Origin of the sequence: Bradyrhizobium sp. AS23.2 (genome assembly GCF_001908185.1) — a bacterium.
In the GTDB taxonomy this organism is placed as follows: domain Bacteria; phylum Pseudomonadota; class Alphaproteobacteria; order Rhizobiales; family Xanthobacteraceae; genus Bradyrhizobium.
Genome location: NZ_LGHM01000043.1, coordinates 1 through 101,958, shown reverse-complemented (window position 1 = coordinate 101,958; position 101,958 = coordinate 1). Strand labels below are relative to the sequence as shown.

94 protein-coding genes, 1 tRNA gene, 1 other RNA gene and 5 pseudogenes are annotated in these 101,958 nt (G+C 63.5%); 64 read left to right on the top strand and 37 right to left on the bottom strand.

Annotated features, from left to right (window positions below):
* Window positions 1-211: 211 nt before the first annotated feature.
* The 7 genes and pseudogenes from feoB to ssrA all read right to left on the bottom strand — a co-directional run bounded on the left by feoB (window position 212) and on the right by ssrA (window position 5,805).
* On the bottom strand, window positions 212-2,083 hold the full coding sequence (gene feoB / locus AC630_RS10165; protein WP_074118399.1) for a ferrous iron transporter B: 1,872 nt from the start codon (window positions 2,081-2,083) through the stop codon (window positions 212-214).
* A 60-nt stretch (window positions 2,084-2,143) separates the two neighbouring features.
* The gene (locus AC630_RS10160; RefSeq protein WP_074118398.1) at window positions 2,144-2,419 is read right to left on the bottom strand and encodes a FeoA family protein; all 276 of its coding nucleotides are present in this window, start codon (window positions 2,417-2,419) and stop codon (window positions 2,144-2,146) included.
* A gap of 117 nt (window positions 2,420-2,536) precedes the next feature.
* The gene (locus AC630_RS10155) at window positions 2,537-2,788 is read right to left on the bottom strand and encodes a ribbon-helix-helix domain-containing protein (RefSeq protein WP_074118397.1); all 252 of its coding nucleotides are present in this window, start codon (window positions 2,786-2,788) and stop codon (window positions 2,537-2,539) included.
* On the bottom strand, window positions 2,785-2,973 hold the full coding sequence (locus AC630_RS10150; protein WP_074118396.1) for a DUF4169 family protein: 189 nt from the start codon (window positions 2,971-2,973) through the stop codon (window positions 2,785-2,787). The genes AC630_RS10155 and AC630_RS10150 overlap by 4 nt, the downstream gene beginning before the upstream one ends.
* Before the next feature lie 279 nt (window positions 2,974-3,252).
* Window positions 3,253-4,704: a class II fumarate hydratase gene (gene fumC / locus AC630_RS10145; protein ID WP_074118395.1), complete on the bottom strand. Its 1,452-nt coding sequence runs from the start codon at window positions 4,702-4,704 to the stop codon at window positions 3,253-3,255.
* An 89-nt stretch (window positions 4,705-4,793) separates the two neighbouring features.
* A pseudogene (locus tag AC630_RS10140) lies at window positions 4,794-5,313 on the bottom strand (SspB family protein).
* A 114-nt stretch (window positions 5,314-5,427) separates the two neighbouring features.
* Window positions 5,428-5,805: a transfer-messenger RNA gene (gene ssrA, locus AC630_RS10135) on the bottom strand.
* A gap of 95 nt (window positions 5,806-5,900) precedes the next feature.
* On the opposite strand from ssrA, the gene AC630_RS10130 reads away from it, so the two are divergent.
* The 12 genes from AC630_RS10130 (at window position 5,901) to AC630_RS10075 (ending at window position 16,669) form a co-directional block, all read left to right on the top strand.
* The gene (locus AC630_RS10130) at window positions 5,901-6,518 is read left to right on the top strand and encodes a chromate transporter (protein ID WP_074118394.1); all 618 of its coding nucleotides are present in this window, start codon (window positions 5,901-5,903) and stop codon (window positions 6,516-6,518) included.
* Complete coding sequence (locus AC630_RS10125; protein WP_074118393.1) at window positions 6,515-7,045, top strand: chromate transporter; 531 nt, start codon at window positions 6,515-6,517, stop codon at window positions 7,043-7,045. Before AC630_RS10130 ends, AC630_RS10125 begins: the two co-directional genes overlap by 4 nt.
* Before the next feature lie 94 nt (window positions 7,046-7,139).
* Window positions 7,140-7,901: a tripartite tricarboxylate transporter TctB family protein gene (locus tag AC630_RS10120; protein ID WP_074118412.1), complete on the top strand. Its 762-nt coding sequence runs from the start codon at window positions 7,140-7,142 to the stop codon at window positions 7,899-7,901.
* 7 nt (window positions 7,902-7,908) lie between these two features.
* Window positions 7,909-9,423 carry a tripartite tricarboxylate transporter permease gene (locus tag AC630_RS10115; protein WP_074118392.1) on the top strand — a complete coding sequence of 505 codons (1,515 nt, stop codon included), beginning with the start codon at window positions 7,909-7,911 and terminating at the stop codon, window positions 9,421-9,423.
* A 140-nt stretch (window positions 9,424-9,563) separates the two neighbouring features.
* Window positions 9,564-10,547, top strand: coding sequence for a tripartite tricarboxylate transporter substrate binding protein BugD (locus AC630_RS10110; protein ID WP_074118391.1), 984 nt, complete (start codon window positions 9,564-9,566; stop codon window positions 10,545-10,547).
* Between the two features lie 169 nt (window positions 10,548-10,716).
* A complete protein-coding gene (locus AC630_RS10105) occupies window positions 10,717-11,511 on the top strand; it encodes a thymidylate synthase (RefSeq protein ID WP_074118390.1) in 795 nt (264 codons plus the stop codon).
* 5 nt (window positions 11,512-11,516) lie between these two features.
* Complete coding sequence (locus AC630_RS10100; RefSeq protein ID WP_074118389.1) at window positions 11,517-12,002, top strand: GNAT family N-acetyltransferase; 486 nt, start codon at window positions 11,517-11,519, stop codon at window positions 12,000-12,002.
* On the top strand, window positions 12,002-12,511 hold the full coding sequence (locus AC630_RS10095; RefSeq protein WP_083636176.1) for a dihydrofolate reductase: 510 nt from the start codon (window positions 12,002-12,004) through the stop codon (window positions 12,509-12,511). The genes AC630_RS10100 and AC630_RS10095 overlap by 1 nt, the downstream gene beginning before the upstream one ends.
* Before the next feature lie 159 nt (window positions 12,512-12,670).
* On the top strand, window positions 12,671-13,807 hold the full coding sequence (gene hflK / locus AC630_RS10090) for an FtsH protease activity modulator HflK (protein WP_074118388.1): 1,137 nt from the start codon (window positions 12,671-12,673) through the stop codon (window positions 13,805-13,807).
* A complete protein-coding gene (gene hflC, locus AC630_RS10085) occupies window positions 13,804-14,700 on the top strand; it encodes a protease modulator HflC (protein WP_074118387.1) in 897 nt (298 codons plus the stop codon). Before hflK ends, hflC begins: the two co-directional genes overlap by 4 nt.
* A 102-nt stretch (window positions 14,701-14,802) precedes the next feature.
* On the top strand, window positions 14,803-15,009 hold the full coding sequence (locus tag AC630_RS10080; RefSeq protein WP_057747247.1) for a DUF2065 domain-containing protein: 207 nt from the start codon (window positions 14,803-14,805) through the stop codon (window positions 15,007-15,009).
* 142 nt (window positions 15,010-15,151) lie between these two features.
* A complete protein-coding gene (locus AC630_RS10075; RefSeq protein WP_074118386.1) occupies window positions 15,152-16,669 on the top strand; it encodes a Do family serine endopeptidase in 1,518 nt (505 codons plus the stop codon).
* 195 nt (window positions 16,670-16,864) lie between these two features.
* Here the strand turns inward: AC630_RS10075 and serB are convergent, their stop codons facing one another.
* Window positions 16,865-17,770 carry a phosphoserine phosphatase SerB gene (serB, locus tag AC630_RS10070; RefSeq protein WP_074118385.1) on the bottom strand — a complete coding sequence of 302 codons (906 nt, stop codon included), beginning with the start codon at window positions 17,768-17,770 and terminating at the stop codon, window positions 16,865-16,867.
* Between the two features lie 11 nt (window positions 17,771-17,781).
* Here serB and miaA point away from each other — a divergent pair, with 11 nt between their 5' ends.
* The 10 genes and pseudogenes from miaA (at window position 17,782) to AC630_RS10025 (ending at window position 28,755) form a co-directional block, all read left to right on the top strand.
* Entirely contained in the window at window positions 17,782-18,738 is a 957-nt protein-coding gene (gene miaA, locus AC630_RS10065; protein WP_074118384.1) for a tRNA (adenosine(37)-N6)-dimethylallyltransferase MiaA, read from the top strand.
* Window positions 18,739-19,066: 328 nt separating this feature from the next.
* The gene (locus AC630_RS10060; RefSeq protein WP_074118383.1) at window positions 19,067-20,842 is read left to right on the top strand and encodes an acetolactate synthase 3 large subunit; all 1,776 of its coding nucleotides are present in this window, start codon (window positions 19,067-19,069) and stop codon (window positions 20,840-20,842) included.
* Between the two features lie 205 nt (window positions 20,843-21,047).
* On the top strand, window positions 21,048-22,031 hold the full coding sequence (locus AC630_RS10055) for a threonine dehydratase (protein WP_074118382.1): 984 nt from the start codon (window positions 21,048-21,050) through the stop codon (window positions 22,029-22,031).
* Between the two features lie 23 nt (window positions 22,032-22,054).
* Window positions 22,055-22,597, top strand: a complete 543-nt coding sequence (ilvN, locus tag AC630_RS10050; RefSeq protein ID WP_074118410.1) for an acetolactate synthase small subunit — start codon at window positions 22,055-22,057, stop codon at window positions 22,595-22,597.
* Window positions 22,598-22,600: 3 nt separating this feature from the next.
* Window positions 22,601-23,296 carry a class I SAM-dependent methyltransferase gene (locus tag AC630_RS10045; RefSeq protein ID WP_074118381.1) on the top strand — a complete coding sequence of 232 codons (696 nt, stop codon included), beginning with the start codon at window positions 22,601-22,603 and terminating at the stop codon, window positions 23,294-23,296.
* Window positions 23,297-23,344: 48 nt separating this feature from the next.
* On the top strand, window positions 23,345-24,220 hold the full coding sequence (locus AC630_RS10040) for an EamA family transporter (RefSeq protein ID WP_074118380.1): 876 nt from the start codon (window positions 23,345-23,347) through the stop codon (window positions 24,218-24,220).
* Between the two features lie 7 nt (window positions 24,221-24,227).
* On the top strand, window positions 24,228-24,830 hold the full coding sequence (locus AC630_RS10035) for a LysE family translocator (RefSeq protein ID WP_074118379.1): 603 nt from the start codon (window positions 24,228-24,230) through the stop codon (window positions 24,828-24,830).
* A 132-nt stretch (window positions 24,831-24,962) separates the two neighbouring features.
* Window positions 24,963-25,983, top strand: a pseudogene (ilvC, locus tag AC630_RS10030) (ketol-acid reductoisomerase).
* Between the two features lie 580 nt (window positions 25,984-26,563).
* On the top strand, window positions 26,564-26,692 hold the full coding sequence (locus AC630_RS47775; RefSeq protein ID WP_283808405.1) for a hypothetical protein: 129 nt from the start codon (window positions 26,564-26,566) through the stop codon (window positions 26,690-26,692).
* Window positions 26,693-27,042: 350 nt separating this feature from the next.
* Window positions 27,043-28,755: a sulfatase-like hydrolase/transferase gene (locus AC630_RS10025; RefSeq protein ID WP_074118378.1), complete on the top strand. Its 1,713-nt coding sequence runs from the start codon at window positions 27,043-27,045 to the stop codon at window positions 28,753-28,755.
* Between the two features lie 123 nt (window positions 28,756-28,878).
* On the opposite strand, the gene AC630_RS10020 is transcribed toward AC630_RS10025, so the two are convergent.
* Together AC630_RS10020 and AC630_RS10015 are read right to left on the bottom strand one after the other, a co-directional pair.
* Window positions 28,879-30,438, bottom strand: a complete 1,560-nt coding sequence (locus AC630_RS10020) for a glycine betaine ABC transporter substrate-binding protein (RefSeq protein ID WP_074118377.1) — start codon at window positions 30,436-30,438, stop codon at window positions 28,879-28,881.
* Complete coding sequence (locus AC630_RS10015; RefSeq protein WP_074118376.1) at window positions 30,435-31,217, bottom strand: ATP-binding cassette domain-containing protein; 783 nt, start codon at window positions 31,215-31,217, stop codon at window positions 30,435-30,437. Before AC630_RS10015 ends, AC630_RS10020 begins: the two co-directional genes overlap by 4 nt.
* A 134-nt stretch (window positions 31,218-31,351) precedes the next feature.
* Here AC630_RS10015 and AC630_RS10010 point away from each other — a divergent pair, with 134 nt between their 5' ends.
* Both AC630_RS10010 and AC630_RS10005 read left to right on the top strand, forming a co-directional pair.
* Window positions 31,352-32,170: an ABC transporter ATP-binding protein gene (locus AC630_RS10010; RefSeq protein ID WP_074118375.1), complete on the top strand. Its 819-nt coding sequence runs from the start codon at window positions 31,352-31,354 to the stop codon at window positions 32,168-32,170.
* Window positions 32,170-32,958 carry an ABC transporter permease gene (locus tag AC630_RS10005; RefSeq protein WP_074118374.1) on the top strand — a complete coding sequence of 263 codons (789 nt, stop codon included), beginning with the start codon at window positions 32,170-32,172 and terminating at the stop codon, window positions 32,956-32,958. Before AC630_RS10010 ends, AC630_RS10005 begins: the two co-directional genes overlap by 1 nt.
* A gap of 49 nt (window positions 32,959-33,007) precedes the next feature.
* Here the strand turns inward: AC630_RS10005 and AC630_RS10000 are convergent, their stop codons facing one another.
* Window positions 33,008-33,457: a cupin domain-containing protein gene (locus tag AC630_RS10000; protein WP_074118373.1), complete on the bottom strand. Its 450-nt coding sequence runs from the start codon at window positions 33,455-33,457 to the stop codon at window positions 33,008-33,010.
* A gap of 136 nt (window positions 33,458-33,593) precedes the next feature.
* On the opposite strand from AC630_RS10000, the gene AC630_RS09995 reads away from it, so the two are divergent.
* The 9 genes from AC630_RS09995 to AC630_RS09955 all read left to right on the top strand — a co-directional run bounded on the left by AC630_RS09995 (window position 33,594) and on the right by AC630_RS09955 (window position 41,389).
* The gene (locus AC630_RS09995) at window positions 33,594-34,619 is read left to right on the top strand and encodes an ABC transporter substrate-binding protein (protein WP_074118372.1); all 1,026 of its coding nucleotides are present in this window, start codon (window positions 33,594-33,596) and stop codon (window positions 34,617-34,619) included.
* A 29-nt stretch (window positions 34,620-34,648) separates the two neighbouring features.
* Entirely contained in the window at window positions 34,649-35,353 is a 705-nt protein-coding gene (locus tag AC630_RS09990) for a hypothetical protein (RefSeq protein WP_074118371.1), read from the top strand.
* Between the two features lie 94 nt (window positions 35,354-35,447).
* Window positions 35,448-36,758 (top strand): ABC transporter substrate-binding protein, encoded by a 1,311-nt coding sequence (locus AC630_RS09985; protein WP_074118409.1) that lies wholly within the window; start codon window positions 35,448-35,450, stop codon window positions 36,756-36,758.
* A 15-nt stretch (window positions 36,759-36,773) separates the two neighbouring features.
* Entirely contained in the window at window positions 36,774-37,541 is a 768-nt protein-coding gene (locus tag AC630_RS09980) for an ABC transporter ATP-binding protein (protein WP_074118370.1), read from the top strand.
* Between the two features lie 3 nt (window positions 37,542-37,544).
* Entirely contained in the window at window positions 37,545-38,249 is a 705-nt protein-coding gene (locus AC630_RS09975; protein WP_074118369.1) for an ABC transporter ATP-binding protein, read from the top strand.
* 13 nt (window positions 38,250-38,262) lie between these two features.
* A complete protein-coding gene (locus AC630_RS09970) occupies window positions 38,263-39,144 on the top strand; it encodes a branched-chain amino acid ABC transporter permease (RefSeq protein ID WP_074118368.1) in 882 nt (293 codons plus the stop codon).
* On the top strand, window positions 39,141-40,160 hold the full coding sequence (locus tag AC630_RS09965) for a branched-chain amino acid ABC transporter permease (RefSeq protein WP_074118367.1): 1,020 nt from the start codon (window positions 39,141-39,143) through the stop codon (window positions 40,158-40,160). Before AC630_RS09970 ends, AC630_RS09965 begins: the two co-directional genes overlap by 4 nt.
* A complete protein-coding gene (locus AC630_RS09960; RefSeq protein ID WP_074118366.1) occupies window positions 40,120-41,043 on the top strand; it encodes a polyphosphate kinase 2 family protein in 924 nt (307 codons plus the stop codon). The genes AC630_RS09965 and AC630_RS09960 overlap by 41 nt, the downstream gene beginning before the upstream one ends.
* Window positions 41,044-41,134: 91 nt before the next feature.
* Entirely contained in the window at window positions 41,135-41,389 is a 255-nt protein-coding gene (locus tag AC630_RS09955; RefSeq protein ID WP_074118408.1) for a DUF3551 domain-containing protein, read from the top strand.
* Between the two features lie 86 nt (window positions 41,390-41,475).
* Here the strand turns inward: AC630_RS09955 and AC630_RS09950 are convergent, their stop codons facing one another.
* Window positions 41,476-42,366 carry an MBL fold metallo-hydrolase gene (locus tag AC630_RS09950; protein WP_074118365.1) on the bottom strand — a complete coding sequence of 297 codons (891 nt, stop codon included), beginning with the start codon at window positions 42,364-42,366 and terminating at the stop codon, window positions 41,476-41,478.
* Window positions 42,367-43,121: 755 nt separating this feature from the next.
* Between AC630_RS09950 and AC630_RS09945 the strand changes: the two genes are divergently transcribed.
* The 6 genes and pseudogenes from AC630_RS09945 (at window position 43,122) to AC630_RS45340 (ending at window position 50,345) form a co-directional block, all read left to right on the top strand.
* Window positions 43,122-45,461: a mechanosensitive ion channel domain-containing protein gene (locus tag AC630_RS09945; protein ID WP_074118364.1), complete on the top strand. Its 2,340-nt coding sequence runs from the start codon at window positions 43,122-43,124 to the stop codon at window positions 45,459-45,461.
* 209 nt (window positions 45,462-45,670) lie between these two features.
* A complete protein-coding gene (locus AC630_RS09940; RefSeq protein WP_074118407.1) occupies window positions 45,671-46,669 on the top strand; it encodes a tripartite tricarboxylate transporter substrate-binding protein in 999 nt (332 codons plus the stop codon).
* Between the two features lie 374 nt (window positions 46,670-47,043).
* The gene (locus AC630_RS09935) at window positions 47,044-48,639 is read left to right on the top strand and encodes an NAD-dependent malic enzyme (protein ID WP_074118363.1); all 1,596 of its coding nucleotides are present in this window, start codon (window positions 47,044-47,046) and stop codon (window positions 48,637-48,639) included.
* Between the two features lie 300 nt (window positions 48,640-48,939).
* A pseudogene (locus tag AC630_RS09930) lies at window positions 48,940-49,246 on the top strand (DUF1501 domain-containing protein); the annotation flags it as partial.
* A gap of 302 nt (window positions 49,247-49,548) precedes the next feature.
* On the top strand, window positions 49,549-50,073 hold the full coding sequence (locus AC630_RS09925) for a septal ring lytic transglycosylase RlpA family protein (protein ID WP_074118362.1): 525 nt from the start codon (window positions 49,549-49,551) through the stop codon (window positions 50,071-50,073).
* Window positions 50,074-50,189: 116 nt separating this feature from the next.
* Window positions 50,190-50,345 carry a hypothetical protein gene (locus AC630_RS45340; protein ID WP_167561165.1) on the top strand — a complete coding sequence of 52 codons (156 nt, stop codon included), beginning with the start codon at window positions 50,190-50,192 and terminating at the stop codon, window positions 50,343-50,345.
* Window positions 50,346-50,393: 48 nt separating this feature from the next.
* On the opposite strand, the gene AC630_RS09920 is transcribed toward AC630_RS45340, so the two are convergent.
* The 3 genes from AC630_RS09920 to AC630_RS09910 form a co-directional block, all read right to left on the bottom strand.
* Window positions 50,394-50,699, bottom strand: coding sequence for a hypothetical protein (locus tag AC630_RS09920; RefSeq protein ID WP_074118361.1), 306 nt, complete (start codon window positions 50,697-50,699; stop codon window positions 50,394-50,396).
* Window positions 50,700-50,812: 113 nt separating this feature from the next.
* Window positions 50,813-51,088 (bottom strand): hypothetical protein, encoded by a 276-nt coding sequence (locus AC630_RS48025; protein WP_074118360.1) that lies wholly within the window; start codon window positions 51,086-51,088, stop codon window positions 50,813-50,815.
* A gap of 110 nt (window positions 51,089-51,198) precedes the next feature.
* Window positions 51,199-53,889 carry a flavin-containing monooxygenase gene (locus tag AC630_RS09910; protein ID WP_074118359.1) on the bottom strand — a complete coding sequence of 897 codons (2,691 nt, stop codon included), beginning with the start codon at window positions 53,887-53,889 and terminating at the stop codon, window positions 51,199-51,201.
* Between the two features lie 229 nt (window positions 53,890-54,118).
* Here AC630_RS09910 and AC630_RS09905 point away from each other — a divergent pair, with 229 nt between their 5' ends.
* Window positions 54,119-54,340, top strand: a complete 222-nt coding sequence (locus AC630_RS09905; protein ID WP_245330329.1) for a hypothetical protein — start codon at window positions 54,119-54,121, stop codon at window positions 54,338-54,340.
* Between the two features lie 82 nt (window positions 54,341-54,422).
* Window positions 54,423-55,883 (top strand): carboxylesterase/lipase family protein, encoded by a 1,461-nt coding sequence (locus AC630_RS09900; protein ID WP_074118357.1) that lies wholly within the window; start codon window positions 54,423-54,425, stop codon window positions 55,881-55,883.
* 16 nt (window positions 55,884-55,899) lie between these two features.
* Here the strand turns inward: AC630_RS09900 and AC630_RS09895 are convergent, their stop codons facing one another.
* Entirely contained in the window at window positions 55,900-56,079 is a 180-nt protein-coding gene (locus AC630_RS09895; RefSeq protein WP_074118406.1) for a hypothetical protein, read from the bottom strand.
* A 158-nt stretch (window positions 56,080-56,237) separates the two neighbouring features.
* Here AC630_RS09895 and AC630_RS09890 point away from each other — a divergent pair, with 158 nt between their 5' ends.
* The 4 genes from AC630_RS09890 (at window position 56,238) to AC630_RS09875 (ending at window position 60,621) form a co-directional block, all read left to right on the top strand.
* A complete protein-coding gene (locus AC630_RS09890; RefSeq protein ID WP_074118356.1) occupies window positions 56,238-57,035 on the top strand; it encodes a DODA-type extradiol aromatic ring-opening family dioxygenase in 798 nt (265 codons plus the stop codon).
* Window positions 57,036-57,192: 157 nt separating this feature from the next.
* Window positions 57,193-57,444 (top strand): hypothetical protein, encoded by a 252-nt coding sequence (locus AC630_RS09885; protein ID WP_143197938.1) that lies wholly within the window; start codon window positions 57,193-57,195, stop codon window positions 57,442-57,444.
* Between the two features lie 278 nt (window positions 57,445-57,722).
* Window positions 57,723-59,048 carry a DUF1254 domain-containing protein gene (locus AC630_RS09880; RefSeq protein ID WP_245330328.1) on the top strand — a complete coding sequence of 442 codons (1,326 nt, stop codon included), beginning with the start codon at window positions 57,723-57,725 and terminating at the stop codon, window positions 59,046-59,048.
* An 88-nt stretch (window positions 59,049-59,136) separates the two neighbouring features.
* A complete protein-coding gene (locus tag AC630_RS09875) occupies window positions 59,137-60,621 on the top strand; it encodes a DUF1254 domain-containing protein (RefSeq protein ID WP_074118404.1) in 1,485 nt (494 codons plus the stop codon).
* A gap of 158 nt (window positions 60,622-60,779) precedes the next feature.
* Here the strand turns inward: AC630_RS09875 and AC630_RS09870 are convergent, their stop codons facing one another.
* The 3 genes from AC630_RS09870 to glgC form a co-directional block, all read right to left on the bottom strand.
* Window positions 60,780-61,040: a SemiSWEET transporter gene (locus tag AC630_RS09870; RefSeq protein ID WP_074118354.1), complete on the bottom strand. Its 261-nt coding sequence runs from the start codon at window positions 61,038-61,040 to the stop codon at window positions 60,780-60,782.
* A gap of 134 nt (window positions 61,041-61,174) precedes the next feature.
* A complete protein-coding gene (gene glgA, locus AC630_RS09860) occupies window positions 61,175-62,632 on the bottom strand; it encodes a glycogen synthase GlgA (RefSeq protein WP_074118352.1) in 1,458 nt (485 codons plus the stop codon).
* Window positions 62,629-63,891, bottom strand: coding sequence for a glucose-1-phosphate adenylyltransferase (glgC, locus tag AC630_RS09855; RefSeq protein WP_074118351.1), 1,263 nt, complete (start codon window positions 63,889-63,891; stop codon window positions 62,629-62,631). The genes glgA and glgC overlap by 4 nt, the downstream gene beginning before the upstream one ends.
* A gap of 351 nt (window positions 63,892-64,242) precedes the next feature.
* Between glgC and AC630_RS09850 the strand changes: the two genes are divergently transcribed.
* Entirely contained in the window at window positions 64,243-64,695 is a 453-nt protein-coding gene (locus tag AC630_RS09850; RefSeq protein WP_074118403.1) for a hypothetical protein, read from the top strand.
* A 201-nt stretch (window positions 64,696-64,896) separates the two neighbouring features.
* Here AC630_RS09850 and AC630_RS09845 read toward each other — a convergent pair whose 3' ends face one another.
* Window positions 64,897-65,877 carry an ABC transporter substrate-binding protein gene (locus tag AC630_RS09845; RefSeq protein ID WP_074118402.1) on the bottom strand — a complete coding sequence of 327 codons (981 nt, stop codon included), beginning with the start codon at window positions 65,875-65,877 and terminating at the stop codon, window positions 64,897-64,899.
* Between the two features lie 629 nt (window positions 65,878-66,506).
* Here AC630_RS09845 and AC630_RS09840 point away from each other — a divergent pair.
* The 3 genes and pseudogenes from AC630_RS09840 (at window position 66,507) to AC630_RS09830 (ending at window position 68,987) form a co-directional block, all read left to right on the top strand.
* Window positions 66,507-67,353: pseudogene (locus tag AC630_RS09840) on the top strand (CmcJ/NvfI family oxidoreductase).
* 101 nt (window positions 67,354-67,454) lie between these two features.
* Complete coding sequence (locus AC630_RS09835) at window positions 67,455-67,769, top strand: septal ring lytic transglycosylase RlpA family protein (protein WP_074118350.1); 315 nt, start codon at window positions 67,455-67,457, stop codon at window positions 67,767-67,769.
* A 48-nt stretch (window positions 67,770-67,817) separates the two neighbouring features.
* Window positions 67,818-68,987, top strand: a complete 1,170-nt coding sequence (locus tag AC630_RS09830) for a Gfo/Idh/MocA family protein (protein WP_074118349.1) — start codon at window positions 67,818-67,820, stop codon at window positions 68,985-68,987.
* Between the two features lie 180 nt (window positions 68,988-69,167).
* On the opposite strand, the gene AC630_RS09825 is transcribed toward AC630_RS09830, so the two are convergent.
* The 8 genes from AC630_RS09825 to AC630_RS09790 form a co-directional block, all read right to left on the bottom strand.
* Entirely contained in the window at window positions 69,168-69,356 is a 189-nt protein-coding gene (locus AC630_RS09825) for a hypothetical protein (RefSeq protein WP_143197937.1), read from the bottom strand.
* Between the two features lie 573 nt (window positions 69,357-69,929).
* Window positions 69,930-71,240, bottom strand: a complete 1,311-nt coding sequence (locus AC630_RS09820; RefSeq protein WP_074118346.1) for an ABC transporter substrate-binding protein — start codon at window positions 71,238-71,240, stop codon at window positions 69,930-69,932.
* A 192-nt stretch (window positions 71,241-71,432) separates the two neighbouring features.
* Window positions 71,433-72,671: an ABC transporter substrate-binding protein gene (locus AC630_RS09815; RefSeq protein ID WP_074118345.1), complete on the bottom strand. Its 1,239-nt coding sequence runs from the start codon at window positions 72,669-72,671 to the stop codon at window positions 71,433-71,435.
* 41 nt (window positions 72,672-72,712) lie between these two features.
* The gene (locus AC630_RS09810; RefSeq protein WP_074118342.1) at window positions 72,713-74,194 is read right to left on the bottom strand and encodes an ATP-binding cassette domain-containing protein; all 1,482 of its coding nucleotides are present in this window, start codon (window positions 74,192-74,194) and stop codon (window positions 72,713-72,715) included.
* The gene (locus AC630_RS09805) at window positions 74,194-75,120 is read right to left on the bottom strand and encodes a branched-chain amino acid ABC transporter permease (RefSeq protein ID WP_074118341.1); all 927 of its coding nucleotides are present in this window, start codon (window positions 75,118-75,120) and stop codon (window positions 74,194-74,196) included. Before AC630_RS09805 ends, AC630_RS09810 begins: the two co-directional genes overlap by 1 nt.
* Window position 75,121: 1 nt before the next feature.
* Window positions 75,122-75,997 (bottom strand): branched-chain amino acid ABC transporter permease, encoded by an 876-nt coding sequence (locus AC630_RS09800; protein WP_074118339.1) that lies wholly within the window; start codon window positions 75,995-75,997, stop codon window positions 75,122-75,124.
* 102 nt (window positions 75,998-76,099) lie between these two features.
* Window positions 76,100-77,344, bottom strand: coding sequence for an ABC transporter substrate-binding protein (locus tag AC630_RS09795; RefSeq protein ID WP_083636175.1), 1,245 nt, complete (start codon window positions 77,342-77,344; stop codon window positions 76,100-76,102).
* A 250-nt stretch (window positions 77,345-77,594) separates the two neighbouring features.
* Entirely contained in the window at window positions 77,595-78,698 is a 1,104-nt protein-coding gene (locus AC630_RS09790; RefSeq protein ID WP_074118337.1) for an NAD(P)/FAD-dependent oxidoreductase, read from the bottom strand.
* Between the two features lie 189 nt (window positions 78,699-78,887).
* On the opposite strand from AC630_RS09790, the gene xylB reads away from it, so the two are divergent.
* The 9 genes from xylB (at window position 78,888) to AC630_RS09745 (ending at window position 88,857) form a co-directional block, all read left to right on the top strand.
* Window positions 78,888-80,333 (top strand): xylulokinase, encoded by a 1,446-nt coding sequence (xylB, locus tag AC630_RS09785; RefSeq protein ID WP_074118335.1) that lies wholly within the window; start codon window positions 78,888-78,890, stop codon window positions 80,331-80,333.
* A gap of 148 nt (window positions 80,334-80,481) precedes the next feature.
* Window positions 80,482-82,005, top strand: coding sequence for a sugar ABC transporter ATP-binding protein (locus AC630_RS09780; protein ID WP_074118334.1), 1,524 nt, complete (start codon window positions 80,482-80,484; stop codon window positions 82,003-82,005).
* Window positions 81,998-83,038, top strand: coding sequence for an ABC transporter permease subunit (locus AC630_RS09775; RefSeq protein WP_074118332.1), 1,041 nt, complete (start codon window positions 81,998-82,000; stop codon window positions 83,036-83,038). The genes AC630_RS09780 and AC630_RS09775 overlap by 8 nt, the downstream gene beginning before the upstream one ends.
* 93 nt (window positions 83,039-83,131) lie before the next feature.
* The gene (locus tag AC630_RS09770; protein ID WP_074118330.1) at window positions 83,132-84,079 is read left to right on the top strand and encodes an ABC transporter substrate-binding protein; all 948 of its coding nucleotides are present in this window, start codon (window positions 83,132-83,134) and stop codon (window positions 84,077-84,079) included.
* Between the two features lie 240 nt (window positions 84,080-84,319).
* On the top strand, window positions 84,320-84,583 hold the full coding sequence (locus AC630_RS09765; RefSeq protein ID WP_074118400.1) for a hypothetical protein: 264 nt from the start codon (window positions 84,320-84,322) through the stop codon (window positions 84,581-84,583).
* Window positions 84,584-84,961: 378 nt separating this feature from the next.
* Window positions 84,962-86,524: a 2-isopropylmalate synthase gene (locus AC630_RS09760; RefSeq protein WP_074118328.1), complete on the top strand. Its 1,563-nt coding sequence runs from the start codon at window positions 84,962-84,964 to the stop codon at window positions 86,522-86,524.
* Between the two features lie 253 nt (window positions 86,525-86,777).
* Window positions 86,778-87,791, top strand: a complete 1,014-nt coding sequence (locus AC630_RS09755; RefSeq protein ID WP_074118326.1) for a TRAP transporter substrate-binding protein — start codon at window positions 86,778-86,780, stop codon at window positions 87,789-87,791.
* Window positions 87,792-88,004: 213 nt separating this feature from the next.
* Window positions 88,005-88,613: a Spy/CpxP family protein refolding chaperone gene (locus tag AC630_RS09750; protein WP_208866992.1), complete on the top strand. Its 609-nt coding sequence runs from the start codon at window positions 88,005-88,007 to the stop codon at window positions 88,611-88,613.
* Window positions 88,614-88,781: 168 nt separating this feature from the next.
* Window positions 88,782-88,857, top strand: a tRNA-Lys gene (locus AC630_RS09745).
* A 274-nt stretch (window positions 88,858-89,131) separates the two neighbouring features.
* On the opposite strand, the gene AC630_RS43630 is transcribed toward AC630_RS09745, so the two are convergent.
* The 5 genes from AC630_RS43630 to AC630_RS09725 all read right to left on the bottom strand — a co-directional run bounded on the left by AC630_RS43630 (window position 89,132) and on the right by AC630_RS09725 (window position 93,358).
* Window positions 89,132-89,296: a hypothetical protein gene (locus AC630_RS43630; RefSeq protein ID WP_167561164.1), complete on the bottom strand. Its 165-nt coding sequence runs from the start codon at window positions 89,294-89,296 to the stop codon at window positions 89,132-89,134.
* Window positions 89,293-89,718: a site-specific integrase gene (locus tag AC630_RS09740; protein WP_143197934.1), complete on the bottom strand. Its 426-nt coding sequence runs from the start codon at window positions 89,716-89,718 to the stop codon at window positions 89,293-89,295. Before AC630_RS09740 ends, AC630_RS43630 begins: the two co-directional genes overlap by 4 nt.
* Window positions 89,719-90,115: 397 nt before the next feature.
* Window positions 90,116-91,180, bottom strand: coding sequence for a transglycosylase SLT domain-containing protein (locus tag AC630_RS09735; RefSeq protein ID WP_074118320.1), 1,065 nt, complete (start codon window positions 91,178-91,180; stop codon window positions 90,116-90,118).
* Window positions 91,181-91,453: 273 nt separating this feature from the next.
* Complete coding sequence (locus tag AC630_RS09730) at window positions 91,454-92,491, bottom strand: Cj0069 family protein (RefSeq protein ID WP_074118319.1); 1,038 nt, start codon at window positions 92,489-92,491, stop codon at window positions 91,454-91,456.
* 99 nt (window positions 92,492-92,590) lie between these two features.
* Window positions 92,591-93,358, bottom strand: coding sequence for a sulfite exporter TauE/SafE family protein (locus AC630_RS09725; RefSeq protein ID WP_245330326.1), 768 nt, complete (start codon window positions 93,356-93,358; stop codon window positions 92,591-92,593).
* A 246-nt stretch (window positions 93,359-93,604) separates the two neighbouring features.
* Between AC630_RS09725 and AC630_RS09720 the strand changes: the two genes are divergently transcribed.
* The gene (locus AC630_RS09720; protein ID WP_074118315.1) at window positions 93,605-93,835 is read left to right on the top strand and encodes a hypothetical protein; all 231 of its coding nucleotides are present in this window, start codon (window positions 93,605-93,607) and stop codon (window positions 93,833-93,835) included.
* A gap of 56 nt (window positions 93,836-93,891) precedes the next feature.
* Here the strand turns inward: AC630_RS09720 and AC630_RS09715 are convergent, their stop codons facing one another.
* On the bottom strand, window positions 93,892-94,584 hold the full coding sequence (locus AC630_RS09715; protein WP_074118313.1) for a glutathione S-transferase family protein: 693 nt from the start codon (window positions 94,582-94,584) through the stop codon (window positions 93,892-93,894).
* Between the two features lie 47 nt (window positions 94,585-94,631).
* Complete coding sequence (locus AC630_RS43625) at window positions 94,632-94,868, bottom strand: DUF1127 domain-containing protein (protein ID WP_143197933.1); 237 nt, start codon at window positions 94,866-94,868, stop codon at window positions 94,632-94,634.
* A gap of 127 nt (window positions 94,869-94,995) precedes the next feature.
* Between AC630_RS43625 and AC630_RS09710 the strand changes: the two genes are divergently transcribed.
* Window positions 94,996-95,937, top strand: a complete 942-nt coding sequence (locus tag AC630_RS09710; RefSeq protein ID WP_074118311.1) for a transcriptional regulator GcvA — start codon at window positions 94,996-94,998, stop codon at window positions 95,935-95,937.
* A 160-nt stretch (window positions 95,938-96,097) separates the two neighbouring features.
* Here the strand turns inward: AC630_RS09710 and AC630_RS46205 are convergent, their stop codons facing one another.
* Window positions 96,098-96,520, bottom strand: a complete 423-nt coding sequence (locus tag AC630_RS46205) for a hypothetical protein (RefSeq protein WP_208866991.1) — start codon at window positions 96,518-96,520, stop codon at window positions 96,098-96,100.
* 943 nt (window positions 96,521-97,463) lie between these two features.
* Here AC630_RS46205 and AC630_RS09700 point away from each other — a divergent pair.
* From AC630_RS09700 to AC630_RS09685, 4 genes and pseudogenes are all read left to right on the top strand, one after another.
* Window positions 97,464-98,210 carry an ABC transporter ATP-binding protein gene (locus AC630_RS09700; RefSeq protein WP_074118310.1) on the top strand — a complete coding sequence of 249 codons (747 nt, stop codon included), beginning with the start codon at window positions 97,464-97,466 and terminating at the stop codon, window positions 98,208-98,210.
* The gene (locus AC630_RS09695; RefSeq protein ID WP_283808404.1) at window positions 98,152-99,570 is read left to right on the top strand and encodes an ABC transporter permease subunit; all 1,419 of its coding nucleotides are present in this window, start codon (window positions 98,152-98,154) and stop codon (window positions 99,568-99,570) included. The genes AC630_RS09700 and AC630_RS09695 overlap by 59 nt, the downstream gene beginning before the upstream one ends.
* Window positions 99,567-100,295, top strand: coding sequence for a hypothetical protein (locus AC630_RS09690; RefSeq protein ID WP_074118306.1), 729 nt, complete (start codon window positions 99,567-99,569; stop codon window positions 100,293-100,295). The genes AC630_RS09695 and AC630_RS09690 overlap by 4 nt, the downstream gene beginning before the upstream one ends.
* Window positions 100,296-100,317: 22 nt before the next feature.
* Window positions 100,318-100,945, top strand: a pseudogene (locus AC630_RS09685) (LppY/LpqO family protein); the annotation flags it as partial.
* Between the two features lie 581 nt (window positions 100,946-101,526).
* Here AC630_RS09685 and AC630_RS09675 read toward each other — a convergent pair.
* Window positions 101,527-101,943, bottom strand: coding sequence for a DUF3182 family protein (locus AC630_RS09675; RefSeq protein WP_283808406.1), 417 nt, complete (start codon window positions 101,941-101,943; stop codon window positions 101,527-101,529).
* Between the last annotated feature and the right edge of the window lie 15 nt (window positions 101,944-101,958).

Here is a 101,958-nt window from a genome sequence, read left to right as displayed (position 1 = left end):
CGCTTGCCTTCCAACCAAGCCGCGCGACGCGCGCATCAAACAGCGCCGTAGCTAGCGCGGCTTGGTTGAAGGCCTCAGGGAGCCCGTTACCCCATCTACGGGTGTTTTACTCGACGTGCCAATGGCTTCACGGAAGTCACCGGTCACCGTTCCGACAACCCCCGTCTACTTTGCATGGGGTTGTTTTCGCAGTTTTAGTTTCGAGCGGGCGTTAGCCTGCGCCGAGCGCGACGGCGACGTTGTAGGTCAGAAGGCTTGCCGCGTAAGCCAGCACCAGCATGTAGGTGAAGGTCACAGCCATCCAGGTCCAGCTTCCGGTCTCGCGTCGGATCACGGCGAGCGTGGACGCGCATTGCGGGGCGAAGATGTACCAGGCCAGCATCGACAACGCGGTCGCCAGCGACCACTTCGTCGCCAGCACCTGCCCGATCTGCTCGGCCGCTTCCTTGCCGCCTTCGATCGCGTAGACCGTGCCGAGCGCTGCGACCGCGACCTCGCGTGCTGCCATGCCCGGGATCAGTGCGACCGCAATCTGCCAGTTGAAGCCGACAGGGGCGAGCAGGGGTTCGATTGCCTTGCCGATGATCGCGGCCAGGCTGAAGTCGATCGCGGGCTCGGTGCTTCCCGCGGGCGGTTGCGGGAACGAGGCCAAAAACCAGATCAGCACCATCATCGAGAAGATCGTGGTGCCGGCGCGTTGCAGGAACATTTTTGCGCGCGTGAAGATGCCGATCGCGATCGATTTCAGCCGCGGCACCTTGTAGTCCGGCAGCTCCAGCATGAACGGCGCCGGCGCATAGTCGCGCAGCATGAAGAATTTTATGAGGAACGAGACGCCAAGCGCGCTGACAATACCGGTCGCGTAGAGGCCGAACATCACGAGGCCCTGGAGGTTGATGAAGCCCCAGACCTCCTTGGCCGGAATGAAAGCCGAGATGATCAGCGTGTAGACGGGAATGCGCGCCGAGCAGGTCATCAGCGGCGCGATCAGGATCGTGGTCAGCCGGTCGCGCTTGTTGTCGATGACGCGCGTCGCCATGATGCCGGGAATGGCGCAGGCAAAGCTCGATAGCAGCGGAATGAAGGCGCGGCCGTGCAGCCCGGCGCCGCCCATGATGCGGTCCATCAGGAACGCGGCGCGCGCCATGTAGCCGAAATCTTCCAGCAGCAGGATGAACAGGAAGATGATGGTGATCTGCGGCAGGAACACGATCACGCTGCCGACGCCGGAGATCACGCCGTTCTGCAGAAAGCTCTGCAGCAGGCCTGCGGGCAGGGTGTTGTGGACCAGTTCGCCGAGCGCGTCGAAGCTTGATTGCAGCAGCTCCATCAGCGGCTGCGCCCAAGCGAACACCGCCTGGAACATCACGAACAGGATCAGCGCGAGCACGATGAGGCCGCCGACAGGATGCAGCACCACGGCGTCGATCCGCGCAGTCCAGGTGTCGGGACGGCTCGGCAGGCTGACGCAGTCCGCGATGATGCGGTCGGCCTCGCGCTGGGTTGCGCGCAGCTCGGAGACGCTGAGCGCGCGCCAGTTGTTCGCCTGCGGCTCGGGGGCCGCCTTGGCCGAAATCTCGTCGGTCAGCTTCAAAAGGTCACTGGTGCCGCCCTTGCGCACCGCGATCGAGGTGACCACGGGCACGCCGAGCTCCTTGGCGAGCCGCTCCACGTCGACATTGATGCCGCGGCGGCTGGCGATGTCGAACATGTTGAGCACGAGGATCATCGGCCGGCCGGTGCGCTTGAGTTCGAGCAGCAGGCGGATGGTCAGGCGCAGATTGGTCGAGTCGGCGACGCACAGCACGAGGTCGGGCACCTTCTCGCCGGAGGCCTTGCCGAGCACGAAGTCGCGGGTGATCTCCTCGTCCGGGCTGCGTCCGCGCAGCGAATAGGTGCCGGGCAGGTCGACCACCGAGACCTGGCGGCCGAGCGGGGTGACGAAGAAGCCTTCCTTGCGCTCGACGGTGACGCCGGGGTAGTTCGCGACTTTCTGCCGGCTGCCGGTCAGCGCATTGAACAGCGAGGTCTTGCCGCTGTTTGGCGTGCCCACCAGGGCGAGATGCAGCAGGGGTAATTCCATGTGATCAAAAGACCTGGCAAAAGATCTGGCAAAAGATCTGGGATGAGGCGTCCGGTCGCGTCAGGCGACGATGATGGCCATGGCCTCACGACGGCGCACCGCGATCGTGATGTTGTCGACGCGGACGGCGATCGGGTCGCGCCCGACCAGCCCCTCGTGCAGGACCTCGACCCGGGCGCCCTCGACGAAGCCGAGCTCGATCAGCCGGCTCTCGAGTTCGATGTCCGAGAGCGCCGAGCCCGCGTCCCTGGCGGAAAGGTGCTGAATGATGCCGGTATAGCCGCGCTGGGCCAGGCCCAGCGGCATCTGCGAACGCGTATCATTGGTGATGGTCATGCCCTGTATTTTCAACGCCGGGCATTGAGGTCAAGCGCACTTGCTCGCCGAATCTGCACCTTAGAGCAATTTTAAAGTGCAGCGGCCGGGGCGCGTCGGGGAGATGCCCCCCGGTGCCTACTCGGCCGGGACCTTTTCCGGCTGGACGGCCATGGCGCGGCTCTTGAAGTAGTCGAGGACGAAGAGACGGATCGCCGAGGACAAATTGCCCTGCTGGCGGGCGCCGTCGATCTCGCCGACGAGCTCGGACAGCGTCATGTTGCGCAGGCCCGAGATCTCCTTCATGCCGTTCCAGAACGCCTCTTCCAGGCTGACGCTGGTCTTGTGACCGGCGACGACGATCGAACGCTTCACGACGGGCGACTTCATGGCTGATCCTCGCGATCGATCTGATGCTGGTCCAGATGCGCCTTCGCCTTGTCCGCGCGCGTCTCCTCCGCCGAGCGCTCCGCCTTCGTGCGGCCGAACTTCGCCCGGTTGGCGTCCGCCTGCTTCGCCGAGGCTTCCCGCTCGGCGCGCTTCCTGAAACGATTCAGGTTGATGACGTTCCCCATGTCGCGTCTCCATCATCCGATCCTCCTCGGGCAGGATGAAATCTCCAGAAACAGGGTGCCGTGTTCCGCCCCACAAGACTTGATCGCCATTCGCTGGTCCTCGTCAATCGGCCTCTCGGGCCATCAAACGATGAATTTCGCCCTGTCGAGGCGAGAGGGCTGCGTAACACGCCGCCCTGCCGCAACATTGACGGTAATCAAATCCCGCCCTCAAAGCCGCATATTTTTGCGAGTTGGGGCTTCCGTAACATTACGGATGGGGTGTCGGAATTCGGAATTTTATCCCGGGCTGGTCATCTTCTCGGGGCGGACCAGGCGGTCAAATTCATCCGCCGAGACGAAGCCGAGCCGCAGCGCCTCCTCCTTCAGCGTGGTGCCGTTGGCATGTGCCGTCTTGGCCACCTTGGCCGCGTTGTCGTAGCCGATTTTGGGCGCTAGCGCGGTCACCAGCATCAACGAACGCTCCATGAGCTCCCTGATGCGCTTTTCGTCGGCGCGGATGCCGCTGACGCAATGTTCGGTGAAGGAGCGCGCGGCGTCGGCCATCAGGCGGATCGAGTGCAGCATGTTGTAGGCGAGCACGGGCTTGTAGACGTTGAGCTCGAAATGGCCCTGGCTGCCGGCCACCGTGATCGCGGTGTGATTGCCGAACACCTGGCAGCACACCATTGTCATCGCCTCGCACTGCGTCGGATTGACCTTGCCGGGCATGATCGAGGAGCCCGGCTCGTTCTCCGGCAGGATCAATTCGCCCAGGCCCGAGCGCGGGCCAGATCCCAGCAGGCGGATGTCATTGGCGATCTTGAAGAGCCCCGTCGCGACCGAATTGATGGCGCCGTGCGCCAGCACATAGGCGTCGTTCGAAGCCAGGGCCTCGAATTTGTTGGCGGCGCTGGTGAAGGGGAGTTTGGTAATCCCGGCAACGTGCTTTGCGAACAGTTTTGCAAAGCGCGGCTTCGAGTTGAGGCCGGTGCCGACGGCGGTGCCGCCCTGCGCCAGCGGATAGAGATCCTTCACCGCGACCTTGAGGCGGGCGATGCCGCTTTCGACCTGCGCAGCATAGCCGGAAAATTCCTGGCCGAGCGTCAGGGGCGTCGCATCCTGGGTATGGGTGCGGCCGATCTTGACGATCCCAGCGAACTCCTTTTCCTTCTTGCGCAGCGCGCGCAGCAGCTCGCCGAGGGCCGGAACGAGATCGGCAGTCATGCGGCTCGCGGCGGCGATGTGCATTGCGGTTGGGAACGAGTCGTTCGACGACTGGCTCATGTTGACGTGGTCGTTGGGATGCACCGGCTTCTTGGCGCCGAGCTCGCCGCCGAGCAGCTCATTGGCCCGGTTGGCGATCACCTCGTTGAGGTTCATGTTGGTCTGCGTGCCCGAGCCGGTCTGCCACACCACGAGTGGAAAATGATCGTCCAGCTTGCCGTCGATCACCTCGCGCGCGGCGCGGATGATGGCATTGGCGCGACGCTGATCGAGCAGGCCGAGCTCGCGGTTGGACTGTGCTGCGGCGAGCTTGACGATACCGAGCGCATGCACGAGCGAGATCGGCATGCGATCCGTACCGATGCGGAAATTCTGGCGCGAGCGCTCGGTCTGCGCCCCCCAATAGCGATCGGAGGGGACCTCGATGGGACCAAAACTGTCGGTCTCGATGCGGGTTGTGGAGCGGCGCGAGGGGCTGGTGGTCTTCGAGCGGGCAGTCGCAGTCTTGGCCATGAGCACATCCATTCTGCCGCGCGAACCGCCGCACGGCCTGTTCCTGTGCTCATCTATATAGGCAGTTTGGCCCGGCGCGACGGTCTCGCGTCCAACCTAGATCATTTCTTGCGGAAACGATCGAGCCGCACGACTTCGGCGCCGCCCTGGTTCGGCGGGGTCGGCTCTTCCGCGGCCTCGCGCCGTCTCAGCGGCAGGCGCGGGCACCGCTACGGCCGACGGTGCCGGAGCGGCCGGCAGTGCCTCGGGCGAGACCTCGGCGACATCGGAGGTGTCGAACTGGAGGCCAAACTTCACGGACGGATCGAGGAAGCTCTTGATGGCGCTGAACGGCACCACCAGCCGCTCCGGAATGCCGCCGAAGGACAGGCCGACCTCAAAGCGGTCCTCGAGCACTGTCAGATCCCAGAACTGATGCTGGAGGATGATCGTCATCTCTTCCGGATATTGCGCGAGCAGGCGCGACGACAGCTTCACGCCCTCGGCCTTCGATACGAAGGTGATGAAGAAGTGATGTTCGCCCGGCAGTCCATGGGACGCGGCATCGGTCAGCACCTTCCGCAGCACGCCGCGCAGCGCGTCGCGGGCCAGCACATCGTATCGGATATGATCGGTCGCCATGGTGGTCCTGTTGCATTCCAGGAGCTGGGCCCTGTCGGCCCGACTCGCCAAGCCGCGATAGTACCGCGCCTGACGGGTCAGCAGGAGTCCCCGCCGGGAAGGAATTAAAAGGCAAGTGGAGGCTTCTGTTGCCAGGTGCCTCCGAACCCCGCCTAGCGGAGCTTAACCCGCTAGGACTTTAAAGTGGTCTTTCAAACTGCGTTACGCAGCCTGAGCAACCGGAGCAAAGTTGTCGTTGGCAACTATTGCAGTAGCCCGATAACGGCGGAACAATACCGGGAAAAAGTACGCCTTTTACGCCCTCGTCGATCCTATTTCGCCCCCGCCAAAACTCAGCTCCTCGGGCGGGCCTGAGCCGCCGGTCGATGAGCTTTGGTGGAGGCGCCGGGTACCGCCCCCGGGTCCGAATGGTTTATTGCGACGACCGTTTATTTCCATAGCCGGCGAACCGGCACTCCCAATATAGGGGGCAAACGTTTCAAAAAACAGGGGTTTCGCGCGGCGATCCCACGGTTTCCTTTGGATAGGTTCCGGCGCTCTCCGGTATGATCTTGGCCGCGCGGCAGCCGACGTTCTAAGCTCCTGACATGTCCACGGATTCAGCGCCGGCCTACCAAGAGCCGGATCAAGAGCCGGATGTCCCCGTCGCCCACGCCCCTCCGCCCGGCCTGCTCGCACTATTCCTGGCCTTCGCCCGGATGTCGCTGGCCGGTTTTGGCGGGGTTCTGGTGTTTGCCCGGCACGCCATCGTCGACCAGCACCGCTGGATGACGGCGGACGAGTTCAACGAGACTTTTGCGCTCTGCCATTTCCTGCCCGGGCCGAACATCGTCAATCTGTCGATGGTGTTTGGTTCGCGGCTGCGCGGGATCGCCGGTGGCGTCGCCGCGTTCACGGGGCTGCTGCTGCCGCCGACGCTGATCATGACGCTGCTCGCGATCATGTACGCCCGGTTCGGCGATGTGGAGGTGCTGCGGCGCATCCTCGCGGGCATCTCCTGTGCGGCGGTCGGCCTGCTGATCGCGGTGGTGTTCCGGATGATGACGCCGCTGCTCAAGCGGATGGATGTCGTCGTGATCATCCTGATGTTCGGCGTGTTCGTCGCTATCGGTGTGCTTCGCCTGCCGCTCCAGGCGGTGCTGCTGGTCGCGATCCCCCTCAGCATCGGCATCACCTTCCTGATGCGGCGGACGGTAGCAGCATGAACAGCGAAAACCCGATATGGGTGCTGATCTCCACCTTTGGTCTAATGTCGCTGTTCGCGGTCGGCGGCGCCGCGGCGGCGGTGCCGGAGATGCAGCGCATCGCGGTCGACGTGCATCACTGGATGACCGACAAGCAGTTCGCCGACGCCTATGCGATCGCGCAGCTCTCGCCAGGTCCAAACGTGCTTATCGTCACGTTAATCGGCTATGCCGTCGCCGGCATTCCCGGCGCGCTGGCGGCGACGCTGGCGATGTGCCTGCCGACGGCCCTGCTTGCCTATCATATCAGCCGGCTCCTGAACCGGCCGAGCCAATCGCGCTGGCCTGGCCTGATTCAGGCTGCACTGGTTCCACTCTCGATCGGATTGATGGCAGCCAGCGCGCTGATCCTGGCACAGTCGACCGATCGCACCATTGCTGCACTGCTTCTGACCGCGCTGGTTGCAGTGATCGCATCCGTCTCGCGCATCAATCCGTTGTGGCTCCTGCTCGCCGGGGGCCTGTTGGGTTTCGCTGGCATTGTGTGATGAAAATCGCTAGGCAGTGATCCGGGCGGGGGATCCATTTCCAGCCGATTAGAACAACAGTGCTCGTGACTTGCGGGTCGCGGAGGAGACAAGCATGGCCGATACGATGGGCCACTCGGCGACAGCCACCCGAAACACATCGGTGGCGCTCGGCTTCTGTCTGCTGGCGATTGCGCCGCAGATTTTTGAATTCATCTGGTCAATAGGGACGATTTTTGGCTGGGGCGCAGGCCGCGGCCCGGCCACCGTCGTGATCAGTCACGCCACCGCGCTGGTCGCGGGCGCTCCTGGCGCGCTGATCGGAGCGATCGGCGGTGACACCAAGAAGACGTCATCCGATGTGCTGCTCGCGCTGATCTATTCCTATCCGCTGTTCGCGGTGGCGATCGTGACGCTGTTCATGACGATCAGGTCCGCGCAGGACTATGTCGGCGGCATCATTCTCATGGCGCTGGCGCTGTTCGCGCTGTGGGCGTCGAGCGATTTGCAGGGCATGCGTGGTTTCTCCTTCGGCGCCGGTACGGCTCCGCGGATGTTTGGCGGACTTTTGGTGACTCTGTCCGCGGGCATTGCATTGACGGGCCTTCTGGCCGAGGGGCCGGTGCTCGCGCATTATTCCTGGCGCGGGCCGTTGTTCGTGATGGTCGCGATCCTGTTCTTCGCGCTGGCGATCCGGCCGCTCGGCCTCGTGGTCTCCGCCTTCGTTAGCTTCATGATCGCCGCGACAGGATCGCACGAGACGCGCTGGCTTGAGGCCGCCATCGTCGGCGCCTGCCTGACGCTCGGTTGCGCTGTGCTATTCCCCTACGTGCTCGGGCTGCCGATGCCGATGTTCCCGCGTTTCCTGGTCCAGTGAGGGTGTGATGGAGCTCTTTGCCAACCTCGCTCACGGTTTTGTTGTCGCCTTCTCTCCAATCAACCTCCTGATGTGCCTGATCGGCGCTCTCGTCGGAACACTGGTCGGCGTGCTGCCGGGCATCGGTACCATCGCGACGGTCGCGATGCTGCTGCCGATCACCTTCGGACTGCCGCCCGTCGGCGCGCTGATCATGCTCGCCGGCATCTACTATGGTGCCCAGTATGGCGGCTCGACCACGTCGATCCTGGTCAATATTCCGGGTGAAGCGACATCGGTTGTCACTGCCATCGACGGCCACCAGATGGCCAAGCAGGGCCGTGCTGGTCCGGCGCTGGCGATCGCGGCGATCGGTTCGTTCTTCGCCGGCTGCGTTGCGACCGTGCTCATCGCAGTGCTCGGCGCGCCGCTGACCAAGCTCGCGCTGGCGTTCGGCCCGGCCGAGTATTTCTCGCTGATGGTGCTCGGCCTGATCTTCGCGGTCGTGCTGGCCAAGGGCTCGGTGCTGAAGGCGATCGCGATGATCGTGTTCGGCCTGCTGCTGTCGATGGTCGGCTCGGACATCGAGACCGGCGCCTCACGCATGGCGTTCAACATTCCGGAACTGGCCGACGGTCTCGGCTTTGCGACGGTGGCGATGGGTGTGTTCGGCTTTGCCGAGATCATCCGCAATCTCGACGCCGGCGCCGAGATGAACCGCGACCTCGTCCAGCAGAAGATCACCGGCCTGATGCCGACCAGGAAGGATCTGATCGACTCGACGCCGCCGATCCTGCGCGGCACCGTGCTCGGCTCGATCCTCGGCATCCTCCCGGGCGGCGGCGCGGTCATCGCGTCGTTCGCGGCCTACACGCTCGAGAAGAAGATCGCCAAGAACCCGTCGCGGTTCGGCCGCGGTGCGATCGAGGGCGTGGCGGCGCCGGAAAGCGCCAACAACGCCGCGGCGCAGACCTCCTTCATCCCGCTACTGACGCTCGGCATCCCGCCGAACGCGGTGATGGCGCTGATGGTCGGTGCGATGACCATTCACGGCATCGTGCCGGGTCCGCAGGTGATGCAGAAGCAGCCCGACCTCGTCTGGGGCATGATCGCCTCGATGTGGATCGGCAACCTGATGCTGATCATCATCAACCTGCCGCTGGTCGGAATCTGGGTGCGGCTCCTGCGCGTGCCTTACCGGCTGATGTTCCCCTCGATCGTGATCTTCTGCGCGATCGGCATCTACTCGGTGAACAACGCACCGGTCGACGTCATCCTCGCCGGCGTCTTCGGCCTGGTCGGCTACTGGCTGATCAAGCACGATTTCGAGCCGGCGCCGCTGCTGCTCGGCATGGTGCTCGGACCGCTGATGGAAGAGAACCTGCGCCGCGCGCTGCTGATCTCGCGCGGCGACTGGAGCGTGTTCCTGACGCGTCCGTTGTCGGCGGCGCTGCTCGCGATCGCGGCGTTCCTACTGGTGCTCACGGTGCTGCCCGCGTTGCGCGCCAAGCGCGACGAGGTGTTCACCGAGTCCGAGAACTGATCGCGCCGCGCACTGCGTCGTCGCCGCGCCTGCGTCGGCGCGCCGCATTCGGAAGTCGAATCGACTTACGTGACGGCTTCGTGAAATGAAAATGCCGGCCTTATGGCCGGCATTTTTGTTTGTGTCCCGGGGGGATCGAGATGACTTCCATTCGCGCGCTTGCTACGGGCGCATGTGCAGCAGTGCTTGCATCGCTGTGCTCCTTTGTCGCGCCGTCGCAGGCGCAGACCTATCCGACGCGCAGCATCACCATGATCGTGCCGTTCGCTGCCGGCGGTCCGACCGACGTGATCTCGCGCATCGTCACCGCGCATATGGCGCAGACGCTGGGGCAGAGCATCGTCATCGAGAACGTGGTCGGCGCCGGCGGCACCACCGCAACCACGCGCGCCGCGCGCGCGACCAATGACGGCTATACGCTGATTACCGGGCATATGGGCACGCACGCTGCGTCGGTGCCGCTCTACCCGAAGCTCGCCTATCATCCCGAAAGGGATTTTGAGCCGATCGCGCTGCTCGCGGGCACGCCGATCCTGATCCTGGCGCGCAAGGATTTCCCGCCGAAGGACCTGAAGGAGTTCGTGACTTACGTGAAGGCGAATGCCGAGAAGGTGAACGCGGCGCATGCCGGCGTCGGCTCGGTCTCGCACGCGTCCTGCGAGCTGTTGCACTCCATCCTCGACATCAAGCCGGTCGGTGTGCCCTTCAACGGCACGGGACCTGCGATGAACGCGCTGGTGGCGGGACAAGTCGACTACATGTGCGACCAGATCGTCAACGCCGTGCCGCAGATCAACGCCGGCACCATCAAGGCCTATGCGATCGCAACGCCGGAGCGCAATCCATCGCTGCCGAACGTGCCGACGACGGCGGAAGCCGGCCTGCCTGCGTTCCAGGCCCAGGCCTGGAACGCGATGTTCGCGCCGAAGGGAACTTCGCCGGCCATCGTCGCGAGCCTGAACGCCGCCGCGATCAAGGCGCTCGGCGACGAGAACGTGCGCAAGCGCCTGCTCGAACTCGGCAGCGTCATCCCGGATCCTGCGGACCGGACGCCGGAGGCGCTGGCGACCCTCGTCAAGAACGAGATCGCGAAGTGGACCCCGGTGCTCAAGCCGGCAACTTAGCCAGCACTTTCAAACCGATAGGCGAGGGGCGGGACGAGAGTTCCGCCCCTTGTCGTTTGCGCCGGGAACACTCACTTTTCCGGGTATAATGGGCACAGACGGCGAATCGCCGCTGTCGCAGCGCGGGGGCGGCCGTTAAGTTCGCCGCCTCCCCAAAGGCTCATGGCACATGCACCAGTATCAGGACCTGCTCGAGCGGATTCTTTCAGACGGCGCCGAGAAGACCGACCGGACCGGCACCGGCACGCTGTCGGTGTTCGGCCACCAGATGCGCTTCAATCTGTCCGCCGGTTTCCCGATGCTGACCACCAAGCGGCTGCCGCTCAAGGCGATTGTGCATGAGCTGCTGTGGTTCCTGAAGGGCGATACGAACATCAAATATCTGCGCGACAATGGCGTCACCATCTGGGACGAGTGGGCGGATGCCAATGGCGATCTCGGTCCGGTCTACGGCCATCAGTGGCGCTCCTGGCCCGCGCCGGACGGCCGCAGCATCGACCAGATCGCGAATGTGGTCGACATGATCAAGCGCAACCCGGACTCGCGCCGGTTGATCGTCTCGGCGTGGAACCCGGCCGAAGTCGACAAGATGGCACTGCCGCCGTGCCACTGTCTGTTCCAGTTCTACGTCGCCAACGGCAAGCTGTCGTGCCAGCTCTATCAGCGCTCGGCTGACGTGTTCCTCGGCGTGCCCTTTAATATCGCTTCCTATGCGCTGCTCACCATGATGGTGGCGCAGGTCACGGGCCTGAAGCCCGGCGACTTCGTGCACTCGTTCGGCGACACCCATCTCTACTCCAATCATCTGGAGCAGGCCCGGCTTCAGCTCACGCGCGCGCCGCGTGCGCTGCCGGTGATGCGGATCAACCCCGACGTGAAGGACATCTTCTCTTTCCGCTACGAGGATTTCGAGCTGGTCGGCTACGATCCGCATCCGCACATCAAGGCGGAAGTCGCGGTCTAACGCAGATGCCGGTCAACATCCGCCGCGTGCGTCCTGGCGAAGCCGGGCTGGTTCTTGCCTTCATCCGCGAACTGGCCGAGTACGAAAAACTGTCGCACGAGGTCGAGGCGACTGAGGCGATGATCGCGGAGGCGCTATTCAGCAGCAATCCGCAGCTCTATTGCGCGATCGCCGAGTGGAACGGCGAGCCTGTCGGCTTTGCGGTGTGGTTCGTCAATTTCTCCACCTTCAGCGGCCGCCACGGCATCTATCTCGAAGATTTGTACGTGCGGCCGTCGCATCGGGGCAGGGGCCTCGGCAAGGCGCTGCTGGTCTATCTCGCGAGGGAATGCGTCGACAACGGCTGGTCGCGCCTGCAATGGGCGGTGCTCGACTGGAATGCGCCGTCGATCACGTTCTACAAATCGCTCGGCGCCGTGATGATGGACGACTGGACGCTGTGCCGCGTCACCGGTCCCGCGCTGACGCGGCTAGCCGGGAGCGCGAACTGATGGAGATCGTCTTCGTCGTTGCGATTGCGGAGAACGGCGTCATCGGCGCAGGTAACGCGATCCCATGGCGATTGAAATCCGACATGGCGCGCTTCAAGGCGCTCACGATCGGCAAGCCTGTGATCATGGGACGCAAGACCTTCGAATCCCTTCGTCGGCCGCTCCCAAACCGCACGAACATCGTCATCACGCGCGATGCGGGTTATCGCGCCGCCGGCGCCATAGTTACGACATCGGCTACCGATGCAGGTGCGGTCGCGCGGGGCGACGCCCTGCGGCGTTCGGTCGCCGAGATCGCGGTGATCGGCGGTGCCGAGATCTATCGGCAGTGGCTCGATCGCGCCGATCGCCTTGAAATCACCGAAGTGCATGCGCGCCCCGAAGGCGACACGCATTTCGACATCGACAAGGCAGAGTGGGAGGAGGTTGAGCGCATTCGCCATCCTGCGGGCCCCGATGACAGCGCCGACTTCTCCTATGTGACATATCGTCGGCGGCCCCACCATTAACTGCTTTCGCCAATGTTTACATTGACTTTTTCGTGCCCGAGCATAGCTCGGAAGGCGGCTAGGGCTGCGTTGTAAGGGACTTGCCTGTCCCCTATAAAGCCGGACCGGACAATGCCGGCCGGGTTAGTTCTAGTCCCGGTCTGCCGAGGAGAACGTCGAATGCCGTGGAAGAATCAGGGCGGTGGGCCATGGGGCTCGGGTCCGAAGGGACCGTGGGGCTCAGGCCCGCAACCGGTCGGGCCGAGGCCGCCGGATCTGGAAGACCTTCTGCGGCGCGGCCAGGACCGCCTCCAGCAGATCATGCCGGGCGGCTATTTCTCCGGCATAGGCATCACGCTGATCATCCTGCTCATCATCGCGTTCTGGCTGCTGTCGGGGTTCTTCCGCGTGCAGTCCGAGGAACTCGGCGTCGTGCTGCGCTTCGGCAAGCATGTCCGCACCGTGCAGCCGGGCCTGAACTATCATCTGCCTTATCCGATCGAGACCGTGCTGCTGCCGAAGGCGCTGCGCGTTAACACCATCTCCATCGGCATGACGCTGATCGACGATCCGGCGCGGCGCAGCCGCTCCATTCGTGACGTGCCGGAAGAGAGCCTGATGCTGACCGGCGACGAGAACATCGTCGACGTCGATTTCACCGTGCTCTGGCGCATCAAGCCGGACGGCGTCGGTGACTTCCTCTTCAACATCCAGAATCCCGAAGGCACAGTGAAGGCGGTCGCCGAAAGCGCGATGCGCGAGGTGATCGGCCGCTCGCAGATCCAGCCGATCCTGACCGGCGCGCGAAACGTGACCGAGCAGGGCGTGCAGGAACTGATCCAGCGGACGCTGGACAGCTATGGGGCGGGCATTCTCGTCACCCAGGTGCAGATGCAGAAGGTCGATCCGCCGGCGCAGGTGATCGACGCCTTCCGCGACGTCCAGGCGGCGCGCGCCAATCAGGAGCAGTTGCAGAACGAAGCGCAGACCTACGCCAACCAGGTCGTGCCGCAGGCGCGCGGACGTGCGGCGCAGATCCAGCAGGCCGCCGAAGGCTACAGGGAGCAGGCGATCGCCGAGGCCAAGGGCCAGAGCGCGCGCTTCCTGAAGGTTTACGAGGAATACAAGAAGGCGCCCGACGTGACGCGTGAACGGATCTATCTGGAAACCATGGAGCGGGTGCTCGGCGGCGCGGACAAGCTCGTCTATGACGGCGGCCCCTCGGGCCAGGGCGTCGTGCCCTATCTGCCGCTGGGCGAATTGACGACCAAGCGGCCGCCTACCAGCGGTCAGCAGTCGAGCGGAGGCAACCGATGAGGTCTCCGGTCACAGGTATCGTCGCGCTGCTCGGGCTCCTGATCGTCGTGATCGTCGGCTACATGTCGCTGTTCACGGTGCAGCAGACCGAGCAGACCATCGTGCTGCAGTTCGGCAGGCCCGTCGACGTCGTCACCGCGCCCGGCCTTCACTTCAAGGCGCCGTGGAATTCGGTGATCAACATCGACAAGCGGATTCTCGATCTGGAGAACCCGTCGCAGGAAGCGATCGCATCCGACCAGAAGCGGCTCGTGGTGGACGCCTTTGCACGCTACCGCATCAAGGACGCGCTGCGCTTCTACCAGAGTGTCGGCTCGATCCAGGCCGCCAACATCCAGCTCACCACGCTCCTGAACGCGGCACTGCGCCGTGTGCTCGGCGAGGTCACCTTCATCAACGTCGTGCGCGACGACCGCGAGAAGCTGATGCAGCGCATCCGCGATCAGCTCGATCGCGAGGCCGATGGCTACGGCATCCAGGTGGTCGACGTCCGGATCCGCCGCGCCGACCTGCCGGAACAGAACAGCCAGGCGGTCTATCTGCGAATGAAGACCGAGCGCGAGCGCGAAGCCGCCGAGTTCCGCGCGCAGGGTGGCCAGAAGGCACAGGAGATCCGCTCCAAGGCCGACCGCGAGGCGACCGTGATCGTCGCGGAAGCCAATTCGCAGGCGGAGCAGATCCGCGGCACCGGCGATGCCGAACGCAACCGCCTCTTCGCCGAGGCCTACAGCAAGGATGCCGACTTCTTCGCATTCTACCGGTCGATGACGGCCTACGAAAACGGGTTGCGCGCGAACGACACCCGCTTCCTGCTGCGGCCCGAGTCGGATTTCTTCCGGTACTTTGGTAGCGCGTCCGGCAAGACGGCGACCGAGACGCCGGCCAAGCCTTGAAGTAGAGAAGCCTTAAGCTAGACAAGCCTTAAGCCAGACAAGGGCGGCAGTTCTGCCGCCCTTCGTCCAGACAAGAACAGCACAACGGGGAGTTCCAATCCGATGAGGTCCATTGCGTTCGCCGACTTCCTCATCGGCTTAGGCATCCTGTTCGTGCTGGAAGGCTTGATGTTCGCGGCAAGTCCGAACTGGATGCGCAAGGCCATGAAGAGCGCCATCGCCACGCCCGACAATATCCTGCGGGCGGTCGGGATCGGTTCGGCCGTGGCAGGCTTGATCCTGATCTGGGTTATGCGGCGTCCGATTTAGGCGTCGCCCAACGCCAAAGTGAAGGCGACAGGCCGGTTTTCGCCGTATTATTCGGGTCTTGAGGCCCATTAAGCTCCGCGCTTGCGCCGTCCCCCCGTTCGAGCGCAGTCTTGAGACCGAATCCTTTTCTCTGGAGATCACAATGACCGCTGCCACCATTGCCCCGACCCGCTTGCGCAATTGCGCGCGACTTGGCGTGCGACTTGGGCTGGCCGCGCTCGCCATTGGCGCATTCAGTGCGTTCGGCACGCCGGCCTATGCGCGCGGACCGGAGGGCATCGCCGACGTCGCCGAGAAGGTGATCGACGCGGTCGTCAACATTTCGACCTCGCAGACCGTCGAAGCCAAGGGTGGCGGCAGCAACACCATGCCGCAACTGCCGCCCGGTTCGCCCTTCGAGGAGTTCTTCGACGACTTCTTCAAGAACCGCCGCGGTCCCGGCGGTGGCAGCAAGGGTGGCGAGAACAGCCCGCCGCGCAAGACCAACTCGCTCGGCTCCGGCTTCATCATCGACACCTCGGGTGTCGTCGTGACCAACAACCACGTCATTGCGGACGCCGACGAAATCAACGTCATTCTCAACGACGGCACCAAGATCAAGGCCGAGCTGGTCGGCGTCGACAAGAAGACCGACCTTGCCGTGCTCAAGTTCAATCCGCCGAAGCCGCTTGTCGCGGTGAAGTTCGGCGACTCCGACAAGCTGCGCCTCGGCGACTGGGTGGTCGCGATCGGCAACCCGTTCAGCCTGGGCGGCACGGTAACGGCCGGCATCGTCTCGGCCAAGAACCGCGATATCTCCTCGGGTCCCTATGACAGCTACATCCAGACCGATGCCGCCATTAACCGTGGCAATTCGGGCGGTCCGCTGTTCAACCTCGAAGGCGAGGTCATCGGCGTCAACACGCTGATTATCTCGCCGTCCGGCGGTTCGATCGGCATCGGCTTTGCCGTGCCGTCGAAGACGGTCGCGGGCGTCGTGGACCAGCTCCGCCAGTTCGGCGAACTGCGCCGCGGCTGGCTCGGTGTGCGCATCCAGGGCGTCACCGACGAGATCGCCGAGAGCCTCAACATCAAGCCGCCGCGCGGCGCGCTGGTCGCCGGCGTCGATGACAAGGGCCCGGCGAAGCCCGCCGGAATCGAGCCCGGCGACGTCGTCGTCAAATTCGACGGCAAGGACGTCAAGGACCCGAAGGACCTCTCCCGCGTCGTCGCCGACACGGCGGTCGGCAAGGAGGTCGACGTCGTCATCATCCGCAAGGGCCAGGAGGAGACCAAGAAGGTCACGCTCGGCCGTCTCCAGGATCCCGACAAGGTGCAGGCCGCGGTGAAGACCGATGAGCCCGCGCCCGAGAAGCCGGTGACGCAGAGGGCGCTCGGCCTCGATCTTGCGGCGCTCAGCAAGGACCTGCGCACGCGCTACAAGATCAAGGACAGCGTCAAGGGCGTGGTCGTCACCAATGTCGACGCCAATTCGGACGCCGCCGAGAAGCGGCTCTCCGCCGGCGACGTCATCGTGGAGGTGGCGCAGGAAGCCGTTTCGAGCGGCGCCGACATCCAGAAGCGGGTCGACCAGCTCAAGAAGGACGGCAAGAAGTCGGTGCTGCTGCTGGTCTCGAACGGCGATGGCGAGCTGCGCTTCGTGGCGCTGAGCGTGCAGTAAGGGCGCTGGCTCTATCTTCTCGTCATGGCCGGGCTTGACCCGGCTTGACCCGGCCATCCACGTGTTTGCCACGCGGATAGACCAAAACGTGGATGCCCGGGACCCGGCTCCGCCAAGGCTTCGCCGGACTACCGGTGTTGGGCCGGCGAAGCTTCGGCGAAGACGGCAAGCCCGGGCATGACGGCGGAGAGGAGGCTAGACCTCCACGAACTCCTCGCGCTTGTACCCCTGTGCATAGAGCAGCGCGGTGAGATCGCCGTGATCGATCCGCGCCGCTGCCGCCGCCGCGACCGCAGGCTTGGCATGATAGGCCACGCCCAGGCCCGCCGCCTGGATCATCGCGAGATCATTGGCGCCGTCACCGACCACCAGCGAGTCGATGTCGTCGAGATCGAACGACTCCATCAAATCCACCAGCGTGGCGAGCTTTGCGGCGCGGCCCAGGATCGGCTCCTTCACCTCGCCGGTGAACTTGCCGTCGCGCACGACGAGCTCGTTGGCGCGGTTCTCCTGGAAGCCGGTCTTTGCGGCGACCGCCTTGGTGAACAGCGTGAACCCGCCGGAGACGAGGCAGGCATAGGCGCCGTGGGCGCGCATGGTCGCGACCAGCTCACGGCCGCCCGGCGTCACCGTGATGCGCTTGGCCAGCACTTCGTCGACCACGCTGACCGGAAGGTCCTTCAGAAGCGCGACGCGCTCGCGCAGCGCCGGTTCGAACTCGATCTCGCCGCGCATCGCGCGTTCGGTGATGGCTGCCACATGCGCCTTCACCCCGACGAAATCGGCGAGCTCGTCGATGCACTCCTGGCCGATCATGGTGGAATCCATATCGGCGAGAAAAAGCTTCTTGCGCCGGAAGCCGACTGGCTGCACGACGATGTCGATGGGCAGGTCGCCGCGGAGCTCGCGCAACCGTTGTTCGATGGCGTGACGGTCGCCTTCGAGGTTACTGTTGGCGCCGAAGGGGATGTCGACCGCAACCCCGTCGAACAGCCAGTGCGCCGGTGCGGCCTGTGGCAGCACGGCGCGGGCGCCGTCGACGATCGTACTATCGAGCGCGGGATTGTCGGGATTGCAGATCAGCGTGGCGACGAGGGACATTTGAGGTTTTCGTGAGCGAGGGGCAAGTCAGCAGAAGGCATGTTGGCAAGGCCGTGCTTATCGCAGGCCCGACCGCCAGCGGCAAGTCGGCGCTGGCGCTCGAGTTCGCCCTCAGCGCGGGCGGCGTCGTCATCAATGCCGATTCCATGCAGGTCTATCGTGACCTGCGCATCATCACGGCACGCCCGACGCGGGACGAAGAGGCGCGAGCGCCGCACCGCCTCTACGGCCATGTCGATGCGGCCGTGAATTTCTCGGCCGGCGCCTGGGTGGCCGATGCCGCGAATGCGCTCGAAGAGGCGAAAGCCGAAGGCCGGCTGCCGATCTTCATTGGCGGAACCGGGCTCTATTTCAAGGCGCTGACTGCGGGCCTCTCCGTGGTGCCGCCAACCCCTGTGGATGTGCGCGAGGACGTGCGTGCGCGGCTGGAGCGGAACGGCGTCGAGGCGCTCCACGCGGAACTGGCGCGCCGCGATCCGCGCGCAGCCGAGCGATTGAACCTGCGCGACCGAACCCGCATCGCGCGCGCGCTCGAAGTGGTCGAGGCGACCGGCCGTTCGCTGCTCGACTGGCACCAGGAGGGCCAGCCGCCTTTGCTGTCGAAGGACAGCTTTCGCGCGGTGTTCCTGGCGCCCGAGCGGGACGAGCTCTATGCCCGCATCGATGCCCGCTTCGACGCCATGCTCGGCGGCGGCGCGCTGAGAGAGGTCGAGCGGCTCGCCGCCAGACACCTCGATCCGCTGCTGCCGGCCATGAAGGCCCATGGCGTGCCGGCCCTGATCCGTCATCTGCGCGGCGAGCTCAGCCTCGAGGAGGCCGCCACGATTGGCCGCGCCGACACCCGCCATTATGCCAAGCGCCAGTTCACCTGGTTCCGGCACCAATTGCCGGAGTTCGAATGGGTGAAGCCGGAGGAGGCGCGGGGATGGCTGGCCGCGGTCGTCAGCGCGGCCGGGGACCCCGGCTGACACGCTTTTGTGCCCCGGTTCCCGATTTTACCTCTCGCCGAAGCCAGGGAACACCGCTACACTGCCAAAATCGCGCGGGAACGGCCGCTTTGCCTTGACATCCAGGCTTTGGCCGCTATGTTTCGCGCAACCTTTGGGAAGCCGAGCGCTGCTATGCGTAACATTATTACCAGCATCCTTATCGCCGTCGTACCCAGGCACACCGCCGGGGGTGGCTAGCTGCCATCCACAAGACAGGCGGTGTGCGTGGGCCCTCTTCGGGGCCTTTTTTATTTCCCGAACCCGACACGAACGAAGCCGCTGACAACAGCGCATCCGGAGCAAGCCAATGACCGACAAGAGCCACGATCCGAACCAGATGACCGGCGCCGCTATGATCGTTCGTGCGCTCATCGATCATGGCGTGACCGACATTTTCGGTTATCCGGGCGGTGCGGTGCTTCCGATCTATGACGAGATCTTCCAGCAGAGTCAGGTTCAGCACATCCTGGTCCGTCACGAGCAGGGCGCGGGCCATGCCGCCGAGGGCTATGCGCGCTCGACCGGCAAGCCGGGCGTCGCGCTGGTGACCTCCGGCCCCGGCGCCACCAACATGGTGACGCCGCTCACCGACGCGCTGATGGACTCGATCCCGCTGGTCTGCATCTCCGGCCAGGTGCCGACGCATCTGATCGGCAACGACGCGTTCCAGGAATGCGATACCGTCGGCATCACGCGCCCCTGCACCAAGCACAACTGGCTGGTGCGCGACGTCAACGATCTCGCAAAGGTGCTGCACGAGGCCTTCTATGTCGCGACGTCGGGCCGTCCGGGCCCGGTGCTCGTCGACGTGCCGAAGGACGTGCAGTTCGCGACCGGCACCTATCATCCGCCGCGCAAGTCCGACGTGCACCGGTCCTATGCGCCGCGCGTGAAGGGCGATGCGATGCAGATCCGCAAGGCGGTGACGCTGCTCGCCAACGCCAAGCGCCCGGTGATCTACAGCGGCGGCGGCGTGATCAATTCCGGCCCCGAAGCGACCAAGCTGCTGCGCGAGCTGGTCGAGGTCACCGGTTTTCCGATCACCTCCACGCTGATGGGCCTGGGTGCGTATCCTGCGTCGGGCAAGAACTGGCTCGGCATGCTGGGCATGCACGGCACCTACGAGGCCAACATGACGATGCATGATTGCGACGTCATGCTGTGCGTCGGCGCGCGCTTCGACGACCGCATCACCGGCCGCGTCGACGCGTTCTCGCCGGGTTCGAAGAAGATCCACATCGACATCGACCCGTCCTCGATCAACAAGAACATCCGCGTCGACGTGCCGATCATCGGAGACTGCGGCAACATCCTGGGCGACATCCTCCAGGTGTTCAAGGCGGAGGCGAAGAAGCCCGATATCAAGGCGTGGTGGCAGCAGATCGCGCAGTGGCGCGCCCGCAACTCGCTCTATTACAGGAAGAGCAACGAGGTCATCCTGCCGCAGCACGCGATCCAGAGCCTGTTCGAGGCGACACGCGGCAGGGATACGTACATCACGACCGAGGTCGGCCAGCACCAGATGTGGGCGGCGCAGTTCTATGGCTTCGAGGAGCCGCATCGCTGGATGACGTCGGGCGGTCTCGGCACCATGGGCTACGGCCTGCCGGCCGCAGTCGGCGTGCAGGTGGCGCACCCCGACAGCCTCGTCATCGACATCGCGGGTGATGCCTCGGTGCAGATGACGATGCAGGAGATGTCGACGGCGGTTCAGTACGAGCTGCCGATCAAGATCTTCATCCTCAACAACCAGTACATGGGCATGGTGCGGCAGTGGCAGCAGTTGCTCCACGGCAACCGTCTGTCGCATTCCTACTCGGAAGCGCTGCCGGATTTCGTCAAGCTCGCGGAAGCCTATGGCGGCGTCGGCTTCCAGGTGCACAAGCCCGCTGATCTCGACGGCGCCATCCAGGAGATGATCTCGGTCAAGCGCCCGGTGCTGTTCGACTGCCGCGTCGCGGCGCTCGAAAACTGCTTCCCGATGATCCCCTCCGGCAAGGCGCACAACGAGATGCTGTTGCCGGAGCAGGCGAACGACGAGGCCACCGCGAAGGCATTCGCCGACGGCAAGGCGCTGGTGTGAGCTGGCAAACGATGATCGGGTCGCGACGAGGACTCTCTCTTCACCTCTCCCCGCTTGCGGGGAGAGGTCGGATTGCGCGCGAGCGCAATCCGTGTGAGGGGGAGTCTCCGCGAGTCCAGCTCTCGCCGTCCCTGTTGAGACTCCCCCTCACCCCAACCCTCTCCCCGCAAGCGGGGCGAGGGAGCAGATCTCACGCGGGGCTTTGATGTTCGACCTGATGGAGCTCGAGCGCGCACATGCGATCGTGGGGCAGGCGGTGCCGGCAACGCCGGCACGCGGCTGGCCTTTGCTCGCTGAGCGGCTCGGCACCGAGGTCGTGGTCAAGCACGAGAACCATACGCCGATCGGCGCCTTCAAGGTGCGCGGCGGGCTGGTCTATCTCGAACGGCTGAAGCGCGAGCGGCCGAATACGGCTGGCATCATCTCGGCGACGCGCGGCAATCACGGCCAGAGCCTCGCGTTTGCGGCCAGCCGCCACGGCGTTCCGGCCGTGATCTACGTGCCGCGCGGCAACTCCGTCGAGAAGAATCGCGCGATGAAGGCCTTCGGCGCCGAGCTGGTCGAGCATGGTGAGGATTTTCAGGCCGCCCGCGAGGAGGCCGAGCGCCGCGCGCAGTTCGCCGGGCTCCACATGGTGCCGTCGTTCCATCCGGACCTCGTGCTGGGCGTTGCAACCTATGCGCTCGAGCTGTTCAAATCGGCGCCGGATCTCGACATTCTCTACGTGCCGATCGGGCAGGGCTCCGGCATCTGCGGTTGCATCATGGCGCGCGACCTGCTCGGCCTGAAGACCGAGATCGTCGGCGTGCAGTCGACCGAAGCGCCGTCCTATGCGCTGTCGTTTGCGGCCGGCAAGATCGTGACGACCGAGACCAGCAACACGCTCGCCGACGGCATGGCGACGCGTATTCCGGACGCGGATGCATTCGCGCTGATCCGCAAGGGCGCCTCGCGCATTGTCCAGGTTACCGACGACGAGGTCGCTGCCGCGATCCGCGCGTACTGGACCGATACGCACAATCTCGCCGAGGGCGCCGGCGCGGCCGCGCTCGCCGCGGCGCTTCAGGAAAAGACCAGGCTGTCAGGCAAACGCGTCGGTCTCGTGCTCTCCGGCGGCAATATCGATTTCGATCTGTTCCGCCGTTGGATCGGAACAGATGCGCCGGCTGCCCAGCGGGCGACGGCGTGACGACGAAAATAGAGGGGACCATCATGAACCAGCCCGCATCCGCCTACTTCATCGAGGACCGCCACGATCCGAACGAGACGCACACGCTCGCAGTGCTCGTGCAGAACGAGCCGGGCGTGCTCGCCCGCGTCATCGGCCTGTTCTCGGGGCGCGGCTACAACATCGAGAGCCTGACGGTCTCGGAGACCGAGGCCCAGAAGCATCTCTCGCGCATCACCATCGTCACCACGGGCACGCCGATGGTGATCGAGCAGATCAAGCACCAGCTCGACCGCATGATCCCGGTCTACCGCGTCGTCGACATGACGCAGACCAGGCGCTCGATCGAGCGCGAGCTGGCGATGGTGAAGGTGCGTGGGCAGGGCGATCACCGCGTCGAGGCGCTGAGGCTCGCGGATGCGTTCCGCGCCCGCGTGATCGACGCCACCACCGAGAGCTTCGTGTTCGAGATCACAGGCAATACGGACAAGATCAACCAGTTTATCGACCTGATGCGCCCGCTCGGCCTCGTCGAGGTTTCGCGCACCGGCGTTGCCGCGATCGGTCGCGGGCCTGAAGGGATGTGAACGATGCTGGCGCGCGACTGGTACTATAACGAGCGGAACCGGATGGGGATCGAGCCCGCGGTGGCATCGATCTACGACAACCACGACGATGCCGATCTGCGGGCGCGCGCCGCGCTGAAAATGCTCGGTGTCCAGCGCGGCTGGCGCATCGCCGATATCGGCTGCGGCAACGGCGTGCTGGCGACGGAAGCGGCTCTGATGGGCGCCGAGGTCGACGCCATCGACATCTCGCCTGCAATGTTGGCGCTCGCTGAAATCTATGCCCGCGACCGCAAGGCGCCCGTGCGCACGCAATCAGCTGGCCTGCTCAGTTTCACCTATCGGCCGGAATCCTACGATCTGATCGTCAGCGAGTTCACGCTGCACCATCTGCCGGATTTCTGGAAGGCGGTGGCGATGTCGCGGATCTATCGAGCGCTCAAGCCGGGGGCGAGCTTCTATCTGCGCGACATCGTCTACGCGTCGATGCCTGATGCCATCGAGCGCGACGTCGAGCAATGGGCTGATTTCCAGATCAAGAACCACGATTTCTCGCGCGGGGGCGTGGTCACGCATATGCGCGACGAATATTCCACCTTCGGCTGGGTGATGGAGCGGATGCTGACCGACGTCGGCTTCACCCTGATCTCGGCCGACTATCACGCACCGATGCACGGCACTTATCTGCTGCGGAAACCGAAAGCCGGCGAGCAAGGCTAGTCCAGAACAACAACAGGGCTGCACGACAGGGCAGAACCGAGAACAACAATGAAGCCGGCCGATATCCTCATCGCCATCCTGGTGGCGGTCATCTGGGGGCTTGCCTTCGTGGCCAGCCGGATCGCGCTCGACGAGTTCTCGCCGGAGCTGATGACGGCGACGCGCTTCGCCATTGCCGCGCTGCCGTGCCTGTTCATTCCCAAGCCGAACATTGCCTGGTCGCTTCTGATGGCAATCAGCTTCACGCTGTTTCTCGGCCAGTTCCTGTCACAGGCCTACGGAATCGCCCATGGCGTTCCGGTCGGGCTGACCAGCGTTGTCGTGCAGAGCCAGGCGCTATTCACCATCGGCTTTGCCGCACTCGCATTCGGCGAGCGCCCGACGGCGATGCAGGCGCTCGGCATCGGCATCGCCGCGGCCGGCCTCCTGATGATCTGCGGCACGGTGGGCTATGATTTCAGCGTTACGGCCTTCGCGGTGCTGATGATCTCGCCGATCTGTTTTGCGGTCGGCAACCTCCTGCTGCGCGGTGCCCGAGGCGCGCCGATGTTCGACCTGTTCGCCTGGCTGTGCCTCACCTCCGCGGTGCCGCTGTTCGCGCTTGCATTGGTCGTCAACGGGCCGGAGCCGACCTGGCATTCGTTGATCCATATGTCGCTCACCGGCCTCATCTGCCTGCTGGTGATCGGCGTCGTCTCGACCAGCATTGCATATTGGCTCTGGGGTCGCCTTTTGCGTGACTATCCGGCCGCCCAGGTGGTGCCGTTCGCACTGCTGGTGCCGTTCGTCGGATCGGCCGCTTCCAGCATCGTGTTCGGTGAAAGGTTCGGACCCCTAAGGCTCGCCGGCATGCTGACCGTGATCGGCGGTATTGCGGTGATGGTGCTGGCAAGGCGCTCGCAGCCGCTGGCGAAGACAGCGTGAGGTGAGCATGTCCCAGTCGCTGCTCTATGCCTTCATCATCTTCGCACTCGTGATGTTCTTCACGCCGGGCCCGAACAACATCATGCTGCTGTCGTCGGGGCTGACCTACGGCTTCCGTCGCACCATTCCGCACATCGCCGGCATCACCATCGGCTTCGCCTTCATGGTCGGCGCCGTCGGTCTCGGGCTCGGCACGGTGTTCCTGGCCTATCCGATCCTTCAAACCATTCTGAAATATGCCGGCGCCGCCTACCTGATTTATCTGGCCGCCGCGATCGCGTTGTCCGGTCCGGCCAAGCCGGGTGAGGAGGGGGCCCGCGGCCCGATGACCTTCTGGGGTGCGGCCATGTTCCAATGGATCAACGCCAAGGGCTGGGTGATCGTGATCGGCACCATCACCGCCTATGCGGCGATCGCCCAGTTCCCCCTGAACATTGCGATCCAGACCCTGATCAGCCTGCTGGTGGGCACGGCCTCGACCGTGGTCTGGGCCTTCTTCGGCACTGCACTGCGACCGGTCCTGAGCTCCGGGCGGCTGGTGCGCGCCTTCAATATCCTGATGGCGATCCTGCTCTTGGCATCGCTCTACCCCGTCTTCATGGATGCATGATGCCGCAGTTTTCCATGCAGAAACGGGTTTCCCAGGGGCCCGAAAATGCTCTAGACAGCCCCCGAAATCCGCAAATTTCACCGTCCGAGACCTGACCAACGGCCGATTCTGGCCCCTAACGAGGAAACGACTATGCGTGTTTATTACGATCGCGACGCCGACCTGAACCTGATCAAGGGCAAGAAGGTCGCCATCGTCGGCTATGGCAGCCAAGGCCACGCCCATGCGCTCAACCTGAAGGACTCCGGCGTCAAGGAAGTGGCGATTGCGCTGCGCAAGGGGTCGGCCTCGGCCAAGAAGGCGGAGAACGCCGGCTTCAAGGTGATGGAAGTCGCCGAAGCCGCCAAATGGGCCGACCTCGTCATGATGCTGACCCCGGACGAGCTCCAGGGCGACATCTACCGTGAGCACCTGCACGACAACATGAAGAAGGGGGGCAGCGCTCGTCTTCGCGCACGGCCTCAACGTTCACTTCAACCTGCTCGACCCGCGCGCCGACCTCGACGTGCTGATGATCGCGCCGAAGGGCCCCGGCCACACCGTACGCTCGGAGTATCAGCGCGGCGGCGGCGTGCCCTGCCTGATCGCGATCGCAAAGGACGTCTCGGGCAACGCCCATGACCTCGGCCTGTCCTACGCCTCGGCGATCGGCGGCGGCCGCGCCGGCATCATCGAGACCACCTTCAAGGAAGAGTGCGAGACCGACCTGTTCGGCGAGCAAGTCGTGCTCTGCGGCGGCCTGGTCGAGCTGATCAAGGGCGGCTACGAGACTCTGGTCGAAGCTGGCTACGCCCCGGAGATGGCCTATTTCGAGTGCCTGCACGAAGTGAAGCTGATCGTCGACCTGATCTATGAAGGCGGCATCGCCAACATGAACTACTCGATCTCCAACACGGCCGAGTATGGCGAGTACGTCACCGGTCCGCGCATCGTGACGGCGGAGACCAAGGCCGAGATGAAGCGCGTTCTCGCCGACATCCAGGGCGGCAAGTTCGCCCGCGACTGGATGCTCGAGAACAAGGTCAACCAGACCTCGTTCAAGGCGACCCGCGCCAAGCTCGCCCAGCACCCGATCGAGGAAGTCGGCGCCAAGCTGCGCGACATGATGCCCTGGATCAAGAAGGGCGCGCTGGTCGACAAGTCGAAGAACTGACGGCTTGCTTTCCCCGGATGCAGCGCGACGCGGAGTGCTGCGCTGCTGATCCGGGGTCCATTGCTGTTTCTGGGTCCCGGCTCTGCGGCGCATCGCTTGCGCGCTGCACCGCGTCCGGGACAAGAGAGCGAAAACACAAGCTTTGCTCGCCAAACCAGTTCTTAAACCTTCGCGACTATATTCGAGCGAGATCGCAAACAGCGGTCTCGCTCTTTACATCTCGCGCGAAGCATTGCTGCTTCATTCAAATTTTTCGCGAGCTGAAGCGCCGTCTGAGTGCGAAGAACTGACGCTTAAACCACATTCTTGGTCTCGCGTCGTTTCTCAGGACTTCCCGCAAGCTTTCGAACGGAAAAACGCCAGCGCCTTCAGGGTCTAGGATTGCGCTCTTCATCCGAGTTCTCATCGAGCGCTCTCTCGCGTCGCGACGCTCGCGTGCCGCTTCATCTTAAGAGCCGGCATTTGCTGGTGCGTTCTTGACCGCTAGCTATTGCGCTTCGACGATCCGCCTGGTCGGGCGCGAGGCCATCGCGATCAGCCGCAGTGCCATCACAGCGAGGAGCGGGACGAGGAAGGCGGCATGGAGCGGCATCGCCGGCATGGCCATTTTCCGCGCTGGGGCGTGGAGGAGGGCGAGGTCGACCGGATGGCGGAGGGGGTGATCGACCTGTTCATCGCAGGGATTGCGAAGCCGACCCGCGGCACCTGACCTGCCCGATCTCATGGTGAGGAGCGCGCACTTGCGCGCGTCTGGCGGACGCCGCTTCGCATCGCGGCGAGAACCATGCAGGGCCCTGCTGTTGATCAGGGCCCAGCCCTTCGAGACGCCCGCTTAGCGGGCTCCTCAGGGTGAGGGGATAGAGCGAGGCGTGCGGCGCTTCGCCGCTCACCCATAATTGGCGAGGGTCGGATCGCAGCGCGCGTTGCCTGTTCTTGACGGTTCCGTTACAGTTTTGTGACACGGTGCAGGTTTCCGGCTGTACCGGACGTCCTGGCCGCCTTGAGGCCGGCCCGGATAGCTAGGCATCACCGCGCCGGACCTAAAGTTGCGTGTCGTCGATGGCGTCCGCGCCCAATCCAGGTCCTTCTGCCACGACCGCCGTGCTGGCGAGCGTCGCCGCGCTCGGCATCTGGCGGCTGCTCGCCGTTGCAGCGCCGCATCTCGCAGCGCTCGCGCTGATGTACGAGACAGAGACCGATTTCGGCTCACGGCTTTCCTTCGCGCTGGCCTGGGGCATCCTCAACTTCTTCTGGATCACGCTGCTGCGGCGGCCCGCGCTCTCGGGCGCGCTGTCGCTGACCATGGTCGTCGTGCTGGTGCTGCTGTCGCGGCTCAAGCACGACGTCGTGCAGATGACGGTCAACTTCATCGATCTGATGATGATCGACCGCGACACGGTCGCGTTCCTGTTCACGATCTTCCCGAACCTGCGCTGGTCGGTAATCCTGGCCGGCCTCGTCATGCTGCCGCTGATGTATGCGCTGTGGTGGCTCGATCCGTTCCGCATCCGCCGCCTGCCTGCGTTCGCCTGCAAGCTCGCTTGTCTTGCCGCGCTCGTCGGCTATTCGCTCTATCATCCCGACGAAGCCTGGCGCGGCTATTACGACGACGGCTATCTCTCGAAGTTCTTCCGCTCCGGCGTCACCGCGGTCTCCGACTTCGTGCAGTACGGCTTCATGGAATCGGCGGCCTCGACCAATGAGCGGCTCAACATGCCGCTCGTCGATGCCTGCCATCCGGCCGGCCGCAGGCCGAACATCATCATGATCCATGATGAATCGAGCTTCGACATCCGCGCCGCGCAGGGCATCAAGGTGCCCCCGGGCTATGGCAGTCACTTCAAGTCCTGGGACGGCAAGGAGCGCACGTTCCTAGCCGAGAGCAACGGCGGCCCGAGTTGGTTCACCGAATACAACGTGCTCGCGGGCCTTTCTTCGCGCTCATTCGGCCGCTTCGCCTATTTCGTGACGCGCATCGCATCCGGCCGCGTCGAGCGCGGACTTCCGCTAGCGCTGCGCCGCTGCGGCTATGACACCATGTCGCTCTATCCCGCCCATGGCGGCTTCATGGGCGCGCGCAGCTTTCAGATGACGACCGGAATCGAACGCTTCCTCGACTCGAAGGATCTCGGCGCCAAGGATGTCGAGCCCGATAGCTTCTTCTACGACAAGGCGCTTCGATTGATGGGTCAGCAGCCGCCGAACAAGCCGCTGTTCACCTTCATCTATCTCGGCGCCAATCATTTCCCCTGGGAGACGCGCTTCCGCCCCGATCTGCTGCCGAGTTGGGGCGCGCCGGGCAATCTACCGTCCATCGACGAGTATCTGCGCCGGCAGGCGATGAGCGCCGAGCAGTACAAGGCTTTTGTCGCGGGCCTGAAGAAGAAATTTCCGGGCGACCCCTTCCTGATCGTGCGCTATGGCGATCATCAGCCTGAGTTCGCGCCGAGCATCCTCGAGCCAGGGCTCGACGAAGGCGGTATCGGCAAGAAGCTCGACGCTTACGATCCGCGTCTCTACGCGACTTACTATGCGATCGACGCCGTCAATTTCGAACCGGTGAAGAGCGACGCAGTGATGGACACGATCGACGGCCCCTATCTGCCGCTGGTCATCCAGGAAGCCGCCGGCATTCCGCTCGATCCGTCCTTCGCCGAGCAGAAGCAGATCATGCTCCGCTGCAAGGGCATCTTCTACGGCTGCAAGGACGGCGCGGAAGCGCGGCGGCTGAACCGGCTGCTGATCACTGCCGGGATGATCAGGGGGCTGTAACGGCTCTTCGCTACGCTAGACCTCAACGTTGCGGCGCTCGACGTCGAGCACACTGCGCTCCCTCCCCCCTTGCGGTCCCCGGAAGGGGGGAGGGAACGGAGAGAGCGCGCGATGGCGCGCGCCCTACCGCTTGCCCACCTTCTCCCACAGCCACTTCGCCACCGCATCCGGCGACGAATTCGCGTCGTTGCCGCTGGCGCGCAGGTTTGCCTCGCGCATCGTGGCGATGTCGATCTTGCCGAGCAGCGGCTTGAGTGCAGTCTGCAATCGCTCGTCACTGGCGCGCTTTGGTGCGAGCAGCAGAATCGCGTCGTAGGGCGGGATCGCGTGCCTGGGATCGTCGAGCACGACGAGATCGTATTTCGCGATCAGCCCGTCGCTGGTGTAGCCGGCGATCACGTCGACCTCGCCGCTCGCGACCGCGGCATACATGAAGTCGGGCTGCATTTGGCGCTGCGCGCGGAACGAAAGGCCATAGGCCTTTTGCAGCGCCGCCCATTCGGGCCGCGAGAAGAACTCGTAGTCGCCGGCGATCGACATCATCGATGCGTGCGCGGCGAGATCGGCGATGCTGTGGATGCCAAGTGCCTCGGCGCGTTTCTTCGGCATCACCAGGGCATAGGCATTCTCGAAGCCGAGCTCGCCGAGCAGGGTGATGTTCTCCTTCGCGAGTGTTGTCTTCAGCTCCGCCAACAGTTCCGTACGCGGCTTGATGTCGGTGCGATGCAGCTGGTTGGACCAGAGCGTGCCGGAATAGTCGACATAGAGATCGATGTCGCCCGCCTTCAGCGCCTCGAAAATCACGCTGGAGCCTAGGCCTGACCGCGCGGCAGCGGAGAGACCGGCGGCCTCGAGGCGGTCCGTCAGCAGGGCCGACAGTACATATTGCTCGGCAAAAGTCTTGGCGCCGACGACATAGCTCTGCGACGAACGCCCCATCGACGGCACCAGCGTTGCGGCGACCAGCGCCGCGATCCCGACCGCGCCGAGCCCGGTGCGCAGGCGGCTGCGGCGGCGCAAGCCGCTCTCGATCAGGCCGAGCAGCTGATCGACGGCAAGCGCCAGCAGGGCCGAAGCGAAGCAGCCGAACAGCACGAACACCCAGTTCTGGGTCTGGAGCCCGGCAAAGATGTAGTTGCCGAGGCTGGTCTGCCCAATCGGGGTCGAGAGCGTCGCGGTGCCGATCACCCACACCGCGGCGGTGCGGATGCCCGCCATCATCACTGGCAGGGCCAGCGGCAGCTCGACCATCACGAGCGACTGCTGCGGAGTCATCCCGACGCCCTTGGCGGCTTCGATCAACGCGGGATCGATGCCGTTGAGGCCGGTGATGCCATTGCGCAGCACCGGTAGCATCGAATAGAGCGCGAGCGCCAGCATGGCCGGCAGGAAGCCGAAGGCGGAGAAGGAGACGCCGAACCAGGCGAGTGTCACCGAGGCGGCGAGCAGCAGCAGCGGATAGAACAGCGCGAGCAGCGCCAGTCCCGGCACCGTCTGCACGATGCTGGCGAGCGCGAGCAGGATGGCGCGCGGCGCCGGGCGGTTGCGCGTCAGGATCGCGAGCGGCAGGCTGACGACGAGGCCAAGTGCGAGGGCGGCAAGACTGACCCGCACATGGTTGCCGAGATAATCCGCGAGATGCGACAGCGCCTCGCCCCAGCGTGGATCGGCGAACAAGCTCATGCCGCACCACTCTGCGGCAGCAGCGCGTTCAGCCGCTCGACCTGGCGACGCGGCGTCCGCAATAGTTCTAGCACATAGGCATCGCTGCTCTTTGACAGCTCCGCCGGCGTGCCCTGCGCGAGCATCTTTCCGCCTCGCATCACTGCGATACGATCGGCAAGCAGGATCGCCTCCGTCATGTCGTGTGTGATCATCACGGTGGTCAGGCCGAGCTTGCGATGCAGCGAACGATAGTCGTCGCCGAGCGCGTCGCGGGTGAGCGGATCGAGCGCGCCGAACGGCTCGTCCATCAGCACGATGCGGGGCTTTGCCGCGAGCGCACGCGCCACGCCGACGCGTTGGCGCTGGCCGCCCGAGAGCGCCTCCGGAAGCCGGTCATGGTGCGCAGCTCCGTCGAGCTGCACGAGATCGAGCAACTCGCCGACCCGCGCGGCGATGTCCGCGGCCGCCACGCCGAGCAGTTTTGGCGTGATCCCGATATTGTCGGCGACGCTCAGATGCGGAAACAGCCCGCCGCTCTGGAAGACGTAGCCGATCCGTCGCCGCACTGCGACCGGATCGACGCTTCGGACATCCTCTCCCTCGACCGTGATGCTGCCGCCGTCGGCCTCGATCAGTCGATTGGCGAGCCGCAGAAGCGTGCTCTTGCCCGACCCCGAGCCTCCGACGATGGCTACAAACTCGCCCTCGGCGACGTCGAGCGACACGTCATCGACGGCCTTGAGGGGACCGAAGCGCTTGGTGACGTGGGTGTAGCCAATCATCGGCCTGGAGGGCATCGGGCGGGGTTCTTTTGCTTACCCTCCGGGGAGGGTGAAGGGGATGACGAGACCTATGCGTACCACGCTTGGCCGGTTGATTGAACTTGGCGGCGCGAGCGGCTAAGGCATCGGTCCAAGTTCGGAGGGAACATATGTCAACACCCACGGCAGTGGCGCTGGAAGATGCCGAGGTCGCGTTCCGGCTGGGGGACGGGCGCGTCTACACCGCGGTGGAGAAGGCCCATCTCGCGGTCGCGCAAGGCGAGTTCGTCGCCATTGTCGGCCCGACCGGCTGCGGGAAATCGACGTTGCTCAACGTCGCGGCCGGGCTGCTGAAGCCGGCCGCCGGCAGCGTCAAGATTTTCGACCGGCCGCTCGCGGGGCTGAACCGGGACGCCGGCTACCTGTTCCAGGCCGATGCGCTCTTTCCCTGGAAGACCGCGCTCGACAATGTCGCGATCGGGCTCGAGATCAGGGGCACGCCGCGGGCCGAGGCACTGCCGCGGGCGCAGAAATGGCTGACGTCCGTCGGCCTCGGGGCCTTCGCCAATCGCTATCCGCACATGCTCTCGGGCGGCCAGCGCAAGCGTGTGGCGCTGGCGCAGGTCTTGATCCGCGATCCAAAAATCCTCCTGATGGACGAACCGTTCGGGCCGCTCGATGCGCAGACGCGCCAGGTGATGGGCAATCTGCTGCTCGATCTCTGGAACGCCGACCGCAAGGCGGTGCTGTTCGTCACGCATGATCTCGAAGAGGCGATCGCGCTTGCCGATCGCGTCGTCATCATGTCGGCGGGGCCGTCCTCGCGCATCATCGGCGACTGGCGCGTGACGCTGCCGCGCCCGCGCGACATCTTCGAGGTGAGGCTGGACAAGGAGTTCCATGCGCTCCATCGCGAGATCTGGAGCCTGCTCAAGGACGAGGTGATGAAGGGTTACGCGCAGTCCACCCAGGCGGCGGAGGCGGTCTGATGTCGCGCGTGACGCTGCTTGCGCTGCAAGTGCTGGTCGCCATTGTCTGCATCGCGCTGTGGCAGGTGCTGTCGACCGTGCCGGTGTTCGGCAAGATCGTGCTGCCGCCGTTCTTCTTCTCCAACCCCGTCGATGTGTTCAGCCAGATCGTGAAGTGGTTTGCGACCGGCGTGATCTGGAAGCATCTCGCGATCACGCTCTGGGAATCCATCCTCGCCTTCGTGATCGGCTCGGTCGGCGGCGTCCTGGTTGGCTTCTGGTTTGCGCGGCAGCCGCTGGTCGCGGCGGTGTTCGACCCCTACGTGAAGATGGCCAACGCGTTGCCGCGCGTCGTGCTGGCGCCGATCTTCGCGCTGTGGCTTGGCCTCGGCATCTGGTCCAAGGTCGCGCTCGGCGTGACGCTGGTGTTCTTCATCGTGTTCTTCAACGTCTATCAGGGCGTCAAGGAGGTCAGCCGTACCGTGCTCGACAATGGCCGCATGCTCGGCATGAGCGAGCGGCAGCTGATGCAGCACGTCTACTGGCCGTCGGCGCTGTCCTGGATGTTTTCCTCACTGCACACTTCGGTCGGCTTCGCCGTGGTCGGCGCGGTCGTCGGCGAGTATCTGGGATCGGCAGCAGGGCTCGGTTATCTGATCCAGCAGGCCGAAGGCGTGTTCGACGTTGCCGGCGTGTTTGCCGGCATGTTCGTGCTGTCAGCCTTCGTGATCCTGATCGACTTTGGCGTCACGCTGGCCGAGCGTCGCCTCCTGGTGTGGCGGCCGACCGCATCGGATGGGCGCGGCTAGTTAAGGGGCGGGGCCCCGCGCATCGGCGCGAGCTCCGGATCGCGAAGGCTTAATCCAGCAGCTTGATGTCGTCGGGCGCCTGCGGCGGCGTCTTGATCGCGATCGCCTTGACATGTCCGCTGATCGGCTTGGTGCCGCCATGCGGCGTGCCCTTCGGAATGATGACGAGGTCGCCCGGCTTTACCGTCACTTCCTTGTCGCCGAGCCAGATCGTTCCGGTCCCATCCAGGATGTATTGGATCTCGTTGGTGTTGGGATGCAGGTGCTTGGGCACATTGCCGACCTGGATCGACACGGTGGCGCCGTCGGCGGTCATGAACGTCTTGGAGCGGTAGCCGACCTTGTTGGCGGGGCCTAGCGCGTCGCCTCCCATCTCGCCGGTATGGATGATCTGCGCGGTGATGCTCTCGGCGGCGAGCGCCGGCCCGAGCAGGTAGGTCGCGCCGCATCCGGCGGCAAAGGCGGCAGCGATCGACAGCCCGGCAGCAAGGCGATTCATGGTGATCCTCCCAATCAAGGATTGTTGTTGTGCGCGCATGCTATTGCGCCGAAAGACCGATGACCAGTGCCTTGGGTTGTGCTTCTCAAGCCAGCCGTGCTGCTCTATGGTGCCGCCCGCCGAACGGAGGAAACCAATGAAGAACACGATTGCCAGGCTCGCCGGCGCGCTGCTCGCGCTGACGCTCACGACCGGTTTTGCCGCGGCGCAAAGCAAGGTCACCATTGCGGTCGGAGGCGGGGCCTGCCTGTGCTATTTGCCGACGGTGCTGGCAAAGCAGCTCGGCGAGTACGAAAAGGCCGGTCTCAACGTCGAGCTCGTGGACCTCAAGGGCGGCTCGGACGCGCTCAAGGCCGTGCTCGGCGGCAGCGCCGATGTGGTCTCCGGCTATTTCGACCATTGCGTCAACCTCGCGGCTAAGAAGCAGGAGCTCCAGGCCTTCGTGGTTTATGACCGCTATCCCGGTCTCGTGCTGGTGGTCGCGCCGTCGCGGACCAATGACATCAAGTCGGTCAAGGACCTTGCCGGCAAGAAGGTCGGCGTCAGCGCGCCCGGCTCTTCCACCGACTTCTTCCTGAAATATCTCCTCAAGAAGAACGGGCTCGATCCCGCCGGCACTGCTGTGATCGGCGTCGGCCTCGGCGCCACCGCGGTCGCCGCGATGGAGCAGGGGCAGCTCGACGCGGCCGTGATGCTCGACCCTTCCGTCACCGTGCTCCAGGGCAGCCACAAGGATTTGCGTATCCTGAGCGACACCCGCACCCAGAAGGACACACTCGAGACCTTCGGCGGCGAATATCCAGGCGGGGCCCTGTACTCGACCGCGGCCTGGGTTGCAGGCCACGAGAAGGAAACGCAGGCGCTCACCAATGCGATGCTGAGCACGCTTGCCTGGATCCATTCGCATTCGCCCGAAGAGATCATGGCGAAGATGCCCGACGAGATGGTCGGCAAGAACAAGGATCTCTATCTCGCCGCGTTGAAGAACACGATCCCGATGTTCTCCGAAACCGGCAAGATGGACCCGAAGGGCGCGGACGCAGTGCTCGCGGTGTTCAGCGTCGGCTCGCCCGAGGTGGCCAACGCCAAGATCGACGTCAGCAAGACCTTCACCAACACGTTCGTCGACCAAGCCAAGAAGACCACGGGGAACGCCAAATAACTGACGCGAAGGTGTTGTAGTCAGGCGTCATGACGTCACCGGTCATTCATCGCGTCACGACGCTTGATCTTGCCGTACGCCCGATCGCGTGGCCGTTCGCGGAGGAACGGCGTGCCGAGATCGCGGCGCATTTCGCCGAGAAGCAACGGGAGCGGCCGAAGATCTGGAACGGCCGCGTCCTGCTCGGTCGCGACGCCGTGTTCACGGACGGCCATCTCTCAGCAACCTATTTCGAAACCGATTTCGCGAGCTTCCTTGCCTGGCGCGACTGGGGCTTTCCTGATCCGGCCGTGTTCAACGGCTTCGGCATGGGCGCGCTGCGCACCTCCGACGGCGCCTTCGTCATGGGCGAGATGGCGCAGCACACCGCGAACGCGGGCCGCATCTATTTCCCCTCGGGCACGCCGGACCTCGACGACGTCAGGGACGGCACACTCGATATCCCCGGCAGCGTCGTGCGCGAGATCGGGGAGGAGACCGGCCTGACCACGACCGACTACCGGGCCGAGCCGGTTTGGCACTGTGTTGTCACCGGTCCGTCGATTGCAATGATACAGGTCCTCAACCTGGATATGCCGGGCGAGGTGGCCCGTGCCCGGATCGAAGCGAATCTCGCGCGCGAGGCCGAACCGGAGCTGTCGGTCATTCATCTCGTGCGCGGGATGAGCGATCTCACGCCGTCCATGCCGCGATTTGTCACGGCGTTCGTCGAGCGGCAGTTCGCGTCGCGCTGATGCGCGAGGCTTGACATCGCATCGCCTAGCCCATGTGATGGGCAAAAAGAAAAGCAAAAAAGAATGCAATGCACAATCGTCCAGGGAGGTTTTGATGCGCTTGCGCGTGGCTGCCCGCATGGCGTGTGGGCTGATGGTCGCGATTGCGACAACGGGTCTGGCGGTGTCCGCCCAGGCTCAGGACAAGAAGATCAAGATCGGCGTCATTTTTGACCTGACCGGCCCGCTCGCCGGCGGCGGATCCGAGCTCGAATATATCGGCACCAAGATCATCCTCGACCATTTCAAGCAGAGCGGCGTCGAGGGTTACAAGGTCGAGGCTGTCTACGCCGATGCCCAAAGCAAGCCCGACGTCGCCATCAACGAGTCCGTCCGCCTGCTCGAGCAGGAGAAGGTGGACATGGTGCTCGGCTTCTTCTCCTCCGCGCAATGCGTGCCGGTCGCCGCTCGCGTCGAGCAGCTGAAGAAGTTCATGTGGATGACGACGTGCATCTCGTCCGCCGTCTTCGCCGACAAGAACTACAAATACGTCTTCCGTCCGCAGGCGAGCGGCGACCAGTTCGGTGCGATGACGATGGATTTCATCGCGCAGAACGCCAAGACGAAGCTGGGCAAGGAGCCGAAGGACCTCCGCGTCGCCATCATCCACGAGGACGGCTCCTACGGCGTCGACGTCTCCAAGGGCAATGAGGCTGGCGCGAAGAAGGCCGGCTTCAACGTGGTGCTGAAGGAGGGTTATTCGGCGACCGCACCGGATCTCTCCGCGCTGGTGACCAAGCTCAAGCGCGCCAAGCCCGACGTGATCTTCCATACCGGCTACAATCCCGACATCACGCTTCTGCTCCGCCAGGCCCGCGAGCAGGGCCTGAAGTTCGCAGCTCTCGTCGGTCATGGCGCCGGCTACGGCGTCTATGAGAAGCTCAAGGAAGGGATGGGGACTGACGCGAACTACATCTTCAACACCGACCCGATCTCGATCTGGCTCGCCAACCAGAAGACGATGGATCCGAAGCTCGCGCCGGTCATCAAGATGGTTGGCGAGGAGTTCGACAAGATCAAGCCGGGCGTAGCAATCCGCTCCGCGCATGTCGGCATCGGCGCATCCAACACCTATGTCTTCATGAACGACGTGCTGCCGCGCGCGATCAAGAAATATGGCGGCGTCGATCCTGACGCGTTGCGCAAGGCGGCGCTCGACACCGACATCCCCGAAGGCGGCACCATGCTCGGCTTTGGCGTGAAGTTCTATGGCGAGGGCACGCCCATGGCCGGGCAGAACGAGCGCTCGTTCCCGGTCGTGATCCAGTATATCGACGACAAGTCCTCTGTGGTGTGGCCCAAGAGCCAGGCGCAGCGCGAGGCCGTGCTGCCGCTGCCGAAGGGCACCACCTACAGCAACCAGTAGCGGCGGAGTGCTCCGGTGTTGGAGGTCAGCGGGCTGGTGAAGCGGTTTGGTGGCTTCACCGCCGTCAACAACGTGTCGTTTCGGGTCGATCAGGGCGAGATTCTCGGCCTGATCGGCCCCAACGGCTCGGGCAAGAGCACGATCTTCAACATGCTCTCCGGCACGCTGGCGCCGAGCTCCGGCTCAATCCTGTTCGGTGGCTCCGAGATCGCGGGCCTAGCCCCGCATCGGATCATCAACAGCGGCATCGGCCGTACCTTTCAGATCCCGCGGCCGTTCCGCCGCTTGACCATCTTCGAGAACGTCGCGCTAGCCGGCTTCTACGGCCAGGGTCGACACAGCCGCGTCAAGGCGGAGGAGGCAGCCGAGCGTTCGCTGGCAATGGTCGGCCTGCCGACCGATCGCCACGCAGGCGTCGATGGTCTGGGCGCAGCCGGCCTGAAGAAGCTCGAACTTGCGAAAGCGCTCGCCACCGCGCCCAAATTGCTGCTCGCCGATGAGAGCCTCGGCGGCCTCGATGAGGCCGAGATGGACCAGGCGGCCGACATGCTGCGCAACATCCGCGACGAGCTCGGCATCACCATCATCTGGGTCGAGCACATCATGGGCGTGCTGATGCGCGTCGTCGACCGCGTCATGGTGCTGGATCACGGCGAGAAGATCTCGGAGGGGCTGCCGAGTGCGGTTGCCGGCGACCCGCGCGTGATCGAGGTCTATCTCGGCACTGATGCGGAGACCACGCAGGCCGCGGCCGCCGAAGCGCGCCGCCGCGCGGGAGGCTAGACAATGCTGGAGCTCCGCGCTGTCAATGCCGGCTATGGCACGTTCCAGGCGCTGTTCGACGTCAATCTCGACGTGAGGGCCGGCGAGGCCGTCGGCGTCATCGGTCCCAACGGCGCCGGCAAGACCACACTGATGCGCGTGATCTCCGGCCTGATCCGTCCCTCGCGCGGGTCGATCAGGATGGAGGGCATCGACGTCGTGGCGACGCCGCCGCACAAGATTGTCAGCCTCGGGATCGCGCATGTGCCGGAGAACCGGCGGCTGTTTCCACGGCTCTCGGTCGACGACAATCTCAAGATGGGCGCCTTCATGAAGGAGGCCCGCGGCCATTACGCCGAGCGGCTGGATGTCGTGTTCGACCTGTTCCCGCGCCTGAAGGAGCGCCGTCATCAGATGGCCGGCACCATGTCCGGCGGCGAGCAGCAGATGTGCGCGATCGGCCGCGCGCTGATGTCGAATCCAAAGCTCCTGCTGCTCGACGAACCCTCGGCCGGGCTGGCGCCGGTCGTGGTGCAGCAGGTGTTCGAGCTGGTGAAGCGGATCCGCGCCAGCGGGCTGACGGTGCTGATCGTCGAGCAAAACGTGCAGCAGGTGCTGCGGGTGGTCGACCGCGCCTATCTGATCGAGGCGGGTACGATCAGGGCGTCCGGCACCTCTGCCGAGATGCTGGCGAGCGACACGGTCAAGGAAGCGTATCTCGGAGTGTGAGGGGCATGCAGGCATGCAAGCATTTTTGGACATTTTCGACATCTACCTGCTGGAGGCCGTGATCAACGGCATCCTGCTCGGGGGCGTGCTGGCGCTCCTTGCGCTCGGGCTCAATTTGATCTTCGGCGTCATCGACGTGACCTGGATCTGCTACGCCGAACTCGTGATGATCGGCATGTATGCCATGTATTTCATGGTGCAGTACTACGGCATCAGCTATTTCATCGCCGCGCCGCTCACGATCCTGCTGGTCGCGGTGCTCGGCGCGGCATTGCACTACCTCGTGATCGCGCCACTGCTGACCGCGCCACCGATCAACCAGTTACTCGCGACCGGCGGCGTGCTGTTCGTGCTCCAGAGCTTTGCCACGGTCGCCTTCGGCATCGATTTCCGCAATCTCGGCATCCGCCTGCCGGTGCTCGCCTTCGGCGACATGAATTTCAGTTACGCGCGGCTGCTCTCGTTCCTGGCGGCGCTGGTCGGCATGGTCGCGGTCTACCTGTTCATGACGCGGACGTTCACCGGCACCGCCATCCGCGCCATCTCGCAGGACCGGCAGATCATGGCGCTGATGGGCGTCGATACGAATCGGATCTATCTCATCACGTCGGCGCTCGGCGGCGCGCTGGCCGGGCTCGCCGCCTGCCTGCTGGTGCTGCAATATGACGTGCACCCCTTTGTCGGTCTTTCCTTCGGGCCGATCACCTTCCTCATTTGCGTGCTCGGTGGCCTCGGCAATTTCGTCGGCGGCTTCATCGCCTCCTTCGTGTTCGCCGAGATCATCTCGCTCGGCGGCCTGTTCTCCGATCTCGAATGGGGCTATGTGCTCGCCTTCGCCTTCTTCATCGTCATGATGTTCATCCGGCCCGCGGGCCTCTTGGCGAGGCGCCGATGATGGGGCAGGGACGGCTTGCTGCATGGGCGGTGGGACTGGCGGCGCTGATCGCGCTGCCCTTCGTCTATCGCGATCCCTATCATCTGCACATCCTGGTGCTGATCCTGATCTGGTCGTTCGCCTATACGTCCTGGTCGATGATGGGGCGCTTCGGTCTGGTCTCGCTCGGCCATGGCGGCTTCATGGGGATCGGTGCCTATGTCACCGCGCTGCTCTGGAATCATCTCGGGCTGACGCCCTGGATCGGCATTCCCCTCAGCATGGTCGCGGCCGGCGCGCTGGCGCTGATCGTCGGCTATCCCTGTTTCCGCTTCCGCATCACCGGGCACTATTTCGTGCTGGTGACGCTGGCGCTCTCCGGCATCGTGCTCCAGGTCATCACCGCGACGCGCGACTATACCGGCGGCTCCCTCGGCTATACGCCGAACCGGGCCTCGGGCAACAAGCTGCTGGCGCTGCAATTCGACGACAAGACGACCTGGTACCTGATCGCGCTGGGGGTATGGCTTGCGGGCATCGTGGTCTGGCATTGGGTTGATCACAGCATGGCACGCTATGCGCTGGAGGCGATCTCGGAGGACGAGGATGCCGCGGCCGCCGCCGGCGTCGACGTCACGGCCGAGAAGCTGAAGATCACACTGCTCAGTGCGCTGATGACGGCCCTGGCAGGCGCTATCTACTGTCAGTACCAGATGTTCATCACGCCCGACACGGTCAGCGGCATCGCCGTGTCTCTCCAGATGGTGTTCGCGGCCATCGTCGGCGGGCTCTTCGTCTCGCTCGGCCCGACCGTCGGCGCTGTCATCACCATTTTGCTGGCCGAAACCTTGCGCATCGGCTTCGGCACCATGGCGGTCGGCTGGGACAACCTTGTCTATGGCGTGCTGCTCGTCCTTTTCATCATATTCCTTCCCAAGGGTATCCTTGGTAGCTTGCTCGACCGATTGAAGCCGCAACGCAAGGTGCCTCGCGCTCATGAACAAGAAGCCGTCCAAATCGCTCGCCCAGGAACTTGACCGTTACATCACGCCATTCCGTTACGACGGAGCGGGCAAGTTTCACCTCAAGGACCACAAGACCAACGAGAAGGGCGACCTCGATAAGGAGAGGGCGCTGGAGATCCTCGACGCTAACAAGAAGCGGCTGATCGAGTTCCAGGAGAAGCTGTACGCTCAGGATCGCTGGTCGCTCCTCATCGTACTTCAGGCCATGGACGCCGCTGGCAAGGATTCCGCGATCAAGGCAATCTTCGAGGGCATCAATCCGCAGGGCTGCGAGGTCCATGCCTTCAAGGCGCCGAGCAGCAAGGAGCTCGACCACGGCTTCCTCTGGCGGCACGTGATCGCGCTGCCCGAGCGCGGCCATATCGGTATCTTCAATCGCTCCCATTACGAGGAATGCCTGGTGACGCGCGTGCATCCGGAGATCCTCGCCAAGGAGAAGTTGCCGCCAAAGCTCGTGACCAAGGACATCTGGAAGGAGCGGTTCGAGGACATCTCGGCCTTCGAGCGCTACCTCTGCCGCAATGGTACCGTCGTGCTGAAATTCTTCCTCAATGTCTCCAAGGGCGAGCAACGCGAGCGTTTCCTCGACCGGCTGGAGACTCCGTCCAAGCAGTGGAAGTTTTCCATGGACGACATCAAGGAGCGCGCGCTGTGGCCGCGCTATCAGGCGGTCTATCAGGACATCGTCCGGCACACGTCAACGCCTCATGCGCCCTGGTACATCGTGCCGGCTGACCACAAATGGTTCGCACGCGTCGTGATCGGCTCCGTGATCAATGCGGCGCTCGAAAAGCTCGACTTGCGCTTCCCCCGCGCGGACAAGGCCTCGCTGGAGGAATTCAATGAGGTCCGCAAGGCGCTTGAGCGTGAAGGGAAGGAGGGCGGGAAGCGGTAATGTGGCGCGCGGCTTGATGCCGGGCTTTGACCGGGATCGGAGTTGCTCTACGGTCGATCCGCCAAGCACTATTTCTGGATTCGAGGTTGCCGTGCTGAAGTCTGTTCTTGCCATGTCCGCATTTGCCGCGCTCGTGATGAGTGCGCCCGCGTGCGCCCAGACCTACGATCCGCGCTCTCCGGTCTGCCTGCACGTCTTCGGCGAGCTCGAAGGCGAGCGGATGGATTGCATCTTCGCCTCCTTCGCCCAGTGCCAGGCCTCCGCATCGGGTCGGCCGGCGACCTGCCTGATGAATCCCTATTTCGCGCAAGCGCAGTCGTCGAGGACGGGACGGCGCGTTCGCTAGCTGTGAACCAGTAGGGTGGGCAAAGCGAAGCGTGCCCACCATCCTCATCTGGGCCGTGGTGGTGGGTACGGCGCCGGGCAAGCCCCTCAATATCCGCGGCCCCACCAGTAGCAGAAGCGCTCCACATTGGCGGGAAGGCTCGCCTCGTAGTTCGCCCACTTCTCGTATTTCGGAAGCTTCACTTCCTTCATCGCGGTGTCGAAGCACTTGCCGGCATCGGCGGCCTTCTTCACCTCGGCGGAGAGGTCTTCCATGTAGGCAATGTCGTCCTCGATGTCCTTTTTGGTGCCGAGGCGGCCACCGGCATAGGGATGGCCGGGGATCATCCGCTCCCAGTCGAGCGACGCGAGCTTCTTCAGCGAGGCAATATACTCCACTGGCGAGGCGTTGTCGGGAATGTTGCGGAACTGGACGGACTCGATCGGCGCGAAGTCCACGACGAAGACGATCTTCTCCTTCGGAAGCCGCATCACCAGCGAATTGTCGGAATGGTTGCGGCCGACATAGTTCAGCTCCAGCGTGGTGCCGCCGAGCGTGATGCTCTTCTTGTCATCGACCACCTGGTCCGGCAGTACGACGTCCGCGAGCAGCGAATTCTGCTTCTTCAGCTCGAGCAGGCGCTCCTTGGTCCGGCGATGGGCGATGAAGGTGGCGCCGAGATCCTTGAACGGCTGGCCGCCGGCGATGTGATCGTAATGGTGGTGGCTGTAGATGACGTATTTGACCGGCTTGTCGGTGACGGCCTTGATCGCGTCGATATAGGGCTTTGCGGGACGCAAATACGAGATCGGGTCGGTCGCGATCACGCCTTGCGGGGTCACGATGAACATCGACTGATGGCCGCCATAGCGGAAGATGTAGACGTTCTCGGTGCCGTCGACCTTTTTGGTCGAAGTCTGCGGCGGATTTTGCGCGGTGGCGGATCCAAGCCCCGCAACGAAAGCGGCGAGCGCGGTGAGGCAAATCGATATCTTCATCTTTTGGCTTTCTGGAAATGAACGAGAGCAGGAGAGATGGCTATCCTCGCCATCACAAACGCTGCCGGGAAGACTTTATTCCGCTGCATTGAGTCGCAGGGCCATCCAGGCACGATAATTTCTTGTCGCGGTGCGCAGCCGCTTAAGGAACCCGCGCGTTCAATTGTGATCTTCAGGTCATTGATCCCGCTTGACAGTTTTGTGTCACAGGAGGAGCATCCTCATGGTCGCAAACAAGCGACGCGTAACGTCCACCTCATGAGCAAGGGGAGGTCTATGACGCCACCTCCGCAAATCCAGCCGCGTTAATTGCGATGGAGCTCGTTCGGACTATCGCATAGCGGCGGAAAACCGCGAACGGCACGCCGGGACAAGGTTTAGTGGGCCGCATCAGTGAGGCAAGGCCCCTACCTTCCCGGCGCTGTATTCTGACACGCGCTGAGTGTGTCGGACGGCCGCGATGAGGCCGCGGGGCGCCTCTGAGATCCTGCTTTCTCTCTCCTCCTCCTCGCCGTCATTCCGGGCCGACTCCCGGAATGACGGGAGAGGTCTTGTGCGCGGTATTCCAGTCCGTGGTTCTCCCGGACTGAGCTCGCGGTTCCCGCTCGCGCATTGCGGCAAATGCCAAGAGAATGTCGTCTCGGTGGCAAACTTCCGACACAGGATCGGGGCGAATAGCTGCGATCCGACATGACGCAGTGCTTCGGCGGCGAAAGTCCCGACTCCGACAGCGCGGTTATTTTCAGGGAATCCTCGTGTCGCATAAGCTGGCTTCCGCGCTTCTCGCAGCGCTCTTCCTCGCCATCTCATCTTTGTCCGGCGCCTATGCCGAACCGCCCGCGCCGGCCGCCAACGGTGCGGCCGCACTGTCGCCCGACCAGGCCAAGCGCGCGCTGGAGACGCTCCAGGACGACAAGAAACGCGCGCAGATGATCGACACGTTGCGCGCGATCGCGAGCGCGTCCGGTCCACAGCAGACCGCCACGCCCGCGCCCGAGCAGAAATCGCCGATCCCGCTCTCGGCCGATGGTCTCGGCGCGCAGCTCCTGCTCACCGTATCCGAAGAGATCGGCGAGATATCGCGCGAGATCGCCGATGTGGCGCGGACGCTCACGCACTTCCCAGCCTTCTATTACTGGATCGTGCGGACCGCCAATGATCCGACGGCCTACAACCTCCTGATCGAGATCGCCTGGAAGCTGGCGCTGGTGTTCGGCTGCGCCTTCAGTGCGGAGTGGGTGGTCTTCCGGGTGATCCGGCGTCCGGTCGCCTTCCTGGAAGGACGCATGCCGCAAACCGCGCGCCTGTCGGTGCAGGCGCTGCCGATTGCCGATCCGCCTTCGTCAGTGGCCGACGTGACGCCAGCGCCTGAACTGCAAAAGCGCCGCCATAGTCTGGCACGGGCGTGGCAGCTGCTGCTGCGGTTGCCCTTCGTGCTCGGGCGCCTCGTGCTCGAACTGCTCCCGGTGTTCGTCTTTGTCGGCGTGGCAACCGCATTGCTCGGAACGGAGATCGGCGATCCCGCAACCGTCCGCCTTGTGATCCTCGCGGTCGTCAATGCCTATGCGTTCTCGCGCGGACTCATCTGCGTGGTCCGTTCGCTTGCGGGTCCATTCGGCCTGTTTCCGGTACGCGCCGAGACTGCGGCCTATATCGAGATCTGGGCGCGCCGCATTGTCGGCGTCGGCGTGTCCGGCATCGCCTTCGCCAATGTGGCGCTGCTGCTCGGTCTGCATCGCGCCGGCTACGCCGCGCTGTTACGGATGGTGATGCTGGTCGTGCATCTCTTCGTCGTCGTCATCATCCTTCAGTGCCGCCGTCAGGTCGCCGACGCCATTCGCGCGCCGGCCGACCGGCAGGGGATCGCGGCCCGTCTGCGCAACCGCATCGCCGGCGGCTGGCACTATCTCGCCATCGCGCTCGATCTCGCGCTGTGGGCGGTCTGGGCGCTCAACATCCGCAACGGCTATTCTCTGCTGTTGCAATATTTCGTCGGTACCGTCGTGGTCGCGCTGATCACCCGCGTCGCCATCATGGTGACGCTGGGCCTGATCGACCGCGGCTTCCGCATCAAGCCGGAGATCCTTCAGCGTTTTCCTGGCCTGGAGACCCGCGCCAACCGCTATCTGCCGCTGCTACGAAAGATCGTCTCGGGCGTGATCGCCTTCATCGGTTTCGTCGCCGTGCTCGAGGTCTGGGGCGTGGACGCCATCGTCTGGTTCTATGGCGGCCAGATTGGCGGCCGGCTGATCTCGGCTGTGGTGACTATCGGCATCGCCGTATTCATTGCTGCGGCGATCTGGGAAGCCAGCAACGCGCTCCTGGACCGCCAGATCAATACGCTGTCACGCGATGGACACTACGCCCGTGCCGCGCGCCTGCGCACCTTCCAGCCGATGTTGCGGACGGCGCTGCTCTGCCTGATCGCCACCGTTGTGGGTCTCACGGCGCTGAGCGAGATCGGCGTCAATGTTGCACCATTGCTCGCGGGCGCCGGCATCATCGGTATCGCCATCGGCTTCGGCTCGCAGAAGCTGGTGCAGGATCTCATTACCGGCCTGTTCTTGCTGCTGGAAAACACGGTGCAGGTTGGTGATAACGTCAGCGTTTCCGGACTTTCCGGCGTGGTCGAGAACGTCTCGATCCGCACCATTCGGCTCCGCGCCGGCGACGGCGCCGTGCACATCGTGCCGTTCAGCGCCGTGACGACCATCACCAATGCCAGCCGCGGCGCCGGCAATGCATCCGTCAGCGTCAATGTTGCCTACAAGGAGGACACCGACCGCGCCGGCCAGATCCTCAAGGACATCGTCGAGGAGATGCGCCGCGAGCCGGAATTCCGCGCGGCGATCCGCGGCGACCTCGAGCTATGGGGCATCGACAAGGTTGACGGCGCGATGGTGTCGATCGTCGGCCAGATTCGCTGCACCGAGGCCGGCCGCTGGCCGGTCCAGCGCGAATTCAACCGCCGCATGAAGCTGCGCTTCCAGCAGAACGGCATCGAGGTCGCGTCCCCTGTCCAGACCATCTTGATGCAGATCGCGCCGCCGGCTGAAAGCTCGGTCAATCTGACGCCGCGGCGGGCGGCTGGATAGCCTGCATGATCCGGACCCGCAGGGCCGCGTTAGCGCAAAGTGTGCAGCGGTTTTCGCTCGCGACAAACGAGGAACGCGTTTGCGCGTAGATCATGCTCAAACACTAACCACAGCAAAAATTCCAGCTTGCCTCTGCTCGCCCGGCAGCGTTCACTCCGGCTCCAGTCTGCTGACAAGATGCGGGCGGCAAAAGGGGTGGGGAGAGAATGATACGGGGGCTGTGGGCCGGGTTGCGCGGCCTTGTGATCGTCATTTGCGCGTTGATCGGATCTGCGGTGTGGGCTGCAGTGGCGAGCGCACAACCGTCTCCATCGCGTCCCATCACCCTCGTGGTGCCGTTCGCGGCGGGCGGCCCGACCGATACGCTGGCGCGGATCCTGTCTGAGCGGATCGCCGCCGAGCTGCACACGACGGTCGTGGTCGAGAACGTGGCGGGCGCCTCCGGCAGCATCGCCGGTGCCCGTGTGGCGCGCGCAACGCCCGACGGCACGATGATCACGATCGGCCATTGGGGTACGCATGTGCTGAATGGCGCGATCTTCAAGCTGCCCTATGACGTGCTCGCCGATTTCGAGCCGGTCGCGACGATCGCGATGGGCACGCAGCTCATCGTCGGCCGGAAGACCCTCGGGGCCAACAATCTCAAAGAGCTGATCACCTGGCTGAAGGCCAACCCCGGCAAGGCCACCGCCGGCACGGCTGGTGCCGGTACAGGCGCCCATGTCGCCGGCGTCTTCTTCAAGGAGAAGACCGGAACCGACTTCCAGTTCGTGCCTTATCGCGGCGCCGGGCCCGCCATGATCGATCTCGTCGCAGGCCAGATCGATATCATGTTTGATCAGGCGTCGAATTCGCTGCCGCAATACAAGAACGGTGCGATCAAGGCGTTTGCAGTGGCGTCGCCGACGCGGCTCGCATCCGCGCCTGATATTCCGACGGTCGACGAGGCGGGCCTGCCCGGCCTCTACATCTCCTACTGGCACGGCATCTGGGCACCGAAGACCACGCCGAAGGACATCGTCGCAAAGCTCAACGCGGCCATCGTCACCGTGCTTGCCGACCCCTCGGTCAAGCAGCGCTTTGGCGAATTGGGACAGGAGATTCCGCCGCCGGATCAGCAGACGCCCGCGGCGCTTGCGAGCTTCCAGAAGGCCGAGACCGAGAAATGGTGGCCGATCGTGAAGGCTGCCGACATCAAGCCGGAGTAGCTGTCTCACATGCACTCTTCCTCATCCTGAGGAGCCCGCGAAAGCGGGCGTCTCGAAGGATGGCTGCGGGCGAGGGACCTTCATGGTTCGCCCGGCGATGCACAGCATCGTCCGGAGACGCGCGTTCCGCGCTCCTCACCATGAGGGGCGGGAGCCTAGCGGCGTTAACCTTTTGTCGCGCTCAACTCGCGATCCATCGCGAAAATCTCGCTGCGGTGCGAGATCACAATCGATGCACGAGTTTCTACGTCCTTGATCTCAGGTGAGCGCTGGCCGACAATGTTTGCCCTTCAATAAGAAACTCCCTGGGGGAATTCGTGAATAGACCTGCTCCGGTCAATGCCCATTTGACACCATCCGATTCCGCGCACGGCATGACGTTGCTGCGCGATCCCCTGCTCAACAAGGGCACCGCCTTCACGGAAGCGGAGCGCGATGCGCTCGGCCTGCGAGGCCTGCTGCCGCCTTGCGTGCTGACGATAGAGACCCAAGTCGAGCGCGTGCTGACCAATCTGCGCACGCTGCCGACCGATCTCGAAAAATACGTCGCGCTGAACGCGCTGCACGACCGCAACGAGGCGCTGTTCTTCCGCGTCGTTGTCGACAATATCGACGAGATCCAGCCGATCATCTACACGCCGACGGTCGGGCTCGCCTGCCAGAAATACGGCCTGATCTTCCAGCGGCCGCGCGGCATGTTCATCTCCTCGCGCGATCGTGGCCAGATCGCTGAGATTCTGAAGAACTGGCCCTATCCGGCCAAGCTGATCGTCGTGACCGACGGCGAGCGCATCCTTGGTCTCGGCGACCTCGGCGCCAACGGCATGGGCATTCCGGTCGGCAAGCTCTCGCTCTATTCCGCATGCGCCGGCTTGCATCCGGAGTTGTGCCTGCCGATCGTGCTCGACGTCGGCACCAACAATGAAGAGCTACTGAACGATCCCTATTATCTCGGCCTGCGTGAGCGGCGGCTCACGGGCGAGGCCTATGACAGCTTCGTCGACGAATTCATGCAGGCCGCGCGAAAGACCTTTCCGGGCGTGTTGATCCAGTTCGAGGATTTCGCCAATCACTCGGCATTCAAGCTGCTGCACAAATATCGCGATGAGACTTGCGTCTTCAACGACGACATCCAGGGCACTGCGGCGGTAGCGCTCGCCGGCCTGTTCTCGGCGCTGCGTGTATCCGGCGGCAAGCTGAGGGACCAGCGCATCCTGTTCCTCGGCGCGGGCGAGGCTGCGACCGGCATCGCCGATCTCGTCGTCTCCGCCATGATGGCGGAGGGCGCCTCGGAGGCAGAGGCGCTCCGGCGCAACTGGCTGGTGGATTCCCGCGGCCTTGTCGTCGGCGGCCGGGAAGGCCTCTCCGGCCACAAGCTCCGCTATGCGCATGCCGGCCAGGCGCCGATCGCCGACTTCCTCACCGCGATCAGGACGCTGAAGCCGACAGCGATCATCGGTGTCGCCGCGGTCGGAGGCGCCTTCGCGCCTGAAGTGCTCAAGGCGATGGCCGAGCTCAACGAACAACCGATCGTGTTCGCGCTCTCCAACCCGACCTCGAAGGCCGAATGCTCGGCCGAGGATGCCTACCGCTACACCGAGGGCCGCGCGCTGTTCGCCTGCGGCAGCCCCTATGACCCGGTGAAGCTGAGCGGCCGTACCTTCGTGCCTCGCCAGGGCAACAACTCCTACATCTTCCCCGGCGTCGGCCTCGGTGTCATCGCGAGCGGCTCGCGGCTGGTGACGGACGAGATGTTCATGGCCGCCGCCCATACGCTCGCCGATTGCGTCGGCAAGGAGGACCTGGATCAAGGCAGCCTCTATCCGGCGCTGCCCCGCATCCGCGAGGTCTCGGCCCGCATCGCCGCCGCTGTCGCAGACGTCGCCTATCAGCGTGGGCTGGCCGACGGCCCGGCGCCCAACGACGTGAAGGGCCTGGTCCAGTCGCAGATGTACCAGCCGCATTACTAACCTCGCTAAGCCCGAACGGCGTGGTTAGTGCGCTGATATTCCCACATCGTCATGGCCGGGCCTTGTCCCGGCCATCCACGCCTTGCCCCATGGCACGAAGAACGTGGATGCCCGGGACCCGGCTCCGCCAAGGCTTCGCCGGGCTACCGGTGTTGGGCCGGCGAAGCTTCGGCGAAGACGGCAAGCCCGGGCATGACCACCTCTCGAGCTCTCACGCTATTTGATCAGCCGGGTGGCCGGCCCGATCGCGATTAGGTCAGCACGGCGATACCATTTCAGGTGGAATCGCCGTTGTGCCGTATTGCCGTGGTTACCGAGTTCGGGCGCACCGCGCGCATCAATGGCACGCAGGGCACCGATCACGGTACCGGCACGGTCGCCTTCCTCATCGGCGGCGGGCTCGTCGGCGGCCGCGTGATTGTCGACTGGCCGGGACTGAAGCCGGCGCAACTCCTCGAGGATCGCGACCTCAAGCCGACCTCGGATCTGCGCGCGGTGCTGAAAGGCCTGCTCAGGGATCACCTGCGCGTCGGGGAGAAGGTGCTGGCTGATGCTGTCTTCCCGGGGCAGTGGCGACGTCAAGCCGATGGATGGCCTCGTCGGCTGACGGCACGGCCTTCGCAACCGGATCGGGTTCATGATGTGCATACTGACACAACGGGAACTCGACTTTCTCGCCAGCCTGAAGGGGGGGACGGCGAGGCGAACGAAGCTCAGCCAGAGGCGCGCCCGATCGTCTGGCGCGTCGCAGGCTGATTTTTCCAGAGTCTGTCCCGATTCAGGACACGCCACTGTGGTGGAATCGTCACAGCTGACGCGAAACGGCCGCGGCCTCCGGCCCGCTTTTGTTCCGACAAGGTTCTGCCCCGATTGCCCACCGAAACTCAGGGTTGTTCGGAGGGGCGTACCATGTCTCACATTACGCATACCGAAAGTGCCTGGATTTCCTTCGCAACCCTGAGCCGGTTGCTGCTTGCCATCATCGGTGCCGCTTCGCTCGCCGCGTGCGCGCAATCGCCGGTCGGCCGCCAGAGGGCCGATCTCGCCGCCACAAGCCGGCAGGCCGCCATGCAACGGCCCCACAGAGTAGCGCACCTGCACCCGCGGCCGAACAACCGTGTGCGTGTCGCTCATGGTGCCGGAGACGCAAAGCAAACCGCCGCACATGGCGTTGCCAGCTTCTACTCGGATACGGAGACCGCGAGCGGCGAGAAGTTCGACAAGAACGAATTGACCGCGGCCCATCCCACCCTGCCGTTCGGCACAAAGCTGCGGGTCACCGATGTCTCCTCTGGCCGCTTCGTGACCGTCAGGGTCAACGATCGCGGGCCCTATGTTCGTGGACGCGTCGTCGACATCTCTCCTTCCGCGGCCTCGGCGCTCGGCATGGTCGACAAGGGCGTCGCCAATGTCAGGCTCGACGTCGTGCAATAGCGCATAGTCCATGAACATTGAGGCGCCGCGCTTAACGGGCTGTTAGCCGCTCTGGCGCACGATGGTTGCCCAAACAGGTCGGGGCTCCAATTCGGGGGCCTTTCGGGAGGCGGCGCTTGAACACGATCCAGTATCTCGAAGATCAGGCCGCACGCGCCGAACGCCTCGCCAAACGGATCACGGATACGCTGACGATCGAAAAGCTTCTGACCTTCGCCGGCGAACGCCGCCGCGAGATTGAGATCATCGCCGGCAGGTACCGGCGCGCCTAATCACCAAAAAACCAAGCTCCGAAGTGCGCGCCGGTGCGGATGATGCGCTCAGGTGTGGCTGTCGACGAAATCGCTGAGATAGTCGGGCAGCGTTACACCGTCGATGTCGCAGCGCGTCCGGATTTCACCGGCGACATCGGTCGAAATGTCCTTCATCCAATGTTCGAGCGTGTTGAACGACATCACCTTGATGGGGTCGTTGAAGCAGCCGGCGACGAGTTCGCCGATCGTGGCTTCGAGGTCGCTGCGCTCGATGCGGATTTCAGTCGCGTCGTCGCGGCGGTCGATCACCACGAACAAGGTCTGATCCGCGCCATAAGGCACGATCGGGGAAGGGGCTCCGGCTTCAAGCATCGAAGGGACTCACGCCTTGGCTTCCGATCCCTGTTAACGGGAAGAACCGGAAGAAGGTTCCTGGCCTCGCGAAAAGCTTGCCGCGCGCCTGCAGCCGGAGCAACCACACGCAGTCAGAGAAACTCTCTCAGCCGCGATAGCTCGGTGACGTGCTCGGGCGAGAGGATATCCATGACCAGCGGCGGCTGCGCCGTCGTGTGGATCTCATAGAGATGCCGCGTCGCCGCCGGCTTCCCCATGAAAGCGGAGATGCACTCATCGAGAGTGCCTTCGCTCACCTGATAAGACTCTCTCTCCGGCCTGCGCTGGTTTGCAAGCGACGGCCATTTATGCAGGGCCGCGAGCGCACCAAAATTGACCTTTGAATCCGCAACTGACACATCCCTCATCGCCCTGCCTCACGCAAAAAATACTCCAGAAAATACTCCAGCACGCGGCTTTGCGTGCCGGTGCACAAAACGCGGCAGCCGGGAAAAGGTTCCCGGCTGCCTTGTTACGGTTAGCTCGCGGCCGCCGCGATCTTGTGCCCCGGGCTGGTTTGACCGTGGCTGTTCTCATCGCCGCGACTGACCTGCGGAGGAAGCCCGGCGAAGCCCCGCAAGGCCTCGGCCATCTTCACCCGTCCAGACACACCGGTGATGACCACGTCCACCATCGCAAATGACGAGTGGAAATGACCGCGCGCCTTGAGCTGCTCGACCGGGACCCCTGCAGCCGCCATCGCCTCGGCATAGGCGACGCCCTCATCGCGCAACGGATCGAACTCGCAGGTGACGACGAAGGCCGGCGGCAGACCCGCGACCTTGCCGCGTAGCGGCGAGACGCGCGGATCGGTGCGGTCGGCCGGCGAGCAGTAGAGGTCCCAAAACCAGTACATCAGTGAGCGCGTCAGGAAGTAGCCGGTCGCATTATCGTTGTAGGACGGACGATCGTAGGTGCAGTCGGTGACCGGACACACCAGAAGCTGGCCGGCGATCTCAGGCCCGCCGCGGTCACGCGCAAGCTGGCAGGTGACGGCGGCGATGTTGCCGCCGGCGCTCCAGCCCGCGACCAGCACCGGGCCAGGTTTGCCGCCGAGCTCGGCGAGGTGCTCGGCGATCCAGCGCGTCGCCGCGTAGCCATCTTCAGCCGCGGTCGGGAAGCGATGCTCGGGCGCATGGCGATAGCCGACGCTGACAAAGATCATGCCGGTCCGCCGCACCATGTCGCGGCAGAACGGTTCATCGGACTGCTCGTCGCCGAGCACCCAGCCGCCACCGTGGAAATAGACCACAACGGGATGCGGCCCGGGCGCTGCCGGCCGGTACACACGGTAAGGCAGAGGTCCGTCTGGACCGGGCAGGGTACCGTCGACGATATCGCCGATCGGCCGCCCCGCGGGCCGGCCCTTGTTGAACTCGTCGACGAAGGCGCGGGCGCCAAGCGCGCCCATCGACTCGATCGGCGGCAGATTCAGCGATGCAAGCAGGTTCAGCACCAGCCGCACATCCGGCTGCAGGCGCACCACCTCGCCATCGTTGCACTGGGCGGCGACATTTGGGCCGGTGAGCTTGAAGCCGAGCATGCCGCGACCGACGACCTCGTCGCAGATGCTGCGATAGGGACCGACGCCGCCGGTATAGGGCATCAGGCCCTGCACCTTGCCGGGCACATTGGCACCCGTGTACCAGGTGTTGGCGAGACGGTGCAGCGTCAGCATCGAACAGTCGGCCATGTGCTGGCCCCAGCCGGCCTGCGCCGTCTCGGTCGGCTCGATCGTGGTGAAGCCGGCGTCGCGCAACGCTTTGAGCCGGTCGACCACCCAGTTGACATGCTGCTCGATCGAGACCGCCATGTTCGACAGCACCGACGGGCTTCCGGGACCGGTAATCATGAAGAAGTTCGGGAAGCCCTCGACCGTGAGCCCGAGGTAGGTCTGCGGCCCGTGCGCCCAGACATCGGTGAGCGACTTGCCGCCGCGCCCGGTGATCGGATGCACGGCCCGGATCGCGCCGGTCATGGCGTCGAAGCCGGTCGCGAACACGATGACGTCGACGTCCACGCTACGCTTGCTTGTGGTGATGCCACTTGCGGTGATCGCCTTGATCGGCTCCTGGCGCAGATTGACCAGCGTGACGTTCGGCCGGTTGTAGGTGGCATAGTAGTTGGTGTCGAGGCAGGGGCGTTTTGCGCCGAAAGGATGGTCATGCGGCATCAGCGCCGCCGCCGTCTCCGGATTCTTCACGGCCGCCGAGATCTTCTCGCGGATGAGGTCGCAGATCAGCTTGTTGCCGTCGAAGTCGACGGCCTGGTCGGCCCAGAGCTGCGTGAGGATGTAGACGAGATCGCCCTTACCCCAAGCCTCTTCAAAGCGCGCGCGGCGCTCGGCGTCGCTCAATTGCCAGCTCACGGCCATCTGCTGCGGATATGGCACGCCGGCCATCGATTGCCGCGCCTGCTCGCGATAGGCCGCACGGTCGTCCTGGAAAAGGCCCATGCGATCGGACGGCGAGGGGCCGTTATGCGCAGGCAGCGCGAAATTCGGCGTGCGCTGGAACACGGTCAGATGTGCGGCCTGTTCGGCAATCAGCGGGATCGATTGAATGCCTGACGAGCCGGTGCCGATCACGGCGACGCGCTTGCCGGCGAGATTGACGCCGTCATGCGGCCAGCGGCCTGTGAAATACACCTCGCCCTTGAATTCCTTGACGCCATCGATCTCCGGCGGCTTCGGCGCGGAGAGACAGCCGGTCGCCATGATGTAGTGTCGGCAGGAGACGGGATCGCCATTGTCGGTGGTGAGTTGCCAGCGCTCAGTCGCCTCGTCCCACTTGGCTTCCGTGACCTTGGTGTTGAAGCGAATGTCGCGGCGCAGATCGTAGCGATCCGCGACGAAGCCGAGATAGCGCAGTATCTCGGGCTGGGTCGCGTATTTCTCCGACCAGGTCCAGGCCTTATCGAGTTCCGGATCGAACGTGTAGCTGTAATCGATGGTCTGGATATCGCAGCGGGCGCCGGGATAACGGTTCCAGTACCAGGTGCCACCGACATCGCCGGCCTCTTCGAGAGCGACTGTCGTGAGCCCGGCCTTGCGCAGGCGATGGAGAAGATAGAGACCGGCAAATCCGGCGCCGACGACGGCAACGTCGACTTGTTGGGCTTTTCCACTCGCCGCTTTGGACTCACGTGCGGCGACCATTGCGTCAGGCATGGCATTCCTCCCGTGTATTTTGTTATGCCGGCAGGCTATCGCCGCGGGTCCGGCTTGTCATCAGGACAAGTGCAATCTTCGGTAGTCGTTTGCGCCGACATCGTGGCGGCGCGAAGGTTGCGGGCCTACACCTATCGCGATGCACAATGGCCGTGATTTTCCGGGCTAATCAGGCTCGATCTGTCTGTGTATGCTGCGGTTCCGTGCCACGCGTTGCCAACCGGATGTCATGACAGAGTTGAGTGAGCGGACCAAAGCCAACATGGACGTCGTCCTTGAGGAGACGTGCCGGCAATTGCCTCACGGCGGCGATCACGACAGCCGCAGATTCATCGCCGAGCGCCTGATCGAAGCGGCGCAATCCGGTCACTCCACGCTGGGCGAACTCGGCATTGTCGCCCGCCGTGCGCTCGCGGAGATCGCCGGCAAGAACGGCTGCAAGAGCAGCTAACCGTCCGTCGCGGAGCTTGCTTCGCTGCGGGCCGCGGACGTAACCTGCAGGGAACCCTTCAGCGCATCGAGATCCCCCGAAGATGCGGTCCCTGCTTGCGCTTCTTGCCGCTTCCGCGTTCCTCGGTTGCGCCGATATGGCCGTAGCCCAGGCGGTTGGACAATTTCCATTTGCGCTGACGCGTGAAGGACAGATGCTCGGCGCCGTCGAAGGCGAGGTGGCCTCGTTCAGGGGACTCGCTTACGCAACGCCGCCGCTCGGCCCGCTGCGGTGGCGTCCACCACAGGCGACGCCCGAGAGTTCGGAGATGCGCACCGCTTACGATTACGCGGCGCCGTGCCTTCAACCGTCATTGCCCGGCGCGAGCGAGGATTGCCTCACGCTGAACGTATTCCGTCCCTTCGGCGTTGACGGCCCGCTGCCGGTGATGGTGTTCATCCATGGCGGAGCCTTCGTCAGCGGCACAGCGAATGATCCGTTGTTCGACGGCGCAAAGCTCGCACAGGCCGGCCTCATCGTGGTCAGCGTCAATTATCGTCTCGGCGCACTCGGCTGGCTCACCCATCCCACGCTGTCGGTAGGCAGCTCTGGCAATTACGGCCTGATGGACCAGATTGCAGCGCTGCATTGGGTGCACGACAACATCGCGGCCTTCGCCGGCGATCCGAACAACGTTACCTTGTTTGGCAGCGGTGCCGGCGCGACCTCAATCGCGCTCCTGATGCTGTGTACGCAGTCGCGCGATCTGTTTCAGAAAGCCATTCTGCAATCGGTGCCGGGCCGCGCGCGCCTGCGCCCGGCGCAGGATGCGGAAGCCGCAGGCCGGGACTTCGCGGCGGCACTCGGGCAGGAGACTGATTTGCGCACGGTCACACCGGCGCAACTGCTGGCCGCCGAAAAGCGAATGCTGGCAAAATCCCCGCACAGCTTCGCCCCGGCGATCGATGGAAGCCTGGTTACCGAAAGCGTCGCCGCGGGGTTCGCGGCGGGACATGAAAGTCGCGTTCCCCTCATCATCGGCTCGAATGTTGATGAGACGCGGTTTGACAGTGATCTCGACATCAAGGAGCAGCTAGCATCGTCAGGCGGCACACTCGATGAGCTACGCAAACTCTACCCCGGTCTCACCACATCGTCCGAACTTGCGGCGCGCTTCTACACCGACGAGGTCTTCTCCGAGCCGGCGAGGTTGCTGGCTCGCCTGCATGCCGCAAGCGGCGCGCCGACCTTTCGCTATCGCTTCGCCTATGTTCCGGAGGCGCAGCGCGCGAATCCCGACGGCGGTCACGGGCGCGAGTTGCAGTTCATCTTCGGCGCGGAAGGCGTGCCCGGTGCGGGCATGTTTTCACGGCGCGATCGCGAGGTCGCAAACCGGATGCGCGCTTACTGGATCAACTTCGCGAAGAGCGGCGATCCCAACGGTCCCGACCTGCCGCGCTGGGACGCGGCGGCGGGAGGCGATCGCCTTCTGCTGATCACCAACGATCGCATGGCGAGCGGAGACGACCCCTGGTCGGACCGTCTCGATCGCCTCGCGCGCTAGAGCAGGATGAGTTGGATCAGGCCGCAAGCTCGACGCGCGGCGCCGGGGTGAGGCGGTCTTCCTCCAGATAGTCCATCGCACCGTCCTTCTCGACGGCGTAGAACTGCTGGCCTTCCCTCGATCTGAAGGCGGCGCGGATGACGCCGCGGCGGCCCTTGTCACTGTTAACGACGTCCCCCAGCGCAAACTTCTTCATCTTCCGCCCTTGTCTTCTGGCCGACTCCTTCGGCCACGCCGGGGATTCTGGGCGGCAAATCGTTAACGACTTGCTAACCATACCGGTTTGCCTATGCTCGCCGCCGATCGCGCGGGCAGCTCGCACGCGCATGTTGCCAACGAGACGAGCCTTCGCCCATGACGCGATTTCCGACCTTCTTCCTGTCGCATGGCGGCGGCCCCTGGCCCTTCATGGAGGACAGGCGGGTGCAATATGCGAAGACCGCCGAGGAGTTCGGCCGGCTGCCGCAGCTTCTGCCGGCGAAGCCGAAGGCCGTGCTCGTCATCACCGGACATTGGGAAGCCGACGCCTTCACCGTGTCCACCTCGGCGCATCCGCCGATGGTGTACGACTATTACGGCTTCCCCGAGCATACCTATCACCTCAAATATCCGGCGCCGGGCAAGCCTGAGCTCGCCGCGGAGGTGAAGACGCTGCTCACGCGCGCAGGCCTCGATTGCCGCGAGGATGCCAACCAGGGATTCGATCACGGCACCTTCGTGCCGCTCGGCCTGATGTATCCGAACGCGGACATGCCGATCGTGCTGCTGTCGCTGAAGTCGACCTATGATGCAGCCGAGCACATCAGGGCCGGGCAGGCGATCGCCTCGCTCCGCGACGACGGCATCCTGATCATCGGCAGCGGCCTGACCTATCACAACATGCGCGGCTTCGGCCGGGCGGAGTCCAAGGCGGTCTCGTATGATTTCGAGGCCTATCTGAACGAGGCCATCAGCAATCCGGATGCGGCGCGCCGCAACGCGATGCTGGTGGACTGGGAGAACGCACCGAGCGCGCGCCTTGCCCATCCCCGCGAGGACCATCTGCTGCCGCTGATGGTGGCCGCCGGTGCCGCCGGCAGCGACGTCGGCCATCGCGTTTTCGTCGACGAGGTCGCGAGCGTTGCGATGGCGTCGTATGTGTTCGGCGGCTGATCTTCCTTGCCATCACGCGACCGGGCCAACGCAAAATCTCGAAAACAACCCCATGCAAAGTAGAAAAGCTTAGCAAAATTGCCCGGCCGGCTGCGCTGCTCAAGCGCTGTCCCGAGGACATTTGACACGTCGGGCAAAACAGCGGCAAAATTCCATCATGGCGCCGATTGACCCGCGATGCTGCACACCCTGGAACAAGGGCAAGCTGATCGGAGCCAAACCTCCGCTGCCGCCAAACCAATTCTGGTCGATCCGAACCCGGCGCCAGATCGAAAGACGGACCCGCGGCATGGGGAATTTGCGAGCTGCGCAGCTCTTGCTCGGCCACACCAAGATCGAAAGCACGGCGCGCTATCTCGGCATCGAGGTTGACGACGCGCCCGCGATTGCCGAACACGTTGATGTCTGAATTACCAGGGCAGAGCGGACATGCTCGGCCATCGGCCATCAGCCGCTTCGGGCCAGGAAGAGACATTCTGCCGGAGTCGCATAGCGCGCAAAGGCAATCGAGCTAATCCTGCCTTCTCGATCCAGCATCTGGCGAGGTCAGCCATGAGAATCAGGTGCGTTGTCATTCCGGCATTTGCCGCGCTCGCGCTAAGCTTGGGGACCATATGTGTTCAGGCACAGCAATTCCCGACTCCCTCAACTGCCGCCGAGGTCCCCGGGCCGCCGCCAGGCACTGCCATGACCAAGGCCTATGTACAGTCGATCGGGCGCATGGCCTACCTGTGGGGGTGGCCGTTGGTCAATGTGGCCAACCGCGCTGCGGCCATGGCCAAGGCGCCGGAACCGGGCTTGATGGGCGGTTCCGTGCCGGTTGCATTCAACGCAATCGCAGTGCTGTCTGATTACATCAGCCCGGACGAACACTTCGTCACCTGCCCGAACCAGGACGTGGTGTACGGCTTCGGCTACGCCGACCTCGACAAGAATCCCATTGTCTTCCAGGTGCCGGATTTCGGCGATCGCTTCTGGGTATATGCGCTCTATGACGCGCGTACCGACGAGTTCTCGAAGATCGGCAAGCCGTACGGCACCAAGCCGGGGTTCTATCTGATGGTCGGGCCGGGCTGGAAGGGCGAAACGCCCGCCGGCATCACGGCGGTGGTGCGCTCTTCCACTCCGGTGGTCACCATGGGTGCGCGCGCCTTCATGGACGACACTGCAGAGGATCGGAAGGCCATCCAGCCGGTGCTGAGCCAGATTGGTTTCTACCCCCTCTCGCAGTTCGACGGGAAAATGAAGACCACGGACTGGAGCAAGCTCCCGCACTTCCCGGCCGGTTCCCAAGGCAAAGGTGAGACCGAGTGGGTGAACCCGGACACATACTTCGACGAGTTGCCGGCGGTGATGAAGCAGGTGCCGCCGATGCCGGGCGAAGAAGCTCTCTACAAATGGATCGGCAGCGTGCTGGAGGCGGCCGACAAAGATCCGACGATCAAGCAAACGCTGAAAGAAACCGCCGTCGAGGCCGAGCGCGAGATGATCTCGCCGTTCTTCCAGTGGCGCTACAACGGCCGCCCTGCGGGCAACGGCTGGAACTCACCGGTGAACAATGCGCAGTGGGGGACCGACTACCTCAATCGGACGGCCACCGCAAAGTCGAACATGTACGACAACCGCCCAGATGAAACCAAGTACATCTACACGGACAACGACTACCAAGGCGAGCAGCTCGATGGCCGGAACAGTTATACGATCACCTTTTCCAAAGGTCAGGTGCCGCCGGTCCGAGGGTTCTGGTCAGTCACCCTGTACAACGATGTCCATCTGTTCCACCCGAACGCGCTGAAGCGCTATTCGCTGGGCACCAAGAACAAGACGCTCAAGTACAACTCTGACGGCTCGCTTACGCTGTATGTCGGCGCAACGTCCCCGGGCGGAGACAAGGAAAACAACTGGCTGCCGGCGCCGAACGGCACGTTCTCGCTCTACATCCGTGCCTACTGGGCGGACAAAGCCATCCTCGACGGCACGTGGCAACCGTCGGCCATCGTGAAGGGGACATAACAAACCGATCAAGCGCAGGGAGGACATCACCGTGAAAGCCTCGCGCACCCCAAGCCTCATCGGCGCCGCGCTCGTTGGCGTGCTGGCCATGAGCAGACTAGCAACACAAGCCCTCGCCCAAGAGACCTATTTCGATAACCTCGCCAACCTCCCGTTCGCCGAAGGCCGGCCCACAAAGCAGACCGCGCAGACGCTGCGCGACGAACTGCTGTTTCAGCGGGCGACGCAGACCTATCTCTGGGCGTTACCATTGATCAACACGCTCGGCATGCAGGTCGGGTCGGAAAGGACATTCGGCGCCGGCTACAACGTCTTGCCGATCTGGAAAAAGCGCCTCGACGCCAAGACCCTGGTGACGACTCCCAACTCCGACGTGCTCTATGCCATGAGCTACGTTGACTTGGGCGCGGATGGTCCGCTGGTAATGGAAGCGCCGCCCGGGCTGCAAGGCATCCTGCTCGACTACTGGCAGCGCCCCATCCCGGTCGATGGTGGCGGGTTCGCGGGTGATGTCGGCCTGGCTGGACCGGACGCTGGCAAGGGCGGAAAGTTTCTACTGTTGCCACCCGACTACAAGGGAACGGTGCCGGAAGGTCATTTCGTCTACCGCTCCGGGACAAACAACGTCTTCATCTTCCTGCGCGGGTTCTATGATGACCCGAACAATCTGACGCCGGCCGTCTCACACCTTGAACGGACCAGGATATATCCGCTGAATGGGGAGGCTTCCGCCAAGCCGATGAAATTCCCGGACGCCTCCGGTGTCCCGGTCAACATGCTGCCGATCAGCGACGACAGCGCCTTCGATCAACTCAAGCGTCTCGTGGACAGCGAGGGCGACAGCCTCGCTGGCCCCGATTGGCTCGGCATGCTGGCAGCGATCGGCATCGTCAGGGACCAGCCATTCACACCCGATGTGCATGCGCGGGAGGTGCTCGATCGAGCCGCGAAGACCGCGTACAAGATGAGCCGCGTCCTCGGCTTCGAAGAAGTCGTCGGCGGCATCTCCTACAAGATATATTCAGACCGTCACTGGGCCAATCCCTTCGCCAGTGGCACACCGTCAAAGCCATCAGGTGCGTTCAATACGTCCTGGATCAATACGGCGGGAGGGTATCTAGCCCTCGACTCCCGGATCAACTTCTTCACCAACTACTACTCGATCAGCCCCGGCATGTTGTCGATCACGCCGGGCAAGGGTGCCAATTACTTGATGGTCTTTACCGATAGCGAGGGCGCGCCCTTGTCGGGCGGCGGCAACTATCGTCTGAGCCTGCCCGCCAACGTCCCGGCTGCCATCTTCTGGTCGGTAACGCTCTACGAGGCTGAGAACTCCTCCGGTCTCGCGAACGGTCAGCCTTTCCCCTCGCTCGGCTCGCGCGACAAGCCGGCACAAAACGCTGACGGCAGCACGGATATCTACCTTTCCCCCCAAGCACCTGCGGGCAAGCAAGGCAACTGGCTCGCTACGGTGCCCGGCAGGGGGTATTTCGCCATCCTCAGGCTCTACGGCCCAACCGAAGCTGCCTTGAACAAGAGCTGGAAGCCTGGCGACATCGAAATGATGAAGTGACACTAACGGGTCGCGTAAGTCGCTTGGAAAAACGATGTCCGTTTGGGGGTCACAAGGCGAACTTTCGGTGACGGGGCCGCGTGTCGGCTTTTCCACTCAAAAGCAGACATCCCGGATTTACGAGTACACGCGCTAATCCGTCCTACGCCGCTTCAAGCTCACCCGTACTTCAGCTTCATGAACAGAATGCCGCCGGCGAGCAGCATGGTGACGGCGTTGGCGGCGACCAGCGGAGCGTCGCCGCTGAGCAGGCCGTAGACGAGCCAGAGCGCCAGGCCCAGCACCATGACCAGGAACATGCCGAGCGAGATGTCGCGGGCCGAGCGCGTCTTCCACACCTTGATGAACTGCGGCGCATAGGCAACGGTGGTGCAGGTTGCGGCGGCAAAGCCGAGCAGCTTGATCGCGAGGGGTTCCATGCCGGCTCTATAGCATGGATTCGATCCTGGTCGTGCCTGGAGCGTTTTCGAGCGAAGTGGATACCGGTTCGCGTAAAGAAAACGCGTCAAAATGAGAATCGAGAGCCGCGTTCCGATTCCATCGGAACGGGGCTCTAGGCCCGGCGGGATGCCACGAGGCTGCGGTAGAGCGCGGCGTAGTCGCCGGCGCGGTTGCGCCAGGAGACGTCGGTCGCAAGGCCGCTCAATTGCAGCCGGCGCCAGGTCAGCTTGTCGTGGAAGGCGATGTTGACCTTGCGCAGCGTGCCGGCGAGGGCATCCGCGGTCACGGGGCCGAACTTGAAGCCGGTGGCATCGCGGTCCGACGTGTCGGCCTCGCCGACATCGACGATGGTATCCTCGAGACCGCCGACGCGCGACACGATCGGCACGGCACCATAGCGCAGCGCGCAAAGCTGGGTCAGGCCGCATGGCTCGAACCGCGACGGCACGATCAGCGCGTCTGAGCCGGCCTGGATCAGATGCGCCAAAATCTCGTCGTAGCCGATCACGACCCCGATGCGGCCGGGATTTGCGCGCGCAACGGCCTGATATCGATCCTGGAGATCGCGGTCGCCGCTGCCGAGCAGCGCGAGCTGCATGCCTTCGCCCAAAATGGTCGGAATGGCCTCGAGCAGGAGATCGAGTCCCTTCTGCCAGGACAGGCGGCTGATGACGCCGAGCAACGGCGCTTCGTCCGAGGAATCGAGATTGAACTGCTTCTGAAGCACCGCCTTGTTCGCCGCCCGAAACGTAAGATCCTCCGCGCCGAAGCGGTAGGCGATGTGCGGATCTTCTTTCGGATTCCAGACCTCGATGTCGATGCCGTTGAGGATGCCGCTCAGCACGCCCGCGCGTTCGCGAAGCAAGCCGCCGAGCCCCATGCCGCCTTCGTCGCTCTGGATCTCATGCGCATAGGTCGGCGACACCGTCGTGATGCGATCGGCGAATTGCAGCCCGGCCTTCAGGAAGCTGATGCCGCCGAAATATTCGAGGCCGTGAACGTCGAAGGAGCTCCAGGGCAGGCCGATCGCACCGATCAGCTCGCGGTCGAACTTGCCCTGATAGGCCATGTTGTGAATGGTCATCACGGTGCCGGGCCGCGGACGATTGTCATAGTGCAGATAGGCCGGCGCGAGCCCCGCCTGCCAGTCATGGGCGTGCACGACATCGGGCACGAAGGCCGGAACGAGGCCGTGGCCGATGTCGGCGGCGACGCGCGACAGCGCTGCGAAGCGCATGCCATTGTCGGGCCAGTCGACGCCCTCGGCTGTCACGTAAGGGTTGCCCGGCCGGGCGTAGAGATGCGGCACGTCGAGCACGAAGAGGTCGAGCCCATCGTGGGAGCCGGCGAGCAGCCGGCCCGGTCCGCCGAAATAGTCCGGCCAGCGCCGGATTTCCTCTGCGCCCGAAACGAGCCGCACCACGTCGGGATAGCCCGGCATCAGCGTGCGCATCTCGACGCCATGTGCCTTCAGTGCGAGCGGCAGCGCGCCGACGACATCTGCGAGGCCGCCGGTCTTGACGATGGGATAGACTTCGGAGGCGACCGCGAGGACGCGAACAGGCATCATGTATTGAGCCTGTCGAGCATCGGCTGCGTGATGAGCGAAATGCCGGTCTCAGTGGTCCGGAAGCGCTGGGCATCGAGGCGCGGATCCTCGCCGACGACGAGGCCCTCGGGAATCTCGACGCCGCGGTCGATCACGACGTTCTTCAACCGCGCCCCGCGCCCGACACTCACATAAGGCATGATCACGGCGTTTTCGACATTGGCGTAGGAGTTGATGCGCACGCCGGTGAACAGCAGGGAGCGGCGCAGCGAGGCGCCGGAGATAATGCAGCCGCCCGAGACCAGCGAGCTCACTGCCTGGCCGCGCCGGCTCTCCTCGTCGTGGACGAATTTCGCGGGCGGCGTGATCTCCGCGTAGGACCAGATCGGCCAGGCGCGGTCGAACAGGTCGAGCTCCGGCACCACGTCGGTGAGGTCGATGTTGGCGGCCCAATAGGCGTCGACGGTACCGACGTCGCGCCAATAGGCGCCGCCGTTGCTGCCGGAGCGAACGCAGGAGGTCGAGAACTGGTGCGCGATCGCGCGGCCGTTTTTGACGATATAGGGAATGATGTCCTTGCCGAAATCGTGGTTCGAGTTTGGGTCCGCGGCGTCGCGCTTGAGTTCTTCGTAAAGGAATTTTGCATCGAACACATAGATGCCCATGCTGGCGAGCGAGACGTCCGGCTTGCCAGGCATCGGCGGCGGATCGGCGGGCTTTTCGAGGAACGACTGGATCCAGCCGTTCTCGTCGATATGCATGATGCCGAAGCCCGAGGATTCCGCGCGCGGCATTTCGAGGCAGCCGACCGTGACGTCGGCGCTACTCTCGACGTGCTGGCGCAGCATCACCTCGTAGTCCATCTTGTAAATGTGGTCGCCGGCGAGCACCACGATGAAGCGGGCGTTGTGGGACTCGATGATGTCGATGTTCTGGTAGACCGCATCCGCCGTGCCGACATACCACATGTTCTCGGAGACGCGCTGGCTGGCGGGGAGAATGTCGAAGCTCTCGTTGCGCTCGGGACGGAAGAAGTTCCAGCCCATCTGCAAATGCCGGATCAGGCTGTGAGCCTTGTACTGGGTGGCGACCGCGATACGGCGAATGCCGGAGTTCACCGCGTTCGAGAGGGCGAAATCGATGATGCGGGATTTGCCGCCGAAATAGACCGCGGGTTTGGCGCGCCGGTCGGTCAACTCCAGCAGCCGACTGCCGCGCCCGCCGGCCAGGACGAACGCCAGCGCCTGACGGGCGAGCGGCTCATTACCGACGGCACTCATGTCATCCTCCCACACTCTGGCGCATGCCCGACCTTCGCGAGACGGCTCTGGGCCGCGCACCATTGGAACCGATAGTAGCGGTACGAATGGTAAATCGGGAAGGTGGTTGTTGGTTGCGACCGCGCGGGAAGCTTAATGCTTTGCGGTGGTCTGTGGCCTTGAGGTGGCCTCGGGCTTCGTCGCACCGGTGTCATATCCGCACGGCGTGCCGGCGCCGGGCAAACCGCAATCCAGGCATGCGCGGCTCTCTTGTGCGTCGCACGCAAATTGGGGCTTTGACCTGGCGCAAGGATGTCCGATCATGCGCCCGCAATCCTCTTCCAGGTGAAAACGTCAGACAGGGAGGAGACCATGAGTATGTGGAAAATGGCAATTGCCTGTTCGCTGGTGGGCGCGGTGATGGCCGGTCAATTGGAGCAGGCCGCGGCGGCTCCGCTTCCAACCAATGTCGCGACCATGAAGGCCGCATCGGGCGATGATGTCACCCAAGTGCAATGGCGCGGCAGAGGCTGGGGCGGCGGTTGGGGATGGGGCCTCGGCGGCTTCGCGGCTGCTGCGATCATCGGCGGTGCTATCGCGAGCAGCGCACCCTATGGCTATTATGGCGGCGGCCCGTATTACGGCGGCTATGGATATCCGGGGCCGGGTTACGGCTATGGTTATGCGCCCGCCTATTACAGCTATGGGCCTGCCTACGCCTATCCGAGATACTATCGGCCTTATCGACCCTATTACGGCTATGGCTATGGCCGGCCGTACCAGGTCTATCAGCGCCCCTATTACGAATACGGCGGATATTGGTGAGCGCTCGCGACTTAGCTTTGAGCATGATCTTTTCGGAAAACCGCTGCGCACTTTGCGCTAACGCGGCCCTGCGGGTCCGGATCATGCTCTAGAGCGACAGCCACACGAGCAGGCTCATGCAGGCCAGATGCGCGAGCACGATCGCGGCGAGATGCAGTGGGCCGGCCTTGAGACGAAGCCCGCGCATCTTGCCGCCTCCGCCTAGTTCGATCCTGCGGCCGCGGCCGTGAAGCTGCGGTCCACGGCTTGGCTCACGTCGAGCTTCTTCGGCAGGATGCCGTAGCGCGTGGAGCGGTCGGACGCCTCCTGCACCTCCTTCACCACGTTCTCGTCGATCACGATCGGGCTGGTGCGCTGCGCGGTGTAGGCCGACAGCAGCACGTCTTCGGGCAGCTTGGTCAGCTCGGCCGTGCTCCTGGCGTACTCGCCGAGGTGATCCAGCGACCACAGCCGCGCCTTGTTCAGCCGCTGCACGAAGTCCTGCACCGCCGCGCGCTTGGTGGCGATGGCGTTGTCGGAGGCGACGATGAAGGTGATGGTCGGTGTCAGGCCTTCGCCGTCGGCGATCACGCGGGCCTTGTCCTTCAGCGTCGCGAACGAGACGTAGGGCTCCCATACCGCCCAGGCGTCGATCGAGCCCGCGACCAGCGCGATCTTGGCATCGACGGGACCGAGCGGCGCGAAGGTCGCATCCTCCAGCCTGATCTGCGCCTTCTCCAGCGTCGCGTCGATCAGGAACTGGCCCCAGCCGCCACGTGTGCCGGCGAGGCGTTTTCCCTTGAGGTCGGCCGCCGACTTGATCGGCGAATCCTGGCGCACGAGGATGGCCTGCGTCTTGGCATCCGACCTGGTGCCGCCGATCGCCTTGATCGGCGCGCCGGCGGCATAGACCGAGAGGAAGGAGAGGTCTCCGGTGTAGCCGACGTCGAGCGCGCCGGCGTTGAGCGCTTCGAGGATCGGCGCAGCCGCGGGAAATTCCGACCACTCGATCTTGTAGGGCAGGTCTTTCGCGTAGCCGGAGATTTCGAGCAGCGAGCGGTTGCCGCCTTTCTGGTCGCCGACGCGCAGCACGGCCGTTTCCGCCGCGAATGATGCGGCCGTCGTCGACAACGTGATGACGGCGGCGAACAGCGATAGCGCGAGCCGACGCGTGATGGGATGGTCGTGGGAATTGATGCTCATGTGGCCTGTCTTGTTGCTTTGCTCACGACGCGTGAGCGAACGATGCAGCGAGACAATCAAGTCTATGACCGCGCAATACGCAGTCAATGAAATGGCCATCCGTATTGCGCATGCATCAAGCAAGGACGTTTCATTGAAACGTCTCGCGTGAGAAGGCAGCGTGCGCGCGCTGGAAAGATGCATGAATTCGCGGATGCGATTGCAGGGCTGTAGTCGCGTCTCCCGTGTCCCGGACGCGGTGCAGCGTGCAACGCTGCTCCGCAGAGCCGGGACCCATGCCGCGCAGACTGTTCGCGACAAATGGGCCTCGGCCCATATGCCGCTGTCATTCCGGGGCGCGACGAAGTCGTGAACCCGGAATCCATTCATCCGCAGACACTGCGGCCCGATGGATTCCGGGTTCGCCCTTCGGGCGCCCCGGAATGACGACAGAGCAGCCAGAAACGGCACGAACTCCTCAAGCGCTCGTGAGGAGAGGAGAACGCCTTCCAATCCGGTCGTCATTTCCGAAACGATCCTTCTGCATTTCCTGCGTTCGACAACAATCGCATTGCTATTTGCATCTCCTCCCTTGCAGCGCGCTGCATCCCGTCAGAAATCACACAGACGATCACATCGGGGGACCGGCCATGGGCCTGCAAGAAACAAAAATCGAATCGCTTCCCTTCGTCACTGCCGAACTCAACTACCTCGCGCCGGTTTCGGGCAAGCCCCGCACCTACGCCTTCGATCCGCCGCCGGGCGAGCCCAAGAGCACGTCGCTGCCGGAGCCGCACCAGGTCCCGATCTTCGATGCGCGCCTGATTGCTCAAAACGTCACGCTCGATCGCGAGGGCTTTGCGCTGGTCCGCCATCCGACGCAGGTGAAGGATTTCTACAACGACGAGGAGGTGAGGGCGGTCTACTATCCCGCAGTCGAAGCGTTCCTGCGCGCGACGCTGAAGGCCGACCGCGTCTTCATCTTCGACCATACTGTACGCAAGCGTGTCGAAGGTGCTGCGGATATCCGCGGTGGCGGGCCGCGTCAGCCGGCAACGCGCGTCCATGTGGACCAGACCGCCGCCTCCGGCGCAAACCGGGTGCGTGAGCACCTGCCTGCTGAAGCCGACGAGCTGCTCAGGGGGGCGTGTGCAGGTAATCAATCTGTGGCGGCCGATCCGCGGCCCGCTCCGCGATTCACCGCTGGCGATGGTTGACGGCACGACGGTAGCGGCTGATGATCTCGTTGCCTCCGACCTGATCTATCCCAACCGCCGCGGCGAGACCTATTCGGTGAAATACAATCCGAACCACCGCTGGTTCTATTTCCCGGAGATGACGCCGGACGAAGCGTTGCTGCTCAAGTGCTATGATTCCGCAACCGACGGCCGCACGCGCTTCGGGCCGCACACGGCTTTCGTCGATCCGACTACGCCGGCCGACGCAGTCCCGCGCGAGAGCATCGAAGTCCGGACCCTCGTCTTTCACAAACAGTAACAATCTTTGATGGAACTGCCGGGCGCCACCCGGCAGTTCCGGGAACTTATCGAAACAAGCCGACGTTGCAGCGCCGGGTGGGGCCAACCCGGAGCGATGCCGTGCGCGCGCAAACGACGTTATTGCTTTGCCTGTTCACTTTTTCGCTTTCAGCTCTTTCTGTTGCACATGCCGAGAGCGGGCTTGCCTCCTACTACGGGTACGGAAAAGCCGGCAGGAGCAGCGAGTTGACTTGCGCGCACCGCACGCGCCCATTCGGCAGCGTGCTCAGCGTGTCCTATAGCGGCCGCACCATCCAGTGCCGCGTCAACGATCGCGGCCCCTTCATTCGCGGCCGTATCGTCGACCTCTCGGTGCCGGCCGCCCGTGCGCTCGGCATGATGAGCGCCGGCGTGGTGCGGGTCTCGGTGCAATAGGCCTGACAGCGCGCTATAGTGCCCCCAAAGCAAGGGTGAGGGGGCGCTATGGCGCGGATCAGGGTGGGACTTGTGGGCTGCGGCTTCGTGTCGGAGCTGCATATGTATGCGTTCCGGCGCGTCTATGGCGTAGATGTCGAGGTTGCCGCCGTGGCCGCCCGCGGCGACCATGTCGTTGATTTCGCCGGTCGTCACCGGATCCCACGCGCCTATCGGAGCTTTGCCGAACTGATCGCGGACCGCGAGCTCGATGTCGTCGACATCTGCACGCCGCCCAATCTCCATGCCGAGATGATTGTAGCCAGCATGCAGGCCGGCAAGCATGTCATCTGCGAAAAGCCGTTCGCCGGCTATTTCGGCCGCGAGGGCGATAGGCAGCCGATCGGCAGGCATGTACCGAAGGCGCTGATGTATGAGCGCGTGCTGGAGGAGATGGACCAGACCCGTGCCGCGATCGAGCGCACCGGAAAACTCTTCATGTATGCCGAGGACTGGATCTACGCGCCTGCGGTAACCAAGATGGCTGAGATCATCAAGGCGACCAAGGACAAGATCCTGTTCATGAAGGGCGAGGAGAGTCATTCCGGCTCACACGCGGCGCATGCCGCGCAATGGGCGATGACCGGCGGCGGCTCGTTGATCCGCATGGGCTGTCATCCACTCTCGGCTGTGCTCTATCTCAAGCAGGTCGAGGCGAAAGCGCGTGGCGAGACCATCCGCGTCGCCAGCGTCACCGGCGATGTCGGCAACGTCACAGCCAGCCTCAAGCCGGAGGAGCGCACCTACATCAAGGCCAACCCTGTTGATGTCGAGGACTGGGGCACGCTCACCGCCACGTTCTCCGACGGCACCAAGGCCACCGTGTTCTCCGGAGACATGATCATGGGCGGTGTGCGCAACCTGATCGAGACCTACACGAGCGGCGGCTCCCTGTTCGCCAACATCACGCCGAACACGCATCTGATGAGCTACCAGACCAGCGAAGAGAAGCTCGCCTCTGTTTACATCACTGAAAAGGTCGATCGTAAAACCGGCTGGCAATATGTCTGCCTCGAGGAGGAATGGACGCGCGGCTATCTGCAGGAGATTCAGGATTTCATGGAATGCGCCGCGAGCGGACGACAGCCGCTGTCAGATCTTGCGCTGGCGTACGAGACGATCAAGGTGAATTACGCCGGCTATTGGGCGGCGGAGGAGGGGCGGCGGGTGGTGCTGTAGGACGCCGCCACGCGCTTGCTGACTGGCGATGCCGCCACTTACCAGGCCCCGATAGCCATCAAAACAACAATGGTCATACACGAGACGCAGGCAATCGACGCAGTATAGAATTCGGGTGTGTTCAATGTTGCCTCCTGAGTTAATGTCCTTTCCTGATTTCTGTTGCCGCGAGGGTGGCTCCTATTTCGGGGCGCGCTTCGATTCGATTTCGTCTTGAGTGTCCTTCCCGCCAACGCTATTCGGATCAGCAGGATCGTAATCCGCCTGAAAGAGTTCGGGATGCTTACCCGTGAGCAGAAGCTGTTTGCGCATTTCTGCAAGGCGGGCGCGGCAATATTCGCGATAGAGCAAGTCAAATATGGCGGGCATCCTCACCCCCATCGTTGAAAATCACGATCTGAAATTTCAAGGTCCCTGCTCGAAGGCTCTTCATTGAGAGCCTTGGGCTCCTCTATGGGAGCCTGTCGGCAGACTGCGCCAAAGCTCAAACGCGATTGGCTGACTGGCCTGTATGTACAAAGAAAACGGAACAGGCAAAATTACCTAGATCACACTTGTAGCGGTTTTCTGTTTCAGTAAAACTTCGTCGAACAACCTGAGCGCGCTGCCGTGTGGTCAAAAATCCAACTACAAAGCGAAACAACTTACTTCTGGATGCAAGTACAATCGCCTGCAACGCCGCCAGCGCGATTAGGGGTGTTGTAGAGCGTGGTGCCGCGCTGAGTGCCAAATGCACGCTGTGGCGCAGGCGGCCTCCGGCCGCCGTTCTCAGGAACGACGATGGTTTGCATCGGCTATGGCGACGGATGAGCAGGCTGTCTCCGCGAGCGGATATCGAGAACAGTACTTGCGGAGACAACCCTTCACTCGTCTCGCCGATTTGCGGCGAGCCACCCTCTCCCCACAGCAGAAGGCAAGCTGCCAGCGTGCTTAGCCGTCAATCTATGTCCCGTAAGTCGATCCCTTCGGCAGCGGGAACACCGGGTCCTGCGTGCGAATGTTCGTCGGCCACACCACCGAGATGTGCTCGCCGGCGTTCTGCATCACGACCGGGGTCGAGCGCTCGTTCTGGCCCGAGAGCGGCGTGCCCGGTGGGAAGAATTTCACGCCGTAGCCCTGGATGGTGCCGCCGGCCGGGATGTCGACATCGAGCGCCGCTTTCCGAATAGCCTCGGGTTCGAAGCTGCCGTACTTTTCCTTGGCGACTGGCAGCACATTGTTGAGCAGCACCCAGGTCTGGTTGAAGCCCATCGAGCAGTGCGGCGGCACGTCGGTGGCGCCGGTCTTGGCCTGGTAGCGGGCGACCATGGTCTTGATGAGATCGCCGATGCCCGGTGCGAGCTTTGCCGGGTCCAGCAGCTGCGCCGGCACCGGATCGATGTTGCAGAAATTGTCGATGTCGGCGCCGAAGGTCGCGCGCAGCTTGTCGAGCTGGCTATAGCCGGCCCCCGCGCCGAACAGCATCTTGAAGCGCAAGCCGCTTTCTCGCGCCTGGCGCAGGAACAGGGTGATGTCGGGGTTGTAGCCGGCATGCGAGATCACGTCGGCCTTGGCACGCTTGATTTTTGTGACCAGCACCGACAGATCCGGGGCCGAGGCCGAATAGCCCTCCTTCAGCACGACCTGAAGCCCGGCCTCCTTGGCATAGGCCTCGTCCGCAGCGGCGACACCGACGCCGTAAGGACCGTCCTCGTGGATCAGCGCGATCTTGACGTCCTTCGGATCCATGCCGAGCTTCGCCTTGGCGTGCTCGCTCAAGAAGCCGGCAAAGGCCTGGCCATACTGATCCGAGTGGATCTGCGCGCGAAACACGTATTGCAGGTTCTTGTCCTTGAACACGGCGGTGGAGACGGCAGTCGTGATCCAGAGGATCTTCTTCTGCTGCTCGACCTTCGCCGCCATCGGCACCGCGTGCGCGCTGGAATAAACGCCGTTGATGATGTCGATCTTTTCCTGGCTGATCAGCCGTTCGGCCTCGTTGATCGCCACATCGGCCTTGCTCTGGGAGTCGGCGGCAACAGGCACGATCCTGGTCTTGCCACTGACGCCGCCCTTCTCGTTGACGAGATCGATGGCGATCTGCGCGCCGACCGAGGAGGCAACCGAGCCGCCGGCGGCAAAGGGACCGGTGAGGTCGTAGATCACGCCGATGCGCAATGTCTCGGCTTGCGCCTGGGCCCGTGTCCAATCGAGGCTGAGTGCGGCGGCGGCAGCCGCCGAAGTCTTCAGCAGCTGCCTGCGTGAAGTCGGCATCCTATCCTCCCTCAAAACCGTCGTGTGATTGGTCTTGTTATTCCTTTTGCGAAGTATGGGGAGCGGGAAAGCGGAAAGTCAACATCGCCCAAGGTCGATACGCGCCGGCCGCGGCCCTACGCATCTGCGAGAGACAAAGAGAAAGCCCACCGCTCCTTGCGGAGCGATGGGCTTGATGCCGGCGTGAGCCGATTACTGCGACAGCTTCACAAAGTTCGGAAACTTCATCTTGCCTTCGGCGATCTTCTCGGGCCAGACCACGATCTGCTTACTGTCCTGCCACTGGAAGACGAGGCCGGTCACGGCGCCGGGCCCGGACTTGAGGCCGTGGGTGAACTCGTCGTCCTTGCCGTAGAACTTGATCTGGCCGATCGTGCCCTCGAAGTCGGTCTTCTCCAGTTCAGTGACCATCTTGTCGGGATCGGTCGAGCCTGCGCGCTTGATCGCTTCGGAGATGATGTAGACCTCGTCATAGGCGGTGTAGCCGGTGTAGGCCGGCGGCGTGCCGAACTTGGCCTTGAAAGCGGCCGCGAACGGCTTCGTCTTCGAGGTCACGGCGACATCGGGGGTCGCAACCGCCAGCGAGGGCACGCCGTCGGCGGCACCGTTGGTGTCCTTCCAGAAGGTCGGGCTCAGCGCCTGCGCGCTGATGCCGAACATCGGGATCGGAACCTGCTGGTTCTTCCACTGCACCGTCGGCTGCACGCCGACATGCGAGATGCCGGTCACGATCACGTCCGGCTTCTTGCTCTCGATGTTGTTGAAGATCGGCGTGAAGTCGGTGGTGTCGGGCGAGAAGCGCACGTGCTCGACGACCTTCAGGCCGGCCTTGGGCAGACAGGCCTCGTAGCCGACGTCGAGCGGCTTGGTCCAGGCCGCGTCCTCGCTCATGATCGCGACCGTCTTGAACTTGAGCTTGTCGACGAGAAGATCCTTGGCGGCGTCGCAGACGAGCTGCGCTTGCGCGGCCGAGGTCAGATAGCCGTGGAAGGTGTACTTGTTCTTCTCATAGTCGTTGTGAATGGCCTTAGTGATCTCGTTAGAGGCGGCGCCGGGCGTGATCAGCGGCATTTTCAGCCGTGCGGCCCAGGGCTCGAGCGCCAGCACGACCTCGCTGATGTAGCTCGCGATCACGGCGGAGACCTTGTCCTCGCTCACCGCGCGCTGGAAGGCGCGCACGGAATCCGCGGACGAGCTTTTGTTGTCATAGGTGACGATCTCGATCTTGCGGCCGAGCACGCCGCCCTTGGCGTTGATCTCATCGGCGGCGATCTGCGCGCCGCCCGGGGTCGCGGCACCTGCGATCGACTGCACCTCGGCGATGACTCCGATCTTGATCGGATCGTTCGACTGCGCGTAGGCGGGCGCGGCGAGGCACAGCGCCAGCGCGGAGGCGAGGAAGCTGCTGCCGAGAATCGTCGATGATCGCATGGTCGTTTCCCTTTGCTTGTTTTGTTGTTGATACGCGAGGACTAGAGAAAGTCGGCGCCGGCTTCCGCGGCGAAGCGGCCCGGGTCGCCTTCCCAGACGATCCGGGCATGCTCGAGTACGTAGACGCGGTCGGCATGAGGCAGCGCGAAGGTCACGTTCTGCTCGCCGAGCAGCACCGTGATCGAGGTCGTCTGTCGCAGCTTCCCCAGCGCCTTGGACAATTGTTCGAGGATGACGGGGGCGAGGCCCAGCGTCGGCTCGTCGAGGATCAGGATCTGCGGCTGCATCATCAGCGCGCGGCCGATTGCGAGCATCTGCTGCTCGCCGCCCGACAGGGTCTGCGCCAGTTGGCCCTGGCGTTCCTTGAGGATCGGGAACAACTCGAACAGCCAGGCAAGCTGCGCGGCGCGCTTCTCGTCGGCGAGGTGCTGGCCGCCGAGATCGAGGTTTTCGCGCACCGACATCTCGCCGAACAGCTCGCGCGATTCCGGGCACTGCACGAGACCGCTGCGCGCGATCTTCGCCGGGCTCGTGCCGCGCAGTCTGCCGCCGCCGCGCACGATCTCGCCGGTATAAGGCAGGAAGCCCGAGATCGTGTTGAACAGCGTGGTCTTGCCGGCGCCGTTGAGGCCTACGATGGAGACGAACTCGCCCTCGTGGACGTGGATCGAGACGTTCTCCAGCGCCTGGGCCTTGCCATAAAACACGCTGACATTCTCGACCTGGAGCAGCGGCACCTTGTCCTTGAAGCTGGTCTCGGGTCGCGCATGAGTCTCGATCGCGCCGCCGAGATAGACCCGGCGCACGGTCTCGTTCTTCATGACGTCGTCAGCCTTGCCGGTGACGATCTCCTCGCCGAGATACATCGCGAGCACGCGATCAACCAGCGCCGCGACGCTCTTGACGTTGTGGTCGACCAGCATGACGGCGCGGCCCTCGTCGCGAAAACTGCGGATCAGGTCGGAGAAAACATCGACCTCCGCTCGCGTGAGCCCGGCGAAGGGCTCGTCCACCAGCACGACCTTCGGATCGCGCGCGATCGCTTTCGCAAGCTCGAGCCGGCGCAGATCGGCGAAGGGCAGCGTCGGCGGGCGGCGGTTCATCACGGCACCGAGCCCGACGCGATCGGCAATCCACTTGGCGCGCTCGACCAGCGCCTTGTCCGGGAACAGCATGAACAGGCTGTCCGGCAGCAGCGCGACCATGATGTTTTCCAGCACGGTCTGCCGGTTGAGCGGCCGCGAGTGCTGGAACACCATGCCAAAGCCCTTTCGCGCGATCTTGTGCGCGGGAAGACCGGCGACGTTCTCGCCCTCGAAGACCACTTCGCCTGCGGTCGGGCGCTCGATGCCCATCACGCTCTTCATTGCGGTCGACTTGCCCGAACCGTTCGGCCCGATCAGACCGAAGATCTCGCCGCTATTGACCTCGAAGCCGAGGTTCTTGACGGCGGTCAAGCCGCCGAAGCGTTTTGTCAGGCCGCGGACCTCGAGCACGGGGCGATTTGAAAGCCTCTGGTCCATTACGAGCGAGCCTCGCGCGAGAGGGCCGCTCCGAGGAAGCCGCCGGGGAAGAACAGCACGACGAGGAGGGCGACCGCCGAGACGATGAAGGTCGCGAGCTCGCCGGTCGGCCTTAAGAACTCGCCAGCCACGATCAGGAAGATCGCGCCCAGCGCAGCGCCAAGCACGGTACGTCGGCCGCCGAGCACGGCCGAGACGATGACGTTCACGCCGACGGCGACGTCGACGACGGTGCCGACCGAGGCGGTGCCGAAGTAGAATACCAGCAGCCCGCCTGATAGCCCGGAGAAGAACGCGCTGACGACGAAGGCGGCGAGCTTGTGCTTGACGATATTGAAGCCGAGCGCGCCGGCCTGCACCGGATCCTGGCCGCTCGCCTGCAGCACGAGGCCAATCGGCGATTGCGACAGGCCGTAGAGGATGGCTGCCGAAATCGTCATGAAGCCGAGCGCGATCCAGTAGTTGGCGCCGGCGTTGATGGTGATGACGTCGGGGATGGTGAGGCCGATCTCGCCGCCGGTGAGATCGGCGAACACCACGATGAAATTCTGCAGCATCAGGACCGCGACCAGCGTCGTCAGGCCGAAATACGGCCCGCGTACCCGCAGTGCCGGCAGCGCCAGCACGAGCCCGGCGATGACCGAGGCGAGAGCGCCGAGCAGGATGCAGAGATAGACCGACCAGCCGAACTGGTTGTTGAGGATGCCGGCGGTGTAGGCGCCGACGCCGATCAGGAAGGTCGGGCCGAAATTCACTTCGCCCGCGAAGCCGAACAAGAGGTCCCAGGCCATTGCGAACACGCCGAAATAGAACGCGACGGTCAGGAGGCCGAGCACATAGCCGGAGACGTAGAGCGGCAGCGTCGCCGCGATGATGACGAGCGCCAGCGAGACGAAGAACAGGCGCGAGGTGAAGAAGGTGGACATCTCAGCGCCTCCCCAGAAGGCCCTGGGGCCGGATGTACATCACGAACACGAGCAGCAGCAGCGCCGGGATCGTGCGGTAGGCCGGCGAGACCAGGTAGGCCGTGAGGGTTTCGAGATAGCCGACCACGAAGGCCGCGATCAGCGAGCCGGAGACACTACCGAGCCCGCCGAGCACGACGATCGAGAAGGCACTCGCGGTCAGTGGGCCGACGCTGTAGGAGCTGACCCCCAGGAACATTCCGAGCAGCACGCCGGCGATGCCGGCGAGGATGCCATAGATCGCCCACACCACGATGTAGATGTTGGTGAGCTCGAGTCCCAGCAGGGTGACGCCGCGCGGGTTCATCGAGGCCGCCAGCACGGCCTTGCCGGTGCGGGTGCGGTTCACCAGTAGCCAGAGCAGTGCAATCACGAGGCAGCATACGATGGCGGTGAAGATCTCGTTCTTCGGCGTGCGGACGCCGAGGATCTCGACCACGCCCTCGACGATCGGCAACACCGTCTTGGCGTTGTTGGTGAAGAAATAGGCGATCAGCTCCTGGATCATGATACCCCAGAGCAGCGTGCCGGTGAGGACGAAGATCTCCTTCTCCTCATTGGGGATGCGTCGCGAATCCTGGATCGGTTTCACGACCGCGAAATAGGTGGCGAAGGCGGTGAGGAGGGCGACGGCGACCCCGATCAGCGCGCCGGCATAGGTGCCGACACCGAGGATGCTGGCGGCGGCCCAGGCCGCCACCGCTGCCGCCACCATGATGGCACCGTGGGAGAGATTGAGCACGCCGGAGACGCCGAAGATCAGAGTGAAGCCGGTGGCACCGAGAGCGTAGAGAGCGCTGATGGCAAAGCCATCGATCAGAATCTGGAAAGCTCGCATCTATGATTGGCCGGGTGGCAGCCACGCTGCCGCTTTGAGGAAAGGTGCTGCGGGGAGCCGCATGTGGTAGCTCCCGGGAGGTGGTCCCGGGAGCTGTTCCGGCTAGTTGCTGAGCTTGATGAAGCTCGGGAACTTGACGTCGACCTTCGCGACGTCCTTGGGCCAGACTGCGATCTGCTTGCCGTCCTGCCATTGCAGCATCAGCCCGGTGATCAGACCCTTGCCGTATTTGATCGAGTGGGTGAACGGATCATCCTTGCCGTAGAACTGGACGCGGCCGATCGTGCCTTCCCAGTCGGTCTTCTCGAGCGCATCGACCAGCTTGTCGGCGTCGGTCGAGCCGGCCCGCTTCACCGCGTCGGCGATGTAGTAGACCTCGTCATAGGCGGTGTAGCCGGCATAGGACGGGAAGTTGCCGTACTTCTTCTTGAAGTTCTCGGCGAACGGCACCGACTTCGGCGTCACCGCGACGCCGGGTCCGGAGACGCCCTGGTAGAGCACGCCTTCGGCGGCCTGGTTGGTGTCCTTGCCGAAGGTCTCGTTGGTCGCCTGCGAGGAGATGCCGAACATCGGGATCGGCACCTGCTGGTTCTTCCATTGCACGGTCGGCTGCACGCCGACATGGGAGATGCCGGTGATGATCACGTCGGGCTTGGCCCCCTCGATCTTGTTGAAGATCGGCGTGAAGTCGGTCGTATCAGGCGAGAAGCGGATATGGTCGAGCACCTTCAGCCCGATCTTGGGCAGGCATTCCTCGTAGCCAACGTCGAGCGGCTTGGTCCAGGCGGCGTCCTCGCTCATGATGACCGCCGACTTCATGTGCATCCTGTCGACGAGCAGGTCCTTGGCGGCGTCGCAGACCGAGAGCGCCAGCGCGGCCGACGTCAGATAGCCGTGGAAAGTGTACTTGTTCTTCTCGTAGTCGGCGTGAACGCTCTTGCTGATCTCGTTGGAGGCTGCACCCGGCGTGACGAACGGTGTCTTCAGCCGCGAGGCCCAGGGCTCCAGTGCCAGCACCACTTCGCTGATATAGCTGGCGATGACCGCGTTGACCTTGTCCTCGTTCACCGCGCGCTGGAACGCGCGAACCGAATCCGCCGAGGAGGAGTGATTGTCGTAGCCGATGATCTCGATCTTGCGGCCGTCGACGCCGCCCTTGGCGTTGATCTCGTCGGCGGCGAGCTGTGCCGCCTGCGGAATGGAAGCGCCGGCGATTGCCTGCGCTTCAGCGATCACGCCGATTCGAATCGGATCGGCGGCAAGTGCCGCGCCTGACGCTGCCATCACCGCGCCCGTGGCGGCCGCACCAAGCGCTATTCGCAGTGCACCAGAGAGTGCCTTATTCATGTTGTTCTCTCCCTTGAACCAAGCTTCTTTTGAGCTATTGGGGCGCGACTATAACGGCGACGGCATTCTCGGCAAGTGAAACCGCGTTCAGGATTGTGAGAGCCGGACTAAAGTCTACCGCTGCGTAAATAGCGGGCAGAGGTGCTGGACCGGTTTCGCGCGCAGGCATGCAAATCTGGTCGGCGGGCATGCGTGGGTATCGCAAGCACATAATGACACGATCGATGAACAGCGATGTCGTCGAATAGTTTCAATGCGCTTGCAGCAGCGATGGATCGAGCGGCTCGAGCCGGGCGGGATCGAATGGCGAGAGGTCCACGTCGCGCGCTGCGCCCTCGGCGATCAGTTGCGCCAGCGCCTCGCCCGTCGCGGGCGCGTTGAGGATGCCCCAGACATTGTGTCCGGTTGCAACATAGAGGCCGTCACTCCGCGGCACCCGGCCGATCAGCGGCAGGCCGTCTTGTGTCACCGGACGGAAGCAGGCCTGCTGCGCGATGATCTTCTCGGGACGGAACAGCGGCGACAGCCGCTCGGACATGGCTTGCAGGCGCGCGATCGCGCCGGTGTCCGGTGTCACGGCCGCAGGGTCGATCGGCAGCGGCGCGATGTCGGAGAGTGCCGTGATGTGCGTGCTGCCGTCCGCTCGCGGGAAAACTTCGATCGACACGGCGCCGTCGTCGCCCTCATACTCCAGGAACAACGCATCGGCTGGTACATTGGTGCCGGTCTCGTACACGATGCTTGGGCTGCGCTGGCCATAGACAGCGGGCAGGGTCATCCATTGCGCGGCGAGCAGCGACCAAGGTCCCATCGCGATCACGACGGCGTCAGCCTCGATGACGTTGCCGTCGATCTCGACGCCTTTCGTGGTCGTGCCATCCGCATCGCGTACGATGCTGGTGACGCGGCCAACGCGAAGCTCGGCGCCTTGCGCGAGTGCAGCGTTCATCACGGCCGAAGTGAATTTGCGGGGATGAACGATCGCAGTCGTCTCCGTCGTACCGATGCGCTGCGCGACGACGACGCCGTTGGCAAGCCAGCCGAGCGCGCATGGCGCGTCCCGGCGCGGATCGCCATCGGAGGCAACGAAACCGCTATAAGCCGTCATCGGGCGATAGCCCCAATCGCCTGCGATCTGCCCGGACAGTTGCGCGTGAAGCGCAAAACTGCGCCGCGCCAGCGCATCGAGCGGCGTGCCGGCGCACCAGTCGCGCGCCAGGAAGCCGCCGGCCTTGCCGGAGGCGGCAGCCGCCACCTCGGTCCGTTCGACCACGACGACATCGACGCCGTGGCGGCGGAGGAAATAAGCGGTGCAGGCGCCGATCACGCCTCCGCCACAGATGATGACGCGCATGGGGCTTCCCTGGAATTCTTTTTGCGCATCGAGAGAGCTATCCAAACAATTCGGCGTCGGCGAGGCATGCCGGCGCCGCGTCGCAGGCTTGCCCCGTCTCAGCCTTCGCGCGGCACGATGCGCGCAGCAGCGCCACACTTTTGATACAATTGCCGCCGCGATCATCCGGATCGCGTACCGGACTGCATCATGTATCTTGGCATCGATCTCGGCACCTCGGCGGTGAAGACCGCGCTTGTCGACGACACGCAGCGCGTGGTCGCCAACCGCAGCCATCCCATCGAGACGCTCTCGCCGCATTCAGGCCATTCCGAGCAGGATCCCCGGCAATGGATCGAGGCAGCCTTTGCGACACCGGATGCCCTCAAGGCGGATCATCCGCGCGAGCTTGCCGCGGTCGAGGGCATCGGTTTGTCCGGTCAGATGCACGGCGCCACGCTGCTCGATGCCGACCACAAGCCGCTGCGGCCCTGCATTATCTGGAACGACGGCCGCGCCGTCGCCGAATGTCGTTTGCTGGAAGAGCGCTGGCCCGGGCTGCGGAGCGCGACGGGCAACAAGGCGATGCCGGGCTTCACCGCGCCAAAACTGCTTTGGATCGCGGCGCACGAACCAGAGATTTTTGCCGCGACGAAGCTCGTCCTGCAGCCAAAGGCTTATCTGCGCCTGATCCTGTCAGGTGAGGCGATCGAGGACGTCTCGGATGCCTCGGGCTCGCTCTGGCTCGACGTGACGCGGCGCGACTGGTCGGACGAGGGCCTCGCGGCCACTGGCCTGTCGCGCGCGCAGATGCCGCGCCTTGTCGAGGGCTGTGCGCCCGCGACGCGGCTGACGCGGGAGCTCGCGCAGCGCTGGGGCATGACGAAGCAACCGGCGATCGCGGGCGGCGCCGGCGACAATCCGGCTGGCGCGGTCGGCATCGGTGCGATCCGGCCGGGCAGCGCGTTCATCTCGCTCGGAACCTCAGGTGCGTTGCTGACGCCGACCGATGCAGTCGCCGCGAACCCGGAGCGGGTGGTGCACACCTTCTGCCATGCGATCCCCGGGATGTGGCTTCAGGCGGGTGCGATCCTCTCGGCGGCGTCCTGCCTGACCTGGGCCGCGCGGTTGTTCGGCGCCTCCGAGGCGGAACTGCTGGCGCCGCTCGGTCAACGTCCGCAGGCGCCGTCGCCCGTTAGCTTCCTGCCTTATCTCTCCGGCGAACGGACGCCGCATGATGATCCCGACGTCCGCGGCCTGCTCGATGGCCTCGATCACGGTACCGATCGCTCCGCGATCATGCAGGCCGTGCTCGAAGGCGTGGCTTTTGCGCTCGCCGATTGCCGCGATGCGCTCGCCAGCGCGGGCATCAAAGTCGCGGAAGCCGACGTCATCGGCGGCGGCTCGCGGTCGCCGTTCTGGCTCGCGGTGTTGGCCAATGTCCTGCGCGTGCCGATCCATCGTTTTGCTGACGGCGAGACTGGAGCTGCGTTCGGCGCGGCACGATTGGGGCGTCTTGCCGTCACCGGCGAGACGATCACAAGCGTGTGCACGCCGCCGCGGCGCATCACGACGTTCGAACCCGACCGCGCGCTCAGCGAGGCCTATGCCGCGCGGCTGATCGAGTGGCGCAAGCTGTACCGGCCGGGTCACTAGCCGCATCTTCCGCGTGTAAAATTGCGTTCGATCGCCTCGACGCCCCCGGTTCGGTATTGCCCTCTCCCGCGGCCTTTTGTTTAATGCGTAAACCGCGCTGCCAAACCCAAAAGACGCGGACAGGAAACGCGTTGCGCCGGGAGGCACGATGAACGATCCCATCCTCGAGATGCGCGGGGTCTCGAAATCCTTTTTCGGCATTAAAGCGCTGCGGGCGGTGGACCTCACCGTCTATGCCGGCGAGATTCATGCCCTGATGGGTGAGAACGGCGCCGGCAAATCGACCCTGATGAAGATTCTGTCGGGTGCCTACCGGCCCGATCCCGGCGGCGAGATCCGCATCGAGGGCCAGTCGGTCAGGATCGAAGGCCCGCTCGGCGGCCGCGCGGCCGGCATCTCGATCATCTATCAGGAACTTTCACTCGCCCCGAACCTGACCGTTGCTGAGAACATTTATCTCGGCCGCGAGATCTCCAGTTCCGGCCTGCTGGCGCGCGGCGCCATGCGCGAAGGCGTCGGTCCGATCCTGCAGCGGCTGGGCGCGGACTTTTCGCCGTCGACGCTGGTCGCGCATCTGTCCATGGGCCAGCGCCAGCTCGTCGAGATCGCGCGTGCGCTGCACGCGCGGTCGAAAATCCTGATCATGGACGAGCCGACCACGGCGCTGTCGGCCGGCGAGAGCGAGCGGCTGTTCGCGCTGATCCGCCAGCTTCGCGCCGAGGGCCTCGCCATCATCTACATCTCGCACCGCATGGACGAGGTCTACGCACTCGGCGACCGCGTCACCGTGCTGCGCGACGGCCGCCTGGTCGGCTCGCTCGACAAGGCCGACATTCGCGCCGACACCATCGTCCGCCTGATGGTCGGGCGCGACGTCTCTTCTTTCTACAAGAAGGAGCATGATCCGGACGGCGGGCGGGGTCATCCCGTGCTTGCGGCGATCGACATGGCGGACGGGCAACGCGTCAAGGGCTGTTCGCTCACCGTGCATGCGGGCGAGGTGGTCGGGCTCGCCGGCTTGATCGGCGCCGGCCGCACCGAGCTTGCGCTTCTCATCATCGGCGCTGGAACCAGGACATCCGGCCGCGTCGAGGTCGAGGGCCACGAAGTCAATATTCGTACGCCCGGCGAGGCGCTCGAGGCTGGCCTCGCCTATCTCACCGAAGATCGGAAAGCGCTCGGCCTGTTCCTGGACATGTCGTGCTTGGACAATATCAATCTCGCCGTCCTCGGCCATGACGCAAAACTCGGCTGCATCCTCGATCGCGACAAGGCGCGCGACCGTGCCAACAAGGCTTTCACGTCGCTCAACATCCGGGCCGCCAATGTCGGCGTCTCCGCCGGCGGGCTCTCCGGCGGCAACCAGCAGAAGGTGCTGCTGTCACGGCTGCTTGCGATCGCGCCAAAAGTACTGATCCTCGACGAGCCGACCCGCGGGGTCGATGTCGGCGCGAAGTCCGAAATCTATTCGATCATCGACAATCTCGCCAAATCCGGCACCGCGATCCTCGTCATCTCGTCCGATCTGCCGGAGATCATCGGCATCTGCGATCGCGTCATCGTCATGCGCGCGGGCCGCATCGCCGGCGAGGTCGCGCGCGGGCCGAATTCGCCGCTGACGCAAGAGGGCATCATGGCGCTTGCCACTGGGATGGAGCATCTCGATGCCTGACAATGGTGCTTCGCAGGCGAAGACCGCCCCGGGCGCGACCAATGGCACCGCCGCGGAAACCGGGCGCCAACGGGTGCGGATGCTGATCAGCGCACTCGGCATGCTGCCGGTGCTGCTGATCCTCTGCATCGGCTTTCACGTGCTGTCCGAGGGGCGTTTCTTCACGGGACAAAACCTCGGCATCGTGTTGCAGCAGGCTGCCGTCAACACCGTGCTCGCCGCCGGCATGACCTTCGTTATCCTCACGGGCGGTATCGATCTGTCGGTCGGCTCGATTCTGGCGGCCTCCGCGATGGCGGGGCTTACGCTGTCGCAACTGCCCGAGTTCGGCGCGCTGTGGCTGCCGGTCTCCGTCCTCACCGGCCTTGGCTTCGGTGTCATCAATGGCGCGTTGATCGCGCTGTTGCGGCTGCCACCCTTCATCGTGACGCTGGGCTCGCTCACCGCCGTGCGCGGGCTGGCGCGCCTGCTCGGCGCCGACACCACGGTGTTCAACCCCGCCATTCCCTATGCCTTCATCGGCAACGGCTCGCTGACGCTCATTCCCGGTGTAGCGTCGATCCCATGGCTGTCGGTGATAGCCTTGCTCGTCATCCTCGTGTCCTGGCTTGTGCTGCGCCGGACCGTGCTCGGTGTGCACATCTACGCGGTTGGCGGCAATGAGAGCGCGGCGCGGCTGGCCGGCATCAAGGTCTGGGCCGTGCTGATCTTCGTCTACGGGGTGTCGGGATTGCTGGCGGGGCTAGGGGGCGCCATGCAGGCGGCACGGCTCTATGCGGCCAACGGATTGCAACTCGGCCAGTCCTACGAGCTCGACGCCATCACCGCGGTGATCCTCGGCGGTACCTCCTTCGTCGGCGGCATTGGCTCGATCTGGGGAACGCTGGTCGGCGCGCTGATCATCGCCGTGCTGTCGAACGGCCTCATTCTCGTCGGAGTGTCCGACATCTGGCAATACGTCATCAAGGGCCTGGTGATCATCGGCGCCGTCGCGCTCGACCGTTACCGGCTGCAAGGCTCCGCCAGAACCTAAAAGGCTCGGCGCGCACCTAGCGCGCGACATGGATTCGGTTGCGGCAACTGGTCTGCCGTGCCCGGGGATGAGGACAGACCAGGGAGGAAGCCCATGTTGAAGACGATCACGCTTGCCGGCGCTGCGATGGCGCTCGCCCTGAGCACCACGCCGTCCTTCGCAAAAGAGCTCAAATCGATCGGCGTCTCGCTGGGATCGATGGGCAATCCGTTCTTCGTCGCGTTGTCGAAGGGCGCCGAGTTCGAGGCCAAGAAGACCAATCCCAACGTAAAGATCACCACCGTCGGCTTCGAATACGATCTCGGCAAGCAGGTGACCCAGATCGACAATTTCATCGCCGCCGGCGTCGACCTGATCCTGCTCAACCCCGGCGATCCCAAGGCGATCGGCCCGGCGATCAAGAAGGCGCAGGCCGCCGGGATCATCGTCGTGGCCGTAGACACCGCGGCCGAAGGCGCTGATGCGACCGTCACCACCAACAACGTCCAGGCCGGCGAAATCTCGTGCCAGTACATCGTCGACAAGCTCGGCGGCAAAGGCGAGGTGATTATCGAAAACGGGCCGCAGGTCTCTGCCGTGATCGATCGCGTCAATGGCTGCAAGACCGTGTTCGGCAAGAATGCCGGCATCAAGGTGTTGTCCAGCGACCAGGACGGCAAGGGCTCGCGCGAGGGCGGCCTCACGGTTGCGCAGGGCTATCTGACCCGCTTCCCCAAGATCGATGCGATCTTCGCTATCAACGATCCGCAGGCGATCGGCACCGATCTCGCCGCGCGCCAGCAGAACCGCAGCGGCATCATCATCACCGCGGTCGACGGCGCGCCCGACATCGAGGCCGCGCTAAAGGATCCGGGCTCGCCGCAGATCCAGGCCTCCGCCTCTCAGGACCCGTTCTTCATGGCGCGCCGCGCCGTGCAGGTCGGCGTCGGCATCTTGAACGGACAGAAGCCGGCCTCGACGGTCGAGCTGCTGCCGTCAAAGCTCGTGACGCGCGACAATGTCGGCGAATACAAGGGCTGGACCTCGGACCGCTCGCAATAGCGCCTGATCCGGGCAAGTGCGTCACCATGCGGGTTCCGGCGCCGCCTCTTGCAGGTGGGGCCGGAGCGCTGGATGCAGGCCTCCGCCAAACTGTTTCCGCATTGCCGTGTGCGAGGTGCAAAGGCGATAACTCGTCCCCGCATCGAGCTGTTGACCGGACCCGGGCTTGGGGCATGTCAAGCCTTGATCTTCTGCGCGATGCTGGCAGAACGTCTTTCGGGGCAAAGGCCGGAGTTCATGGTGTTAGGCGTCGTCGTACTGGTTTTGCTGCTTGGGATCGCGTTTGCTGCCGGCTATTTCACGCGCGATTACGTCTCCCGCAAAAGGCGGGCTGAGGCGCGCCGCTGGCGCGAATATACTGAGCCGGATTGGCTCAAGGCCAACGCACCTGCCAACACCAACGAGGTTGCAAACATCAATCGGATTGCGCCACCTGCAACCGGCGAGCTCGGCCAGATGCTGGATCGCTGGGAAACCAGGGCACGCGCCCGCCGCACCGGATAACCGCGCGCCCACAATCAGGTCAGCTATTCTGACCATCTTTTGGCGTTGCGGTTGCTGCCAATTCTCGTCTAGAAACAGCACATCGAGCCTCCCGGCAACCAACCGTCAACGGTTTTGACCGAGGATTTCAGGGCTTAAAAGGGTCTGGCAATGCTGATTCGCGGCCAAATCGATGGGATTTCGGGGGAGGTGGCTCTGGCCGCCGCCACGATCCCGGCCGCGCTGCTGCCCACCCTCCTTATCGGCGGCCTTCTTCTTACTTGCCCCTGAGGGCCGGCTGGGCGCCACGCGCCTGGGCACTCAGGGGTTGTACGAGATCACCGGACACCTCAAGCGCCCAGTACTGAACGGCGCAAAAGCTCAAAAGGAAATCTAGTAATGGCCCCCGTGAACAAGTCCGAGAAGGACCGCGTCATCATTTTCGACACCACGCTGCGCGACGGCGAGCAGTGCCCCGGCGCCACCATGACCTTCGAGGAGAAGCTCGAGGTCGCCGAGCTGCTGGATGATATGGGCGTGGACGTCATCGAAGCCGGTTTCCCGATCACCTCCGAAGGCGACTTCCAGGCGGTCAGCGAGATCGCCCGCCGCTCCAAGAACGCCGTCATCGCCGGTCTGTCCCGCGCTCATCCCGCCGATATCGATCGCTGCGCCGAGGCGGTGAAATTTGCGAAACGCGGCCGCGTCCACACCGTGATCGCGACCTCGCCGCTGCACATGCGGGTGAAGCTGAACAAGACCCCGGAGCAGGTGATCGAGACTTCGGTCGCCATGGTCGCCCGCGCCCGCAACCAGATCGACGATGTCGAATGGTCGGCCGAGGACGGCACCCGCAGTGAGATGGACTTCCTGTGCCGCATCGTCGAGGCCGTCATCAAGGCCGGCGCCACCACGGTGAACATCCCCGACACCGTCGGCTACACGGTGCCGGAGGAATACACGTACTTCATGAAGACGCTGATCGAGCGCGTGCCGAACTCGGACAAGGCGGTGTTCTCCGTGCACTGCCATAACGACCTCGGCATGGCGGTGGCCAACTCGCTGGCCGGCATCGTCGGCGGTGCGCGCCAGGTCGAATGCACCATCAATGGCATCGGCGAGCGCGCCGGCAACGCCGCGCTGGAAGAGATCGTGATGGCGATCAACGTCCGCAACGACAAATTCCCTTACTGGAACAAGATCGACACCACGCAGCTCACCCGCGCCTCGAAGGTGGTATCGGCGGCGACCTCGTTCCCGGTGCAATACAACAAGGCCATCGTCGGCCGGAATGCCTTCGCGCACGAGAGCGGCATTCATCAGGACGGCGTGCTGAAGGATGCCTCCACCTACGAGATCATGCGGCCCGAGATGGTCGGCCTGAAGCAGTCCTCGCTGGTGCTCGGCAAGCACTCCGGCCGTCATGCCTTCGTGCACAAGCTGGAGGAGATGGGCTACAAGCTCGGTCCGAACCAGCTGGAAGATGCGTTCACGCGGATGAAGGCGCTCGCCGACCGCAAGAAGGACATCTACGACGAGGACATCGAGGCGCTGGTCGACGAGGAGATGGCGGCGTCGCACGATCGCATCAAGCTGACCTCGCTGACCGTGATCGCCGGCACCCATGGCCCGCAGCGCGCAACCATGAAGCTCGACGTCGACGGCCAGATCAAGATCGAGGAGGCCGAGGGCAACGGTCCGGTCGACGCCGTGTTCAACTGCATCAAGCGCCTGGTGCCGCATGAGGCCAAGCTCGAGCTCTACCAGGTCCACGCGGTGACCGAAGGCACCGACGCGCAGGCTGAAGTCTCGGTGCGCTTGTCGCAGGACGGCCGTTCGATGACGGCGCGTGCGGCGGATCCGGATACGCTGGTGGCCTCGGCGAAGGCCTATCTCGGCGCACTCAACAAGATCGTCATGAAGCGCCAGCGCGATACGGTGACGACGGCAGCGGCAAGCTGACGTCCATTCTCACGCGGTCAATCGGCAGAAACGCGGCGCCCTCAGCGCCGCGTTTTTCGTTCATCGTGTCGTGCGAGCCGCTCCCCTTCGCTCTCGTTTCGGATACCGCATTTTTGCAAGCGGCCCCCTGCTAAGGGGCAATAGCACCTCCGCCGGCTTCCCTATAAAGCTGGCTTCAAGTCTTGACTTTAAGGCTTGTATTTAAGGGTAGGGGCCGGCGATCCGCGCTCCACAAAAATGTGCGGGAGGAAGCATGCGGAAACTGATTTGGGCTGCGGCATCGATTGCGGCCTTGACCGGAGCGTTGGCGTTAACCGGACCGGCATCGGCCCAATCGCCGATCATCATCAAGTTCAGCCACGTCGTCGCCACCGACACGCCGAAGGGCAAGGCGGCCGAGAAATTCAAGGAACTCGCCGAGAAGTACACGGCCGGCAAGGTCAAGGTCGAGGTCTACCCGAACTCGACGCTCTACAAGGACAAGGAAGAGCTCGAAGCGCTCCAGCTCGGCAGTGTGCAGATGCTGGCGCCGTCGAACTCCAAGTTCGGCCCGCTCGGCATCCGCGAGTTCGAGGTGTTCGATCTGCCCTACATCCTTCCCGACCTGAAGACGCTGCGGAAGGTGACGGAGGGCCCGCTCGGCCTCAAGCTTCTCAAGCTGCTGGATTCCAAGGGCATCACCGGCCTTGCTTATTGGGACAACGGCTTCAAGCAGATGAGCGCCAACAAGAAGCTGGTGACGCCCGCCGACTATCAGGGCGTGAAGTTCCGCATCCAGTCCTCGCGCGTGCTCCAGGCCCAGTTCAAGGCGCTCGGCTCGCTGCCGCAGGTGATGGCGTTCTCGGAAGTCTACCAGGCGCTCCAGACCGGCGTCGTCGACGGGCAGGAGAACACCTGGTCGAACATCTACACCCAGAAGATGCACGAAGTGCAGAAGTACATCACCGAGACCGATCACGGCTACATCGGCTACGTCGTGATCGTGAACAAGAAGTTCTGGGATGACCTGCCGGCCGACATCCGCGACCAGCTTGCGAAGGCGATGAAGGAAGCGACCGACTTCAACAACGCGCAGTCGCAGAAGGAAAACGACGACGCACTTGCCGAGATCAAGAAGAGTGGCAAGAGCGAGATCATCAAGCTCACGCCGGAGCAGGACGATGCCATGCGCAAGGCGATGGAGCCGGTCTACAAGGACGCCGCAAGCCGCATCGGCCAGCCGCTGATCGACGAGTTCCAGAAGGAAGCGAAGAGCACGACGAACTGATCTAAACAGACATCTAAACAGACGATGAGTGATGAATGAAGGGCTTCCGTGCCGGGCGCGGAAGCCCTTTGTTGCGAATGATTTCAGATTGTGACTGAACTGAAATTCAGGGCAGTGACATTTCCGTAAGAACGCGCTCCCTGTCCAAGTTGTAATTTGCGCGTCAGCGGTTCGGCGCTCATCCTCATGGGCATCCTTCCAAAGGAGGTTCGTATGAGGAAGTTCACCATCGCCGCCATCGCCGTGCTCAGCATCGCCGGCTCGGGCGCGGTCTATGCCCAGTATCATCGCCCGTGGATGGAGCACTTCCGCCACATCCGCATGAACCCGGAAGATCGCGCCGCCTTCGTCGACGCGCGGATCGCCGCCGTCCATGCGGGGCTGAAGCTCAACGCCGATCAGGAGAAGCTCTGGCCGCCGGTCGAGGCTGCCGTGCGCGAGTTAGCCAAGCTGCGCATCGACCGCGCCAATGCGCGGATGAATGCGGCCCCGGGCGACGCCGACAAGCCTGAGGATCCGGTCGCTCGCCTCCGTCAGCGCGCCGAGGACATGGCCGCCACCTCAGCGGCCCTGAAGAAGATCGCCGATGCCGCAGATCCACTCTACAAGACGCTCGACGAGGGCCAGAAGCGGCGTCTCGCCATGCTGACCCGTCACCGTGGCCCGTTCGGTGGCGGCGAGGACGGCTCGCCCGGCCGCTTCATGGAACGCGACATGAACCGCATGATGGACCGTATGATGGAGCGGGGTATGGACCGCTTCCACGGCGATCGTTTCGACCGGGACAGCGGCCCGGACCAGGACAGCGAGGGCCGGCTCTGAGCCTTCGAGGGTTTTCCGGAGATCAACCTTGGCGAAGCCGCTGGAATCCAGCGGCTTTTCGCTTTTTGGGGCCTGTGGACGAACTCTTGGAAAACATGCATCACATCGCTTGCCAGACCCGGATCGCTTTGCTAAACGACCGGCCTCGCAAGGCATTGACCGCCTTTCGGGCGCATAGCTCAGTTGGTAGAGCAGCTGACTCTTAATCAGCGGGTCCCAGGTTCGAGCCCTGGTGCGCCCACCATATAAATCAAACACTTAGTAGCCATTGGCAGCGGACAGACCTAGAACGGTCGGCAGGGTTTGCTGCTCGGTTTGCAGTTTTTGTTCGTAATTCGTTCAAGAGGGAAGGTCGCGATCGTGCACGAAAGGCGTTGGGAAGTCGTAGTGCATGGCGGTGTGCGCAGCTCTCACGTTGATCCCGAATCGGCGCGCGCTGAGGCACTGCGAGCGAAACAAAGAGAGCCGAACAGGCATGTGGCGGTTCGCGATCCGAACGGGATTTCGACGCCCGTCGACTAAGCCCCGTACTTGGCCTGCATCTTGACGTGCGCCTGTTCAGCCAGTTCGGCTTGGCCGCCGAGATAGTTGGCGCCAATGATTCTCTCGACATCCTTCAGGCTATGACCAGTGATCGCCGCTATCTCAGGAACGCTGCATCCAGCCATTGCCAAGCGCGTCACGCAGCTACCGCGCAGATCGTGAAAATGCAGATCGTAGTCACCAAGGTTGGCCCGATCGAACGCTTGGCCCATGACGATCGGAATCCATCGCTCGTCCACGGTTCGCCATAGCTGTTGCGCAGAATTGGGCCTTCAGCCTTTTCCGGCCGGCGCGCATCGAGCAATTCCTTCAATAGGCCGCCGACCGGGATCACCAGTCGCTTTTTCCGTTTACGGCGACGCTGTTTGTTCGGCTCCAATCGAATACAGGTGCCATCGTATTGCTGCCAGGCGACGCTGATCAGCGTGCCTTGCCGCTGCCCCGTCCAGAGCGCCATGACCAACGCGTCACCGAGTTCTCTTGATGCCACGGCGAGGAACGCGTTGATGTGTTCGTCTCGCCAGATGATGTCGCGTTTGGCGATCTTGACCGCCGAAGCCATGGCCTTTTCCACATTGCGCTCATCGACCGGCAACCGCTCCGTCGGGAGCCCCCACATTGCGGGATTTCGATCCGGCCAATGTCGCAGTTGGGTCAAAGTGCGACTTGGCGGGGAGGGGAGCTTTTAGCGCAATGCGGACGTTTGAGTTGATGACAAGGTCGTCTAAGAGAGCCATAAGCCGACGTGATTACTCGTGAATAATCTAGTAGCCCGGGCCTCGGAGCGGCACTGGTCGAGGTTTTGGGATCAATCCGGCCGCCGGGGCCGAGCAACCACCCAGTCTCTAAGCGGAACGCAAACCTGCCCCGCGCCGGAAACTAGATTGCCGACACACCTTCTTGACGAAGCGAATGTGGGCCAAGACGTGTGCGTGGGGGCAGTCGCGAACTGTTGTATCTCAAGCGTTCGGCCGCCGCGGAGTTGGCACTGGATAGCGGGCATAGAGCGTGTCGACGCGGTCCCGCCACATCGCGACGAACGCGCCCGAGGTGAGACGATCGACCGACTTCCATTCGCGTTTGAGCGCCGGCAGCGTGTTGCCCCAGATGGCGCGCTTGCACCATCGCTCGCCCTTCGCCGCGCCCTCCTGGGTTGCGCACATCGATTTCCAGGCAATCCGCTGCGGATGGCTGATGTGTTCGGCGGCTCCTTCCCCGCCCTGCTGATGGATCAAGTAGAGATCGGAAAACGTCGGCTGCTTGTGCGTTATTACTTCGAATAGCGCAGCCTCGGTGACGAACTTGTAGGCGGCACCCATCGCGTTGTCGCGAGGATTGAGAATGTCGCCCGATCCGTATTTGCTGAACTCAGACTTGCTCAGCTGGAACAGACCGATATAGGAGCCGGTGCGTTGCCTGGGATTGAAATCGGATTCGATTTTGGCGACCGCCTTCATGAAATTGGCATCGACACCGAACGCCTTGGCCGCGCGTTCGATCTCCTGGACGGGCGTTCCGAGCGGGACGCCGCTCAACGCCGACAAGGCGATCTTCGCGGGTTTCTCCGGCGGCGGGATTTCCGAGTAGACGTAGTACTTGAGATACGACAGTTGCCCTTCGTCTGGATTGGGCGAGGTAGCGCGCGGACGGTCCTGCTCTGGAGCTGCCTCGTTCTCGGGCGGCGCGGCCTCAAGGCTGGCGACCTGCGACATTCGCCCTTGCCGCAGCGAACTGGTTGCATCGGACGGCATCACCGAGTCCGGCGCGGCGGCGCTGAATCCCGCAGCGACGATCGCATTAGCCGATGATCCTGTATCGAATTTCGCCTCGATGACCGGGGTCGGAAACGCTGCGCGGGCATTTGTCAGGACCGTCGTCACATTCAGCGGGACGGCGCTGAATGCATCAGCAACTCTCGCATTCGGCGTTGCGACGCTCGGGAGCGATATCGCGATCTGATGAATCGCGGCAAGCGATGTCGTGGTCAGCGCGCAGGCAATGCAGCTAACTTGCCAAATCTTCAATGTCGCTAGCCGCGCGGCCGCGGTTCCCCCATTCATATCCCCGACTTGGCACACAGATTTAAGGAGGCGAAGGGAAGACAATAGGGCGCACCTGTGGCGCAGGTGCGGCCAGTCTCGGCCGCGTCGCCAAGATCGCCTAAATTGGAAGTTGCGGTCTTGATGCGCCTCCTCCGAGGAACAGGACGGTCGATAGCGAACTCGAAGGGCGCGCGGGCATTCCACGGGGCGCGCAAATGCGTTCGCCGAAGCTACAGCGCGCGAACCGTTGAGCGCTCAGAGTTTCGACCGCAACCGATCGGCAACCTGGCGGGCGATCTCCGCCGGCGCCTCATCGGGGATCGGGAAGACCGAACTGACATTGATCTCGCCGAGGACGTAACTGTCGGTGCCATCAGCGCCGGCTCGGCCGAGCATGAAGTCGGCGTCCCAGATCATCGGCAGATCGTGCTTCGGGATATCCAGCAGGGATAAAAGCTGCGGCGTCCACTCGTCTTCCATCAACCGGCGCAGGCGCTGGAAGCGCGGGTCGGTCTTGGAGGTGTAGAGTCGCGGTCCGGCTTCGGCGCGCGCGGCCGGCGCCTCGACCAGCGCCTTGACCTTGTGGTGGCCAAAGCCGGCGCAGCGATCGCCTGCCATATAACACCGCACCACACCTTCGCTCAGGCGCGCCTGGAACGGCTGATCGATCACGCAGCCTTCTTCGAAATACTCGGTGCACCGCTCGAGAAACTCGTCCAATGCCATGTCCTCCGATGCGTCCTTGGTGGCGTCCAGCACCCGTACGATCGGCGGGGTGCCTGGATTGGGCAGCAGCTCGACCTTCCAGACGCCCTGACCGCCATTGCCGCGGTTGCGCTTGATAACGCGCGGCCCGATGGCGAGGCGTGACGGCAATTCCACACGCATTGCTTCGGTCGTTTGGTAGAGGGCCGTGTCGCAGCCCCAGCTCATCGTCCGGGTACGATGGAGCACCTCCTTGGTGCCCATCGTGAGGATCACATCGGGATGGGCGCTTACCCACACGCCGCGGGTCGCGACCTCGCGCAGCAGCGCGTCGAGGTTGGCGCGATTGCGCCCCTCGTGAATCGGATTTACCCAGACGAGCACGCCATCGAACGTTGCGAGCTGTGCGCGCACAGCGTCGCGGACATCGTCCTCATATACCACCGGTTTCGCATCGACGCCGATATCGTCGAGCGCGGCGAACACGTCCTTGAACCGGCTTGTCTCTGGCGAGGCACTGCGGCGCGCCTCTTCATCGCCGCGCCAAAGGATGGCGATGCGGCCGAGGCGAGTTGTGGGCTTAGACATGCAAAACGGCTCCGGATTCGTTGGTCGATGCGATTGCTTATTCGTTACACGTGTAGCATCAGGGCAGGGCGGCCCGAGCGGGCGGGATCGGTCGCTACGCTAGACAATCAGGACCGCGCCTGAAGCCAGAAGCAGTACCAGGACGATCTTGCGGAATGCAGCCTCGTTGAGGCGGCCGAACAACTTGAGACCGAGCCAGGTGCCAGCGAACAGGGCAGGGAGTCCGATCAGAAAGAGCTTGATCGTATCCGCGCTGAGCGCGCCTTTGGCGCCGATCCACAGCGCACTCACCAGGAACGTCGCCACTGCGACCGGTTGAAACACCGCACGCTGCACATCCTTGGGCCAGCCGCGCAGTTCACACCAGATCGTGACGAGGATTCCGGCGAGCCCTGTAATGCCGCCCAACGCGCCGTTGAGGAATCCGACAACGGCATCGACTGCAGCACCCGGTGATTTCACTGGCGCGATCGCAGGACGAAACATTGCATATAGGCTGTAGAGAACGAGAAACACACCGACACTCGCGCGGACAAAGGCGGGATCGCTCCAGGTCAATATCGTCACGCCAGCCGGCACGCCGAGTGCCGCGCCAAGGATGAATGGCCTGAGCCGTCTCCAATCCAGCGCACCACGCAGTTTCCACACAGAGTAACCTTGCACAATCAGCCCAAAGGCGATGATCAAGCTGGCGCTCTGAAGGGGAGTGAGGATGTAGAGCCAGATCGAGGCGGCGATCAGGCCGAATGCAAAGCCGGAGAGACCCGCGACGAGAGCACCGGCAAAGGTCGCAACAATGAAAAGCGGAAGCTCAAGAGATATCCCATCCATGTGTTCGCTCCATAACAAAGCGAACAGCCCTTGCATGGGAAGACCCACTTGACGGGGAGGCTGCTACGTCCCCAAAGCGCACACTAGTACGAACGCCGAGAAAGCTCAATCGGCGTTCAATGCGGGCCGTGACTCATTCACCGTGACTTGGCTGGAATCGGTTCCTCGTCAAACCGATCATACATCGGGGCCTATATTGTGATCCCGGAACTGCTCCGTCGAACAGGCGTTGCGGTCCAGACTGATAAGTCAGTCACCTACCAAATATCGCAGGGAAATGTCATGTCGGCCCGAACACTCTTTCAGGTTTTGCTCTGCTCCCTAGCATTCGTCTTCATCACGCCAGCCCATGCGCTCACCCAGGAGGAGCTCACAGCCAAGCTGCAATCCGCGGGCTACACGAACATCCGGGACATCAAATCTACGGCCGAAGGCATCGCCGTTAAGGCAACGAAAAACGGTAAGGATGTATCGCTCGTCGTCAGCAGTGGCCAAGTCAAGGAACGGCAGTAACGTTCGAGAAACTGCATTGCTGGCGCCTTCCGTAACAACTTCTGTTATGCCGCCCCTCAGTATTTCGGTCGGTGCGAATTGGCCCATTCGCGCGCATGCCATATGGGTTCGCGCGGCGGCAGGCTCGCTCGCATCTTTCGGGTCGTCGGTAGATCCTCCATTAAAGCGCGCCAGCGACAGAAGGCCGGAAATTTCCGGTACAGAGATTGGCCTTCGTCGGTCAGGCCGAAGGCAAACGTGGAGGGCAGCAAGTAGAAATCGGCAAGGGTGAGCTCTGATCCGATGAGATACTGCCCGCCATGGGTGAGTTCGCGCTCGATCACCGAAAGCGCGAGCTCCACCTTGGGCAGCGCGTGCGACACCACCTTTTCGTCGGAAGCGATCCCAAGCTCCGGAAAGACCAGACGCTCATGCGTCACGTGATAGATCATGTAAGGGTAGACGTAGGAATTGACCACGCTGATCCATTGGTTCATGCGCGCTCGCGATCTCGGGTCTTGCGGAGTGAGGCGCGGCCCCTCGAACTCCTCATCAATGTACGAGACGATCGCGCTGGTCTCATACAGAATGAAGTCCCCGTGCCTGAAGATCGGAACCCGGTTGAAGGGATGCAGTGAGAGATGTTCGGGTTTGCCCATCACCGGTTCGAGGTCCTCGAACCTGTAGGCGATGTCCTTGTGGGTGAGGACCAGCCGGACGATGTTGACGAACGTACTGCGCGGAAAGCCGTAGACGATGGGCTCTGACATCTGACTATCTCCAGTCAAAATCGATCAATCCAGTCGGGCCGGGCGCATCATCGCCAGAACGGCGTATCGGCCTGCTCGAGGGCCTCTTCGCGGGTGAGCCCGAGGTCGGCAAGCAGGTGTGGGTCATCAGCGATGGCCCGCAGACCGGCGCGCTGGTGCATCCGCTCGCTGCAAGCGAGCAATCGGTCGAACAGAGCCGACCATGAACTCGTTTGATGACCCTCGGACGTCGTTCTGCGCCAAGGCCGGGGAAGACGCTCGCTGTTAGCAAAAAGCGTTGACATCGAACCGCTCCTAAACCCATGATTTCGAGTTGCCGTTGCCTCCATACGGCCGGCCGGGCAAAGCCCGCAAAGCATCGTTTCTCGGGCCTGCCCCAATTTTTCTAATGAACTCCTGGGAAGCACAGCGATGCGCCCGCGTTTACCGCCACTGAATGCGTTGAAGGCCTTCGAGGCGGCAGCCCGGCATGAAAGTTTTACACGCGCTGGGGAGGAGCTGTGCGTTACCCAAGGGGCGGTCAGCCATCAGGTGAAGGCGCTGGAAACTGAGCTGGCGATCAAGCTGTTCAATCGTGAACGCCAGCGGCTGATCATCACCGAGGCAGGGCGTGACTATCTCGCTGTCGTGCGCGATGCGCTCGATCGTATTGCCGCCGGCACGGAGCGTCTGCTGCAGCGGCAAAGCGCGGGCGTTCTCACAGTCAGTACCTCACCGGATTTCGCAGCCAAATGGTTGGTCCATCGGCTGGGCCATTTTGCCGAGGCTCATACGGGAATCGACCTTCGTGTTTCCGCAACCCTGCATCACGTCGATTTCGCGCGCGAGGAAGTTGATCTTGCTGTGCGTCATGGCGATGGCAATTGGCCGGGCCTAGACGCTGTCAGGCTCAGCAACGAGCGCCTTTTTGCCGTGTGCAGTCCAAAACTCCTGTCGGGTCGCCGCCGTCTCGACAGAGTTGGGGGCATCCTGAGGTTTCCCTTGATCCATCTCGACAGCCGCGCCGACTGGGAGAAGTGGTTGCGCGGCATTGGCATAGATGACGCTGGCGTCATCCACGGGCCGGTCCTCAATCGGGCCAGCATGGTGATCGATGCCGCAATCAATGGGCAGGGCATTGCACTTGCGCGCACCACATTGGCGGCTTGGGACCTGATCAATGGCCGGCTTGTGATGGCCTTCCCGGAATCGTCCCCGGTGTCGAAGACCTATTGGATCGTTTGCCCGAAGGCGACCGCGGCGCTGCCGAAGATCGCAACGTTTCGCGAATGGCTACTCGCCGAGGCGTCGAACGACCTGCGCCAGCTCAAATCGCTCGCCAGGACTTCCAAGGCGAAGCCGCGGTCAGGCTAACCGAATGTTCCTAGGCGAACCTCGGTTGTTCGTGCTTGCGGCGATCTGCGAGGCAGAAGGTACGGCACTCACCCCTGTGTGGGGCCATCAGGATTGGAAGCCGGAACAGTTTCTGTCCAAAGAGAATCCTCGGCAACCCAGCGAATTTCCTTTTCGCCTACTAGCAATCACCGGGCTTCTTTTCGGAGGGCGCGGGCTGAGCCGCACCAGCAGTCATCTTCTCTGATTGCTCGGAGGGCGCGGGCTGGGTTCGGTCGGGCGTGCCCATCGTCGTTTTGTGTGGCTGCCCCGAGGGTGCGGGCTTGGTCTCCCGGGATTGCTCGGCAGCGGTAGACTGGCCCTGCATCTGGCGTTGCGCATCTTCTGATGATGTTGCAGCACCTTCCGTTGCCTTGTTCATTGCGGCTGTTGGTGAATGTTCCTTCGAGTTTGCCGCTGCGGAACCTGTGGTCTGTCCGGTATAGCCATGTACATTGCCAGAGCCCGCATCGCGGCTTGCAGTGTTGCAGGGACCGGCAATGGCGGAGCCGGCACTGAAGGCAAGTACCGCGGCCAAGACCGTAAGTTTGTTGGCAGCAATCATAGCCGTTCTCCTCGCGTTAGGCCCTCGGACGATTGAACAACAGTAAGGGGTTCTCTGTTCCGAAGAGCGGGACCGCAATTTGCGCTCGTGCGCGTCCTTTCAGAGATCCGTCGAAAATGGGTGCGCGACCGCTATGACGGCCGCCTTTGACCCTGGCTGTGTAAAAACGCGAACTCCGGCGGATGGCGGAGAATCTACTTCTCAGATCACGCGGCACCGAAGCTCTGTATCCTCTTCGCAGTCTCAGAAGCGGTGTTTGAACGGTGCTATCATTGCGTTCTCGGTCTGCAGCCGCGTCCTAGTGCTCCTCTCCGAACCAAAAATGGCCCGCACCGTTAGTGTTTATGGAACGGAGAGGAGAGATCATGCGACTCCTTGCATTAGCAATGGCAATATCGTTGTCCTTTGCGTTGGCCCCCGCATCGGCCGAAGATTCTGGGGTGGCCAAAACTTACAAGCAGGGGCAGTCTGCTCCGGTGCAGCCAGACCGAACGCCGCAGCAATCAGACCAGTCTCGCGACCAGGAGCGGGGGGCGAGGTGAGAACGTTCAGATTGGACGCGACTGGAAGGCTGAAGAAAATGCCAGCCGAACCGCTGGCGAGCGCGAACGGTCCGCTGTTAAGCCTGACGAGGACCATCAAACGGTCGGCCGTGACTGGAAAGCGCATCCTGAACGTGACGAGAACCGTTGAAATCGGCAGTAGGCGGACTTTATGCGAGGGGTCAGTGATTGCCCAGCGGGGTGCCGCTGCAGAGAGCTGCGTGCAGGGTGGCTTGATCAAACTGAAGTGAATGGCCGGCGGAGTTGGCAGGCATCGGTGTTGCTGGTTCCGAATTGACAAGCAATTCCGCTTTGGCAAACTCACGGCCATGGGGACGGCGATCTCCCCATGAGGCGACATGCCCAAGTATCGCGTCCGGAGTTTCCGAGAAGGACGCAGCATGTCAACCGTCAACGACAGGTTTTTGCCAGATCGTTCAGCACCTTTGCTGGGGGTGAAAAACCTGACCAAGCGCTATGGAAGCGGGGGCGCCGCCATCGACGGTGTGACGTTCTCTGCCGTCGCGGGCGAAATCCTGGGTATCATCGGTCCGAATGGCGCTGGCAAGACAACGCTGCTGGAAGGCGTTGCCGGACTTCTGCCAGTGAATTCCGGCGACGTCTTTTGGCGCGGAGAGCCGTTACGCGTGGGTTGTCGACGGGACGTCATGTTCTACCTGCCTGATGGCGTTCGTCCATATCAAGATCAGTCGGCGCTGCAGGTCGTGTCGTTTGTCGGCAACGTTTTTCGGCGGTCAGACGCAGATATCAAGTCGGCTATCGAAGCGCTCGGGCTAAAGCCGGTGCTGCGAAAGCGCGTGCACTCGCTGTCAAAGGGCTACGCCCGACGCCTGATGCTGACCATCGGATTGCTTGCGCCGCATGACCTGTTGCTGATGGACGAACCGTTTGACGGGTTTGACTTGCGGCAAACACGCGACGTCATGGGCGTATTGCGCCGCCAGACAGCGCGCGGACGCACGCTGATACTCTCGATTCATCAGTTGCGAGACGCCGAACGGATCTGTGACCGCGTCATCCTGCTCTCAGCGGGGCAGGTGCGGGGAGCCGGAGAACTCGCCGAACTCCGTGCGCAGACAGGACTGCCGAACGGATCGCTGGAGGATATCTTCCTTGCGCTCACGTGAGGCATACGTGCGACCTACCGCACCGATCGTTCCGCTGCTCGCAAAGGAGCTCCGCGAGATCTCGGCCGGGCGAGCACTTTGGACCATGTCGCTGTTGGTCTGTCCGCTCGTCGGATACAGCTTCGTCCAGGCAGTGGCGCTCTACAGCGAGTCAAGTGCCGCTGCCCTGCAGTCGCCAGTTCTGGCGAGAAGCCTGTCACCGCTTGATGGAATCCTCGTTCCGACATTCGGCTCGTTCTATGTGGCGGTGACATTGTTGTTTCCCTTCGTGGCAATTCGGGTCTTGGGTCAGGAGAAGGAAACTGGCGCATTGCGCCTGCTCATACAGTTGCCGTACCGACGCTCGACGCTTGTCCTGGCAAAACTATGCGCTGTGCTTACGGGTTGGCTTCTGGTGAGCATCCCAGCGCTTTCCGCGCTCGCGCTGTGGATCATCCTGGGTGGCCATCTCGCCGCGCCAGAGACACTGAACCTCCTCTTTGGTCACTTGCTGTACGGTCTGCTGGTCGGTGGCATCGGGCTGTTTGCGGCGACCATTTCCGACAATTCGGCGACGGCTGCCATCGTTGCGCTCGCCGTGACCATCGGTTCATGGGTGCTCGACTTTACGCTCGCGGGCCGCTCCGGCTGGTCGGCGTGGTTTGCACAGTTGTCGCTCACGCAGACCTTGCGGCCGTTTGAGGAGGGGCTCCTCTCTGCCGGGCTGGTGCTGGGCATAGCCACCGTGATTGCTGGGCTCACTGCTCTCACGATCATCTGGTTGCTGCCCGGATCGCACCGGCGGACGAAGTTCGCGCGCTCCCTAGTCTGCCTCTTGATGATCGTGCTTGCTCTCGGCGCCGCTACTCAGGTCAGGAAATCTGTAGACGTAAGCGAAGATCGACGAAACTCGTTCTCTGCAGCCGATGAACGGTTGCTCGCGACGCTTCGCTTGCCGCTGGTCATCACTGTGAACCTCGCTCCCGAGGATCCCCGCTACATCGATCTGCGGCGGAATGTTCTGGCCAAGCTCGAGCGGGCCATGCCGGACGTGGCGATTGTTCTCGCGGGCGCGCGGCAGAACGCGCCGGGTTCGCCCGGTGCTTATGGTCAAATCAAATACATCTACGGCAACCGAAGCGACGTGAGCCGATCGACGAGCCCGCGAGAGATACTGCCGCTACTGTATGCGCTCGCGGGCGCGCAACCGCCCGCACCTGGCGCGGGCGAAGAGTATCCGGGCTATCCGTTGGTCGCGAGTGCGGACCCGACACTACTCTGGTTCTTTGTTGGATTGCCGCTTCTGATCGCACTCGCGTGGTGGTGGATCCGCCGTCCAGCTATCAGGCCCCGTTTCGTCGACAAAGGAGCTAAGTCATGAGCACGAGAAAAGAGCGCGCAGCAGCGGTGTTTGCGGCAGTCGGACTCGTCGCACTGGCTTTGCCTGGCCTCGCTGCCGGGCCAATCAGGATCGATTTCACGGGTGAAACGATCGGCGCGGAGCCCAAGTCGTTCGTGCCGGTGGTCGGTACATGGCGCATCGAGGAGGATAGCGGAAAGAAGGTCCTCACGGTTGATGGTCGCCAGTGGAAGGAAGGGCAGGCATCGGGAGGTATCGCCGACAAGGCTCGTGCGCTCTACGGTGAGCGTTACGCCGAATTTCTCGATCGCGTGCAAGCCTACGCTTATTACCCCTACGCGGTCGCGCCGAAGATCGACAATTTCAGCGGAGGTGAGATTTCGGTGCGTTTTGAAGGCCTGTCCGGTCGGATCGATCAGGGGGCGGGGATTCTCTTCAATCTCAAGCCAAATGGCGACTACCTGACCGTTCGCGCAAATTGTCTGGAGGACAATGTCGTCCTTTGGAAGTTCGAGAAAGGCAAGCGTTCCGCGGTCAAATGGGTACGGAATACGCCAACCCCGACCCGCCAGTGGCATGAGCTCAAGGTCCGCATCAACGGTGCGAAGGTCGAAGGCTATCTCGATGGCAAACTCTATCTTGAGCACACCTTGGCGCAGCCGGTTTCTGGCCGGATCGGTCTGTGGTCGAAGGCCGACAGTCACATGTATTTCACAGATTACACCGTAGCAGCCACCACTGATTGAGAGAGCGTGTAGCCGTTTTCGCGATCTCGTGCTGCTCGAAGCTGAAGTGAGGCCGGTGATGGCCAAACTGCTGGAGGGCGGGCTCGAAATCACGGCTGTCCACAACCACTTGCTCCGCGCGAACCCGGCGACATTCTACATGCATGTCAGCGGTCACGGCGATCCCCTCAAAATGGCCGGTGTGATTCACGATGCTCTGGCCGCCAGCAAGACGCCAATGACGGTCGCCGCCGCGGGTCCGGCACCTGCCGTGGAGCTCGATACGGCGCAGCTCGACAAGATCATCGGCGTCAACGGCCAGAACAATGGCGGCGTGTATGCTTTTGCCGTGCCGCGTCGCGATCCGGTGAACGAAAGGCGGAATGCAGATTGCGCCGGTAGGCCCGATGGGAGTGGCGCAAGCGATCAACTTCCAACCGACTGGGGGTGGCAAGGCGGCGATCACGGGCGATTTCGTGCTGACCGGCAACGAGGTCAATCCGGTGATCAGAGCACTCCTCGAGAACGGAATCGAGGTGACGGCGGTCCATAGCCATATGTTGGACGAACAGCCAAGGCTGTTCTTTCTCCACTTTTGGGCGAATGACGACGCGGTAAAGCTGGCAAAGGGACTTCGATCCGCCCTGGACAAGACGGCCAGCACCAAGAGCTGGGAAACAAGATTGATTCCGCGCGCCGGATACGCAGGCGCGCGGCGTCAGGCACTTTCATGATGAGAAAGATCGAATGCGAAACGTTGTTCTGACTTTATCTCTATTGACGGCTGTCCTTGCTGTGAACGCGACCGCTCAGGCTCAAACGTCCTGCAGGGGGTGCGCCGAGCAGCAAAAAGGCGTGTATGATGAATTACGCCGGACCAGCCTGCAAGACCGAGTACCAGATGTGCCTCAAGGCCTGCAAGAAATGAGGGAGCTAAGTTGGCGAGCTTACGCGTAGGGCGGTTCATCGCGGTATTTGCCGGCATCGGGAGTCTCGTTGCTCTCGATGTCGGCGTTGCTGTCGCAGGAAAGTTCCGGAAATTACCCGTCCGCAGATACGCGCAAAGTTGTCGGACAAGGAAGTGACCGATCAGGTCCACTATCGCGACGTCTATGAGCGCCCGTGCTGTTTCGCTGGAAGATCAGCAATCCGGCTCTGATCGCGGCAACGGTATCGGCTATCCACTGTTGCAGCCGGCGTGGGTGATGGTGAAATAGCAGCCAGCAAGGAGCGCCTGGTTGGATTGCTCTACCTACGCTGCCAGGCGCAGAGCCCGGATCGCTGTCGTGTATCTGACCAGTGGTCCCTCCTCAGGATCGTTGCCGTGGAAATGAATGGCGGCGCCAACCGGAATTTTGCGCGGTCTGCCATATTCCTTGACGGACGCGGTCTCGACCACCTGTAGGCCCGGATTATTGGCGAAGGCAGTGAGGGCGGCGAGTTCGGCAGTGCTCGCGCCACCCGAGCGCCACGAAGCCTCGAACACGCCGGATCGCCACTGTCCGCGCCCATCAATGCCTTGTCCGACGTCGTAGTTGCGGCGTGAGGCCAGGAAGCCGGGAAATTTGGCAGCGTTGCAGTCATATCTGCGAGCCTGGTTTACGGCGAGCCTCGCTTCGGCTTCCATGGGAAGACCCTCGAGTGCTGACCAGCCGCCCCGAACACAGATGAGATGCGCCTAGCC

Bases quoted from the DNA above. Each gene is read 5' to 3' on its own strand.
- feoB (WP_074118399.1), bottom strand. From the start codon at position 2,083: ATGGAATTACCCCTGCTGCATCTCGCCCTGGTGGGCACGCCAAACAGC.
- AC630_RS10160 (WP_074118398.1), bottom strand. From the start codon at position 2,419: ATGACCATCACCAATGATACGCGTTCGCAGATGCCGCTGGGCCTGGCC.
- AC630_RS10155 (WP_074118397.1), bottom strand. From the start codon at position 2,788: ATGAAGTCGCCCGTCGTGAAGCGTTCGATCGTCGTCGCCGGTCACAAG.
- AC630_RS10150 (WP_074118396.1), bottom strand. From the start codon at position 2,973: ATGGGGAACGTCATCAACCTGAATCGTTTCAGGAAGCGCGCCGAGCGG.
- fumC (WP_074118395.1), bottom strand. From the start codon at position 4,704: ATGGATGTGCTCATGGCCAAGACTGCGACTGCCCGCTCGAAGACCACC.
- AC630_RS10130 (WP_074118394.1), top strand. From the start codon at position 5,901: ATGTCCACGGATTCAGCGCCGGCCTACCAAGAGCCGGATCAAGAGCCG.
- AC630_RS10125 (WP_074118393.1), top strand. From the start codon at position 6,515: ATGAACAGCGAAAACCCGATATGGGTGCTGATCTCCACCTTTGGTCTA.
- AC630_RS10120 (WP_074118412.1), top strand. From the start codon at position 7,140: ATGGCCGATACGATGGGCCACTCGGCGACAGCCACCCGAAACACATCG.
- AC630_RS10115 (WP_074118392.1), top strand. From the start codon at position 7,909: ATGGAGCTCTTTGCCAACCTCGCTCACGGTTTTGTTGTCGCCTTCTCT.
- AC630_RS10110 (WP_074118391.1), top strand. From the start codon at position 9,564: ATGACTTCCATTCGCGCGCTTGCTACGGGCGCATGTGCAGCAGTGCTT.
- AC630_RS10105 (WP_074118390.1), top strand. From the start codon at position 10,717: ATGCACCAGTATCAGGACCTGCTCGAGCGGATTCTTTCAGACGGCGCC.
- AC630_RS10100 (WP_074118389.1), top strand. From the start codon at position 11,517: ATGCCGGTCAACATCCGCCGCGTGCGTCCTGGCGAAGCCGGGCTGGTT.
- AC630_RS10095 (WP_083636176.1), top strand. From the start codon at position 12,002: ATGGAGATCGTCTTCGTCGTTGCGATTGCGGAGAACGGCGTCATCGGC.
- hflK (WP_074118388.1), top strand. From the start codon at position 12,671: ATGCCGTGGAAGAATCAGGGCGGTGGGCCATGGGGCTCGGGTCCGAAG.
- hflC (WP_074118387.1), top strand. From the start codon at position 13,804: ATGAGGTCTCCGGTCACAGGTATCGTCGCGCTGCTCGGGCTCCTGATC.
- AC630_RS10080 (WP_057747247.1), top strand. From the start codon at position 14,803: ATGAGGTCCATTGCGTTCGCCGACTTCCTCATCGGCTTAGGCATCCTG.
- AC630_RS10075 (WP_074118386.1), top strand. From the start codon at position 15,152: ATGACCGCTGCCACCATTGCCCCGACCCGCTTGCGCAATTGCGCGCGA.
- serB (WP_074118385.1), bottom strand. From the start codon at position 17,770: ATGTCCCTCGTCGCCACGCTGATCTGCAATCCCGACAATCCCGCGCTC.
- AC630_RS10060 (WP_074118383.1), top strand. From the start codon at position 19,067: ATGACCGACAAGAGCCACGATCCGAACCAGATGACCGGCGCCGCTATG.
- AC630_RS10055 (WP_074118382.1), top strand. From the start codon at position 21,048: ATGTTCGACCTGATGGAGCTCGAGCGCGCACATGCGATCGTGGGGCAG.
- ilvN (WP_074118410.1), top strand. From the start codon at position 22,055: ATGAACCAGCCCGCATCCGCCTACTTCATCGAGGACCGCCACGATCCG.
- AC630_RS10045 (WP_074118381.1), top strand. From the start codon at position 22,601: ATGCTGGCGCGCGACTGGTACTATAACGAGCGGAACCGGATGGGGATC.
- AC630_RS10040 (WP_074118380.1), top strand. From the start codon at position 23,345: ATGAAGCCGGCCGATATCCTCATCGCCATCCTGGTGGCGGTCATCTGG.
- AC630_RS10035 (WP_074118379.1), top strand. From the start codon at position 24,228: ATGTCCCAGTCGCTGCTCTATGCCTTCATCATCTTCGCACTCGTGATG.
- AC630_RS47775 (WP_283808405.1), top strand. From the start codon at position 26,564: ATGGAGCGGCATCGCCGGCATGGCCATTTTCCGCGCTGGGGCGTGGAG.
- AC630_RS10025 (WP_074118378.1), top strand. From the start codon at position 27,043: ATGGCGTCCGCGCCCAATCCAGGTCCTTCTGCCACGACCGCCGTGCTG.
- AC630_RS10020 (WP_074118377.1), bottom strand. From the start codon at position 30,438: ATGAGCTTGTTCGCCGATCCACGCTGGGGCGAGGCGCTGTCGCATCTC.
- AC630_RS10015 (WP_074118376.1), bottom strand. From the start codon at position 31,217: ATGCCCTCCAGGCCGATGATTGGCTACACCCACGTCACCAAGCGCTTC.
- AC630_RS10010 (WP_074118375.1), top strand. From the start codon at position 31,352: ATGTCAACACCCACGGCAGTGGCGCTGGAAGATGCCGAGGTCGCGTTC.
- AC630_RS10005 (WP_074118374.1), top strand. From the start codon at position 32,170: ATGTCGCGCGTGACGCTGCTTGCGCTGCAAGTGCTGGTCGCCATTGTC.
- AC630_RS10000 (WP_074118373.1), bottom strand. From the start codon at position 33,457: ATGAATCGCCTTGCTGCCGGGCTGTCGATCGCTGCCGCCTTTGCCGCC.
- AC630_RS09995 (WP_074118372.1), top strand. From the start codon at position 33,594: ATGAAGAACACGATTGCCAGGCTCGCCGGCGCGCTGCTCGCGCTGACG.
- AC630_RS09990 (WP_074118371.1), top strand. From the start codon at position 34,649: ATGACGTCACCGGTCATTCATCGCGTCACGACGCTTGATCTTGCCGTA.
- AC630_RS09985 (WP_074118409.1), top strand. From the start codon at position 35,448: ATGCGCTTGCGCGTGGCTGCCCGCATGGCGTGTGGGCTGATGGTCGCG.
- AC630_RS09975 (WP_074118369.1), top strand. From the start codon at position 37,545: ATGCTGGAGCTCCGCGCTGTCAATGCCGGCTATGGCACGTTCCAGGCG.
- AC630_RS09970 (WP_074118368.1), top strand. From the start codon at position 38,263: ATGCAAGCATTTTTGGACATTTTCGACATCTACCTGCTGGAGGCCGTG.
- AC630_RS09965 (WP_074118367.1), top strand. From the start codon at position 39,141: ATGATGGGGCAGGGACGGCTTGCTGCATGGGCGGTGGGACTGGCGGCG.
- AC630_RS09960 (WP_074118366.1), top strand. From the start codon at position 40,120: ATGAACAAGAAGCCGTCCAAATCGCTCGCCCAGGAACTTGACCGTTAC.
- AC630_RS09950 (WP_074118365.1), bottom strand. From the start codon at position 42,366: ATGAAGATATCGATTTGCCTCACCGCGCTCGCCGCTTTCGTTGCGGGG.
- AC630_RS09935 (WP_074118363.1), top strand. From the start codon at position 47,044: ATGACGTTGCTGCGCGATCCCCTGCTCAACAAGGGCACCGCCTTCACG.
- AC630_RS09925 (WP_074118362.1), top strand. From the start codon at position 49,549: ATGTCTCACATTACGCATACCGAAAGTGCCTGGATTTCCTTCGCAACC.
- AC630_RS09920 (WP_074118361.1), bottom strand. From the start codon at position 50,699: ATGCTTGAAGCCGGAGCCCCTTCCCCGATCGTGCCTTATGGCGCGGAT.
- AC630_RS48025 (WP_074118360.1), bottom strand. From the start codon at position 51,088: ATGAGGGATGTGTCAGTTGCGGATTCAAAGGTCAATTTTGGTGCGCTC.
- AC630_RS09910 (WP_074118359.1), bottom strand. From the start codon at position 53,889: ATGCCTGACGCAATGGTCGCCGCACGTGAGTCCAAAGCGGCGAGTGGA.
- AC630_RS09905 (WP_245330329.1), top strand. From the start codon at position 54,119: ATGACAGAGTTGAGTGAGCGGACCAAAGCCAACATGGACGTCGTCCTT.
- AC630_RS09900 (WP_074118357.1), top strand. From the start codon at position 54,423: ATGCGGTCCCTGCTTGCGCTTCTTGCCGCTTCCGCGTTCCTCGGTTGC.
- AC630_RS09895 (WP_074118406.1), bottom strand. From the start codon at position 56,079: ATGAAGAAGTTTGCGCTGGGGGACGTCGTTAACAGTGACAAGGGCCGC.
- AC630_RS09890 (WP_074118356.1), top strand. From the start codon at position 56,238: ATGACGCGATTTCCGACCTTCTTCCTGTCGCATGGCGGCGGCCCCTGG.
- AC630_RS09885 (WP_143197938.1), top strand. From the start codon at position 57,193: ATGGCGCCGATTGACCCGCGATGCTGCACACCCTGGAACAAGGGCAAG.
- AC630_RS09880 (WP_245330328.1), top strand. From the start codon at position 57,723: ATGACCAAGGCCTATGTACAGTCGATCGGGCGCATGGCCTACCTGTGG.
- AC630_RS09875 (WP_074118404.1), top strand. From the start codon at position 59,137: ATGAGCAGACTAGCAACACAAGCCCTCGCCCAAGAGACCTATTTCGAT.
- AC630_RS09870 (WP_074118354.1), bottom strand. From the start codon at position 61,040: ATGGAACCCCTCGCGATCAAGCTGCTCGGCTTTGCCGCCGCAACCTGC.
- glgA (WP_074118352.1), bottom strand. From the start codon at position 62,632: ATGATGCCTGTTCGCGTCCTCGCGGTCGCCTCCGAAGTCTATCCCATC.
- glgC (WP_074118351.1), bottom strand. From the start codon at position 63,891: ATGAGTGCCGTCGGTAATGAGCCGCTCGCCCGTCAGGCGCTGGCGTTC.
- AC630_RS09850 (WP_074118403.1), top strand. From the start codon at position 64,243: ATGAGTATGTGGAAAATGGCAATTGCCTGTTCGCTGGTGGGCGCGGTG.
- AC630_RS09845 (WP_074118402.1), bottom strand. From the start codon at position 65,877: ATGAGCATCAATTCCCACGACCATCCCATCACGCGTCGGCTCGCGCTA.
- AC630_RS09830 (WP_074118349.1), top strand. From the start codon at position 67,818: ATGGCGCGGATCAGGGTGGGACTTGTGGGCTGCGGCTTCGTGTCGGAG.
- AC630_RS09825 (WP_143197937.1), bottom strand. From the start codon at position 69,356: ATGCCCGCCATATTTGACTTGCTCTATCGCGAATATTGCCGCGCCCGC.
- AC630_RS09820 (WP_074118346.1), bottom strand. From the start codon at position 71,240: ATGCCGACTTCACGCAGGCAGCTGCTGAAGACTTCGGCGGCTGCCGCC.
- AC630_RS09815 (WP_074118345.1), bottom strand. From the start codon at position 72,671: ATGCGATCATCGACGATTCTCGGCAGCAGCTTCCTCGCCTCCGCGCTG.
- AC630_RS09810 (WP_074118342.1), bottom strand. From the start codon at position 74,194: ATGGACCAGAGGCTTTCAAATCGCCCCGTGCTCGAGGTCCGCGGCCTG.
- AC630_RS09805 (WP_074118341.1), bottom strand. From the start codon at position 75,120: ATGTCCACCTTCTTCACCTCGCGCCTGTTCTTCGTCTCGCTGGCGCTC.
- AC630_RS09800 (WP_074118339.1), bottom strand. From the start codon at position 75,997: ATGCGAGCTTTCCAGATTCTGATCGATGGCTTTGCCATCAGCGCTCTC.
- AC630_RS09795 (WP_083636175.1), bottom strand. From the start codon at position 77,344: ATGAATAAGGCACTCTCTGGTGCACTGCGAATAGCGCTTGGTGCGGCC.
- AC630_RS09790 (WP_074118337.1), bottom strand. From the start codon at position 78,698: ATGCGCGTCATCATCTGTGGCGGAGGCGTGATCGGCGCCTGCACCGCT.
- xylB (WP_074118335.1), top strand. From the start codon at position 78,888: ATGTATCTTGGCATCGATCTCGGCACCTCGGCGGTGAAGACCGCGCTT.
- AC630_RS09780 (WP_074118334.1), top strand. From the start codon at position 80,482: ATGAACGATCCCATCCTCGAGATGCGCGGGGTCTCGAAATCCTTTTTC.
- AC630_RS09775 (WP_074118332.1), top strand. From the start codon at position 81,998: ATGCCTGACAATGGTGCTTCGCAGGCGAAGACCGCCCCGGGCGCGACC.
- AC630_RS09770 (WP_074118330.1), top strand. From the start codon at position 83,132: ATGTTGAAGACGATCACGCTTGCCGGCGCTGCGATGGCGCTCGCCCTG.
- AC630_RS09760 (WP_074118328.1), top strand. From the start codon at position 84,962: ATGGCCCCCGTGAACAAGTCCGAGAAGGACCGCGTCATCATTTTCGAC.
- AC630_RS09755 (WP_074118326.1), top strand. From the start codon at position 86,778: ATGCGGAAACTGATTTGGGCTGCGGCATCGATTGCGGCCTTGACCGGA.
- AC630_RS09750 (WP_208866992.1), top strand. From the start codon at position 88,005: ATGAGGAAGTTCACCATCGCCGCCATCGCCGTGCTCAGCATCGCCGGC.
- AC630_RS09740 (WP_143197934.1), bottom strand. From the start codon at position 89,718: ATGGCTTCGGCGGTCAAGATCGCCAAACGCGACATCATCTGGCGAGAC.
- AC630_RS09730 (WP_074118319.1), bottom strand. From the start codon at position 92,491: ATGTCTAAGCCCACAACTCGCCTCGGCCGCATCGCCATCCTTTGGCGC.
- AC630_RS09725 (WP_245330326.1), bottom strand. From the start codon at position 93,358: ATGCAAGGGCTGTTCGCTTTGTTATGGAGCGAACACATGGATGGGATA.
- AC630_RS09720 (WP_074118315.1), top strand. From the start codon at position 93,605: ATGTCGGCCCGAACACTCTTTCAGGTTTTGCTCTGCTCCCTAGCATTC.
- AC630_RS09715 (WP_074118313.1), bottom strand. From the start codon at position 94,584: ATGTCAGAGCCCATCGTCTACGGCTTTCCGCGCAGTACGTTCGTCAAC.
- AC630_RS43625 (WP_143197933.1), bottom strand. From the start codon at position 94,868: ATGTCAACGCTTTTTGCTAACAGCGAGCGTCTTCCCCGGCCTTGGCGC.
- AC630_RS09710 (WP_074118311.1), top strand. From the start codon at position 94,996: ATGCGCCCGCGTTTACCGCCACTGAATGCGTTGAAGGCCTTCGAGGCG.
- AC630_RS46205 (WP_208866991.1), bottom strand. From the start codon at position 96,520: ATGATTGCTGCCAACAAACTTACGGTCTTGGCCGCGGTACTTGCCTTC.
- AC630_RS09700 (WP_074118310.1), top strand. From the start codon at position 97,464: ATGTCAACCGTCAACGACAGGTTTTTGCCAGATCGTTCAGCACCTTTG.
- AC630_RS09690 (WP_074118306.1), top strand. From the start codon at position 99,567: ATGAGCACGAGAAAAGAGCGCGCAGCAGCGGTGTTTGCGGCAGTCGGA.